The sequence below is a fragment of the Aeromonas sp. 25-248 genome (assembly GCF_053005425.1).
This window is the reverse complement of sequence record NZ_JBRKTB010000003.1, coordinates 225,783-341,125: the sequence shown is the minus strand read 5'-3', so window position 1 is coordinate 341,125 and position 115,343 is coordinate 225,783. Positions and strand designations below refer to the sequence as shown.

Below are 115,343 nucleotides of genomic sequence, written 5' to 3'. Positions count from 1 at the left end.
TGGCTACCAGGTTGCTGTCGAGCGCATGGAAGATCATCACGAACGGGCTGCCGCCTTCCACTACCTTGCCCCAGGGATAGAGGGAGAGCAGTACGGTGAGGGCACCGATGTAGAAGATGAGGATGCGGTAGATCACCTGGTTGGTGGCCTTGGGGATGCTCTTCTCGGGATTGTCCGCTTCCGCTGCCGTGATGCCGACCAGCTCCAGACCGCCGAAGGAGAACATGATGAAGGCCATGGCCATCACCAGCCCGCCGACGCCGTTGGGGAAGAAGCCCCCCTGGGCCCAGAGGTTGCTGACCGTGGCCTCGGGGCCGCCGCTGCCGGAGAACAGCATCCAGCCGCCGAATCCAATCATGCCGAGAATGGCGACCACCTTGATGATGGCGAACCAGAACTCCATCTCGCCGAACGCCTTGACGTTGGAGAGGTTGATGGCGTTGATCAGCACGAAGAAGAAGGCCGCCGACATCCAGGTCGGGATCTCGGGCCACCAGTACTGGACATAGATACCGACTGCCGTCAGCTCGGCCATGCTCACCAGCACATAGAGCACCCAGTAGTTCCAGCCGGAGGCGAAGCCGGCGAAGTCACCCCAGTACTTGTAGGCAAAATGGCTGAATGAGCCGGCAACCGGCTCTTCCACCACCATCTCGCCCAGTTGGCGCATGATGAGGAAGGCGATGAAGCCGCCGATGGCGTAACCCAGCAGCACCGCAGGGCCCGCCATCTTGATGGTGTCGGCAATGCCGAGGAACAGGCCGGTACCGATGGCACCGCCCAGTGCGATGAGCTGGATATGGCGGTTTTTCAGACCGCGCTTGAGCTCCTCGCCGTGTTGTTGAAGATCCATTCTTCCTTCCTTACGTCGCTGAAATCACTCGGCTCGCGTCCCGTCAGCCACAGCACGTCCTCTGCCTGGCGCGGCATCTTGTGCCGAAAACGTGACGAAATCCGTATTTATATCGTTACGGTTTGCCGCTGGCTGTTTTTTGTAGCGGCTACCAACCCGAGCAGAATAGTGATAATCGACCGTCCATGCACCTGTTTTCCTCATCATTGGCTGCTATTTTGTGCGCCATGCAGGTTTTTCATGATCTGGAAAGGGGTTTTGAGAGTGATAGCTGGTTTTGTGTTCGGATGGATTCCCATTTGTTGACAAGTTTCGGTTTTCATGGCCTTGTTGCCCTTTGGTAGAAAGGGACTCATATGATGGAGCGTATAGTCGGTGGCCTGGTGATGGCCGTGCTCTGGCTCGGGATCTGGCTATCCCCCATGTTGCTGACGATGGCGATGAGCAGCCTTGTTGTCTGGGGCTGGTTGGGAGCGGATTACCTGGTGAACCACGTCGCCATGGTGCTCATCCTTGCTGCCGGGATGGGGCTGGTGCCAGCCTGCTGGCTGAGCGAGCGAGTCCGCAAGGGCAGGGGACTCATCCATTTTCACGGCATGTTGATGAACAACAAGGAGCTCAACAAGCCCTGAGCCTGCTTGCCCCGCGAGTGATAGGATGCCAGCGACGATGCTGGCATCATTTTTTCATCCTGTTTCTCTGTTTCGTTATCTTGCCACTCATCTATTTCATGGTGCGTTGTGCTGTCACAGCCTTGCAGGTTAGCAGAGCTGGCGGCGAAGGCCGGTCGCTTCCAGGATCTTGGCGCTGATCTCCTCGACCGAGTGGGAGCTGGTATCGAGGAAGCGGATCGCCTCCTGGCGGAACAGCCGCTCGACGCTGGCCAGCTCCTGTTTGCATTGATCAAGCGAGGAGTAGCGGCTGTTGGCGCGGCGCTGGTTGCGGATCTCGTGCAGCCGCTGCGGCATGATGGTGAGGCCGAACAATTTGTGGCGATTGGCCTTGAGGGCGGCGGGCAGCTCCAGCGATCCCATGTCCTGCTCGATAAAGGGATAGTTGGCGGCGCGAATGCCAAATTGCAGTGCCAGATAGAGGCTGGTCGGTGTCTTGCCGCAACGGGAGACCCCGATGAGGATGATGTCTGCCTCGTCATACTCCCTGGTGGTGATGCCATCGTCGTTGGCCAGCGCAAAGTTGACCGCTTCGATGCGATCGTCGTACAGCTTGCGGTTTTCCATGCCATGGGTGCGGTGCAACCTGGGTTCGGCCTTGATACCGAGCTCCTGTTCGAGAGGGCTCACGAAGGTGTTGAGAAAATCGTGGCTGCTGGCCTGGGCCTTGAGTACCTCTTCACGCACCATGGGGTCGACGATGGTGTGAAACAGGATGGGGCGCACCCCGGTCTGGCGAAACTGCTCGTCAATGCGTGCCCGTACCTGGCGCGCTTTCTCCTGGGTCTCGACAAAGGGGATGGTGACCTGTTCGAAGGCCAGGGGAAACTGGCTCAACACGGCGTGGCCGAAGACTTCGGCGGTGATGGCGGTGCCGTCGGATACATAGAATACGGTGTGCACTGCGGACTCCTGTGGTGCGCTCCAGGGGGCGGCGAGAAATAAGTATCTCTCGAAACCATATCGTTTTTGTCAACAGATCTGCCATGCCCAAGTTGTGAACTCGGTTGCAAACCTGAGTCGTTACCTTTTTGTGTCGCTATTGTAGAATGCCTGTGTCAAACGACCATCCCCAACTCTTGCTCGGGGATTTTTTTGACAATAAATAGAAAACGTTTTCATGGTCGTTGGCAACAGACACTAACAAAAACACACGACTTGGCACAGCAGGTGAATTGTCACCCTGGCCCCCCAACCTGGAGACATGCAAATGCAACAGTACGTACTCTGGTACGAACAGCTCGGTATGCAGGACGTTGAACGCGTCGGCGGCAAGAATGCATCCCTTGGCGAGATGATCAGCAACCTCTCGGGGGCCGGCGTGTCCGTACCGGGCGGGTTTGCGACCACGGCCTTTGCGTTTAACGAGTTTCTGGAGTTAAGCGGCCTCAACGGCAAGATCCATGACTTGCTCGACAGTCTGGATGTGGATGACATCGCCGCCCTCAACCGGGCCGGTCAGCAGATCCGCGACTGGGTGGTGGAAGCACCCTTCCAGCCCGCTCTGGAGCAGGCGGTGCGCGAGGCCTATGACAAGCTGAGCGCGGGGCTCGAGGCATCCTTTGCCGTGCGCTCCTCCGCCACCGCGGAAGACATGCCGGATGCGTCGTTTGCCGGTCAGCAGGAGACCTTCCTCAACGTGCGCGGCATCGATGCCGTCATGACTGCCATCAAGCATGTGTTTGCCTCTCTGTTCAACGATCGCGCCATCTCCTACCGGGTCCATCAGGGCTATGACCACAAGGGGGTCGCTCTCTCTGCCGGGGTGCAGCGCATGGTGCGCTCGGATCTCGCGGCCTCCGGCGTCATGTTCACCCTGGATACCGAATCCGGCTTCAACGACGTGGTCTTCATCACCGGCGCCCAGGGCCTGGGCGAGATGGTGGTGCAGGGGGCCGTCAACCCGGACGAGTTCTATGTGCACAAGCCAACCCTCAAGGCCGGGCGCCCCGCCGTGGTGCGCAAGACGCTGGGCTCCAAGCTCATCAAGATGACCTACTCCGGGGATGCCGGTCATGGCCGTCAGGTGAAGGTGGTCGACACCACCGATACCGAGCGCAACCGCTTCTGCATCACGGACGAGGAAGTGATGGCCCTGGCAAAGCAGGCCCTCATCATCGAGCAGCACTACGGTCGCCCGATGGACATCGAGTGGGCCAAGGATGGTCAGGATGGCAAGCTCTACATCGTTCAGGCCCGTCCGGAAACCGTGCGTAGCCGCCAGGAAGCCAATACCCTCGAGCGCTTTGCCCTCAAGCAAACCGGCAAGGTGCTGATCGAGGGGCGCGCCATCGGCCACAAGATTGGCGCGGGTCCGGCCCGTGTCATCTCCTCCATCAGCCAGATGGATGAAGTGCAGCCCGGCGATGTGCTGGTCACCGACATGACGGATCCGGATTGGGAGCCCATCATGAAGCGCGCTTCCGCCATCGTCACCAACCGGGGTGGACGCACCTGTCACGCCGCCATCATCGCCCGGGAGCTTGGCATTCCGGCAGTGGTGGGTTGCGGCAACGCCACCGACCACATCCAGGATGGTCAGCTCATCACCGTCTCCTGTGCGGAAGGGGATACCGGCTTCATCTATGACGGCGAGCTTGACTTTGACGTGGCGGTGACCGAGGTGGGCAACATGCCGCGCCTGCCCATCAAGATCATGATGAACGTCGGCAATCCGGACCGCGCCTTCGATTTTGCCCAGTTGCCGAATGCCGGCGTGGGCCTGGCCCGCCTCGAGTTCATCATCAACCGCATGATCGGGGTCCACCCCAAGGCGCTGCTGGAGTTCGATCAGCAGACCCCGGAACTCCAGGCCACCATCACCAGGATGATCGCGGGCTACGAGAGCCCCCGCGAGTTCTACGTAGCCAAGCTGACGGAAGGGATCGCTACCCTGGCGGCCGCCTTCTGGCCTGAGCGGGTCATCGTGCGGATGTCGGACTTCAAGTCCAATGAGTACGCCAACCTGGTGGGGGGCCGTGGTTACGAACCCCAAGAAGAGAACCCCATGATCGGTTTCCGTGGCGCGTCGCGCTACATCGCCGACAGCTTCCGCCCCTGCTTCGCCCTCGAGTGCGAGGCGATGAAACGGGTGCGGGATGTCATGGGGCTGACCAACGTCGAGGTGATGATCCCCTTCGTGCGTACCCTGGGTGAGGCAGAGCAGGTGGTGGAGATACTGGCTGAGAACGGCTTGCGCCGTGGCGAGCGCGGCCTGAAAGTCATCATGATGTGCGAGCTGCCCTCCAATGCGCTGCTGGCGGACAAGTTCCTCGAGCACTTCGACGGCTTCTCCATCGGCTCCAATGACATGACCCAGTTGACCCTGGGGCTGGATCGGGACTCCGGGCTCATCGCCCACCTGTTCGACGAGCGCAACGAAGCGGTCAAGGCGCTGCTGGCCATGGCCATCGCCGCCGCCCGCAAGGCGGGCAAGTACGTGGGGATCTGCGGCCAGGGGCCGTCCGATCACCCGGACTTCGCCGCCTGGCTGGTCGAGCAGGGGATCGATTCCGTGTCGCTCAACCCCGATACCGTGGTCGACACCTGGCTCTATCTGGCCGAGCAGCACAAGGCCGGCTGAGCCGCTTTTGTGCCTGTGTGGCGATAGCGCTGCACTGTGATAAAAGACACGGCGTCCGAGAGGGCGCCGTTTTCATGCCGGCATGCGGTGCATGTCTATGTTGTCCGATGCCTGCCTTCTCCTGCGCAAAAATGGCGTGCCAGATCATGCTGTTACGATCCACAACCTCGCCGAACTATAGGCCAATCTGAGGGCCGGGATGTCGATAAGGGCGTCGGGGGAGGCCGTGCGTGGCCATGAGCCCGAGCCGCAGGCAGGCTAGCAAGTCGCCGCCGCGCCTTGCCCCTGGGGGGCGGGAAATGTGCAGTTGCGGGCAAGCAGATCAAGTTGTGACTTTGGTCCCATTGGTTGGCATAAGTCAGGGAATGAGTGAGGCCGGTGACACTGCGCCCGATGAGAGGGCGCGAGGATGATGCCGTCATGGGCTGCAATCCAAAGCGGGTGCCTCATATTGCCTCTGCCCGGATGGAACCTGGGCAAACACAGTCGTCACCATCGCTGATAACACTCCAATCACAAATAAAGCAATAAGAGGGGTCATGGAGAGAGATATCAGTTTTTTGATGGTCGGTCTCCTTGCCATGATATCAAGGCAAGCCTTGAAAACGCTTTCTCTTGGCTGTCCTCTGTTTTAATAACGGCAATACCTCAGAGTTTAATTCCGAAAAAATTAAAAACTCATTTTTTTATCTTGCTCATTCACGTCCCTTTAGCAGAAATATGTTCATATCTCATTGTTATTAAATGATTTTATTGTTGATGAATGGCAAGGTAATTTGATTGGCATGCACTGGCGATCTTATTATGTGAGCATAAAACGATTCAGTCTGGATACAGCAATTGAACTGATAATGGTGCCGTATGAGGGGAGATGCCGGTGGGCCAGATAGGGCATGGCTTGATAAAGAGGTAACCATGCTTGAAGTGAATGTCAGCGATGATGAGGTGACCCGTGCCACTTGCTTTTTGCCGTCATTGTGTGGTGGCTGTCGCCATATTAAGCCCAATTCATTCAGTAGGGGGGAATAGCGGGTGACGACCATCATAAGCCATAGCATCGAAGGTCATGATTATATCAGGCATACTATTGAACCCATCGCCAACCTGCATGTCGGGGATATTGTTGCAGTTGAGGTTATTTCATTTTCAGAAAAAAAGGCTGTCTTTTCCAGAGCCAACTTCAGCAACATGACCACCTCCTACGCCGCATGGCTATTTACGCAACAACTGGTGTTCTTTAAAGATCTTAATAAAATCGACTGTCGCCTCTATCAGGCGGTGTTTCTCCGTGTCGATATGCATTTGATGGAATGCTTTATCTCTTGGGAAGATTTCGGTTCGTATATATCGAATTTTGGACTGAGTATGGCCTTTGAGATGGCGGATATTTCTGATGGTATCCCAGATTTGGCATTGAATAATATGGCGAGGCTTAGAAGATTAGGGGTCAAGTTATGGATAAACAATGCCGATGAATCCTTGTTGTCGATGGACCATGTATCCGCAGCCTTGTTCGATGGCATTAGGGTCAATAAACAGTTCTTCTGGCGCTGCTTCACCCGATGTGATGGCACCGCCATGACCAGGCTCACTGCTGACTGGGGGCATGACAATGTCATCATCGAGGGGGTCGAAAACAAGCATCACCTCTCATTCCTCAGATTACATGGCTTTGTTCAGGGGCAAGGGTTTTATTGGCGGGCCAGATTATTACGCAACCTCATTTCGAGTCTGTGATTGATGAAAAACCTGACCGGTCCTAACGGAATTAGATGAAAACATATTATGCGTGTTTGGTCGTGATTTAAAAAATAGTTAGAGAAATGCCAGCGCTCTTCACCCTGTAAACAAGGAGCAACGGCAATGAATTACTGCATATTGATGGCTGAGATAAATATCAACGTGATGTCGTGTTGCATCAATGAATTTCCCTGACCTGAGAGAACCTTGTCGATAATATGGACAAGACGGGCAGATGCCGGCTTTATCGCGAGCGGGTCGGGGGACCATACCACAGATGTATCGAGGGTCTCCTGCATGTCTCACACCGCCCGTCCAACGACCAAATACGCCTTTAGTACCAAATATTTCTGGTTACTTGCCATGCCCATGTTGCTGGGGATCGGTGGGGTGTTTGCACTCTCTATCTTCAATCATCGCGCCGGGGTGGAGCAGAAGCTGGTGATTCTCAACCACGCCATTGCGAACGCCGAAGCGGAGCGCCTCGAACAGGTGGAGCAGGTGTTGGTCGCCGAGGTCAATGCCGACGAGCTGCGTCCTCTGACCTTCTCCGAGGAAGACAAGGCCTACAGCCGCAACCTGTGGAATGACAAGGTGACGCTCGGCGAGCAACTGAACCTGATCTACTACGCCGATGCGAGCGGACAGAGTTTTTCCAATAACGAGGAGCAGGATCTGGCCTGGGACACCACCCAGTTTGACTCGACGAATCGTGCCTGGTTCAAGGGGGCGCTCGGCACCTCCGGTTTCAGCTGGACCGGCGCTTATCCGGATGCGCTGACCGGGGCCTATACCCTGACCGTCTCCCATCGGCTAAGGCCATTTGGGGGGGTGAAGGAGCGTGTCATCGGCCTCGACATCAACCTGCCCGCCTGGTCGCAGCGGCTCAGCACCATGCTCTATCGGGACAACGGCTTGAATCACCTGCTGTTTGACCGATCCAGCGGCCAGATCCTGGTCCATTCCCAGGCCGAGTTCAATGGTCAGGTCATCGCCTATCCCTGGCTAGCGCGGCTGGAGGGAGCGTCCGGCACCTTCTTCTCGGAGGAAGTCGGCCAGTATGTGGCTTATCAGGCCCTGCCGGGGCGTTCGAACCTACTGGCCATCACTATGCAGCCGAGGCGAGACGCGGTGGCCTTGGTGGGGGGCGGTGCCGTCATTGTGCTGTTGCTGTTGTCGAGCGCTCTGTTCATCGTGATGGCGATCCTCTTTCGCTTGCGGCTGTCGGCGCTGATCGGGGGGCTTATCCAGATGGTGCGCCTGCTGCGTTTGAGCTCGACGCAGGAGAGGGCGACGATGATACTGCCGGATTTCCCGGAGATAGCGGAGCTGCACGAGGAGCTGAATCTGGTCTCCGATCGCTTGCAGGCGTCGCACGATGCCGCCAACCGGGATGCACTGACCGGTCTTTATAATCGCCGCTTCCTGGATGAACGGCTCAGGCAACTGCACAGCGAGGGGAGGCCGTTCGTGCTGGCGCTGGTGGATCTCGACAACTTCAAGAGCATCAATGATGGCCATGGCCATGCCGTCGGTGATGTGGTGTTGCGCCGCTGCGCCTCGCTCGGGCAGGAGCGGCTCGCCAATGCGGCCTCCCTGTGCCGGTATGGTGGCGAGGAGCTGGTCGCCCTGTTCGAACACTGCACCCTGGCCGAGGCCGAGTGGCTGATGGCACAGTGGCGCCAGGGGGTGGGTGAGATGAGATGGCGGGATGAGGCGATGAAGGTGACCTTCAGTGGCGGCATCGGCGCGACCGAGGGGCGTACTCCGGAAGCGTTGATGGAGCAGGTGGATCAGGCCCTGTACCGCGCCAAGCAAGATGGCAAGGATCGAATCTATCGCGCCACCGGGCTTTGATGGCACAGTCCGGCAGCCCTTCTCTGTGGTGGTGCAATTGTGGGCTGGCCAGCCAGCACGATCAGGGGGCGTGACAGAGGGGGCCCGGATGCCCCTTATCGATACACTCTCACCCCTCCAGCTGTTAAGGTAGCGAGAGACAGGTTAACTGGATGGACTCATGACCCTATTGCAGTGGCACAAGGCCAGGCTGGCCCTTCACGGCAGCCAGACCCTCTTCATTCCCGATCTTGAGCTGGCGCCTCAAGCGTGCTGGGCCTTCGTCGGCAGCAACGGCAGCGGCAAGACGGCTCTGGCGTCGGCCCTGTGCGGCGAGCTGGCCGTGTGTGCCGGAGCGGTATCGGGTCGAGTCCGGGCCGAGCGACTCTCGTTCGAGTCGCAGCAACAGCTGGGGGAGCTGGACTGGCAGCGGCGCAATACCGACATGCTGGGAGAAGAGGAGGAGGCGGGGTATCGGGTATCGACCCTGATGCTGGAGGCGGGGGGCGAGGAGCATGAGGCACGCGCGCTGCTGGCCCGTTTTGGCATCGAACCCCTGTGGGATCGCCCCTATCGCTACCTCTCGAGCGGGGAGGGGCGCAAGCTGCTGCTGGCCCGGGCCCTGCTGGGGCGGCCCGAGCTGCTGGTGCTGGACGAACCCTTCGATGGCCTGGATCTGGGGGCTAGGGCTTCTTTGATGATGTTGCTGGCCGACCTGGTGTCAGAGGGGCTGCGCCTGGTGGTGATCGTCAACCGTTTTGACGAGATCCCGCCCTTTGCCACTCACCTCGGCCTGCTCGGCGAGTGTCGTCTGCTGCTGGCGGGGGAGCGCGAGGCGGTGCTCGGCAGCCAGGAGGTGGCCCAGCTGGCACGCGCCGAAACCGTATCCCCCCGTTTGCCGCCACCGCTGACGACACCCGAGCCCTTGCCTCCCGGCCCTCGGGTCGTCATGAAAGCCATGCGTATCGCTTACGGGGATCAGGTGATCATCGACGGGCTCGACTGGACCATTGACGAGGGGGAGCACTGGCAACTGGTGGGACCAAACGGCGCTGGCAAGTCGACCCTGCTCTCCCTCATCACCGGAGATCACCCGCAAGGTTACAACAATGAGCTCCATCTGTTCGGACGGCGGCGGGGCAGCGGCGAGAGCATCTGGGAGATCAAGCGCCACATCGGGCTCGTGAGCCCGGCGCTGCATCTGGACTATCGTGTCAGCTGCCCGGTGCAGACAGTTATCCTCTCCGGTTTCTACGACTCCATCGGGCTTTATACCCGGCCGGGGGATCGTCAGCTGGCGCTGGCCAACCAGTGGCTGGCCCTGCTGGGGCTGGCCGATCAGGGGGCGCAGCCTTTCCACTCTCTCTCTTTCGGTCAGCAGCGACTGGTGCTGATCGCCCGTGCCCTGGTCAAGCATCCGCCGCTGCTCATCCTGGACGAACCCCTGCAGGGACTGGATCCCCTCAACCGTCACCTGGTACGGGAGATGGTGGCGCGCCTCGTTGGCGAGGGAACCCAGCTGTTGTTTGTTTCCCATCATGCCGATGATGCACCCCCCGGTCTGACCCACAGGCTGAGCTTCGTGCCAAGGGAGGGGGGAGGATACGACTATCTGCAGGAGCGTCTGGTGGGCTGAGCCGTCCGGGCGGCATGGTCAGAGAGGGGCTGGTTCGGCAAGGAGCGGCGGCATCCCCAGCAGCGTCCACCACAGCCCGAAGAAGAGCATTATCCCCAGCCAGAGCCAGGCAAGATAGTGACGGGTGGCCGCCATCCCCGTCACCGTCACCATGAGTGCCGCCCCGAAGGCGATGAGGGCGAACAGAAAGGGCGCCATGTTGTCCATCATGGCGGTCATTTCACCAGGGAGAGGATCTGGCGAAATGCCGGATGGCGGCAATCCCCCATCAGCTCATAGAGGCACATCTCCACCGAGGTGAGGGCGGCGCCCCGGGCCGCCAGCTGAGCGATGGCGAGATCCCGGTTGGCAAGGGTGCGGGACGACACCGCATCCACCACCAGCGAGACCCCGGCACCGCTGGCGAGAAGCCCCAGCACGCTCTGGTAGACGCAGATATGGGTCTCGATGCCACATACCAGCCAATGCTCGATCCCGCTCTCGGCCAACGCGGCCGCCACCGTCGGCTCACCCAGGGCGCCGAAGCTGTATTTGGGCAGCACAAGATCGCCTGCCTGCAGCGACTGCAATTCGGGCACGGTGGCACCGAGCTTGTCCGGGTTCTGCTCCAGCCAGACAACCGGCAGCCCCAGCACCCTGGCCCCTTGCACCAGCCTGGCGGTATTGGTAATCAGGGTGTCGCTCTCCTCGACCAGACGGGCCAGTTTGCCCTGGATATCGACCACCAGCAGGCCTGGGTGAGGGTGTTTCTGCATTTTTTGTCTCCTTTCTCGGTTGCGGATGAGATACAGCGCCATCCTGGGAGCCATTCTCGCGTACATCTTGATACAAATTGTGAGCTGACCGACGGCGTGGGGGACACTAGGATGCCCGTCATGGAGCCCGTTTTCTCAGTTGTGGTGTGCATGACAAGGGGCGACGCATCAACCCGCTACTGCGTAGTTGGACGATTTTCCATTAACGATGAGAAGTACCATGAAGAAGATAATCCTGTTCGTCTCCCTGGCTGGCCTTTTGGCCGGTTGCGCCAGCCCGGCACAACGCATGACGGAATGCCAGGCGCAAGGGATCAGCAAGGACGCCTGCTACCAGGCCGAGCAAAACCGCCAGGCGTCCATCATGAACGCCGCCGAGAAGCAGGCCTTGGAGAACGCCAGCAAGGCGGTCAAATAATCTAACCCGACTCATTACGTGTACTTCTCAGGCCCTGGATTCACCGAATGCAGGGCCTTTTGCTGGGTGGCACTGTGCTGCGATGTGTTTGCGGCGTGTGAGGACTCAATGTAGGTCATCGCCTCGATGTTGTTGCCATCGGGATCGCGCAGGAAGGCGGCGTAGTAATTGGGGGCATAGTGGGGACGCAGTCCCGGCAACCCATTGCAGGCAAAACCTGCCTTGATCCCCGCGTGATGGAACGCATCCACCTGGGTCGCGTCGTCGGCTCTGAATGCGAGATGGCAGGAGACGCCCTGCTGCCCCCGCTCAATCAGAAAGCCCACATGATCGCGGCCCATCAGGCCAAAACCGGCCGCCGTCTCATCAGACCATTTGAGTTCTATCAAAAGAGGAGCCAGTACGGTGGCGTAGAAGTGCTGACAGGAGTCAAAACGCACCACCTTGATTTCAACATGATCGAACACGGTGACTCCTTGTGTTGTCTGGGTGTAGAGCAGCCCATCAGGCCCTCATGGGAACCCGTTGAAATGGGTATCGAATGACCACAATAAGTCAGTTTGACGCCAGGCAGGGAGAGGGCAAGGCGCATAACTGCGTGCTCCGTCAAAGATTTTTCATCCAGTTGCGGGATGCGCTTTACATCGTGCTGGCCAAGCTTGCCCGGTTTTGTTGCTTGGCGAAGGCTACGAGCTCTGTTATGGTATGCTCAGTTAGCCGTTTGGATGGCTAGATGGTTGTGCGCTGACTGCATGTTCGCGCCCCCGACCGCTCACCGTTTTGATGATCATGTTGACAGGGAGTTTTTATGCAACGTCGTTCCTTCTTCACCCTTTCCGCCCTGGCGCTGCTCGCCAGCAGCCTGCCGCTGTCCGCCTTTGCCATCGATGAGGCGAAGAAAGAGATCGTCATCGGCACCACGGTTGGCGACTTTGCCGACATGGTCACCGAGGCCATCAAGCCGCAGCTTGAAGCCAAGGGCTACAAGGTCAAACTGGTGGAGTTCACCGATTACGTGACCCCCAACATCGCCCTGGCGGACGGGTCGCTTGACGTCAACTGCTTCCAGCACAAGCCCTATCTGGAGAGCTTCGCCAAAGACCGGGGTCTCTCTCTGGCGCCCATCACCCAGGTACCGACCGGTCCCATGGGGCTCTACGCCGGCAAGCTGGGGGATCTGAAGGCGGTGAAAGAGGGAAGCACGGTCGCCATCCCGAACGATCCCACCAACCAGGCGCGGGCACTGCTGATGTTGCAGGATCTGGGCTGGCTGAGCCTCAAGGAGGGGATCAATCCCCTCAAGGCGAGCGAGTTCGACGTGGTGAAGAACCCCCACAACCTCAAGCTGGTGCTGCTGGAAGCGGCGCAGCTGCCGCGCTCCCGTGAGGATGTGGATTTCTCCGTCATCAACGGCAACTTTGCCGCCTCAAGCGGGATCCCGTTCAGCTCCGGCCTCTTCCTCGAGCGCAGCTATGACTTCATCAACTGGGTGGTGGTAAAGAGCGCCGATGCGGGCAAGCCGTTTGCCAAGGATGTGGCGGCCGCCTACAACTCCCCTGAATTCAAGGCTTATGCCGCCAAGCGCTTCGTCGGCTACAAGTATCCCGAGGGCTGGCAGCAGAAGGGGTGAGTGGCGTACAAGCAATATAAAACGGGCACCCAGGTGCCCGTTTTTTATTGGAGATCAGTAGTGGCGCAACCACCAGCGGGCGGCCAGGAGGGCGGTGAGGCTGCCAAGCAGGGCGCTTGCCAGTACATCCAGGGGCCAGTGCATGCCGATAAGGGTGCGCGAGAGGCCGATCCCGATGGCCCAGAGCGGCAGCAGCCAGGCCCCGGCAGGTGCCCGGGCCAGCCAGATCAGGCCGAAGAACTGGGCGAGGCTCATGGCGGCGATGCTGTGACCGGAGGGAAAGGCATAGTTGACCTCTGCCTGCCAGTGCTGGCCGAGCCAGGCGGGCAGCGCCAGCAACTGGGTCGCGGCGTGGACCTGTTCACTGCGAAGGGCCTGGCTTCCTCCATAGAACTGGCGGATGGCGGGGATCAGCTCCTGGCTCTCCAGCCAGATGAGGTAGGGCCTGGGCTCCTCGGTCAGCAGCTTGATGAGGCTCTTGATGACCCAGTCGCTCGCCAGCACGGCAAAGAGGGCGCCAGCCAGCGCCAGCAGGGCGCGACCGTCCAGCGTCAGCTTGTGTCTTGTGAGCAGCAGCAGGGCGGCGATGGTGAAGACCAGCCCCGGCAAGTCCACCATGCGGGTAAGGGCGTAGGGCCACCATAGCCAGCCCGATTGCAGGGCCTGGGTCATGAACGGCTGCCAGGGCAGGCAGACGAGCAATAGCAGGGGAAGGAGCAGGAGGGCATTGAAATGAAGCACCTTGCGGCGTGGCAACGAAGAGGAGTGAGTCGGCATCAAGGGGTCCGGTTCGGTGGCGCGAGCGGCTAAAAAGAGGCGTCATTGTGCCAGTCAGGTTGCTCTGGTCAAGGCGAAGGGTGCGAGGGCAACAGGCTGTTACATATGATGCTGCCGGGCATCGTGCCCGCACCTGAGGCCGGGAGGCGGAAAGATGGCCGCAGAGCGGTCTGCCAACAAGCCTCTGAAAATCCGTCGCGTTTGGGCTAGAATGGCGCGCCTGTGGCCCTTGTGGACGAGATGCGTGCCGATGAAGATCGTCGTTGATGAAAATATGCCCCATGCGGTGGAGCTGTTTGCGGAATTTGGTGAAGTGGTTCCCCTGCCGGGACGAGAAATAAAGGCCGCGGATCTGCAAGAGGCGGATGTGCTGCTGGTGCGCTCCGTGACCCGGGTCAACGAAGCGCTCCTGGCGAGTTGCCCCAGGCTGGGGTTTGTCGGTACGGCCACCATCGGCACGGATCACATCGATCAGGGGCTGCTGGCGGCGCGGGGCATCCCCTTCTTCAGCGCCCCCGGCTGCAACAAGGTGTCGGTGGGGGACTACGTGCTCTCCGCCCTGCTGGTTCTGGCGGAACGCCATGAGCTGACCTTGAGCGAGATGAGCCTCGCCGTCATCGGCGCCGGCAACACCGGCGAGAGCGTGGCCGGCAAGGCCGAGGCGCTCGGGATGAAGGTGCTGCGCTGCGACCCGCCCCTGGCCCGTAGCGGCGCCGCTGGCGACTTCGTGGATTACCGCACTGCCCTGGATGCCGACATCGTCAGCTTCCATGTCCCCTATCTTCGTGAAGGGGATGAGGCCACCTTCCACCTGCTGGGAGTCGAGGAGATCGCCGAGCGTCCGGCCGGGCAGATCCTCATCAACGCCTCCCGCGGCGAGGTGTGGGACAACCGTGCCCTGCTTGTCCGCCAGCAGGGGCCCCATCCCCTGCGGCTGGTGATGGACGTGTGGGAAGGAGAGCCGGAGCCCCTCAAGGAACTGGTGCCCCATACCGAGCTGGCCACCCCGCACATCGCCGGTTACAGCCTGGAAGGCAAGGCCCGTGGCACCTGGATGCTCTATGAGGCGCTGTGCCGGCAACTGGGGCGCCCCCCGCGCCAGGATCTGCAATCCCTGCTGCCTGCCCCAGAGGTCCGCGAGTTGACGCCGGGGCAGCCGGCGGATCAGGCACTCATCAAGCAGCTTGTCCACCTTGTTTATGACGTGCGCCGGGACGACGCCCGTTTTCGCAACCGGATCGGGCTGCCCGGCAGCTTCGATGAGCAGCGCAAGCGCTACCCCGAGCGGCGCGAATTGGGCGCCCTGCAACTGAAAGGGCCCTTCGCCGACGACAGACTGGCCCGACTGGGCTTTGCCGTCTCGGAGCAATAAACCCGATTTCAACAAGGGGAGGGGCTTGCCCAGGCGGCGCTTCCCCCCGGCCCGGCATCATGGCGGGCCTGTCATCAAACCGATACGCGTGCCAGCCGGGGCCCTCATGCCCGGCCCCGACGGGCCGCATCACAGGAGAACAGATCAGTGAGTCAGCAATTCAACGTAGCGGTATTGGGTGCCAGCGGCGCCGTGGGTCAGGCCATGATCGAGATCCTGGAGGAGCGCGCCTTCCCGGTAGCGACGCTCTATCCGCTCGCCTCCAGTCGCAGCGCTGGGGACACGGTGCGTTTTGGCGGCAAGAACGTCGACATCCTTGATGTGGAGGCCTTTGACTGGAGCCAGGTGGAGATCGCACTCTTCTCCGCCGGTGCCGAGGTCTCGGCCAAATGGGCGCCCATCGCCGCCGAGCACGGCTGCATCGTCATCGACAACACCTCCTGCTTCCGCTACGACGAGGACATTCCCCTGGTCATTCCGGAAGTGAACCCGGACGCGCTGGCCGATTTTCGCAACCGCAACATCATCGCCAACCCCAACTGCTCCACCATCCAGATGCTGGTGGCCCTCAAGCCCCTGCACGACGAGGTGGGCATCAGTCGCATCAACGTGGCGACCTACCAGTCCGTCTCCGGTTCCGGCAAGGAAGGGGTGAGCGAGCTGGCGGGCCAGACCGCCCACCTGCTCAACGGCCGTCCGGTGGAGCCGACCCTCTATCCGCAGCAGATCGCCTTCAACCTGATCCCGCAGATCGATGCCTTCACCGACAACGGCTACACCCGGGAAGAGATGAAGATGGTGTGGGAGACCCAGAAAATCCTGGGGGATGCCAGCATCGCCGTGAACCCCACCTGCGTGCGGGTGCCGGTCTTCTACGGTCACGCCGAGGCGGTCCATGTGGAGCTGCACCAGCCGCTGGACGCCGAGCAGGTCAAGGAGCTGCTGCGCAATGCCCCGGGGGTCACCCTGTTTGATGATGAAGGGGACTACCCGACCCCGGTGCGCGATGCCACCGGCCAGGATGATGTGATGGTCGGGCGGGTACGCCAGGATATTTCTCATCCGAGTGGTATCAATATGTGGATCGTGGCCGATAACGTTCGTAAGGGCGCGGCAACCAACAGCGTGCAGATTGCCGAACTGCTGGTACGCGACTACCTCTGAGGCCGGATGTCGGCCCCGGGCGGGGAGGGAACCCCGCCTTGATGTGGGCGCCCTGGCCCCGGGATGTGACCGGGAACCCACTCTCCGGTTTTTGGAATACCGTGTGATATCAGTGGACTAGGTTTTTTTCTACACTCTGGTTCGCGTCTGGGGCTGCTTTCTGGTCGCCGCCGGGCGCGAAATATGTCGGATCGCTGGCTTGAGACCGGCGCCTGATTTATATTGAGCCGATTGTTTTGGGGTAACTATCCAGATTTTTCAATGTGATAGGGCCGTCATACGAAGGAACGAATATGGGACATTCCCGCATAACGCTGGCAACGCTACTCGCATTGGGGCTTCTGGGCACGGTTCAGGCCGAAGAGGGGGCGCGAGAACCCTTCTTTGTCGAACTCAAGGGACCGGATGGCTCACCGCCCCCCGCGGTGCAACCAGAGCCCCGGGCCCAGCCCGTGGCGCCCGTCACCCTGCCCAGAGCCCAGCCCATCGTGCGTCAGGTGCCTGCTGCGTCGGCTGGCAGTTATGGTCCCGTGCGTCCCACCGATACCCTCTGGAGTCTGGCGAGCAAGCATCGCCCGTCCAACCGGGTAAGTGTCTACCAGACCATGGTGGCCATCTATGACAAGAACCCCCGAAGCTTCGCAGACGGCAACATCAACCATATTCTGGTGGGTTCCCACATCCTGCTGCCCACCGCCGCAGAGGCGGGGCGCATCACGGATGCCGAAGCACGCCGTCGCTTCAACAGCGACAACGCGAGCTGGAAGGGGCTGAGCCCCAAATACCTGGCCAACAAGCAATCCCACGTCGCCCAGCCGGTGGTGAGCAAACCTGCTCCGGCCAAGCCGGCTGTGGTGGCCAAGAATACACCGCCCAAGGCGGCGCCGATCCCGGCGGCACCCAAGGCAACGGCTCCAGCCCCCGAGGTGAAGGAGACCGCCAAGGCGGCTGTCTCCACCCCCGTGGTGGTGAGCGCTGCTGCGAGCAGCGCCGCCAGCACGGCGCCGGCGCCCCTGCCCGCCACTGCGGTGGGCAAACCCTCTACCGAGATGGCGCTGGCCCTGGAAGATGCCAACGCCCAGCTCGGCCAGGTCACCGAGATGAACCACAGGCTCAAGCTGCGCCTGCAAGCCCTGACCGAAGAGGTGGAGACCCTCAAGGCCCAGTTGCAGGATCAGACCGCCCTGCAAAAAGAGGTGGCGGAACTCAAGGCCAATCCGACGCCTCCCGTGGTGGCGCCTGTGCCCAAACAGAGCTGGCTGATGGAGCTGCTCTCTTCGCCGCTCAATCTCGCCATGATCATCCTGCTGCCGGTACTCCTGGTGCTTGCCCTGGTCACGCTCTGGCTGCGTGCTCGTGCTCGCCGCGAGCTGGAAGAGCAGGAGAAGAGCCTCTCCGAGTCGACCTCCATGGTCATGGGAGACGAGAACAGCGAGTTTGATCAGTTGATGACGGTGGGGATCGCGGATGACGAGCCCCTCCATGGCATGCCGGATCTCAACGAGCCGGAAGTGAGCAGGAAGCAAGATGGCGCCAGTGCTGCCGCCGATGTCATCTTCCGGGATGACGAGACGGCGCTCTCCGCTTTTGATGTGGAGCCTGCGGTGACGACGGCGAACCGGGATCCGGATCTGGTGCCCGAGCTGGATCTGGCCCACGAGGGTGACTTCGATCTGCCCGTGGTGCCGGAACTCGATCTCTCCGACGAGCCCACCTCCTCTGCCCGTGGTCATGACGAGATCATGACCGAGGAGGAGCTGCAGGCCGCCCTGTTTGCCGAGCTGGACGCGGATCTGGAAGCGGATCTGGCCCAGGCCCAGAAGGAGAGCCGCAGCCAGCGTGACGAGACACTGGCCAACTTCGATCTGAGCGATCTAGAGACCGGGTTTGGCGAGCCGACCGACGATGAGCTGGCCGCCAAGGCGCCGCACATCGACGAGACGGGGTTTGGCAAGGACGATGTGGACGACATGCTGGCAGAGCTCGGGCTGGAGCCCACCAAGTCGGCGGCGTCCGAGTGGGATCCCAGCGAGCTGGCCCTGGCGGACTTCGAGGATGCCTTCGCCGAGGTGGAGTCCCATCAGGGGGAGGTGAAACCCCGCGAGCAGGTGCAAGACAGCGACTTCGTTGAAATCGACAAGCTGCTGGCCGATGCCGATGCCAGCAGCACGGAGCAGGAACCCTATCAGGGCTTCTCTCTGGATGTGGGGCTGGACGGTTTCCCCGAGGTGCTGCCGGAGTCCAACGGCTTTGATGTGGATGCCGATGACGGCGGGGTGGGGGCCAAGCTGGATCTGGCCCGGGCCTACCTCGAGATCGACGACAAGGAGAGCGCCCGCGAGCTGCTGGAAGAGGCGGTGGCCCAGGGCAGCGAGCACCAGCGCAGCGAGGCGCAGAAGCTGCTCAAGCGCCTGGGCTAGGCAGGCCCTTGTCATCCATGCACCAGAGAGGGCAGCCCGCGGGCTGCCCTCTCTCTTTGGGGGCCCCGCACCGCGGCCTCGCCCGGTCTGGGACTTTTGAGCTCGAGCGCGTATAATCCGCCCCGTTTCTTTCACTGCATCCTTTCATCAGAAGACACCGTTACCCATGCGAATTGCCCTTGGTATTGAATATGACGGCAGCCGGTACTTCGGCTGGCAGCGCCAGCGCGAAGTGATCAGCGTCCAGGAGGAACTGGAAAAAGCCCTCAGCCGCATCGCCAACCACCCCGTCTCCATCCAGTGTGCCGGTCGCACCGATGCGGGGGTGCATGCCACCGGCCAGGTGATCCACTTCGATACCGAGTCGAACCGCGCAGAAGGCGCCTGGACCCTGGGGCTCAACTCCAACCTGCCCCCTGACATCGCCGTGCGCTGGGTCAGGGAGGTGGACGAGCATTTCCATGCCCGCTTCAGCGCCACCGCCCGTCGCTACCGTTACGTCATCTACAACCACAACTACCGCCCGGCCATCCTCGGCAGTGGCGTTAGTCACTACCACGAAACCATAGACGCGACGCTGATGCACCAGGCGGGCCAGAGCCTGCTGGGGGAGCACGACTTCAGCACCTTCCGGGCCGTCGCCTGTCAGTCCAACACCCCCTGGCGCAATGTGACCCACCTGTGTGTCAGCCGTTCCGGCCCCTACATCGTGCTCGACATCAAGGCCAACGCCTTCCTGCATCACATGGTGCGCAACATCACCGGCTCCCTGCTGCTGGTGGGGCAGGGGCTTCAACCGGTGGAGTGGATTGCCGAGGTGCTGGCGGCGAAGGATCGCAACCTGGCGGGCCCGACCGCCAAGGCGGGCGGCCTCTATCTGGTGGATGTGGATTACCCGGCAGAATTCGGGTTGCCCCGGCCGCCCCTCGGTCCGCTGTGGCTGCCGGACTCGGCACCGGGTACGACCAGTTTTTAGTAACTGGGCCCGAAAATTTGTGGTTTAATGATCCGTCGTTTATTGCCATCGAGCCGTTAAGTCATTGAACAATCAAGGCTCGATGTGTTTTGTCAGGCACAAATGCATTAAGGAATTCCATGAGCTGGCTTGAGAAGATCCTTCCCAAGAGCAAGATCACCACACCGCGTCGTCACAACATTCCGGAAGGGGTGTGGACCAAGTGTACTGCTTGCGAACAGGTGCTCTACCGGGCAGAGCTGGAGCGCAATCTCGAAGTGTGCCCCAAGTGTGACCATCATATGCGCATCAGCGCACGTGCCCGTCTCGAGAGCTTCCTCGACGCCGAGGGACGCAGCGAAGTCGCGGCCGAGCTGGAGCCGCAAGACATCCTGAAATTCAAGGATTCCAAGCGCTACAAGGATCGTTTGTCTGCCGCCCAGAAAGAGACGGGCGAGAAGGATGCGCTGGTGGTGATGAAGGGGACCCTCAAGGGGGTACCGGTCGTCGCCTGTTCATTCGAGTTCTCCTTCATCGGGGGCTCCATGTCCTCCGTGGTCGGAGCCCGCTTCGTGCGCGCCGTCGAGGAGAGCATCAAGGAGGGCCGCGGCCTGGTCTGCTTCTCCACCTCCGGTGGTGCGCGGATGCAGGAAGCCCTGTTCTCCCTGATGCAGATGGCCAAGACCAGTGCGGCCCTAGATCGCCTCACCAAGGCGGGCCTGCCCTTCATCTCCGTGCTGACCGACCCCACCATGGGTGGCGTCTCAGCGAGTCTGGCCATGCTGGGTGACATCAACGTAGGCGAACCCAAGGCGCTGATCGGCTTTGCCGGCCCCCGCGTCATCGAGCAGACCGTGCGCGAGAAACTGCCGGAAGGCTTCCAGCGCTCCGAGTTCCTGCTGGAGAAGGGTGCCATCGATCTCATCATCGACAGGCGCGAAATGCGCAACCGTCTGGCCGGTCTGCTGGCCAAGCTGATGAACACTCAGGTCATCGAAGACTGAAGATGAGTTCACACATGCAACAATCCCAAAGCCGGTCGCTGGTCGACTGGCTTTCTTATTTGGAGCAGATCCACCCGGCCAACATCGACATGGGGCTGGAGCGGGTCGGCACGGTTGCCCGCCGCATGGGCCTCACCGAACTGCCGTTCAAGGTGATCACGGTGGCGGGCACCAACGGCAAGGGCTCCTCTTGCGGCATGGCGGCCAGCATCCTGATGGCCGCCGGCTACCGGGTCGGTGTCTACTCCTCCCCCCATCTGCTGCGCTTTACCGAGCGGGTGCGCGTCAATGGCCAGGAGCTGGCTGATGGCGATCACTGCGCGGCCTTTGCCGAGGTGGAAGCCGCCCGGGGCGACATCGCCCTTACCTTCTTCGAGTTCGCCACCCTGGCAGGTCTGTGGCTGTTTCGACGCGCCGCGCCCGATGTGCTCTTGCTGGAAGTGGGGCTGGGGGGGCGGCTCGATGCCACCAATGTGGTGGAATCGGACGTCGCCCTGATCACCTCCATTGCCCTGGATCACTGCGACTGGCTCGGGGATACCCGGGAGGCGGTGGCGGTGGAGAAGGCTGGCGTCTATCGCAAAGGTAAACCCGCCATCAGCGGGGAGCCCAATCCGCCGTCGACCATCGCAAGCGAAGCGGCGCGCCTCGGCGCCTGCTTGCGTCAGGTCGGCATCGATTTTCGTGGTGACGAGCATGAAGGTGACTGGGATTATCACGGCCTGCACCACTGGTCGGGATTGCCCAAACCGGCCCTGCCGCTGATGAATGCGGTCACCGTGCTGGCGGCGCTGGAGTCCCTCGGTCTGCCATTGGCGGAGTCCGCCATCCGCGACGGCCTGGCCAATGCCCGCCTGGCTGGCCGGATGCAGCAGTTGCAAACCTCGCCGCTGGTCATCGTCGACGTGGCCCACAATCCCCACTCTGCGGCCTATCTCGCCAGCCAGCTGCGTCAGCGCCCCGGCAAGGGCAAGCGCCGCGCCGTGGTTGGCATGCTCAAGGACAAGGACATGGCGGGGTCGCTGGCCGAGCTTGACGGTCTGATTGACGAGTGGTTCCTGGCAAGCCTCCACGGCCCGCGCGCGGCCACGGCCGACCAGTTGGCGACGGCCCTTGGCAGCGGCCGGGGCGCGGCGCTCACCTTTGCCAGCGTGGGGGATGCCTACGGCGCCGCCTTGGCCGCATCGAGTCCTGACGATATGGTCATTGTGTTCGGCTCGTTTTACACTGTCGCCGACGTGCTGGCTCTGGGCGCGGTCTGAGCCGTTCGCTCCCCTGGCTCCGTCAACGTGACGACGGGCCGGGTTTTGCACTGGATAATCCCCTTTCAGGCCAAGTGGGTGGCGAGGGATCCGGCTTCGCCAGCCGGCGTGAGGGGAGGCGTTCTTTGCGAAGTGTGCAAGATTGCAATGGATCCTAAGTAACATGGGTGGAAATTAACTTGGCTTCGAAGTTTCAAAACAGATTGGTGGGGACCGTCATCCTGGTCGCCCTGGTGGTCATCTTTCTGCCGGACCTGATGGACGGCAACAAGCTGGAGCAGAAGGACGAGGCCTTCGCCAAGATCCCCCTGCGTCCGGAGCTGGAGCCCGCCAAGCCTGCGCTTCAGGTCTCGGCGGCGAGCACCCTGCCGGCCGAGCATCTGGCGAGTCAGCAGCAGGCCTCTGCCGCGACCCAGTGGCAAGTAGAGGAGATTGGCGATACCGTGACCCTGGCCAATCAGGGGGGAGCCAATCCAGCGGGAGCCAGTCAGGCTCCCATCACCCAGCAGCAGCCGGTACAGGCCGTGGCACAACCCAAGCCCCAGCCCAAACCCGAGCCCAAGCCGGAAGTGATCGCCAAGAAACCGGTGGAACAGCCCAAACCCAAGCCGGTGCCAACCAAGCCGGTAGAGGTGCAAAAACCGGTGGAGGCCAAGCCACAGGCGGGCCAGATCAAGACCATGGATGATCTTATCGCGAGCAAGATGGCCCAGCCGACTACGGCACCGGCAGCAGCCCCGGCTCAGGGGAGCTGGATCCTGCAGCTTGGCGCCTTCAAGAATGCAGACAGCGTCAATGCCCTGGTGAGCAAGCTGAGGGCGGCGGGCTACTCGGCCCAGACGTCGCCGAGAACCCCGGTGCAGGGGCAGATCAACCGGGTCTTCATCGGGCCGGATGTCTCCAAGGCCAAGTTGCAGGGCATGCAGAGCCGGATCAGCCAGATGACGGGCTTGAGCGGCTCCGTGGTGGCCTACAACCCCTGACAGGACGATGAAATGAAAAGACCGCGCCTCATGGCAACATGGGCGCGGTCTTTTTTTGTGTCCAACACGGGGGAGGCAGTGTGGCTATCGGGCTGCCGAGGAGGACTAGATGCACTTCACCGGCTTGGGGAGGCCTGCGATCTTGGTGGCCTGCTTGGCGGGGCCTTCCGGGAATAACTTGTAGAGGTAGCGGCTGTTGCCCTTCTCCGGGCCGTACTGCTTTTCCATCGCCTTGACCAGGGCTCGGATGGCGGGGGAGGTGTTGAACTCCAGATAGAAGGCCCGTACGAAACGCACCACTTCCCAGTGGGGATCCTCCAGCACTATCCCCTCTTTCTCGGCCAGCACCAAGGCCAGCGCCTCGCTCCATTGCTCGCTGTGGCGCAGATAGCCTTGGGCATCGGTCTCGATGAGTTGGCCGTTGAACTGCAAATGGTGTGGCTCGGACATGACGCTTCCTCGAAAAGGCTATCTCAATGGGGCGGGCATGGTAGCGCCTTGCGTCCCGTCCGGCAACCGGGGCGGCGCTTGGCGCCTGCCTCGGGTGGGACTGGCCCGGCGGCTATGTCCGGCTAGGTTCGCCCCTGACCTGTCAGCAACTGGCCGTCGTTGGCCAGCACCAACAGCTCGTCTGCCAACTGGCTGATGAGGGAGAGCTGCTGGCTCAGCATCAGCTGCTCCTCGCTGCTCTCCGGAGCGATGGTTGGACAGGCTCCCGCGAGCGGCGTCGGCATCTGCCCCGCCAAGTGACCGGCGGCCTGCTCCAGGGTCTGGCTGATGTGGCGGCTTATCTCCTCCAGCCCCTCGATGGGCTCGAGTTTGTCGCGATGGGCCCCGAGTGCCGAGATATAGGAGAGCAGGGCATGGTTGCGCCAGGTGAGAGTGAAGCAGAGATCCAGGAAGCGGCGGCGCTTGCTCGGCTCCACCAGCATGCTCTGCCAGGCCATGGCCAGCTCGCTGTCGGCGAGGTGGGCACACTTGCGGGCCACCCGGTAGTCCAGGGATTCATCCCGTTGGCGATGCAGGCTGGCGAGTACCGCCGAGAGGTACTTCGCATTGGCGGACAGGGAGTTGGCGATAAGGGTCGGCAACCGCTTGTATTGCCAGTCGGGCCAGAGCCAGGCCACCAGGGCGTAGGAGAGCAGGCAGCCGAGCAGCGTATCGAGCAGGCGTGGTCCGAGGATGGCGAAGCCGATGCCATCCAGCAGGTTGAACGCCATCAGCACGTAGAGGGTGATGAAGCAGACGGCGGCGCTGTAGTTGCTGCGCACCTGGGTGAAAAACAGGAAGGCGGCCAGCCCCATGATCCCCAGTTGCAGGTGCAGCTCGGGGAAGAACCAGAGCACGGGCACGCCGATGAGGATACCGGCAAAGGTGCCGAGCATCCGCTGCACCAGACGACGGCGGGTGGCGCTGTAGCTCGGCTGGCAGACGAACAATACGGTGAGCAGGATCCAGTACCCCTTGTCCAGGTGAAACGCCTGCAGAATGCCATAGCCGACTACCAGCCCGAGGGAGAGCCGCAGGGCATGGCGAAACACCATGGAGTTGGGGGTCAGGTGCTGCCTGAGCAATGCCAGCAGGGGCAGGGCGACCGGCCGTGCCAGGGGAGGCAGGCTGGTGGGGGGGGCTGCGGGGTTTTGCAGCTCTTCGGCGCTTTGCAGCAACTGGTTGATGCTGGCCAGGTTGCGACGCAGGAACTTCATCGGTGTCAGCAGGGTCTTGGGGTAGTGCTGCTTGAGGTGGGTGAACTCCAGCTGATCGCCGAGGGCCTCCAGGGTCCAGTGAATGCGTTTGTGGTGGGTGTAGGGCTTGTGCACCAGGATGGCGTAGCCGAGCTGCTGACAGGCGTCGGCAAGCTGTGACAGCACCTCCTGGAAGCCGTCGAGGACGATGCCCTGCTTGAGCTCCGCTTCCAGCTTGCTGTAGGGGTAGTGGCTGGAGGTGGCCCGCTCCTGGATCTCCAGGGCAAGCAGGTAGAGGCGCAGCAGGCCCGCGAGCTCGGGGGCCACCCCGTGGCGGCCGGGGGCATGAAGACGGGCATTGAGCGCCGTCTTGGCCTGGTTCAGGGCATTGACCAGGTTGATGTTGAGCTGGGCCAGATTGTGGCGGATGGCCTGGGCGCCGTGTTCGTCGGCCGGGAAGAAGCGGGATTTCTCCTGCAAGTAGCGGGCGAGGGCGAAGTAGCTCTGGGCCAGTTGCTCGTGCAGGGTCTTGTAGGGCAGCAGCCAGAGCCAGACCAGGGACACCAGGCCGTACCAGAGGGCCCCGGCGCACAGGGCCAGCGGCTGATAGAAGAGATCCGGCGCCTTGGCGGCCCCCAGCATGGTGTAGATGGCAATCAGCAGGGAGCCGAAGCTGATGGTGGCGTAGCGTTGGCCGAGGGCCCCCACCATCACGAAGATAAAGGTGGAGCCCGCGAGCCCGATGGCAAAGAGCCAGGGGGTGGGGAAGAGATACTGCACGCACAATGAGGCAAACAGGAAGCAGAGCAGGGTCATGGCGAGGTTCTTGACCCGGCCCCAGAGGCTGTCGTCGGTCTCGGCGATGGCGCCGGCCACCACCCCGAGGGAGAGCAGCACGGTGAGCTGGATGTCACCGGTAGCCAGCGCGAAGGCGAGCAGCCCCGCGATGGCGAGCAGGACCTTGAGGGCGAAATAGATGTGGCTGTCTGTCAGCAGCCGGCGCAGCAGGCCGGAGAAATCCATCGGCATGCTAGGCACCACCCTTGAACGAGGTGAAATCGATGTGGCTGTCGGTCAGCAGACGGCGCAATAAACCTGAGAAGTCCATGGGCATGGGATGAAGGCAACCCTTGAGCGAAACGAAAGCGACAGCATAACCCGTCGGCAACGAAACGGCCCTGATTTGGATCAGGGCCACTTCGCTTCATATCCTTGATTTGCAACTTATCCTGACAGAAATGGGCGCCAATAAAAACCCCGCCGAAGCGGGGTCTTGTGCATATCAAGCATCCATCAGTTGCGGTTGCCGCCAAGCAGGCTCAGCAGGCTCAGGAAGATGTTGTAGATGGAGACATACAGGGTGACGGTGGCAGAGATGTAGTTGGTCTCGCCGCCGCGCACGATCTGCTGGGTGGTCAGCAGGATGGCGCCGGAGGAGAAGAGCATGAACATGGCGGACAGGGCCAGGCTCAGGGCGCTCATCTGCAGGAAGATGTTGGCGACCATGGCTACCAGCAGTACCCAGAAGCCGACGAACAGCATGCCGCCGAGGAAGGAGAGGTCCCGCTTGGTGGTCAGGGCATAGGCAGACAGGCCGAAGAAGGTGAGCGCAGTACCGCCCAGCGCCGTCATCACGATCTCGCCGCCGCCGTTGTTCATGTACATGTTGATGATGGGGCCGAGGCTATAGCCCAGCAGGCCGGTCAGGGCGAAGGTGAACACCAGCCCCATGCCGTTGTCACGGTTCTTCTCGGTCAGGAACATCAGGCCGTAGACACCGATGAGGAACACGGCCCAGTGCAGGGGCGGCATGTTCATGACGGTCGCTACCCCGGCTACCACGGCTGAGAAGCCAAGAGTGAGGGAGAGCAGCATGTAGGTGTTGCGCAGCACCTTGTTGGTGTCGCGCACGGCACCCTGGGTGCCAGTGTAGATAGAACGGGTATCCATCTTGATGTCCTCTTGATTTCCGGGGTGAAGCGACCAAGTGTGCTTCGTTAACGCATTGTATGCACTGAATGTGTGGATGACGAGCGCTGATTTCAAGCGCCACCCCACCTGCGTGGTGCCTACTATCCCAGAGCAAAGATGTATTGCGCATGAACAAGGAGGCTCAAGGCGTTGCAGAGGGCGCCTGCTCCTGCTTTTTACCCTGTCTGGCGATCCGCGTCGGCGAGAAGCCGAACTGCTTTCTAAACGCCGTGATGAAATTGGCCACATGGTCATAGCCGGCGTGGGCGGCGGCGCCTTGCAGAGAGAGGCTGCGCGCCTCCAGCCTGGCCCGCGCTTCTTGCAGCTTTCGCTGGCGAAGGTAGCGCTGCAGGCTCATGCCCAGCTCTTTTTTTGCGGCTCGCTGCAAGGTGGAGACGCTCATGCCGAGGGTGGCCGCGATCTCGGTCAGGGTCATCTCGTCCACTTTTTCATCCCTGAGCAGCATCTTGAGGCGCGTCGGTTGCTCGTTCTGGCGCTGGCAACAGGGGGAGGCGGCCTGCTGGAGGTTGGTCATCAGGCTCTCCCAGACACTGAGGGCAAAGGCCTTGCGCATCAGCATCTCGGAGGCGTTCTGGCTGCTGGTGAGATTGAGCGCTTCCGCAATCTGTCCAAGGGCCGCGGGCAGGGTCCAGTCGACGCGGCTCAGATGGCGGCTGAAGGTCTGTGCGAAAGCCTTGCGATGCGCCTGTGCCAGGTTGTGGGCGAGCCAGGTGTGGTCCAGGGAGAGGACGATGCTGCGGCTGCGCACCTGGGCTTTGGCCGCCCCCTGAACGATGTCGGGCTCGGTATAGAGGATGGCGGTTGCCACTATGGGGTCGGACTCATGGAAGCGGCACCCCTTGAGCCTGTGAGTGGCGCCATAGGTCATCAGGGCCCGGCTCTCGAGGGGAATGGCGATGATCAACTGCGGCGGCAACTCCCGCTCGGTGGCGAAGTCTGCCTTGTGAACGATGTCCTTGTTGTGAAAGCGAAGACCCTCCTGGATCACCAGGTTCTCCACCCTGCCGGTGAAGCGGCCTCGCTGGCGTGCGCTGGTGTCCCTTGCCACTGTGTCAGTCATGTGCAATTTGACCATGTCGAAGAGTGAAATGACCACACCGCAAAACTGCGGCGGAAGATGGAGTGATATATTAGCCCCCGGAAAATTAAATGAAAATGATTATCATCTCTATCTTGGGGTCACTCTTACTATGGTTGTCTTGAAGGATAAAGCGCGAAGCCCGCTGGCTCTGGCCATCTCTGCCGCTCTGGCCGTCACCTTTGCCGCCCCGGCAGGGGCACACACACCGGACATCAAGCCGGACGAAACCCTGGTCGTCTATGGCAATCCACTCTACGGGATGTCGCCGTCGGAGGAGACGGGAGGCTATGGGGTCGACTCGGCCACCGTCGGCACCAAGACGCCGGCGGCCCTCAAAGACATCCCCCAGTCGATCACCGTGTTGACCAACGACTACATCGAGGAGCGCAACTTCGTGGCGGTGGACGATCTGGCCAAGTACACGCCGGGTCTGCGCACCCTGGTCAACGACAGCGGTCGCTCCTCCATCTTCTCCCGCGGCTATGAATACGACGAGGTGAACCTCAACGGTCTGCCATCGCCCATGCAGAGCAAGTACGGCACCCTGCCGTCGCTGGCGGCGGTGGATCGGGTGGAGATCATGCGCGGCCCCTCCGGCCTCTTCAACAGCACCAGCGAGCTGGGGGGCGTGATCAACATGGTGCTCAAGCGTCCGACCGACGCCTTCAAGGGCTCGGTCACGGCGCGCTATGGCAGCTGGGACAGGCATTACCTGGAGGCGGACATGGGGGGCGCACTCAACGACGAGGGTTCCCTGCGCGGCCGCGTCGTGGTGGCCAACGCCGACATCAAGAACCAGGTGGACTACAACAACAACGACAACGGTACCTACTACGGCACCCTGGAGTTCGATCTCTCGGATCGCACCCGGCTCTCCGTCTACGCCCTGCACCAGACCAAGGACATCCTGCCCACCAACGGCCTGCCGGCGTACAAGGACGGCTCCCTGCTCGACATCGGCCGCAGCACCTACCTGGGGTCGGCTGAAGACTTCTTCGACGCCGACACCACGGATGTGGGGGCCTCGCTGCAACACGCCTTTGCCAACGGCGGGGTGGGTCAGGTCTCGGCCCGCTACATGGATCACGACATGCGGCTGGAGCAGACCTTCACCAACGGCCCCGTGGACGCGGCGGGCAACACCGGGCTGATGTTCAACGGCCAGGGGAACCAGCAGAAGAACATGGCCTTCGATGCCAACTACAGCCAGATGTTCGATCTGTTGGGGCACAAGAGCGAGTTTGTGCTGGGCTCCGACTACAAGCGCTACGAGTCGGACATCCAGACCTACACCAACCGCAACCTCGGCAAGATCAATGTGTTCGATTTCGACCCGACCCGGGTCGCCAAGCCGGACTACAGCTACACCAAGAATGACCATGAGGAGCAGTCGGAGCTCGGTCTGTATGGCAAGGTGACCTGGCGGCTGATGGAGCCGCTCTCGGTGATCACCGGGGCCCGCGTCTCCTGGTACGATCTGGATGTCGTCAGCACGACCCTGAGTTCCGGAGCCCAGAGCGGCGAGTCCAGTGCGTTCAACGGCAAGCTCACCCCCTACGCGGGGGCCGTCTATGACCTGAGCGACGAACACGCCTGGTATGCCAGCTACTCCAAGGTGTTCAAGCCCCAGACCAGCCAGGACGAGAGCGGCAACCTGCTCAAGCCCCGGGAGGGCAGCCAGTGGGAAACCGGCATCAAGTCCTCGCTGCGTGACGGCCTGCTCAACACCCGGGCGACCCTCTTCCTGATGAAGGACGACAACATCGCGGCCCAGGCCTACGACGATCAGGGCATCGCCATCACCAACACCTACTGGGCGACCGGCAAGGTGGAGACACAAGGGGTGGAGCTGGAGGCGAGCGGCTATCTCAGCCAGAACTGGATGGTGATGGCCGGCTATACCTTCACCGACATCGAGGAGAAGGCCGGGGATCACAACCCGAAATTCGACACCATCCCCCGTCACGCCCTCTCACTCTGGACCGACTACCACCTGGCCGACTGGGTGCAGGGGCTGCACCTCGGGGCAGGCATGACGGCGGTGAGCGACTACGGCTTCAACCAGAAGGGGGTCGAGACCCATCAGGGGGGCTATGCCCTGTTCGATGCGGCGGTGCGTTACGAGATCAACGACAGAATGCAGGCGACCCTGAACCTCTACAACCTGCTCGACCGGGAGTACTTCTACCGGGTCGGCTCCACCAGCACCTTCAACATGTACGGCGAGCCGGCGAACCTGATGGCAGGCTTCACCTACAAGCTGTAACGACCGACGACAGCAGGGCCTGCGGGCCCTGTTGTCGTCTCTGTGCGCCGCCCTACGGGGGATCCCCAAGGCTGGCGACACAATCCTGGTTCATCTCATGACAAGACTCATCACCCTGCTGCTCACCATGATCACACTCTCTTCTGCCCAGGCAGACATGCTCCACTACGCCCAGCGCTTCACCCACCATTCGGCCCTGCTGGGGGAGACGCGGCAATACAGTGTCTCCCTGCCCCAGGAATATGAACGCGAGCCCGGGGCTCGGTTCCCCGTGCTCTATCTGCTTGACGGGGAGAAGAGTCTGCTGGAGGTTGTCGGCATCACCCGGGCCCTGCGGGCCGGGCTCAATCCGGCTATCCCCCCCCTCATCATCGTCGCGGTCCACAACACCGACCGGATGCGGGATTACACCCCGAGCCACACCATGACCTTGCCCAATGGGGCACCGGCGGGGCCCGGCTATGCCGTGACGGGGGGCGGGCCCCGATTCCTGCGCTATCTGAGTGAGGAGCTGCGCCCCCTCATCGAGGAGAGGTTTCGGACCCAGGCGCCAGCCCTGCTGGTGGGTCACTCCCTCGGCGGCCTGCTGGCACTCGATGCCCAGGCGCAAGACGGCGGCCAGTTCCAGGGGGTGATCGCCATCGACGCCAGCCTCTGGTTCGATTACCCCCGCAATTACGAGCGCATCGCGTCGGAGTTGACCGGGCCGCTCAGGCACGCCTCCTCGCTGTTTATGGCGGTGGCCAACAACCCCTTCACCCCGGGATTCGGGCGCTCGGCGTTTCACCGGGATCGCCTGCAGCAGTTTGCCCGGCAGGTGGTGGCAGCGCCCGGCGCAAACCTGCACGTCACCAGCCGCTACTTCGAGGAGGAGGATCACCACAGCGTCTACCACCCCGCCGTCTATCAGGGACTCCAGTGGCTGTTTCAGGGCTACCGGCTGGATCTGGCGCCCGGTCACTTCAGCCGACAGGGGGTGATCGCCCGCTTTGATGCCCTGAACCGCCACCTCGGCAGCGCACTGCGCCCGGAGCTGGGGAGCCTGCGGGACATCAGGGAGAAGGCCGCGCGCTGGCCGCAGATGGCGATCTCCGTGGACGAGGCCGATGCCCTGCTGGCCCACTACTACGGGACGAAGCCGTGAAAAGCCGATTTTTTGCCTGTGTCTGGAATCGTCACAACGGTGCCGGAGACGGGTGTCGGTCCGGCGCCATCCCTGGGTAGACTGCCGAAACGAGGGGCGCCGGGTCGGTGCCCCGACAGAGGCAGGGAGTGAGCGATGGCGGTTGCAGGAAAGAGGGGAGGCATGCTGGCTCTGTGGTGCGGCGCACTCCTGATGTCGGGGTGCAGTGGGTTTGCGCCTGCGCCCATTCCCGTTACCTATCTGAGTCAGGATCCGCCCCCAGGCAGGCTGCCCCTTGGGGAGACCGCCTATGTGGATGACGGTCGCTGCCCACCCGGGCAGGTCAAGCGGCTCATCGGCGGGGACGCGAAGCACAATGTGCCAAGAAAGGTGGAGTGTGTGGCAAGACCGCAATGATGATGTGATTTTCACAGCCTGAAACATCCAAAAAAGAGCCCTGAGGCAGTCGCCTTGGGGCTCTTTTCGTCTGGCTGGCCTGGTCGGTGTGATGCCGCAGCGGGCTAGAAGGCATCTCCAGGGACCCGCACCCAGCCTTCCATCAGGATGCGGGCGGAGCGGGACATCACCGCCTTGGTGACCGTCCACTGTCCCGCGACCTGCTCTGCCTGGGCTCCGACTCTCAGAGTGCCGGAGGGGTGACCAAAGCGCACCGCTTCGCGCTCGCCGCCCCCGGCGGCCAGATTGACGAGGGTGCCGGGAATGGCCGCCGCCGTGCCGATGGCCACGGCGCAGGTGCCCATCATGGCGTGGTGCAGCTTGCCCATGGAGAGGGCCCGCACCAGCAGATCGATCTCGCCGGCAATAATCTCCTTGCCGCTGGCGGTGCGGTAATCCTTGGCGGGTGCGACGAAGGCAATTTTCGGGGTGTGCTGGCGAGTGGCCGCCTCTTCGGGGCGCTTGATGAGCCCCATGCGCAGGGCACCGGCAACCCGGATCGCCTCGAAACGGGCCAAGGCCTCGGGGTCCGTGTTTATCTGCTCGCGCAGCTCGGTGCCCTCATAACCGATGTCCTCGGCGTTGACGAACACCGTGGGGATGCCGGCGCTGATCAGGGTGGCTTTCAGTACGCCGCTCTTTACAACAGACGCGGGCACCTCCAGATCGTCCACCAGATTGCCGGTGGGGAAGAGGGCGCCGCCCTCCTCACCCTCGTCGGATGGGTCGAGAAACTCCAGCACGATCTCGGCGGCGGGGAAAGTGACGCCGTCCAGCTCGAAATCGCCTGTCTCCTGCACCTGGCCGTTCGTCACCGGCACGTGGGCGAGGATGGTCTTGCCGATATTGGCCTGCCAGATGCGCACCTCGCAGGTGCCGTGCTCCGGGATGCGGGACGGGTCCACCAGGCCGGCGTGGATGGCGAAGGCCCCGGCGCCGGTGGAGAGGTTGCCGCAGTTGCCGCTCCAGTCCACGAATGCCTTGTCGATGGCGACCTGGCCGTAGAGGTAGTCCACATCGTGATCGGGTTGCTGGCTTTTGGAGAGGATCACGCACTTGGCTGTGGAGGAGGTGGCCCCCCCCATGCCGTCCATGTGGGCGCCGTAGGGATCGGGGCTGCCGATGACCCGCAGGAAGAGGGCATCCCGTGCCGGGCCTGGTTGTTGGCAGCGCTCGGGCAGGTCAGATAAGCGAAAGAAGACCCCCTTGCTGGTGCCGCCGCGAAGGTAGGTGGCCGGGATTTTTACTTGTGGTATGTGGGCCATAGAGAGTGTCCTGAAAAGAGTCATGGATCCTGCTCCCTCTGGGAGAAGGTACCCGAAGGGCGGATGTGAGGGATTTCCCCTCACCCCAACCCTCTCCCAAAGGGAGAGGGTGCTTTATGCCTTCCCCTTTTTCAAAGGGGTGGAGCGGGGTTGCGATTTAGCTTGCGGCCTTTTGCGCGGTCGACGCCAGAAAATCCTGGGCGAAGCGTTGCAGCACGCCGCCCGCCTCATAGACCGAGACCTCCTCGGCGGTGTCGAGGCGGCAGGTCATGGGCACCTGGATCACTTCGCCGCTGCGACGGCGGATCACCAGAGTGAGATCGGTGCGCGGCTGGCGCTCCCCCACCACGTCATAGGTCTCGGTGCCATCGAGGCCCAGCGTGAGGCGGGTGGTGCCCGGTTTGAACTCGAGCGGCAGCACCCCCATACCGATGAGGTTGGTGCGGTGAATGCGCTCGAAGCCTTCCGCTGCGATCACCTCCACCCCGGCAAGGCGCACCCCCTTGGCTGCCCAGTCACGGGACGAGCCCTGACCGTAGTCGGCACCGGCCACGATGATGAGGGGCTGCTTGCGTGCCATGTAAGTCTCGATGGCTTCCCACATCCGCATCACTTTGCCGTCCGGCTCGACGCGGGCGAGGGACCCCTTCTGCACCACGCCGTTCACCACCGCCATCTCGTTGACCAGCTGGGGGTTGGCGAAGGTGGCGCGCTGGGCGGTCAGGTGATCGCCGCGGTGGGTGGCGTAGGAGTTGAAGTCCTCCTCCGGCAGGCCCATCTTGTGCAGGTATTCGCCGGCCGCGCTGCTGCGCAGTATGGCGTTGGAGGGGGAGAGGTGGTCTGTGGTGATGTTGTCCGGCAACAGCGCCAGCGGCCGCATCCCCTTGAGGGTGCGCTCACCCGCCAGTGCCCCCTCCCAGTAGGGTGGGCGGCGGATATAGGTGCTCTGGGGGCGCCAGTCATACAGGGGCGCCACTTTCGGGCCCAGGTCTTCCTCTATGGTGAACATGGGGATGTAGACCTGACGGAACTGGGACGGTTTGACCGCCGCGCGCACCACGGCGTCGATCTCCTCGTCGCTCGGCCAGATGTCTTTGAGGCGCACTTCCTTGCCGTTCACCACCCCCAGCACATCCTTCTCGATGTCGAAGCGGATGGTGCCGGCGATGGCGTAGGCCACCACCAGCGGCGGGGAGGCGAGAAACGCCTGCTTGGCGTAGGGGTGGATGCGGCCATCGAAGTTGCGGTTGCCCGACAGCACCGCCGTGGCGTAGAGATCCCGCTCGATGATCTCCTGCTGGATGGCGGGATCCAGCGCGCCGGACATGCCGTTGCAGGTGGTGCAGGCAAACGCCACGACGCCGAAGCCGAGCTGTGCCAGCTCATCCATCAGCCCCGCCTCTTTCAGGTAAAGCGCGACCGTCTTGGAGCCGGGGGCGAGGGAGGATTTGACCCAGGGCTTGCGCATCAGGCCGAGCCGGTTGGCGTTGCGGGCCAACAGGCCTGCGGCAATCACGTTGCGCGGGTTGCTGGTGTTGGTGCAACTGGTGATGGCGGCGATGATGACGGCGCCATCGGGCAAGAGGCCGTCAGCCTCCTGGGCACGAGCCTTGTCCAGGTCCACCGCGATTCCGCGCTCGGCCAATGCCGATACCGGCAGGCGGCGATGGGGGTTGGAGGGGCCAGCCAGGGTGCGCACCACGCTCGACAAGTCAAAGTGCAGCACCCGCTCGTACTGGGCGTCCACCAGGGCGTCGGCCCAGAGGCCCGCCTCCCTGGCATAGGTTTCCACCAGCCTGACCTGCTCGTCGTCACGGCCGGTCAGTTTCAGGTAGTCGATGGTCTGGCCGTCGATGAAGAACATGGCCGCGGTGGCGCCATATTCCGGCGCCATGTTGGAGATGGTGGCTCTGTCGCCCAGCGTCAGGGCGGCGGCGCCCTCGCCACGGAACTCCAGATAGGCGCCGACCACCTTCTGCTGGCGCAGGAATTCGGTGAGCGACAGCACCAGATCCGTGGCGGTGATGCCGGGTTGCGGCTTGCCGGAGAGCTCGACGCCGACGATCTCTGGCAGCCGCATCCAGGAGGCGCGCCCCAGCATCACGTTCTCGGCTTCCAGCCCGCCCACGCCCACGGCTATGACGCCGAGGGCATCCACGTGGGGGGTGTGGCTGTCGGTGCCGACGCAGGTATCCGGGTAGGCCAGGCCGCGATCGGCGTGGATGACCGGGGACATCTTCTCCAGGTTGATCTGGTGCATGATGCCGTTGCCTGGCGGGATCACCTCGATGTTCTTGAATGCCTGCTTGGTCCAGTTGATGAAGTGGAAGCGATCCTCGTTGCGGCGATCCTCGATGGCGCGGTTCTTCTCGAACGCCTGGGGATCGAAGCCGCCACACTCGACGGCGAGCGAGTGATCGACGATGAGCTGCACCGGCACCACGGGGTTGACCTGGGCGGGATCACCCCCCTGCTCGGCGATGGCGTCGCGAAGGCCCGCCAGGTCCACCAGGGCGGTCTGGCCCAGGATGTCGTGGCAGACCACCCGGGCCGGGAACCAGGGGAAGTCGCGATCGCGCTTGTTGTGCACTATCTGGCCGAGGCACTCGCCGAGGATGGCCGGATCGCACTTGCGAACCAGGTTCTCGGCGTGGACGCGGGCGGTGTAGGAGAGCCTATCCCAGGCGCCGGGGGCGATGGCGTTGACCGCCTCCCTGGCGTCGAAGTAGTCGAGTGCCGTGCCGGGCAGGGGCTTGCGGTATTGAGTGTTTATCATCACTTGCGCTCCTGATTCTTCTCGGCGCGGACGCGGGCGAGATAGTGGGCGTTGTTCATCACTGGCGCTCCTTGAGCGGGACGAACACCAGATCTTCCGGGCCGACGTAGTTGGCGCTCGGGCGGATGATCTTGCCGTCGATGCGCTGCTCGATGACATGGGCCGACCAGCCGGAGGTGCGGGCGATGACGAACAGCGGGGTGAACATGGCGGTGGGCACCCCCATCATGTGGTAGCTGACGGCGCTGAACCAGTCCAGGTTCGGGAACATCTTCTTGGCCTCCCACATGGTGGACTCCAGCCGCTCGGCGATGTCGAACATCTTGGTGTTGTGCTGCTCCTGGCTGAGGGCGCGGGCCACCTCCTTGATCACCTTGTTGCGGGGATCGGAGACGGTGTAGACCGGGTGGCCGAAGCCGATGACCACCTCCTTCTTCTCGATGCGGGCACGAATGTCGGCCTCCGCCTCGTCCGGATTCTCGTAGCGCTTCTGGATCTCGAACGCCACCTCGTTGGCGCCGCCGTGCTTGGGCCCGCGCAGGGCGCCGATGGCGCCGGTGATGCAGGAGAACATGTCCGAGCCGGTGCCGGCGATGACGCGGCCGGTGAAGGTGGAGGCGTTGAACTCGTGCTCGGCGTAGAGGATGAGGGAGGTGTGCATGGCGCGCACCCAGGAGTCCCGTGGCTTCTCGCCGTGCAGCAGGTGCAGGAAGTGGCCGCCGATGGAGTCATCGTCGGTCTCCACATGGATGCGCTTGCCGTTGTGGCTGAAGTGGTACCAGTAGAGCAGCACCGAGCCTAAGCAGGCCATCAGCTTGTCGGCGATGTCCCGGGCGCCCGGGTGGTTGTGATCGTCCTTCTCCGGCGACAGACACCCCAGCACGGAGACGGCGGTGCGCATCACGTCCATGGGGTGGGCGCTTGGGGGCAGCTGCTCCAGGGCGGTCTTGACTCCGGTGGGCAGGCCGCGCAGGGCCTTGAGTTTGGCCTTGTAGGCGGCAAGCTCCGCCACATTGGGCAGATGGCCGTGCACCAGCAGGTGGGCTATCTCTTCGAATTCGCAGCTGGTGGCCACGTCCAGGATGTCGTAGCCACGGTAGTGCAGGTCGTTGCCGGAGAGGCCGACGGTGCACAGGGTGGTGTTGCCGGCGGCGGTGCCGGAGAGGGCGACGGATTTTTTCGGCTTGAAGCCGGTGGTTTCGGGAATGGCGCTCATCACATGTTTCCTCATTCAGTCCGTTGAAGCGCCAGCCGCCAGCATGAGGCGGCTGGTCGCGGGCTTATTCCTTGGTGAACAGTCTGTCCAGGGTCTGCTCGTAGTGGTGGTAGCCGAGGAAGTCGTAGAGAGACTCCCGGGTCTGCATGGTGTCGACCACGGCGCGCTGGTGGCCGTCGCGGCGCAACTGCTGATAGACGTTGAGGGCGGCCTGGTTGGCGGCGCGGGCGGCGCTTAACGGGTAGAGCACCATGTCGACGCCATGCAAGGCGAGCGCCTCCTTGTCAAACAGCTCGGTCTTGCCGAACTCGGTCATGTTGGCGAGGATCGGCACCCCTGCCGCCTGCTTGAAGCGGTCGTACTGATCCAGCTCGGTGACGGCCTCGGCGAAGATCATGTCGGCGCCCGCCTCCACATAGGCAGCGGCGCGCTCCAGGGCCGAGCCCAGCCCCTCTACCGCCAGGGCGTCGGTGCGGGCCATGATGACGAAGCTCTCGTCCTGGCGGGCATCCACCGCCGCCTTGATCCTGTCCACCATCTCGGACAGAGAGACCACGGCCTTGTTGGGCCTGTGGCCGCAACGCTTCTGGGCCACCTGATCCTCCATGTGGACGGCGGCCACCCCGCCGCGCTCGAAGGCGCGGACGGTGCGGGCGATGTTGAAGGCACCGCCCCAGCCGGTGTCGATATCCACCAGGAGCGGCACTTGCGTGGCGGCCGTGATGCGCTCGGCATCGATCAGCACGTCGTTCATGGAGGTCATGCCGAGATCCGGCAGGCCATAGGAGGCGTTGGCCACCCCGGCACCGGAGAGGTAGAGAGCCTTGAAGCCGCTGCGCTCGGCCATCAGCGCCATGTAGGCGTTGATGGTGCCGACGATCTGCAGGGGCTTCTCATTGGCCAGGGCGGTGCGAAAACGCGTGCCGGCCGAGGGGGATAGGTTGGACATCGTGACTCCTTTCATGGGGTGCTTGTCTGCTGCGGATGCTGGCTGTGAACAGGTTCATCTCACACTACGTTGACGTTAACGTCAATCATGCTTAAGTCCAAGGCCCGTCAATGGGCGGGCACCAGCGGCTGCTTCCTGTATAACTTCATGTAATTCAATCAAGTAGCCTCCCAATTTGATTCATGCCCGGCCACTGTCACCTCGCCGTCATGGGGGAACAGGGCCGATTCTGGCCTCTTCCCCGAGGGGGGGCAACGGATTCGAAGGGGGGTGTCATGAGATGAAAAGTGGCTGTCGCCCGATGCAAAGCGGACGTTTACGTTAATCCCTAGATTCACTCTGGACGATGTTTTCACCCACGAATGAATCTGGAGAACCGCCATGGCCAACGCCATTCGCTTTTATGAAACCGGGGGCCCCGAGGTCTTGCGCTACGAACAAGTGGCGGTGGGCGAGCCCGGGCCTGGCCAGGTGCGCCTGCGCCACGCCGCGGTCGGCCTCAACTATGCCGACACCTATTTTCGCAACGGCACCTACCCCATCCCCATGCCCAATGGCCTCGGCGTCGAGGCGGCCGGGGTGGTGGAGGCGGTGGGCGAGGGCGTCACCAACGTCGACGTCGGCGATCGCGTCACCTACACCGGTTTCATCAATGCACTCGGCGCTTATTCGACCGAGCGCCTGATCCCGGCCGCGCCGCTCATCCGCCTGCCGGACAGCATCTCCTGCGAGACCGCGGCCGCCATGACCATGCGCGGCCTCACCTCCGCCTACCTGATGCGCCGCATCCACGCCTTCAAGCCCGGTGACAGCATCTTGCTGCACGCCGCGGCGGGCGGGGTCGGCCTCATCGTCGCCCAGTGGGCCAAGCTGCTGGGGCTGACGGTGATAGGCACCGTCTCGAGCGGCGCCAAGGCCGAGCTGGCCCGTGCCCACGGCTGCGACTTCACCATCGACTACAGCCGGGAAGATGTGGCGACCCGGGTGCGCGCCCTGACCGGCGGCGCCGGGGTTGACGTGGTGTTTGACAGCGTCGGCAAGAACACCTTCCTGGGCTCGCTTGATTCCCTCAAACGCCGCGGCCTCATGGTCTGCGTCGGCACCGCCTCCGGCCCCATCGACGGCTTCAACCCCCAGTTGCTGGCCATGAAGGGTTCCCTCTATCTGACCCGACCGGCCCTGGCGGACTACATCGCCGACCCGGCCGAGAAGGAGGCCCTGGCCGGCGAGCTGTTCGATCACGTGGCCAGCGGGCGGATCAAGATCGAGGTCAACCAGAAGTACGAGCTGCAGGACGCGGCGCAGGCCCACCGGGATCTGGAGTCGCGCCAGACCACGGGCTCCTCCGTTTTCATCATCTAGGCAAGGATCTCAGGCCAGCCCGCACTCGATGGCGGCGCCTGAGCGCACCGACTTGTCATTCAGGGAGAGAGACATGCGTGTAGAACAACTGACCTGCCATATCGGCGCCGAACTGAGCGGCGTCCAGCTGGCGGATGCGGCCCACGACGCAGGGCTGTTTGCCGAGATCCGTGCCCAGCTGCTCAGGCACAAGGTACTGTTCCTGCGCAATCAGGAGATGAGCCGCAGCGATCACGTGACCTTCGCCCGCCGCTTCGGCGAGCTGGAGGATCACCCGGTGGCGGGCAGCGATCCGGATCACCCCGGTCTGGTGCGCATCTACAAGTCGCCGGATGTGCCCAACGATCGCTACGAGAACGCCTGGCACACCGATGCCACCTGGCGCGAGCAACCGCCCATGGGCTGCGTGCTGCGCTGCGTGGAGTGCCCGCCGGTGGGGGGCGACACCCTCTGGGCCAACATGGCGGCGGTCTACGCCGCGCTGCCGGAGGAGATCAAGCAGAAGATCGCCGGCCTGCGCGCCCGCCACAGCATAGAGGCGAGCTTCGGGGCGGCCATGCCGATGGAGAAGCGGCTCGCCCTGAAGGCCATGTTCCCGGACGCCGAGCACCCCGTGGTGCGCACCCACCCGGAGACCGACGAGAAGATCCTGTTCGTCAACGCCTTCGCGACCCACTTCACCAACTACCACACCCCGGCGAATGTCCGTGTCGGCCAGGACTACACCATGGGTGGCAGCGATCTGCTGCGCTACCTCATCAGCCAGGCCTATATCCCCGAGTTCCAGGTGCGCTGGCGCTGGCAACCGGGCAGCGTGGCCATCTGGGACAACCGCAGCACCCAGCACTACGCCGCCATGGATTACGCCCCCTGCCATCGCAAGATGGAGCGGGCCGGGATCATGGGCGACACGCCTTACTGAGTCGTAACATCCCAGTGATACCGCTAATTTTCAATAACTTGAGGCAATAGACATGAACTTCCTTGACGGTTCTCTCTTCCCTGAAAATCAGGACAAGTTGGTTATTACCGTAGCCCCGTATGGCCCTGAATGGTTCCCTTCTGACTATCCGGAAGACATCCCGGTGACCATGGAAGAGCAGATCCAGAAAGCGGTCGACTGCTACGAAGCGGGCGCCGCCGTACTGCACCTGCACGTGCGTGAACTGGACGGCAAGGGCTCCAAGCGCCTGTCGATGTTCAACGAACTGATCGCTGGTGTGCGCAAGGCCGTGCCGGACATGATCATCCAGGTCGGCGGCTCTATCTCCTTCGCGCCGCCAGAAGATGGCGCGGCCGCCAAGTGGCTGCATGACGACACTCGGCACATGCTCGCCGAACTCGAGCCCAAACCCGACCAAGTCACTGTGACCGTCAACACCACGCAGATGAACGTGGTCGAGCAGATGGATAAGCGTGACTACGCCGGCACCTCCATGGGGACCGATACCTACGAAGCCTACCGCGAGATGATCGTGCCTTCCGGCCCTGGCTTCATCGAGGAGCACGTCAAGCGTCTGAGTGCCGCCGGCATCCAGAGTGCCTTCCAGTTTTACAACATCAACAGCTACGAGTCGGTGGAGCGGCTGATCCGCCGCGGTGTCTACAAGGGTCCGCTGGTATGCAACTGGGTGGCGATTGGCGGTGGCATGGACCAGCCGCATATCTACAGCATGGCCAACTTCCTGCGCGCCATTCCTGACGGCACCATGCTGACGGTGGAAAGTTCCATGCTCAACACCCTGCCAATCAACCTGATGGGCATGGCGATGGGCCTGCACGTGCGCTGCGGTATTGAGGATAACCTCTGGACCCAGGACCGTTCGCGTAAGATGACCTCCGTCGAGCAGATCGAACAGTTGGTGCGCCTTGCCAAAGAGATCGGCCGTCCAGTTGCCAACGGTAAGGAAGCCCGCGAGATCCTCAAAATCGGTGTTTTCTATGAGACGGTTGAAGAAACCCTTGCAGCCAACGGCTTCGCCCCGAATCCAAAGGGCGGTCAGCAGGGCTTCCTGAAGAAGTGATGTAATACCCACGCAGATCTGCGTGTCAGGGCGCAAGGCCCCCAAGCCAAGCGCCCTAAGAACCTGTTTGCCAAACGGCGGTTGTCCTTGCACTATGCAGCACGCAGGGCAACTGAGTGATGAGTCAATATTGTCTGGCCGGGGGCCTTTCCACCGGCTGGTTGACCGAATACCCAACCCAATTTGCAGTAGCGCGAGGGAATGTATGGCTACGTTTCATATCGATGACGACCCCGAGGCCGGCAAGGTTGCCGTGCCCCGTCGTTATGCCTGGATAGTGTTTGCGCTGACCTTCGGTCTGCTCATCTCCGATTACATGTCGCGCCAGGTGCTCAACGCCGTCTTCCCCATGCTCAAGGGGGAGTGGGCACTCTCCGACACTCAGCTCGGCCTGCTCAGCGGCATAGTCGCGCTCATGGTCGGCTTGCTCACCTTCCCGCTCTCCCTGCTGGCGGACCGGTTCGGCCGGGTCAAGAGCCTGGCCATGATGGCCGCGCTCTGGAGCCTGGCGACCCTGGGCTGCGCCCTGGCACAGAACTACGAGCAGATGTTCATCGCCCGCTTCCTGGTGGGAGTGGGGGAGGCCGCCTACGGCAGTGTCGGCATCGCCGTGGTGGTTTCGGTGTTCCCGCGGGAGATGCGGGCCACCCTCTCCGGCGCCTTCATCTCCGGCGGCATGTTCGGCTCTGTGCTTGGCATGGCCTGCGGGGGCGTGCTGGCGCATCTCCTCGGCTGGCGCTGGGCCTTCGCCGGCATGGCCCTGTTCGGTCTGGTGCTGGCGGCCATCTATCCCCTCATCGTCAAGGAGGCGCGGATCTCCCAGGCCAGCCGGGCTGCCCAGGGCAGCAAGGCGGGCCGCAACCCCCTGCGCAGCCTCTATTCCAGCCGCTCGGTGATCTCGGCCTACGTGGGCAGCGGCCTGCAGCTGTTCGTCGGCGGCACCGTCATCGTCTGGATGCCGAGCTATTTCAACCGCTACTACGGGCTGGACACGGACAAGGCGGGACTCATGGCCGCCATCATAGTGCTGTGCAGCGGTGCCGGCATGATCCTGTGCGGCATGCTGAGCGATCGGCTGTGCCGCAACCGGCCGGATCGCAAGATAAGCCTCGCCATCGCCTATTGCCTCGGCAGCTGTCTCCTGCTCTCCCTGGCGTTTGCCCTGCCGGCCGGCTTCCCCCAGCTGGTGCTGATCGGTCTGGGGATGTTCATCGCCACCGGCACCTCGGGCCCCGCCGGCGCCATGGTGGCCAATCTCACCCACGCCAGCGTGCACGGTACGGCGTTTGCGACCCTGACCCTTGCCAACAACCTGCTGGGGCTGGCCCCCGGTCCCTTTATCACCGGCAAGGTGTCCGATCACATCGGGCTGGACAACGCCTTCCAGCTGGTGCCCCTCATCAGCGTCGCGGCGGCTGCGGTCTTCTTCTACGGCAAGCGCCACTACCACAAGGACGTGGCCAGGATTGAAGGGGACGCCCGCCAGGTCGTCGCCGGCCCCCAGGGCAGCGAGGTGAGGGCATGAGGCTCAGCATCGAGGTCTATTTCGATTTCATCTGCCCCTGGTGCCTCATCGGCAAGCGTCAGCTGGATGAGGCGCTGGCCCAGCTGCGGGTGGAGCGGCCCGAGGTGCGGGTCGATGTGAGCTGGCGCGGGGTGCAACTGCTGCCCGCGCTGCCGATGCAGGGGGAGGATTTTCACGCCTTCTATCTGCGGCGCCTTGGCAGCGAACAGGGGGTGCGCCTGCGCCAGGCTCAGGTGCGGCAGGCGGCGGCCAGCGTCGGCGTTGAGCTGGACTTTGACAAGATCCCCCGTATGCCGAACACGGCCGATGCCCACCGCCTGTGGCAACGGGCCTGCCAGCTGGGATCGCCGGCGCAGTTGGAGAGTCTGCTGGAGTGGCTGTTTGCGTGCCACTTCCTGCACGGCGGGGATCTGGGGGATGGTGCTACCTTGCTGGGGCTGGCCGAGGCGGTGGGCTTCTCGTCTGCCGATCTGGTGGGCAGCCTGCAGGGAGACGGAACCCCCTTTTTCTGCGATCAGCCAGAGGCGGCTCGGCAGGGGGTGCCCAGCTTCGTGCTGGGGAAGGGGCGGATCCTCAGCGGTGCCCAGCCCGTGGCGCAGTTGCTTGCCGGCTTGCACCAGGCCGTCGCGGCGATGACCCGGGCGCAGGCGCGAGTCTTGGTGCCGGCCGAGCGGGTGCCCGCGCCGGGCCAGCGCGTCCTCATCGAGGACTCGGGCAAGAGCCTGGTGCTGTTCAACGTCGATGGCCGTTTCCATGCCATCGATGACGGCTGTCCCCACCAGGGGGCGTCCCTGTGCGGCGGCCGGCTGGAGGGGGAGGTGATCCAGTGCCTTGCCCACGGTCTGCGTTTCAACCTGACGACCGGGTTGCTGCTGAACTCGACCCAGCTCAGGGTGCGCCGCTACCCGGTCGAGCCGGCAGGGGAGGGGTTGTCCATCGTCATCGAGTCCCAGGAGGCCATCCCATGCTCACCCTGACCATGACGGATCGCTTCCAGCGGGTGCGGACACTGGCCCCCGGCATGGCGGTCAGCATCACGGTGGCGGCCGCCGCCACCTTCCTGTCGGAGCACTACGGCGCCCCCGTGCTGCTGTTCGCCCTGCTGCTCGGCATGGGGTTGAACTTCCTCAGCGGCGAGGGAAGCTGCAAGGCGGGCATCGAGTTCACGGCGCGCAGCGTCTTGCGCATCGGGGTCGCCCTGCTCGGCATGCGCATCACCCTCGGCCAGATCGCCGAACTGGGCTGGATGCCGGTGCTGCTGGTGGTCACCCTGGTGGTGGTGACCATCAGCCTGTCGGTGGTGGTGGCCAAGGCGATGGGCTTCCAGCGCCTGTTCGGCATGCTGACCGGGGGCGCTACCGCCATCTGTGGTGCCTCCGCCGCCCTGGCCCTGGCCGCCTCCCTGCCGAACCATCCCCAGAAGGAGCGCGCCACCCTGTTCACGGTGATCGGGGTGTCGGTGCTCTCGACGCTCGCGATGATCCTCTACCCCATGATCGCTCGCTTCTTCGAGTTGACGCCGGTGGAGGCGGGGGTCTTTCTCGGTGCCACCATTCACGACGTCGCCCAGGTGGTGGGGGCCGGCTACAGCATGTCCACCGAGACCGGGGACGTGGCCACAGTGGTCAAGCTGATGCGGGTCGCCATGCTGCTGCCGGTGATCCTGGTCGCCGCCATGATCACCCGGATGCAGGGGGCGGATCCCGCGTCCGGCAAGCGGCCGCCCCTGTTGCCCCTGTTTGCGGTCGGCTTCCTGGTGCTGGCCTGCATCAACAGCACAGGCTGGGTGCCCGCCCTGGTTCAGGGGGGGGTCAACGAGCTGTCGCGCTGGTGCCTGGTGATCGCCATCGCCGCCATCGGCATGAAGACCCAGCTCAAGGAGCTGGCGGCGGTCGGCATCAAACCCATCCTGCTGATGGTGGGGGAGACCGCCTTCCTGGTCGCCCTGGTGCTGACCCTGATGCATTGGGGCATCAAGCCTTAGGCATATCAGGAATGTCATGAATGCCGCGAACGTCCGAATAGGCTTCGCTACCCGAACCTACCAACTCAATTGACTGCGTAGGTTCGATTAGCCGCGTAGCGGCGTAATCGGACGATCGCGATACGAGATCAATCAGAAAAACCGCAATAAACGAACGCGCCCCTGTGGCCAACGGACTAGCCAGAGAGCAGAGAGGTAGTTATGAACAAGGTTTACCCCAGCGCCCAGGCCGCTCTTAGCGATCTGGTGCAGGACGACATCACCATCGCCTCGGGGGGCTTCGGCCTGTGCGGCATCCCGGAGCAGCTTATCGAGGCGCTGCAGGAGAGCGGCAAACGCGGCTTCACCATCATCAGCAACAACTGCGGGGTGGACGAGTTCGGCCTTGGGCCTCTGCTCCATAGCCGCCAGATCAAGAAGATGATCTCCTCCTACGTGGGGGGTAACAAGGAGTTCGAGCGCCAGTATCTCGCAGGGGAGCTGGAGCTGGAGTTCACCCCCCAGGGGACGCTCGCCGAGAAGCTTCGCGCCGGCGGCGCCGGCATTCCGGCCTTCTTCACCCGCACCGGTTACGGGACCCTGATCGCCGAGGGCAAGGAGACCCGTCAGTTCGATGGGGATTGGTACGTGATGGAGCGATCCCTCACCGCGGATCTCGCCATCATCAAGGGCGCCAGGGCCGACAAGGCGGGCAACCTGATGTTCAACAAGACGGCGCGCAACTTCAACCCGCTCTGCGCCAAGGCGGGCCGGGTCTGCGTCGCCGAGGTGGAGGAGATCGTCGAGGTGGGGGAGCTGGCCCCGGACGAGATCCACCTGCCCGGCATCTATGTGCAGCGGCTGGTGCACAACCCCAATCCCGAGAAACGCATCGAAGTGCGCACCGTCATGGAGAAGAAATAAGATGGTTTTGATCCGTGAAGAGAGGGCGCTGTGCATCACCCAGGCGCTGGTGGTGGCTTCCTGTATTCAACATTGCGCGCTGAGGAGCAGATAACATGGCGTGGACCCGTGAAGAGATGGCGCTGTGCATCACCCAGGAACTGCCGGTGGCTTCCTGTTTTCAACAGCCTGCAGTAAGGAGCTAAGTCATGGCCTGGACCCGTGAAGAGATGGCGCAGCGCGCCGCCAAGGAGCTGCAGGACGGCTTCTATGTGAACCTCGGCATCGGCCTGCCGACCCTGGTGGCCAACTACATCCCGGATGCCATGGAGGTGTGGCTGCAGAGCGAGAACGGCCTGCTCGGCATAGGCCCCTTCCCGAGTGAGGAGGCGCTGGATCCCGATCTCATCAACGCCGGCAAGCAGACCATCACCACCTTGCCCGGCAGCAGCTTCTTCGACAGCGCCGAGAGCTTCGGCATGATCCGCGGTGGCCACATCAACCTGGCGCTGCTCGGGGCCATGCAGGTCTCGGAACGCGGGGATCTCGCGAACTGGATGATCCCCGGCAAGCTGGTCAAGGGGATGGGGGGGGCCATGGATCTGGTGGCCGGGGTCAAGCGGGTGGTGGTGCTGATGGAGCACTGCGCCAAGAACGGTGAGCACAAGATACTGGAGTGGTGCAACCTGCCCCTGACCGGGGTCGGGGTGGTGGATCGCATCATCAGCGATCTCGCCGTGCTGGACGTGACCCCAAGCGGCCTCAAGCTGGTGGAGCTGGCCCCCGGCATCGAATTTGAGCAGTTGCAGGCCGCCACCGGCTGCCGCATCTGCCGCTGAATCGCGTGTGGGCCGACTCGTCGGCCATTTTCACGGCGGAGTGAGGATGCTTGGGCCTGCTCCGCCGCTTTTATGCTCTCCGTGACGGCGCTGATGCCCTGCCTGCTGCCTCTCGCCCCGATAACAGACTGCCATCACCCACCCACTCACTGGACACGCCAGCCCCTTGGCGGACCCCTGTCCTTCACCATGGTCCCTGGCTGAGCCCCGAGAATCCCTGCGCGGATGCCGTCCGACACCCCTTTCGCGCCGCTTGTTCGGCGCCGCCACTCCCTGTCATCAAATGAAAAGTGGCTGACGTTCAATGGCAAGCAAGGGGGTTGGGCTGGCCGTAGAGTCGGTAGCAACAACACAGAGCGCACCCGGGGGAGGAACCCGCAAGGGGAGGAGGCAAACAGAGCGCCCCCTCATCCCCAAGGGAAGCGCCGACACTGGCACAACAGCCAGGCAAGAAGCCAAGCAACAAGCCAGACAATAAAGCCAACGGAAACGGCGACTAGACACAGAACAACAAACAACAGATGACGACACTCGGAGAGACTGTAATGGATTACAAGCACACGAGTCATGGTTGCGGTGCCCTGCGCCTCAGCCTGCTGGCGACGGCCATTGCGGCCGTGCTCCTGCCCACCGCTCAGGCGGTCGAGATCGACACGGACAGTGAAGAGTGGTCCGTGCGTTTCGACAACACCGGCAAGTTCAACTACGGCATGCGCACCGAGAGCGCCGACGAGCGGATGCTCGCCACCCCGAACAGCAACGATGGGGACTACAACTTCAAGGATGCCGGCGACACCGTCACCACCCGCTTCGATCTGTTGACCGAGCTGGACGTGGTGAACAAGGGCAATACCGGTTTTCGCATCAGTGCGGCGAGCTGGTACGACTATGCCTATGACGACGTCGGCGCGAGCGACAACCCCTTTTTGAACAACAACGGTGATGCCTCCGGCATCCCGGGCTGGGGCGCTAACCCCGCAAGGTCGACCATGTTTGGCCAGCCGGGGCTGAGCGATTATGCCGATCGCTACTACAACGGCCCCTCCGGCGAGATCCTCGACGCCTTCGTGTTCCACAACATGGAGATAGGTGACGAGTCGCTGCTCGGCGTCAAGATAGGCCAGCACAACATCTTCTGGGGCGAGACCCTGCTCAACCCGGTGCACTCCATCAGCTACGGCCAGTCTGGCCTGGATCTCGCCAAGCTCGCGGCGTCCCCGGGCACCGAGGCAAAAGAGCTGTTCATGCCCCGCAAGCAGATCTCCGCCTCCTTCACCCTGAACCCGGAGTGGACCTTCGCCGCCCAGTACTTCTTCGACTGGGACGCGGCCCGTCTGCCGGAGGCCGGCACCTTCTACGGTGGCTCCGATCTGGTGGGCTACGGTGCCCGCGCCTTCCTGCTGGGTCACACCGGTGGCCCGGGCCTCGCCGGGCCGAACGGCACCCTGAGCAACATCCGCCGCGGGGCAGACATAGAGCCGGGCAAGCACGGTGACTGGGGCTTCATGACCAAGTGGTCCCCCGAGGCGCTGGATGCCACCCTGGGGGCCTACTACCGTCGCACCGCCGACATCCTGCCCCAGGCGGTACTGGACGCCCGTGGTCTGAGCGTCCGCGGGACGAATCCCCTGCCGGCCGGGGCTATTCCCAACCTGCGTAACTCGATTGCCAACACCAGCTATTCCCTGGCCTACGGCGAGGGCATCGACATCCTGGGTCTGAGCCTGTCCAAGGACATCGCCGGGGTCAGCGTGGGCAGCGATCTGAACTATCGCCACAACATGCCCCTCTCCAGCATCCCGGCGCTGCTGAGTGCCTCGGGTCCACTCGGGCTGAAACAGGGGCTCGGTGCGCTGCCTGCCCGTAATGACAGCACCGGGGTGATCACCGACGACAGCGACGGTTACAGCGCCACCGGCGAGACCCTGCACTGGACCCTCAACGGCCTGATGACCATGGCCGACACCCCGCTGTTCGACGGTGCCGCCCTGCTGGCCGAGCTCTACTACAGCAACCTGCTGAGCCTCAACGATCACAACAAGGCGCTCTACAAGGGCGAGGACAGTTACCAGGGGCTCGACAAGTCGACCACCGACAACTGGGGCCTGGCGATCAACTTCACCCCGACCTGGTATCAGGTGTTCCCCGGCGTGGACATGAGCATGCCGCTGTCGGTCAACCTCGGCCTGGCGGGGGTGTCTCCCGTGCAGGGCGGCGGTGCCAAGGACACCGGCAACTACGCCCTTGGCCTCGGCGCTACCATCTACAACCAGTATTTCGTCGATCTGAAGTACGTGGACTCCTTCGGCAAGTCTGCCGACTGTAACGACGGCGCCACCGATGGCTCCACCCCCAACGCCCTGGATGCGACCCAGCGCAACACCTGTTATGCCGGCGGTTACTCCTCCTTCTCCGGTGGCGGCGCCACCACGGAAGACAGAGGGGCCGTCTACCTGACCCTCAAGACCACTTATTGAGTCAAGCGACCGAGTCGGAGAACAAGATGATGAAACATAAACAGACCATGCTGGCCCTGTCCCTCGCCCTGGCCTTCACCAGTCTGGCCCAGGCGGCCGTCTCCGCCAGCGAAGCGGGCAAGCTGGGCACCAGCCTGACCCAGGTCGGCGCCGATGCCGCGGCCAACGCCGACGGCTCCATCCCCGCCTATACCGGCGGCCTGACCACGGCGCCCGCCGGCTTCAAGGCCGGTGACAGCATGCGCCCGGATCCTTATGCGGGCGACAAGCCGCAGCTGGTGATCGACGGCAAGAACGTGGCCAAGTACAAGGGTGAGCTGACCGCCACCACCGCCGAGTTGCTGAGCCGCTTCCCGGACTTCAGAGTCGATGTCTACCCGACTCACCGCAGCGTGGCGCTGCCCCAGGCGGTGCTGGACAACACCAGGCAGAACGCCCTGAACGCCAAGACCCTGGAAGGGGGCATGGCGGTGGATCAGGTGCTGCCGGGCATTCCCTTCCCGATCCCGCAGACCGGCGCCGAGGCGATGTGGAACTTCCTGCTGCGCTACCAGGGGGTGAACATCGCCACCAAATACGACTCCTGGAACGTCGATTCCGCCGGGGTAGCGGCGCTCTCCACCACGGGGCAGGCGTTCATCAACTACGCCATCTACGAGGACATGAAGAAGCCCATCGCGGCCAAGGACACCTACTACCAGATGAAGCTCTACTACACCGGGCCCGCCCGCCGTGCCGGTGAAGCCATCATGCTGCGCGATGCCGCCAACCCCCTTGAGCAGCCGCGCAAGGCCTGGCAGTACCTGCCGGGGCAGCGCCGGGTCAAGCTGGCACCGAACCTGGCCTACGATACCCCGAACCCGGGCACCTCGGGCGCCGGCACCTATGACGACGTCTTCGTCTTCAACGGCGCGCTGGACCGCTTCGATTGGAAGCTGGTGGGCAAGCAGGAGATGATAGTTCCCTACAACACCTACAAGCTGACCTATGAGCCCGATGCCCGGGCGCTGACCACCCCGAACTTCCTGTCGCCGGATCACGTGCGCTGGGAGAAGCACAGGGTCTGGGTGGTGGAGGGCAACCTCAAGGCCGGCGAGCGCCACATCTATGCCAAGCGTCGCTTCTATCTGGACGAAGACAGCTGGGTGGCCCTGGCCTCGGATCAGTACGACGCCCGTGGTCAGCTCTATCGCGGCTCCTTCGCCTTCCTGAGCCAGAGCTACGACAAGCAGACCCCGGATGCCACCCCCTTCATGATCTATGACCTGGTGGCGGGGACCTACAACATCAACGGCGTGGTGGGGCCCCATGGCGGCATCAAGTACGGCGATTCGCTGTCCAAGGCGAAGTGGTCGCCGGAGTCCCTGGCGGGCGCGGGTATCCGCTAAGCGTTGATGATCTCCACTGACCCCCCTCCCGGCCTCCCCCTTCGAAAGGGGGAGGAGTGAAGTGCTCCCTCCCCTTGCCAAGGGGAGGGCCGGGGTGGGGTTGTTGCGACCATCCGATGGGTTTTGAAGACAAGGAAGTGGTATGGGTTCATTCAACAAGTTGGCGCCCTGGCTGTGCGGCGCCCTGCTGATGGCAGGGCCCGCGCAGAGCGCGGAGACGATCACGGCGGCGACGGCCTATGTGGACGTGCTGGACTTGCCCGCCAAGCCGAGCGCCCTGGCCAAGCAGAGCCCCTTGCTGGATCTGGCCCGTGCCGGCAGTCGGCTGGTGGCGGTGGGGCAGCGGGGTCACATCCTCTACTCCGATGATGAAGGCAAGGGTTGGCAGCAGGCCAGGGTGCCGGTGAGCTCGGATCTCAATGCCGTCGTCTTCCCCAGTCCCGAGCAGGGCTGGGCCGTGGGGGGGGACGGGGTCATCCTGCACAGCCAGGACGGTGGCACCAGCTGGCAGAAACAGCTGGATGGCCGCCAGATAGGCGACCTGGTGCTGCAATACTACTCGGCCAAGGCCCAGTCCGAGCCGGACAACGAGCAGTGGGCCGCGTTGGTGGAAGAGGGCCAGCGCCTGGTGGAGGAGGGGGCCGACAAGCCCCTGCTCGACGTCTGGTTCCAAGACGACAGGGTTGGCTACGTGGTCGGGGTGTTCAACCTCATTCTGCGCACCCAGGATGGCGGTCAGCACTGGACGCCGATGCAGGATCGCACCGACAACCCGGATGGGCTCCATCTCAATGCCATCGCCCTGGCCGGGGAGAGCCTCTATCTCGCCGGCGAGCAGGGCTTGCTGCGCAAGTGGGATGAGGCGGCGCAACGCTTCGTCTCACTGCCAAGCCCCTATGACGGCAGCTTCTTCGGCCTCATCGGTCGGCCCGGCGAGCTGCTGGTCTATGGGCTGCGGGGCCATGCCTATCGCAGCACGGATGGCGGCCAGCACTGGGCGAGACTGGCCAGTCCGCTGCCCATCAGCCTCAGCACTGCTATGCAGGGGGCAGATGGCCAGTTCCGCCTGTTCACCCAGGCCGGCCATATGCTGCGGCAACGGGGCAACGAGCCGCTGACTCTGGAACCCCTGGCCGAGCCATCCCCGGTGGCGGGCGCCCTGCTGACGCCCCAGGGCACCCTGGCACTGGTGGGCAGCCGCGGTGTGCGCACCCTGGCGGTGAATTAAGGCGGTCACAAGTATTGCCAAATCAGGCCGTCACCGGATGACGGCCCAATAACGATAACGAGGATCCAGACATGGGCCATGTGAAGCAAGATGCGATGCCGGTGATCCGCGAGCTGGCGCAGTTCGACAGGCGCTCCGGCAACCTGCTGGAGCGGCTGGTGTTCAACCACAGAGCGGTGTTCATGCTAGTGATGACGCTGGCGACCCTGGTGTTTGGCTACATGGCGACGACTCGCCTGGCGTTGGCGCCCAGCTTCGAGAAGATGATCCCCCAGAGCCAGCCCTACATCAAAAACTTCCTGGAGAACCGCCAGTCCCTGCGTGGCCTCGGCAACTCGGTGCGGGTGGTGGTGGAGAACACCCAAGGGGACATCTTCGATCCCGGCTATCTTGGCGTGCTCAAGCGGGTCAATGACGAGCTGTTCCTCACCGAGGGGGTGGACCGCGCCTGGATGAAGTCCCTCTGGAGTCCGGCGGTGCGCTGGACCGAGGTGACCGAGGAGGGCTTCCAGGGCGGCCCCGTGATGCCGGACGCCTATCAGGGCAAGCCCGCCGACATCGAGCAGTTGCGCCAGAACATCAACCGGGCCGGTATCGTCGGCAGCCTGGTGGCGAGCGATTTTAAATCCACCATGCTGATCGTGCCCCTGCTTGACAAGGCATCGGCCACCGGCAAGCCCCTCAACTATCACGAGTTCTCCCAGCGCATCGAGAAGTTGCGCAGCCAGATCGAGTTCGACGGCAAGCCCCACAAGGCGGGAGAGGAGGGGACGGGTCAGTACAAGATCCGGGTCATCGGTTTTGCCAAGCTGGTCGGCGATCTCATCGATGGCCTCATTCAGGTGATCATGTTCTTCGCCCTGGCGGTGGCGACCTCGCTTCTCATCATCTTCCTCTACACCCGCTGCGTGCGCAGCACCCTGCTGGTGGTGGGTTGCTCGCTGATCGCCGTGGTGTGGCAGCTCGGCCTCGTCGCCTGGCTCGGCTACGCCATCGATCCCTATTCGGTGCTGGTGCCCTTCCTCATCTTCGCCATCGGGGTCTCCCACGCGGCCCAGAAGATGAACGGCATCATGCAGGACATCGCCCGCGGCACCCATCGCCTGCTCGCCGCGCGCTACACCTTCCGCCGGCTGTTCCTGGCCGGAGTCACGGCGCTGCTCGCCGATGCGGTGGGCTTCGCGGTGCTGATGCTGATCGACATCCCGGTCATTCAGGATCTCGCCATCACCGCCAGCATCGGGGTGGCGGTGCTCATCTTCACCTCCCTGCTGTTGATGCCGGTGGCGCTCTCCTATGTGGGAGTGGGCCACAAGGCGGCCGAGCGGGCGCTGGCCATTGAAAATAACGCCGCCGCCAACCAGGGCTTCGGCAGGCTCTGGACGCTGCTGGACCGCTGCACCGAGCGCAAGTGGGCCACCTTTGTGGTGCTGCTGGGCCTGGCCATGGGGATCGGCGGCTACCTGGTCAGCCTGCACCTCAAGATTGGCGATCTGGACAGCGGCGCACCCGAGCTGCGCGCCGATTCGCGCTACAACAAGGACAACGGCTACATCACCAGCCACTATGCGCTCTCGAGCGATCTGTTCGCGGTGATGATCAAGACGGCGCCGGAGGGGTGTCTCAATTACCAGACCCTGATCCTGGCGGATCGCCTGGGCTGGGAGCTGCAGCAGCATCCCGGGGTGCAGGCCACCAGCTCCCTGGTCAATGCGGTGCGCCAGATCACCGCCGGCACCTATGAGGGCAACCCCAGGCTCGCCAGCATCCAGCGCAACCAGAACGTGCTGAACTACGCGGCCCAGCAGGCCTCGGTCAACAGCCCCGAGCTGTTCAACACCGACTGCTCCCTGATGCCGGTGATCGCCTACCTGAGGGATCACAAGGCCGAGACCCTGAGCGGCGTGGTGGCCATCGCCGAGCGGTTTGCCCGGGAGAACTCGTCGCCGGATCGCCAGTTCCTGCTGGCCGCGGGCTCGGCGGGCATCGAGGCGGCCACCAACCTGGTGGTGCACGAGGCGAACCGCACCATGCTGCTCTACGTCTACCTGGCGGTGACCGTCTTCTGCCTCATCACCTTCCGCAGCTGGCGGGCGACCGTGGTGGCCCTGGTGCCCCTGATGCTCACCTCTGTGCTGTGCGAGGCGCTGATGGTCTTCATGGGGATAGGCGTCAAGGTGGCGACCCTGCCGGTGATTGCGCTCGGGGTCGGCATCGGGGTGGACTACGCGCTCTACCTGCTGAGCGTGCAGTTGCACCATCAACGCCAGGGCATGTCGCTGGTGGAGTCCTATCGCCAGGCCGTGGCCTTCACCGGCCGGGTGGTGGGGCTGGTGGGCATCACCCTGGCCGCCGGCGTGGTGGGCTGGGTCTGGTCCCCCATCAAGTTCCAGGCCGACATGGGCATACTGCTCACCTTCATGTTCCTGTGGAACATGCTGGGGGCCCTGATAGGGGTGCCGGCACTCTCCTACTTCCTGCTGCGCGGCACCCAGCCCGCTCTGGCCGAAGCCGTTGAGAAGGCTGCTGCGCCCCGTGCGAGCGTCGACGCCTCCGCGCCCCAGGGGAGGATGAAGGCGGAACAGCTGCCGGCCGATGTCCGCTAGGGGCGGCAAGCCGAGATGTGAAGAGGGAGGCGACAAGCCTCCCTCTTCTTTTTTGGCGTGATCTGTTGAGGGGCCGGGTTGGATGGCAAAGGGATGCGGGAGTGTCGCGCTGCTGGCTTTCATGGCATCCCACTCGTTTCGCTGTCGATGGCGAGTGCCCCACATGATGGAAAGCGGAATGCAAAGAGGGAGGCCGCAGCCTCCCTCTTTAATTCAACGTCTGGCGAAGGAATGGGGTCTAGCCGTAGGCAAGGCTGGTGTGCGCGCTCTGGGTCACCTTGGGCACGCCCTTGTGGCGGGAGCGCCAGGTGGCGGGCGGCATGCCGAACTGGGCGTTGAACCAGCGGGTGAAGGAGCTCGGCATGGAGTAACCCAGCATGTCGGCGATGTGGCCCAGCGAATAGCCGGAGTTTTGCAGATAACGCATCACCAGATCCCGGCGCACGTCGTTGACCAGCTCGCTGAAGGTGGCACCGCTCTCCTCCAGATGGCGCTGCAGGGTGCGCACGTTCATGCCCAGGGTGCGGGCTATCTGCTCTATGGTGGCGCGCCCCATGGGCAGCAGCAGGTAGATGGCCTTGCGCACGTCAGTCATCAGGGATTGCTGGGTCTCCACCAGCAGGGTGTCGAGGTACTGGCGCGCATGGCGGGCCATGGCCTGGTTGGCCAGGGGGTTGGGGATGTCCAGATCCGCTGACTGACAGACGATGCCGTTGAACTCGCTGCCAAATTCCAGCTTGCAGCCGAACAGCCGCTTGTGGATGGAGAGATCCGCCGGCGCGTCATGGGTGAAGTTGACGCTGATGGGATGCCAGTTCGCCCCGACCCCGACCTGGGCCGCGCAGAAGCGATACATGACGCCGACAGCAAGCTCGGTGGCCTGGCGCGAGGGCATGGGGGCGTCGGTGATGATCTCCTCGCGAATGATCACCGCCTTGCCCGCCTCCTCGATGAAGATGGCCAGGGCGTTATTGAACAGATGGATGTATTGCACCATCACCTGCAAGCCCTCGCGCAGGTTGGGCTGATAGCTCAGCAGCAGGCTCACCTCGCCAAAGTCCGACAGCTGGCGATGCTCCGCCATGCGCAGCCCCAGGCTCTGGCAGTCGCCGGTGCGGGCGGTGAGCTCCAGCAAGTTGATGATGGTGGAGACCGGGATGCGCTGATTGGGCACATCCAGAATGGAGGCACTGAGGCCGGCTTGCGACAACAGGTGGGGGGTATTGAGGCCCAGTTGGCGGGCGACATCGAGGTAGTTGGTGAGGGTAGCGGCTCTGGCAAGAAGGGTCATGATGCAGTTCCCATGGCGACAGCTCATCTGCTGGTTGTTAACCGTTTTTTATCATTTTGCTTACATCGTGGAAAGGCTTATTAACCTATCTGTTAGTCGCAGATCCCAGGGGGTGAGCTCGCTCACAGTCCGCTTCCGATGGCATCCAGGCCCAGCGATCGCCGCCTTGTCCGGCCGAGTCTCTGTCGCAAAAAGACAACTTCATGGCATCCAAGGTAAAGCAGCCGGGGGCCCGGCACCTTACTGTGGTCCCGATGTCATCCGGCCGTCGCCGGAGCGCCTGAACAGGGGAAGATACATGAAGGAATGTCAGCCCGAGGCCACCGTATTGATCGTGCCCGGCCTGCGTGAACACGTGGCGGATCACTGGCAGACCCTGCTCGCCGAGAGGCTTGACAAGGTGGTGACGGTGCCGCCGCTCGCCTCGGACAAGCTCAACTGCCAGGCCAGGGTCGAGGCCATCGAGTCGGCGATCGCCGCCATCGAGGGCCCGGTGATCCTGGTGGCCCACAGCGCCGGGGTGCTGATGGTGGCCCACTGGGCTGCCCAGTACGGCGCTGTCAGTCAGCACAGGATAAAGGGCGCCCTGCTGGTGACGCCACCGGATCTGGATGCCGACTGGCCCTCCCACTATCCCAGCAAGGAGGCCATGGCGGCCGGCGGTTGGCACCCCTTGCCCCGTATGACGCTGCCGTTCCCGAGTCTGGTAGTGCTGAGTCACAACGATCCCCTGGCGAGCCCTGCGGCGGTGCGTGCCCTGGCCGGGGAGTGGGGGAGCGAGCTGGTGGATGCCGGGGCGGTGGGACACCTCAATCCGGCGAGCGGATTTGGCCCCTGGCCAGAGGCCGAGGCCTTGCTCGGGCGTCTCGACGCCCGCTAACTCAGATGGTGAGGGGAGACGGCTCCCCTGCGCCCAAACACGAATCGGAAGGAGTCCGTATGGTGAAGACAAGGATCATACCGCCAGCCCAGGGAGCCCATGCTTATCCCTTGCTGATCAAGAGCCTGCTGTTGTCCGGGGGGCGCCATCACCCGGGCCGGGAGATCGTCTACGCAGACAGGCTGCGCTACGACTACCGCACCCTCAATCAGCGCATCCACCGCCTCGCCAACCTGTTGACCGCCTCGGGCATTGGACCGGGGGACACGGTGGCCCTGCTGGACTGGGACAGCCACCGCTCCCTCGAGTGCTTCTTCGCGGTACCCATGATAGGCGCCGTGCTGCACACGGTGAATGTGCGCCTGTCGCCGGAGCAGATCGCCTTCACCATGCACCACGCCGAGGATCACCTGGTGCTGGTTCATGACGACTTCCTGCCCATGATGGACTCCATTCAGGAGAAGCTGCCCACGGTGCGCGGTTACATCCGGCTGACCGATGGGGAGTCGCCCTCTACCGGTTTGCCCCTGCTCGGGGAGTACGAGACGCTGCTGGCCGGGGCGGACGACCAGTTCGACTTCCCCGACTTCGACGAATATTCGGTGGCGACCCTGTTCTACACCACGGGCACCACCGGGGATCCCAAAGGGGTCTACTTCAGTCACCGCCAGCTGGTGCTGCACACCCTCAACGAGCTGGGCACCCTGGCGGCCCATGCGGGCCAGTCGCTGCTCTGCTCCGACGACGTCTACATGCCCATCACACCCATGTTCCACGTCCATGCCTGGGGCGTCCCCTATGTGGCGACCATGCTGGGGGTGAAGCAGGTCTACCCGGGGCGCTACGAGCCGAACAAGCTGGTCAAGCTCTATCGCGACGAAGGGGTGAGCATCTCCCACTGCGTGCCGACCATATTGCAGATGATCCTGGACTGCGAGGAGGCCAGGCAGACCTCGTTCGAGGGCTGGAAGATGCTGCTGGGAGGCAGTGCGCTGCCGCTCGGGCTGGCGACCCAGGCGAGCCAGAAGGGGATACGGGTGCACGCCGGCTACGGCATGTCGGAGACCTGCCCGCTGTTGTGCGTGGTGCACCTCGCTCCCGAGGAGCTGGCGCTGCCCATGGCGGAGCAACTGCCGCTGCGGATCAAGACCGGAAAGCCCATCGGCCTGGTGGACTTGCGCATCGTCGATACCGAGGGCAAGGATCTGCCCCACGACGGTGAGGCCATGGGGGAGATAGTGGTGCGCGCCCCCTGGCTGGCCCAGGGCTACCTGAAGGAGCCCGCCAAGGGGGCTGAGCTGTGGGATGGCGGCTGGCTGCACACCGGGGACGTGGCCTCCATCACCCCGGACGGCACGGTGGAGATCAAGGACCGCATCAAGGACGTGATCAAGACAGGTGGCGAGTGGATAAGCTCGCTGGCGCTGGAGAGCCTCATCAGCGCCCATTGCGGGGTGCATTCGGTGGCCGTAGTGGGGGTGCCGGACGAGCAGTGGGGGGAGCGCCCGTTGGCCCTGGTGGTCGGCAAGGAGGGGACGAACCTGGATCCCCAGGCCATCAAGGCGCACCTGCAGGGGTTCGTCGACAGTGGTCGCATCAATCGCTGGGCCATTCCGCGCCAGATCCGCATAGTGCAGGAGATCCCCAAGACCAGTGTCGGCAAGGTGAACAAGAAGCTGATCCGGGAGCGCGAGTGCCATCCGGCGGTGGAGAACTGAGGGCGCCGTCATAGATCCAGAGGACGGCCTCTCAGTCATCCCCACTGTCTGAGGGGCCTTGTTGGCCGGGCTGCCATGGCTTGACTACGATAACTGAGTTATCACACAAGAGGCGTGCGCCATGAACAGAACCCAGATTCATCTCGTTGATGAAGAGGTGGATTTTCCGTCCAGTGAACAGTTGGTTTCCACCACGGATCTTCAGGGGGTCATTACTTATGCCAATGACCACTTCTGCCGGGTGGCGGGATACAGCAGGGCAGAGATGATAGGCCAGCACCACAACATGGTTCGCCACCCGGACATGCCCAAGGCCGCCTTTGCTGACCTCTGGGGCAAGCTCAAGCAGGGCAAACCCTGGCGCGGCATGGTGAAAAACCGCTGCAAGGATGGGCGTTACTATTGGGTGGATGCCTATGTCACCCCCATCTTCGAGCAGGGGCGGATCAATGGCTACCAGTCGGTCCGCAGTCGCGCCGCGCCGGAGATGAAAGCCGTGGCCGGGCGCACCTATGCCAGATTGAAGAGCGTGGAGCGGGGGGAGCGAAAGGGCGGATTGAGCCTGCGCCCGATGCGCCACGGGCTGGCCATCGTCGGTGTCTTGCTGATGCTGGCGGGGGGCGGCTATCTGATGGGGCCATGGGCTCCCCTGTTCATGGTGTTGCCGCTCCTGTGGCTCGGGCTCCTCTATCGTCACGCCATCATCACCACCCCCCGTTACCTGCGCCAGCTGGCCGAGGAGTATGACAGCCTGACCCGGCTCATCTACTCGGGGGATGAACCCAGTGCCATCGCCGATTTCCACATCAAGCTGCTGCAGGCCAGGATCCGCACCGTGCTCGGGCGGGTGGATGACGCCACCCTCTCCTTGCAGGATCTGGCGGTCCATCTCAAGACCGCCTCCAGCGAGGCGAGCGCCGACATCGCCGAACAGGATGTCCAGACCCAGCAGGTGGCGACGGCCATCACCGAGATGGCGGCGACAGCCCACGAGATTGCCCGCAATATCCTGGAGACGGACAACCAGATAGCCCAGGCCAAGGCGCACTGCCAACACACCGATCAGCAGCTGGAAGATACCCAGCACAGGGTCACCGAGCTGGCCACCCAGGCAGAGCATGCCTTCACGGCCGCCGTGGCACTGGCGGAGGAGTCGGACCGCATCGGTGTGCTGATGAGCGAGATCCAGGGCATTGCGGATCAGACCAATCTGCTGGCGCTCAACGCCGCCATCGAGGCGGCGCGGGCAGGGGAGCAGGGGCGAGGCTTTGCGGTGGTGGCGGACGAGGTGCGAACCCTCTCCACGCGCACCCACAAGGCGACCGAACAGATCCAGAGCAGCATAGGCCAGATCCAGCGTACCCTGAACGGCTGGAAGGGCATGATGCAGCAGAACCTGCAACAGACCCAATCCTGCGTGACCCTGACCCGCCAGGGATCAGAGAGCCTGCATCAGGTGCTGGCGGAAATAGAACGGGTGGTGGACCTCTCGGCCCAGATCTCGACGGCGGCAGAAGAGCAGCAGGCGGTGGTGGAGGACATCAGCCGCAACGTCAACGCCATCTCCCAGCACTCCCACACCAACAGCAACAAGATGCAGGACATGGACGCCTCGAGCGACATCCTGCTCACCAAGGCTCGCCAGCTCAAATCCCTGGGGCAGACCTTCGGGTAAGAGCGGTCAGACTCATGCAATGCAGGAAGGCCACCCCTGGGGTGGCCTTCCTGTTTATCGGTTTCACGGGGATATCGGATCTGTGTGCCGGGAGATGAGCCAGTCAGCCGGACTGCTCCGCCAGCGTGATGACGCGGCCACCCTTGTCACAATACATGGCCCTGTCGGCCTGGATGAGCCACTGCTCCGGGCTCCAGTCATGCTGGTAGTGGCTGACGCCGATGCTGATGCCCACCTGCATCGGCTGGTCATTGACCACGAAGGGGGCCTGCATGGCCTGGCGGATCACGGCGGTGACCTCCTCTGCCTGACGGATATCGTAGCCCGGCAGCAGCAGGATGAACTCGTCCCCCGCCAAGCGGGCAAAATAGCACTGGTGGCCGATGGCGTCGTGGATCCGCCGGGCCAGCTGGCAGAGGATGGCATCCCCCTGGCTGTGGCCGAAGTTGTCGTTGATGCGCTTGAAGTCATTGAGATCGCAAAACAGCAGGCAGCCCGGATTGTCGCTTTGCACCTGGTGTTTCAGCTGCTCCATCAGGCTCAGGCGATTGGGCAGCCCAGTAAGGGGATCGAGGCGGGCCAGTTGCAGTATCTCCTGCTCTCGCTGCTTGCGCAGGGCCACTTCCTGGTTGAGCCGCTTGTTGCTCATCAGAAGATAGAGGGAGAGCAGCAGGATGAGACCACCAACACCCAGGCTCAGCAGGAACCATGGACGCCAGAAGCTCCACTGTTCTGAGGGAACCTGATAGAGGAAACGGGTCAGGGAGACCGGTTTGGCAAGGAGGCCTATCTCCACCAGCTGCTGCATGATGTGAGCGAAGCGATCCGGATTCATATACCCGATCTCCACATAGAGCGGCTGGATCATCTCCTTGCTCATCTGCAACTCGTATTCCATGTGGGCCTGGCTGCGGTTGACGCCATACTCCGTGCGCAGCAGGGCGATGGCTTCCTCGGGGTGGGTGAGGGCATAGCGCCATCCCTTGAGGCTGGCTGCACGAAAACGTGCCACCCGCTCCGGATTGAGCCGCTCCTGTGCCTGGGTGGTGAAGAGAATGTCGCTGTAGAAATCGATGCCGTAGTTGCGAGGGTTGATGACGGACACCGAGATGCCGCGCTCTTCCAGATAGAAGGGCTCATTGCTCAGATAGGCGTTGAAGATGTCTATTCGGCCGGCGATCAGATCGTCGATGTTGACCGAAGTGGGTACCGGGATGAGCTGGCGCTCGTGAAGTCCCTGATAGTAGAGGGTGGCCAGCAGTTCGGCATCCTGATGACCCGGAAACATCATGATCCGTTTGCCACGCATGTCCGCAACGGTGAGAATGCCGCTGTCGCGACGTGCCAGGAAGATGGAGGGAGAGTGCTGGTAGACGCTGGCCAGCGCCAGCAGCGGCTTGCCCTGGGCGTAGTGGGTCAGCACCTCGGTGTTGCCGACGCCAAAGTCGGCGCGTCCGGCCAGCACCTCCTGAACCGGACTTATTCCCTTGCCACCTGGCCTTATCTCGACATCCAGACCGGCGTCGGCGTAATACCCCTTGGCCTTGGCCATGTGATAGCCCACAAACTGGGGCTGATGCAGCCAGCGCAACTGCAATACCACCTTCTCCGGCAGATCACGTGTCCGTTCACTGGCCTGGAGGGGCGAGAAGCAAGTGATGCCAAGCAACAACAGCCAAAACAGGCATTTTTTCATTCGTGCGATTCTTGTGCTGAGGGTCCATGAAGATGGCCTGCAGGCCTGCATTCAAGTTGTTAACAAATAACATTCTAAAGGGTTATACATGTACCGGATACAATTGCAGCACAAAGATTTCATGGTGATCAACAAGCGTCCGGGCATTGGCATGCACGATGATGCCGGCGAGCCGGGTCTCGTCAATCGGGTCAGAATGGATACCGGTCTTGACCTCTATCCGGTCCATCGACTGGACAAGATGACCTCTGGGCTGGTGCTGCTGGCCCGCACCCCCGAAGCGAATCGCGCCCTCAGTATGGCTTTCGCGGCGCGGGAAGTGAGCAAGCAGTATCTGGCCCTCTCCGATCGCAAGCCGAAGAAGAAGCAGGGCTGGGTGAAGGGGGACATGGAGAAAGGGCGAGGCGGCAGCTGGATGCTGAGCCGCACCCAGGATAACCCGGCCATCAGCTGGTTCGATTCTGTCTCGGTGCGCGAGGGGCTGCGTCTTTATCGCATCAAGCCCCGGACCGGCAAGACCCACCAGATCCGGGTGGCCTTGAAGAGCGTGGGAGCCCCCATCCTCGGGGATGAGCGTTACGGCGGCACGGCGGCGGATCGCGGTTATCTGCACGCCTGGCGCCTCGCCTTCACCCTGGCAGGTGAGAGCTTCGATCTCGTCTGTCCGCCCGATGAGGGGGCGCTGTTCCTCCTGCCCGAGTTGCATGCCGCCATCGCGGAGATCTCCGAATGAGCGCTGCAACCGCGAGAGTCCCAGCCCGCGGTTGGATCCTGGCCGACTTCGATGACACCCTGGCGCCGGATGACAGCCATGCGGGGTTGCTGCGTTTCATCTTGCGCCGCCGTATCTGGCCGCTGCTGCTGTGGCCACTGATGGCGTTCGGTGCCGTGATCTATCTGCTGCCAGGTCAGCGCAGTCGCGGCATTGCACTCATCTGGTGGGCCATCACCCTCGGGCTATCCCCCCTGGCCTGGCGCGCCCTGGTACGGCAGTACAGCCTGACCCGGCCCGGTCTGTATCGGGAGGCGCGAGCCCTCCTGACGGGGGAGGGGTACCGCTGCTGGGTCATCTCCGCCAGTCCCCGCGCCCTGGTCCGTGCCCAGATCCATCGTCAACTGCCAAGGCTCCCTCACCGCATCATCGGCTCGCGGATGGGTTACCGTTTCGGCGGCCTGGTGCCGCGCTTCTATTGCCATGGCAGGCACAAGCTGCTGCCCGAGCTCCTGACCCTGGAGGCCGCACTCACCCTGAGTGACAGCTTGCACGATCTGCCCCTGCTGGCGTTGGGGGAGCAGGCCTGGCTCATCAACCCGCAAAGGACTCGATTGCTAAAAGCGAGGGCGGTGCTGCCCCATATCGAACCCCGTTATTGGTCGCTGTAAGGCAAAGCTGACAGCCTTGCGGGACGCTAACGAGCGCAGTGCAAGGTTGATGCTGTGACGTCACATTTCATTTACATTTTTTGGCGCGGATCCCCGCCAAACTATCTGAACGCCGCCCCTTCTCATTCCCTGCGCCTGCCACTCTAATGAAACAAGTTGTTAACAATGCCGTGCGGGCTGCCTGTCGAGCCCTTGCGGCGTGAACCGTTTCGTTATCAGTTCATCGCAAGGAGCACATCATGACCACCCCTTCTTCCCGTACTCACACCATCAACCCCCTTGGCACCGACGGGTTTGAGTTTGTCGAGTACACGGCGCCGGATCTCAAGGGCATTGCGGCCCTCAAGGCGCTGTTCGTCTCACTGGGCTTTGCCGAAGTGGCCAAGCACAGGCACAAGCAGTGCTGGCTCTATCGCCAGGGGGACATCAACTTCGTGGTCAATGCCGAGCCCCACTCCCAGGCGGAGGAGTTTGCCCGGGCCCATGGTCCGAGCGTGTGCGGCATGGCGTTTCGGGTGAGCGATGCCGGCCGTGCCCAGCAGTACGCCATTGGCCAGGGGGCCAAGCCGTTTGTGGGCAAAATAGGCCCCATGGAACTCAACATCCCCGCCATCTACGGCATCGGCGAGAGTACCCTCTCCTTTGTCGATCGCTATGGCGAGCGGGGCTCCATCTATGACGTGGACTTTATCTTCTACCCCGACTGGCAGGCCCGCATGGCCGAGGTGGACGCGGGGCTCTATGAGATCGACCACCTGACCCACAACGTCCATCGCGGCAACATGAACCTCTGGTCGAATTTCTACGAGCGGATCGGCAACTTCCGGGAAATCCGCTACTTCGACATCGAGGGCAAGCTGACCGGACTGCACTCGCGCGCCATGACGGCCCCTTGCGGCAAAATTCGCATTCCCATCAACGAGTCGGCGGACGACAAGTCCCAGATAGAGGAGTACCTGCGTCAGTACAAGGGGGAGGGGATCCAGCACATCGCGCTCGCCTCTGCCGACATCTATCACACCATCCGCACGCTCAGAGGGCGGGGAACCGGCTTCATGCCGACGCCGGACACCTACTACGAGAAGGTGGACAGCCGGGTGGCGGGTCATCAGGAGGATCTGGCCGCGCTGAAAGAGCTGCGCATCCTCATCGACGGCTCGCCGACGAAGGACGGCATCCTGCTGCAGATCTTCACCGACACCGTCATCGGGCCCGTGTTCTTCGAGATCATCCAGCGCAAGGGCAACGAGGGCTTTGGTGAGGGCAACTTCCAGGCATTGTTCGAATCCATCGAGCTGGATCAGATCCGCCGTGGCGTGCTGGACGGATCCACGCAAGGGGAGGTGAACAGTGCCGCGCAGGGCCAGAAAAACGGAGAACCGAGCGATGCGTAACTGGATAAGCTTCCCCCATCGGGAGGGAACCCACTCCCGCCAGGCCCATGCCGATCTGCCGGAGCAGGCCATCTATGAGCGCGAGCTGGGGCGCTCGGGCTTCTTCGGTCCGGCCACCCACATGCACCACAAGCATGCTCCCACCGACTGGGTCAACTGGGAAGGGCCGCTTCGGCCACGGGCGTTTGACTTGAACGATCTGCAGGAGGAGGTGAGCTCCCTCTCCCCCTGGGTGATGCCGGATATCCTCAGCAACCCCCACTGCCGCTACCGCATCTGGCGCCTGCATGAGCCCATGCCGTTTCTGGTGCGAAACGCCGATGGTGACGAGCTCCTGTTCATTCACGAGGGGAGCGGCGAGTTCTACTGCGACTACGGGCACCTCATCTTGAGAGATGGCGACTATGTGGTGATCCCCCGTGGCACCATGTGGCGCATCGAGCCCACCGCGCCCCTCTTCATCCTGATGATAGAGGCGACGGAAGACAGTTATCAGCTGCCGGACAAGGGACTGGTGGGCAATCACGCCATCTTCGATCCGGCGGCCCTGGACGTGCCCGCCATCAACGAGCGCTTCCTGGCCCAGCAGGATGAAAACCCCTGGTCGCTGCAGATCAAGCGCCACGATCAGGTCTCGGTCGTCACCTGGCCGTTCAACCCGCTGGATGCACAAGGGTGGCACGGGGACTTGTGCGTGGTGCGCCTCAACTGGCGGGATATCCGCCCGCTGATGAGCCACCGCTACCACCTGCCTCCCTCGGCTCACTCCACCTTCGTGGCGAGCCGGTTCGTGGTCTGCACCTTCGTGCCGCGTCCCATCGAGAGTGACCCAGGCGCCCTGCGGGTGCCCTTCTACCACAGCAACGACGACTTCGACGAAGTGCTCTTCTACCACGCCGGGGACTTCTTCAGCCGGGACAACATCAAGCGGGGCATGGTCACCTTCCACCCTGCCGGCTTCACCCATGGTCCCCATCCCAAGGCCTTTGCGGCGGGGCTGGCCCATGCCAAGACCTTCACCGACGAGGTGGCGGTGATGCTCGACACCCGTGATGCCCTGGCTGTCGGCCCGATCTGCGAAGGGGTCGAACACCCCGGTTATGTCACCAGCTGGCAGCGTCCAGAGACGCTCGGCAAATAAGGAATTCGATATGAAACTGGCAACCCTGAACAATGGCAAGCGCGACGGCGCCCTGGTGGTGGTGAGCCGCGATCTGGCGCGCGCCGTCCACGTGACGACCATTGCCCCGACCCTGCAGTCGGCCCTCGACCAGTGGGGCGAAGTGGCGCCGCAATTGGCGAACGTCTATCAGCGACTCAACGAGGGCGCCTGCCCCGACGCCTTCCCCTTCGATGAGGAGGCGTGCCTCTCCCCGCTGCCTCGCGCCTACCAGTGGATTGACGGCAGTGCCTACGTCAACCACGTGGAGCTGGTGCGCAAGGCCCGCGGCGCCGACATGCCAGAAAGCTTCTGGCATGATCCCCTGATGTATCAGGGAGGCTCTGACAGCTTCCTGCCGCCCCGTGGCCCTATCGTGATGGGCTCCGAGGAGTGGGGTATCGACTTCGAGTCGGAAGTCGCCGTCATCACCGACGACGTGCCCATGGGCACCTGTTTGCAGGGGGCGGCGAGCCACATCAAGCTCTTGATGCTGGTCAACGACGTGAGCCTGCGCAACCTCATTCCCGGGGAGCTTGCCAAGGGCTTCGGCTTCTTCCAGTCCAAGCCCTCCAGCAGCTTCTCGCCGGTGGCCATCACCCCGGACGAGCTGGGGGATGACTGGCGCGATGGCAAGGTCCACCTGCCCCTGGTGACCCACCTCAACGGCGCCCTGTTCGGGCAGCCCGACGCCGGGGTGGACATGACCTTCAACTTTGATGAGCTGATTGCCCATGCCGCCAAGACAAGGCCGCTCGGGGCGGGCTGCATCATCGGCTCGGGCACCGTATCCAACTACGACAGAAGCCGGGGATCCTCCTGCCTTGCCGAGCGGCGGATGCTGGAAATTATCGAGTCAGGTCAAGCCACTACACCCTTTCTGCGCTTTGGTGATACAGTGTCCATCGCGATGCAGGATCGCAACGGGATGAGTCTGTTTGGCACCATTTTGCAGCGGGTCACGCAAGCAACGGCCGAGCGGGCGAGCTAGGAGAGCCCGATCCCTGGAGGGGCGGGCGACACGGCAGGTGGCAGACACCTGCCACCACAGGGACACACTATGCTGCAGTTGTTTGGATATTGGCGCTCATCGGCCAGCTTTCGCGTGCGTTTGGTACTGCAACTCAAGGGGCTCGATTATGAGCAGCACCCGGTCAACTTGCGGCAGGGTGAGCAGAAGGAGAAGGCCTACCGCCGGGTCAATCCCCAGGGGCTGGTGCCGTTTCTCGTGGACGATGACGTGCATCTGGGTCAGTCGGTGGCCATCATGGAGTACCTCGACGAGACCTATCCCGCCTACCCCCTGATGCCCTCCGCCCCCATCGAACGTGCCCGGGTGCGCCAGATAGTCAACATGATCGCCTGTGACACCCACCCCCTCAACAACCTGCGCGTGCTGCACTACCTGGAGCAGGAGTTGGGGCAGAGCAAGATGGCGCGGGATGCCTGGTATCGCCACTGGATAGACGAGACCTTCACCGCGCTGGAGCAGCTTCTCATGACCACCGCCGGCATCTATTGCGTGGGCAACGAGGTCACCCTGGCGGACTGCATGCTGGTGCCCCAGGTCTACAATGCCCGCCGCTTTGACATGACCCTGGATGACTACCCCACCATTGCGCGCATCGTCGCCAACTGCGAGCAGTTGCAGGCCTTTATCAAGGCCGCCCCCGCCAATCAGCCGGATGCCCAGCCCTGAAGCTGTGCAGACCGGGCCAGCGCGTTGGCCCGGTCTGCCGTCTCTTTCCTTGCCCGGGTTATCTTGCTCGCCTCAAGGCGTGCCATTGGCCCCATAGCGTCGAAACCCCGGCCGCTCTTTCAGTCGCTGGTAGTAGTCGTCCACGGCGGGTAGCGACGGGCGATCATAGGGCGTCTCCAGCCAGCGGTTGACTGACAGCCCGATGGGAATGTCTGCCAGCGAGAAGTGCGGACCGGCCACATATCCTCCGGTTGTTTGAAGCTGTCTCTCCAGGATCTTCATGCAGTGAGACCACTGCAGGCAAGCTGCGTGAAGGGCCTGATGGTCTTGATGCTGGGGGGAGCGCCTCACCAACGACAGGAAGGCGTAGCGCCAGGCGGTGTTCAAGTCCGATGCCTGCCAGTCAATCCATTGATCGACCCGAGCCCTGGCTCTCGCCTCGGCGGGATAGAGTGCATTGGCACCATGGCGCGTCGCCAGGTAGCGGATGATGGTGTTCGACTCCCACAGCGTAAAATCCTCATCCTGAATGACGGGCACCATGGCATTGGGGTTGAGCGCCAGAAACGCCGGGGTGTCCGTGGGTTTGAAGCCGGATCCCCACTCCTCCAGCTCGAAGGGGAGGGCCAGTTCGGCGCAGGTCCACAGTACCTTGCGCACATTGATTGACGACGCCTTGCCCAGTATTCGCAACATCTTTTTCGTCCTTGTCCGGGGTGATGGATGGCCTGTTTGTCGCAGACATGCCACTTCCCTGTTTGCGTAGCCATCAGTGCCCTGCACTGTCACTGACCGTGCGGGGCCCTGTTTTATTGACTGGCGAGTCAGCCGTGGGTGGTTCTGGGCTGGAAATAGGCGATAAATTTGCCGAGTTTCTCCCCGTCGTAACTCTTCCCCTTCTCCAGCAGCCCGGTGTTGAAGGACTCAAGCAGCCTGCCCTTGGCATCCAGCACGTAGAAGTGGGGGACCCCCAGATACTCGGGATAGTCTTTCAGGAAGGATTCATTCTTGTTCTGCTCGCTGACGTTCACCTTGACCACCACGAAGGTGCGGTTGAGCTGGCCGGCGAGATCGGGTTCCCGGTCTAGAAAGCGGTTCATCTCCTGGCACCAGCTGCACCATTCGCCCCCCACCAGCAGCAGGACTTTCTTGCCCTCGGCACTGGCCTTGGCGGTAGCGGCGGCGAGATCGCGGGCCGGATCCCGCGTCTCGTCATAACCCTGGCTGTAATCGGGCAGGCTCTGACTCCAGAGGTGGTCGCCCGCGCAGGCGGCGCCATTGAAAAGGAGGGTGCCCAGCATCAGGGGCAGTAACAGTCGTTTCATGGTCTCTTCCTTGTGTCGTTATCTTTGCTTCCAGGCGCAGACAATGTGACACGGGGCGTTTCCTGCGCCAAGCCGCAAACAGGGAAGGGGAAGGCAAAAAGCGGCAATGGAATGGCAGAAAACAACAAAGCCCCTCGAGAGGGGCTTTGTATTCAGGTCAGGGGCGATCAGTAACCCTGCTGGTGGACGTCCATCACGGCGCGACCGGACGGGTCGGCCATCTCCTTGAACTTGGCATCCCATTCGAGCGCGGTCGGGGTGGAGCAGGCGACCGACTTGCCGTAGGGCACGGTGCGGGCGGCGGACTCCAGCGGGAAGTGCTCGTCGAAGATGGCGCGGTAGTAGTACGCCTCCTTGGTGAGCGGGGTGTTGACGGGGAAGCGGAAGGCCGCGGCCTCGAACATCTGATCCGTCACCTCTTCCTCGACCATGGCTTTCAGGCTGTCAATCCAGGAGTAGCCTACGCCGTCTGAGAACTGCTCCTTCTGGCGCCACGCCACTTCGTGGGGCAGCAGATCCTCGAAGGCTTCCCGCAGGATGTGTTTCTCGATCTTGCCCTTGCCGCACATCTTGTCGGCGGGATTGAGGCGCATCGCCACGTCCATGAACTCCTTGTCGAGGAAGGGCACGCGGCCTTCCACGCCCCAGGCGGCCATGGACTTGTTGGCCCGCAGGCAGTCATAGAGGTGCAGGGAGGCGAGCTTGCGCACGTTCTCCTCGTGGAACTCACGGGCGTTGGGGGCCTTGTGGAAGTAGAGGTAGCCGCCGAACAGCTCGTCGGAGCCCTCTCCCGACAGCACCATCTTGATCCCCATCGCCTTGATGTAGCGGGCCATCAGATACATGGGCGTGGAGGCGCGGATGGTGGTGACGTCATAGGTTTCGAGGTGATAGATGACGTCCCGAAGGGCATCCAGCCCTTCCTGCACGGTGAAGTGGATCTGGTGGTGGATAGTGCCGAGGTGATCGGCCACCTTGCGGGCGGCGGCGAGATCCGGCGACCCTTCCAGGCCGACGGCGAAGGAGTGCAGCTGGGGCCACCAGGCTTCGCTCTTGCCATCGTCTTCCACCCGGCGGGCGGCATAGAGCTTGGTGATGGCGGAGATGACGGACGAATCCAGACCACCGGAGAGCAGCACGCCATAGGGCACGTCGCACATCAGCTGGCGCTTGACCGCCGCTTCCAGGGCCGCTTTGAGCTCGGCCTTGTCGCTGACGTTGTGCTCGACCGGCGCGTATTCCATCCAGTCCCGTTTGTACCAAGTTTTAAGCTCGCCATCCTTGCTCCACAGGTAGTGTCCCGGCGGGAAGGTCTCGACGCTCTTGCACACCGGCACCAGGGCCTTCATCTCGGAGGCGACGTAGAAGTTGCCGTGTTCGTCGCGGCCGGTATAGAGGGGGATGATCCCCATGTGGTCGCGACCAATCAGGTAGGCATCCTGCTCGGCGTCATAGAGGATGAAGGCGAAGATGCCGTTCAGATCGTCCAGGAACGCCGGGCCTTTCTCCTTGTAGAGGGCCAGCAGCACTTCACAGTCGGAGTGGGTCTGGAACTGGAAGTCGACCTTGAGGTTCTTCTCCAGCTCCTTGTGGTTGTAGATCTCGCCGTTGACGGCCAATACGTGCGTGCGCTCGGGGTTGTAGAGAGGCTGTGCGCCGTTGCCCGGATCGACGATGGCCAGACGCTCGTGCACCAGGATGGCCTTGTCGGAGCTGTAGACGCCGGACCAGTCAGGCCCGCGGTGACGCAGTCGCTTGGACATCTCCAGGGCCGATTTGCGCAGGGCAGTGGCGTCGGTCTTGATGTCCAGAATGCCGAAAATAGAACACATTGGCGGTAATCCTCTTGATTTTTATATGAGCCCCCCACGTTTGGGCTCGAAATTCCATTTACATTCCTCGCCAATCACAATGCCTAGCGGAAAACCCTTTTGCAAGCGGGAAAACCGCAGAAAATCATGCCGTAAGCGTCAAGTTGCGCCAGGGGATGGCGACCGTCCGGCCGCCTGAAGAGAGAGGGTCAGGGTTGACGTGCGCGTCAAGTCGCGGCGGGTTCGAAGATCACATAGAGCTTGCGGCAAGGGGTGAGGGTCTCCCACTGCCCGACAAAACCGGCGGGAATGACGAACTGATCCCCCGGTTTGAGGTGCAGCCGGCCGCCCTGCTCGTCGTGGATCACCGCCTCCCCTTCCAGCATCTGGCAGTATTCGTGTTCGGTATAGTGAACGGCCCAGCAGCCCGGCTCGCAAGCCCAGAAGCCCACGTGAAACTGCTGGCTCGGGTCGGAGTAGTGGTTCCATGCCGTCTGGCTCGGCGTTCCGGCCCTGATGCGCTCGGGGGCGGGCATCAGCGGGGTGGGGGAGACAGTGTGCTTGTCCAGCAGGATCCAGTCGTTCAGGCTCTTCATGGTGCGTCCTTGAGTGGCGAAGGAGCATCCTGCTCCCGTTTAGTTTGTTTAACGATGTTGCGCTTACGTTAAACGAAACGGGCCCCCTTTGCCAAGGGGGCCCGTGCAGGCTGAAGGCTACCGGAAGGGCGGCACCCGGGATCAGACGATGTCGATGTCCACCACGGAGTCGAAGATGTGGTTCGGTCGAAACGGCATGCGGTCGATGTCCGCCACCTTGCTCACCCCGGAGAGCACCAGCACCGTCTCGAGACCGGCCTGGAAGCCTGCCAGGATGTCGGTACGCAGGTTGTCGCCGATGATGATGGTGTCGTCGGAGTGAGCCTCCATCCGGTTGAGGGCCGCGCGAATGATCCAGGCGCTCGGCTTGCCGACATAGAAGGGCTTCTTGCCGGTCATCCGCTCGATGGGGGCACACAGGGCGCCGCAGGCCGGGTACATCAGGGGGCCGTGGGTATCGGGGTTGGTGGCGATGAAGCGGGCCCCCTGATCCACGAACTTGGCGCCCTGCTGCATCATGGTCCAGTTGTAGTTGCGGGTCTCCCCCACCACCACGAAGTCCGGGTCGATATCGGTGATGGTGAAGCCGGCTTTATAGAGCTCGTGGGTCAGGGCCCCTTCGCCAATCACATAGGCCTTCTTGCCATCCTGGCGCTTGAGAAAGTCGGCGGTGCCCATGGCGGAGGTGTAGAAGCACTCCTCGGGCACCTCTATTCCGGCGGATCGGAAGCGGTTTTGCAGATCTTTCTGGGTCTGGGCCGGGTAGTTGGTGAGGAACAGGAGCTTGCTGCCCTGCTCCAGCAGGCGGTGGACGAAGCGGTCGGCGCCGGGAATGAGATCGTTGTTGTGCAGGATGACGCCGTCAATGTCACAGATGACGTTTTTCTTCATGAATTCTCCTTGTAGGGCGCAAGAGCGGGGACAGGGCCTCCCTCTGTTCGTCTCTTCAATCGGTTATGGTTTTTGTGCCGCCATTATAAGGCCCTTTGATGACAAGTCTCCCTCGGTGGGCCAGATGGGGGCACAATGAAGGCGAAGGGAGGGCGCCGCCCCGGTGGTGCCCGCACGGAGTCTGACGATGGAGCCGTCATCATGGAGCACTTTATTGCCGGCTTGCCCAAGCTGGAACTGCACCTGCATATCGAGGGGACCCTCGAACCCGAGCTGATGTTCGCCTTCGGCCAGCGCAACGGGGTGGCGCTGCCCTGGCCCGATGTCGACAGCCTGCGCGCCGCCTATGAGTTCGACGGCCTGCAATCCTTCCTCGATCTCTACTACCTCGGCGCCAGCGTGCTCATCCACGAACAGGATTTCTTCGACCTCACCTGGGCCTATCTCGAGCGCTGCGTTGCCGATCACGTGGTGCACGTGGAGATCTTTTTCGACCCCCAGACCCACACCGCCCGCGGCGTGTCCTTTGCCACCGTGCTGGGGGGCATCGAGCGGGCGCTGCAGGCTGGCGAAGCAGCCTTTGGCATCAGCTGGCGTCTTATCATGAGCTTCCTGCGCCACCTGAGTGAAGAGGCGGCATTCGCCACCCTGGCAGAGGCCACGCCGCACCTGGCGCGCCTGCACGGGGTCGGCCTCGATTCGGGGGAGCGGGGCAACCCGCCCAGCAAGTTTGCCCGGGTCTTCGCTCGCTGCCGCGAGCTGGGGCTGCCGCTGGTGGCCCATGCCGGCGAGGAGGGACCTGCGGACTACATCTGGCAGGCGATCCGGGAGCTCGGGGTGCAGCGTATCGATCACGGGGTGCGCTGCGTCGAGGATCCCGCGTTGCTGAGCTATCTTGCGGACACACGGCTGCCCCTCACCGTCTGCCCGCTTTCCAACGTGCGGCTCAGGGTGTTTGACCAGATGGCCCACCACAATGTGCTGAGGCTGCTGGAGCAGGGGCTCTGCGTCACCGTGAACTCCGACGATCCCGCCTATTTCGGGGGATACCTGGGGGCCAACTTTCAGGCCCTGGCCGACGGGCTTGGCGCCAGCCAGGAGCAGCTGTGCCGACTCAGTCTCAATGCCGTGGAGGCGAGCTGGCTGAGCCTTGCGGACAAGGTGCGCCTGACCCGGGACATTCGCCTCCATGCCGCCCTGCACGGGGTGAGCCTGCACTGAGCAGGCCGCCTTGCACACCTTGAATGGAGGAGGCCCGCCATGGCTGGCGGGCCTCTTTGTGCCATCGTTGGGCGGGTATCAACCCACCCTCACCAGATACTTCTCCCCTTGTCCCTCCTGCTTGACGCGGGTGAGCAGGGCAGGCAGGGCGTCGAAGTCGCCCACTACCAGCGGCGGCAGGGTCAGCTCGCCGCTCGCCATCTGCGCCATCATGGCGACACCGGCCGCTACCAGACGGCTCCACTGTTTGTCCGAGCCAAAGGCGTGCTGGGCGCCGAGGGCAATCTCGTGCAATGAGTGGCAATGGCTAAAGGCGGGCAGCGGGTTGCGCGCGATGCGCCCGAGCACCGTCACCATGTGGCCGTAATAGCCAAGGGCAGGCAGCAAGGCTTCTGCCTGCTGGCTGGAGACCAGATCGATGATCCCCTCGAAGGGTTCACCGCCGTTGGCGGCCTGCAACTGGGCCAGCCAGTCGGGATCCCGATAGTCCGCCACCCCCTGCACGCCTAGCTGTTTGAGCCACTGGTGGTGGCGCGGGCTGGCGCTGGCAAAGACGCGGGCCCCCTGCTTAAGGGCAAGTTGCACCGCGAAGCGGCCGACACTGCTGCCAGCCCCCGAGATGAGCAGGGCCTCCCCGTGCAGGTGCGGCAGCTTGGCCAGCGCCTGCCAGGCGGTGAGGCCGGGGCAGGGGAGCGCGGCGGCCGCTTCGTCGCTCAGGGCATCGGGCACCGGCATCAGGGCGCGAGCCGGCACCAGGGTGTGGTGGGCAAAGCTGCCGCCGTGGCGCAGGTCGGTGTGATAGGCGACCCGGGTGCCGGGGCGCAGGTGGGTGACATTGGCCCCCAGTGCCACCAAGGTGCCCATGCCATCGACGCCGGGCACATGGCCGGGCTGCCAGTGGGGATGACCCTGTTCGATGAGTTTCCAGTCCACCGGATTGAAGGCGATGATCCGGTTGGCGACGAGGACCTCGTCGGGCCCGGGGGTGGGGAGCGCTTGCCGGGTGAGGGTGAGCTGGTCCGGTTCGCCGGGGGCGTGCCAGCACCAGGCCTGGGTATGGTTCATGGTGACTCCTTGAAAGAGAGGGGGCGCAGATTGAGTCATATGGCGTAACAATGTCTTGAGTTGTTGTTGCACTGGCAAGACAGCAAGGCGGACCCCACGCTGGTGGGGCCCGCCCGATAAGGCGTTCGGCGCGAGCCGCCCTATGCCCGCTCTGCCCCATAGACGGGGTAATCGGTCAGCCCTTTCTCGCCGCCGCCAAACAGGGTGGCGGGATCGTGGGGGGCGAACGGATGGCCGTGGCGCAGGCGGTTCGGCAAGTCGGGGTTGGCCACGAAGGGGCGACCGAAGCCAATCATGTCGGCCCAGCCCGCCTCGATGGCGGCGCGGGCGCGTTCCCCATCGTACTTGCCGGCGTAGATGAGGGTGTTGGGGAAGGCATCGCGCAGCCCCTGCTTGAAGCTCTCCGCCATCAGGGGGGCGTCGTCCCAGTCCGCTTCGGCGACGTGCAGATAGACCACGCCGAGCTTGCCCAGCAGGCGCGCGGCGGCCAGATAGGTCTCCTGGGGGTTGGCATCCACGGTGCCGTTGAGGGTGGTGAGCGGCGCAAGGCGTACCCCGACCCGGTCGGGACCGATCTCGTCACAGACCGCCTCGGTCACCTCTTTGAGGAAACGCAGCCGGTTTTCGAGCGAACCGCCATAGCCGTCGGTGCGGGTATTGGACTCGGAGTCGAGGAACTGGTTGATGAGGTAGCCGTTGGCGGCGTGCAACTCGATGCCGTCAAAGCCCGCTTCCATGGCGTTGCGGGCGGCCCGGCGAAACTGCCCCACCACGGCGTCGATGTCGGCCTGGGTCATGGCGCGCGGGGTGACGGTCTCCACAAACCCCGGGGCATCGCTGCCGTTGTCGACGAACACCTTCACTCCCTTGGCCTGGATGGCGGAGGAGGAGAGGGGCTGGGCGCCGCCGATGTTACCAGGATGGGTGACCCGGCCCACGTGCCAGAGCTGGGCGAACATGATGCCCCCCTCGGCGTGGACCGCGTCTGTTACCTGCTTCCAGCCTGCCACCTGCTCGGCGCTGTGGATGCCCGGCGTCCAGGCGTAGCCCTTGCCCAGGGGATCTATCTGGGTGCCTTCGCTGATGATGAGGCCGGCCCCGGCACGCTGGGCGTAGTAGGTCGCCATCATGGCGTTGGCCACGTCCCCGGGCTGGCTGGCGCGGGAGCGAGTCATGGGGGGCATGACGATGCGGTTGGCAAGGTGCAGCTGGCCGAGGCGAAGGGGGCAGAACAGGGGATCGTGGTGCATGATGGATTCCTCAATCTTTGGGAGTGAGGTGACTCTAAAGGGGATTTTTATTGTGAAAAAGAGGGGGTATTGCAGAAGAGAATTGCCGTTATCGCAGCAATGGCGCGGGAGGGGCCGGGCTCGGGCCAGAAAAAAGAGGGCCAAAGGCCCTCTTTTGCTGCATTGCCACCGATGATCAGGGGGAGAGTGGGGTGACCCGTACTCGCTCGATGCGCCGCTCGCTCACGGCCATGACCTCGAAGCAGAACTGGCCGAGGTGCAACTGCTGACCGACGTCGGGCAGGCTGCCGAAGTGGGAGAGCAGCATGCCCGCCAGGGTCACGTACTCGTCGCTCTCGCTCACCAGACCGTCGCAGTTCAGGGCTTGCTCCACCTGGTGGATGTTGGTGGTGCCGTGGATGAGCCAGTGCTCGCCCTCGCGCACCACATCGGGGGTCTCGTCCTCGTCCGGCAGCTCGCCGACGATGGCCTCCAGCAGATCGTGGTTGGTGACCAGCCCCTGGATGACGCCAAACTCGTCCGCCACCAGAATGAGGCTGCCCCTGGCCTGGCGCAGCTCCGCCAGCAGCCGGATCACGTTGATGGTCTGGGGCACGATGACGGGCTCGTTCTGTCTGGCAAGCGCTGCCAAGGATTGCCCCTCGTTGAGGGCAAACAGCAGATCCCGAGCCTTGACCACCCCGATGATCTCGTCCAGCTCCCCGTCACAGACCGGGAACAGGCTGTGGGGGGCCCGTTGCAGCAGGGCGCGGATCTCGTCCTCGCTGTCGCTGACGTCGATCCACTCCATCTCGGAGCGCGGGGTCATGATGGTGCGAATGGAACGCTCGGCCAGCGACAGCACGCCGCTCACCATGTAACGCTCCTCTTCACCGAAACCGGGGGGCAGGGGCTGAGCCTGCACCTCTTCTTCGTCCTCCTGCGGGTGGGCGGAGCGCTTGTTCCCCCCCATCAGCTTGAAGATGGCGGCGGTGGTGCGCTCGCGCAGGGGCTGGCGCGCCTCATGGCGCAGGGCACTGCGCTGGGCGAGCTGGTTGAAGAACTCGATGAGCACCGAGAAGCCGATGGCCGCGTAGAGGTAGCCCTTCGGAATGTGGAAGCCGAAGCCCTCCGCCACCAGGCTGAAGCCGATCATCAAGAGGAAGCTCAGGCAGAGCACCACCACAGTGGGGTGGGCGTTGACGAAGCGGGTCAGGGGCTTGGAGGCGAGCACCATCACTACCATGGCGATGGTTACGGCCGCCATCATGACGCCGAGGTGATCCACCATGCCGACGGCGGTGATGATGGAGTCCAGGGAGAAGACCGCATCCAGCACCAGGATCTGGGCGATCACCACCCCGAACCCGGCATAGACGCCGGTGCCGCCTTGCTCCTCGGGCTTGGCCTCGAGTCGCTCATGCAGCTCGGAGGTGGCCTTGAACAGCAGGAAGAGTCCGCCTCCCATCAGGATGAGATCCCGACCGGAGAAGGGGTGATCCCAGATGTGCAGCAGAGGCGCCGTGAGGGTGACCAGCCATGACATGATGGTGAGCAGTCCCAGGCGCATCAGCAGGGCCAGGGAGAGACCGATGATGCGCGCCTTGTCCCGCTGGGCGGGGGGCAGTTTTTTCACCAGGATGGCGATGAAGACCAGGTTGTCGATCCCGAGAACGATTTCCAGGATGATCAGGGTAAGCAGACCGACCCAGATTGACGGGTCCAGCAAGAATTCCATGTGATTGACCTCAATGAAGACAGATGCAGTGAATCGTGGTCACGGCGTGGCCGTGGTGACGGAGACGATCGCTTCAGAGGCGTTGGTTGAGCAGGTACAGATAGGCTTTGATGGGAAAAGACGAAGGGCTACTTCGGGGATTGTCCATGATGGGCAATAAAACCTCGGGTCAAAAGTGAGCCCTGATGATAACGGGAATCCCGTATTTGGCAAGAGGGGTCTGGATGCGCAGGGGGAGGCGCTCGCCCAACAGGGCAACAGGGGCAGGCGGAGCTTGCCAGGGAAGCCCCGCCTTGCGGCTTACAACCAGCGTTTTTCCCGGGTGAAGCAGACCGAGAGCCAGGCGTCTCCCAGGGTGTCGCCGAGGCGGGACCAGAGCTCCTGGCGCAGGGCATCCTGGCGCTCGACGGGCCACTCCTGGCCGGGGGCCACCAGGATGTTGAGCTCGAGATCGAAGCGGCGGCCGCTTTTTGCCAGGTGGCTGTAGCATTCGATGCCATGGCGCTGGCGCAGGGCCTCGATCTCGTGTTCGACTCGCTGCTTGACCTCTCCCTTGGGGGCGATCTTCAGCACCTCCCGCAGGTTGCGACCGAGCACCTTGATGGGAATGAGGGTGGCGCACAGGGCCAGCAGGGAGACCAGCATGGGGTCTATGTAGCGGTTGTAGTGGCCGTAACCCAGGGTATCGAGCCCGATGGCGACCAGAAAGCCGATGAGCAGGGTGGCGCTGAGCAGGGTATCCACCAGCCACTCCTTGGAGTCCACCCGCACCAGCTCGGAGTTGACCCGCTCGGCCACGTCGGCCTCGATGAGATAGAGGATGCTGCAGAAGAAGGTGGAGACGACGGCATAGATGAGGGCGTGGCCGAGATCGATCTCCCGTCCGCCCGCCAGCAGGGAGGTGATGCCGCCATAGAGGGCACCGAGGCAGAGCAGCAGAATGATGGCGCCGTTGATGACGTTGGCGATGGGTTCGAAATGGGCGTAGCCGTATTGGAAACGGGCGTCGGAGGGGCGGGTAACCAGGTAGGCGGTGATGAGCCCAAGGCCCGTCATGCCCATGCTGAACAGGGTGAAGATGCCGTCCAGCATGATGGCGTTGGAACCGACGAACAGACCATAGCCGATCCCGAAAATGGCAAAGGTGATGCAACCAAACAGCGACAGGGTCAGCGCCTGTTTTTCGGTGCGAATAAGCGTACTGATAACATGGCTGTAGTGAGCCATAAAAGTCCTCCTTTCAAATGGTGAAGATTGCGCGCGCAAGCGGTTTTCTAGCTGATATACTGCCCGCTCACATGTGAGCGGACTGGTTCGGACACCCGCAAAGAGGCTGGTCCGAACGGTCGTTGTCGCCGGAATGCCGGCATCAAGCAAAGGATGGGAACAAGGATTCATGATCCCGAGACTCGATTACCAGGACAGTTTGTCACCTACAACCCTGCAGTTTCTTGAGTTGCTGGCGCGATCAGCATTTCGTGGTGATATCGAAAAGTCTTATGCAAGCCGATTGGCGATGGCGACGGATAACAGCGTCTATCAGGTCGTACCTCAGGCGGTTCTCTATCCGCGCAGCGCGGATGACATAGCGGTGATGCTCAAGCTGGCCCAGGGGCCCGAGTACGCAACCTTGAGTTTCTTCCCTCGCGGCGGCGGTACCGGCACCAATGGCCAATCCTTGGGCGGCGGCATTATCGTCGATCTCTCGCGCCATATGAACCAGATCATGGAAATTAATCTGGAAGAGGGCTGGGTGCGGGCCCAGGCAGGAGTGGTCAAAGACCAGCTCAACGCCTTTTTGAAGCCCCACGGCTACTTCTTCTCGCCGGATCTCTCCACTTCCAACCGGGCCACCTTAGGGGGCATGGTCAACACCGATGCCTCGGGGCAGGGCTCCTTGGTGTACGGCAAGACCTCGGATCATGTGCTCGGCCTCAAGGCCGTGCTGGAAAACGGCGATCTCATGGCGACCGAGCCGGTGACCGGTCAGCGTCTGGCGGACAAGCTGGCCCTCAAGACCCGTGAAGGGGAGATCTATCGCACCCTCTATCGCATCGGCCGCGAGCGGCGCGCCGACATCGAAGCCACCTTCCCCAAGCTCAACCGCTTTCTGACCGGTTACGATCTCAAGCACCTCTATCAGCCCGATACCGACACTCTGGACGTCAGCCGGGTGCTGTGCGGCTCGGAAGGCTCTTTGGGCTTCATCACCGAAGCCCGCCTCAACATCACCCCCATCCCGCGCTACCGCACACTCGTCAACGTCAAGTACGACAGTTTCCCCTCCGCGCTCAGAAACGCCCCCTTTATGGTACAGGCCCACGCCCTGTCGGTGGAGACGGTGGATTCCCGGGTGCTGGGACTGGCCCGCGCCGACATCATCTGGCACTCGGTGAAGGATCTCATCCAGGATGTGCCGGGCAAGGATCTGCAGGGGCTCAACATCGTCGAGTTTGCCGACACCGACGAGGATGCACACAAGGCCAAGGTGGCGGAGCTGTGCCGGCGCATCGACGGCCTGCTGGCGCGTGGTGAAGCCGGGGTCATTGGCTATCAGGTGTGCGACCACCTGCCGAGCATCGAGACCATCTATGGCATGCGCAAGAAGTCGGTGGGGCTGCTCGGCAACGCCGAGGGGCGCAAAAAGCCGGTGGCCTTCACCGAAGACACCGCCGTGCCGCCGGAATCCCTGGCGGACTTCATCATGGAGTTTCGCGCCCTGCTGGACGCTCACGGCCTTGACTACGGTATGTTCGGCCACGTCGATGCCGGGGTGCTGCACGTGCGCCCGGCGCTGGACTTGTGCGATCCGGAGCAGGAGGTGCTGCTGCGGCGCATCTCGGATCAGGTGGTGGCGCTCACCGCCAAATACGGCGGCCTGATGTGGGGGGAGCACGGCAAGGGCTTTCGCTCCGAATACAGCCCCGCCTTCTTCGGCGAGCTGTGGGAAGAGCTGCAACGGGTCAAGGGGGCATTTGACCCGGCCAATCGCATCAACCCGGGCAAGATCTGCATGCCTTATGGCAGCGGCGCTTCGCTTGTCTCGGTGGACGGGCCCAAGCGCGGCAAGTTCGACCGCCAGATCCCGATTGCCGTGCGCGAGAGCTATACACGGGCCCTCGATTGCAACGGCAACGGTCTCTGCTTCACCTTCGAGACCGACTCCCCCATGTGCCCCTCGGTCAAGATCAGCCGCGACCGCCGTCACTCCCCCAAGGGGCGGGCTGGCCTGATGCGTGAATGGCTGCGCCAGTTGTCGGAGCAGGGCTTCGATCCCCTTGCCGAAGAGGTGGCGCTGCAAAGCGGCGGTCTGCGCGTCAAGCAGATCGTCGACAAGTTCCGCAATACGGTGGCCCGCGCCCGGGGCGAGTATGACTTCTCCCACGAGGTGATGGAGGCGATGGAGGGGTGCCTTGCGTGCAAGGCATGCACCAGCCAGTGCCCCATCAAGGTGGATGTGCCCACCTTCCGCGCCCGCTTCATGCAGCTCTATCACAACCGCTATCTGCGCGGCCCCAAGGATTATTTCGTGGGCACGGTAGAAAGCTATGCGCCCCTGTTGGCCAAGGCCCCCAAGCTGGTCAACTTCTTCCTCGAAAAAGAGTGGGCCCAGAAGGCGACCGAGAAGAGCATCGGCATGGTGGATGTGCCGCTGCTCTCCGTGCCGACCCTGGCCGAGGAGCTGCGGGATCACCGCGCCCGCTATTTCGATCTGCCGGGCCTCGAGGCCATGAGCCCCGAGCAGCGCCAAAAAGTGGTGCTCATCGTGCAGGATCCCTTCACCAGCTACTACGACGCCCCCGTGGTGCGTGACCTGGTGAAGCTGGCCAGCAAGCTGGGCTATCAGCCCTACCTGCTGCCGTTCAAACCCAACGGCAAGCCTCAGCACGTGAAGGGATTCCTGCGCGCCTTCGCCCGCACTGCTGCCAGCAGCGCCCAGTTCCTCAACAAGGTGGCGGCTCTCGGCATCCCCATGGTGGGGGTCGACCCCTCTCTGGTGCTCTGCTATCGAGATGAGTACGTGAAGGCGCTCGGCCCCGCCCGCGGTGATTTCCAGGTGCTGCTGCCCCAGGAGTGGCTGCTCTCCCTGCCTGCCGAGGCGCTGCCGCTGCGGGGAGAGGCTGCCGCCGCCCCCTGGTATCTGTTTGCCCACTGCACCGAGAAGACCGCCAAGCCCACCACCCACGGTGACTGGAGCACCCTGTTCGGCCGCTTCGGTGCGCGTTTGCAGCCGGTGTCGGTGGGTTGCTGCGGCATGGCGGGCACCTATGGTCACGACGCCAAACAGGTGGAGAACTCCAAGGGGATCTACGGTCTGAGCTGGGCCGAGCCTCTTGAACGCCTGCCCAAGGCTCGCTGCCTGGCCACCGGCTATTCGTGCCGCAGCCAGGTCAAGCGGATGGAGGGGGAGAAGCTCAAGCACCCGCTGCAGGCCCTGCTGGAACTGCTCTGATGCTCCACTTTCCCAAGGGATTCCGGGTGCCAAAGGCCTATCGGCACCCGCATTTTCTGTTGCTCCCCACCACACCGTCCCAGGCCGTGGTGGAGTTTGTCGCCATCCTGCGCGAGCGGGATCAGCTCCATCAGCTGTTTCGCCCGGACGATGTGTGGCCCTCCGCCCATTTCAGCCTGAGTCAGCACGAGGCCGACTTGGAGTGGCAGCACTCCGAGTTTCTGGCCAAGCGCTCCTTTGCCTATGGCCTCTGGAGCCCGGACAGGGAGCCCCGCTTCTGGGGCGGGGTTTACCTCTATCCGTCGGTGCTGCCGGAGGTGCAGGTGGAGCTCTTCTTCTGGAAGGTGGTCGAGGCGCCTCTCACGGACAGCGAACTCGAAGCCGAACTGCGCGCCTGGCTCGGCAAGGTATGGCGCTGGTCCGAGCCGCGTCTGCCGGGGCGGGACGGCCCCTGGGCCGAGTGGCCAGGGGTGACCTATCCCTGGTGAGGGTCAATCTCGATGCAAGATGCCCCGGCGTGGGCATCTTTTTTTTTGCGCCTTTTTCGCCGACACTGCTGGCTTACCGCTACAGCGCAGCGATAACCCGTTGATCACGCAAGGAGTCCGCTCACCATGAGTCAAGAAAGCAGCCCCATCTGGCGCAAACCCATGAGCCTGGAGGGGCTCAATGCCAGCTCCCGCAACACCCTGATGGCCCACCTCGACATCGTCTACACCGCCTTTGGCCCCGACTGGCTGGAGGCCACCATGCCGGTGGATCACCGCACCCATCAACCACTCGGCATGCTGCACGGCGGCGCCTCCGTGGTGCTGGCGGAAACGCTGGGATCGCTTGCGGCCAACATGGCGGTGGGGGAGGAGAGTTATTGCGTGGGGCTGGAGGTCAATGCCAATCACCTACGGGCCAAGCGGGAAGGGGTGGTGACGGGGCGCTGCGCGCCGCTGCATCTGGGGGCGACGACTCAGGTGTGGCAGATCGAGATTCGCGATGAACGTGGTCGTTTATTGTGCACCAGCCGATTGACCATGGCGGTGCTCAAGCACAAGCGGGACAAGGACTCTGGCGAAGCGTGATCGGCAATAACGCATCATGAGTGAAAAATAAGCAAGCCATAGTCGCGAGATCCCTCTATAATTGCCAACGTCTTGAGACACCTATCACATTTTTCAAGACAGCAGAACAAAGTGGCGCTATAATCGCCGCCTTTTTGCTATTCCGCGGTGTTAGCCGCCTGCCTTAATCTGGAAGAATCTATGTCTGATACCGAACAACTGCCCCTTTTTAGTGAGCTTGGACTGGCCGCGCCCGTATTGAAAGCGCTGCAGGACGTGGGCTATGAGCGCCCGTCTCCCATCCAGGCCGCAGCAATTCCCCACCTGATGGCGGGACACGATCTGCTGGGGCAGGCACAAACCGGTACAGGGAAGACCGCTGCTTTTGCCTTGCCTCTGTTGTCTCGTCTGGAAGCTGGTAACCGCAACACCCAGATCCTGGTGCTGGCCCCGACCCGCGAGCTGGCCCTGCAGGTGGCTGAGGCATGCCAACGCTATGCCCACCACATGCCTGATTTCCACGTGCTGCCCATCTACGGCGGCGCTTCCTACGAAACCCAGACCCGCGCCCTGCGTCGCGGTGCCCAGGTTGTCGTGGGTACCCCGGGCCGCGTGATGGACCTGATCCGTCGCAAGAACCTGGACCTCTCCGGTCTGAAAGCCCTGGTGCTGGACGAAGCGGACGAAATGCTGCGTATGGGCTTCATCGACGACGTGGACTGGATCATGGATCAGTGCCCGGCCGGTCGTCAGGTTGCCCTGTTCTCCGCCACCATGCCGGAGCAGATCCGTCGCGTGGCCCAGAAGCACCTGAAGCAGCCCAAAGAGATCAAGATCGCCTCCAAGACCGCGACCGCCACCACCATTCGCCAGCGCTACTGGCAGGTGACCGGTCTGCACAAGCTGGACGCCATGACCCGTCTGCTGGAAGTGGAATCCTACGAAGCCCTGCTGGTGTTCGTGCGTACCAAGAACGCCGCCGAAGAGCTGGCTGGCAAGCTGGCCGCCCGTGGTCACGCCTGTGAAGCGCTGCACGGTGACATCCCGCAGAAACTGCGTGAGCGTACCGTTGACAAGCTGCGTCAGGGCCAGCTGGATATCCTGATCGCCACCGACGTGGTTGCCCGTGGTCTGGACGTTGAGCGCATCACCCACGTGGTGAACTACGACATTCCCTACGACACCGAATCCTACGTTCACCGTATCGGCCGTACCGGCCGTGCCGGTCGCAAGGGTGAAGCCATCCTGTTCGTGGCACCGCGCGAGCGTCGCATGCTGCGCGCCATCGAGCACGCAACTCGTCAAGCCATCGAGCCGATGAAGATGCCGAGCACCGAGGACATCAACCAGCACCGTCTGGCCAAGTTCAAGGAGCGCATCCGCGAAACCATGATGGGTGAAGAGCTCGAGATCTACCACAACCTGGTGAACGAGCTGATCGAAGAAGATTCTGCCGATCCGCTGGAGCTGGCTGCCGCACTGGCCAAGCTGGTACAGGGCGATCAACCGCTGCTGCTGGATGACTCCATTCCGGATCCGGTGTTCAACGCTGGTAACGATCGCGGTGGCTTCGAGCGTCGTGAGTTCAACGACCGTGGCGGTCGTGACTTCGGTGACCGTGGCGATCGTCCGGCCCGTCGCATGCCGTCCCTGGAGCCGCGTCCGCTGAAAGACAACCCGGACGTGGAGATGGAGCGTTACCGTGTCGACGTGGGCGCCCATCACGGCGTCAAGCCGGGCCAGATCGTGGGTGCCATCGCCAACGAAGCGAACATTGAGAGCCGCTTCATCGGCAACATCGACATCGCCGATGACTTCTCCACCGTCGATCTGCCCAAGGGCATGAGCGCCGAGGTGCTGGAAGTGATCAAGAAGGCCCGTGTCTGCCAGCGTCCGCTGCAGATCACCCGTTACACCGAAGTGCCGGCCGGCGGCAACACTGCTCCCCGTCCGCCCCGTGGTGATCGTCCGTTCCGTGGCGACCGTCCTTTCAACAAGGATCGCCGTCCCCAGGGGGATCGTCCCTTCAACAAGGATCGCCGTGAAGGCGGTTTCGACAAGGGTCGCAAATTCGGTGGCAACAAGCGCCGCGACAGCTAAACCCTGACTGCACTGATGAGAAGGCCGCTCCATGGAGCGGCCTTTTTTGTGTCTGTTTTTCAGATGCCTAGCGAAGATTGTCACCTTTTCCGGCCGTGGTGGGCACCCGGTTTTATGAGGAGCCAGTGAAAAGAAAAATGGTGCAATCCATTTGCCTGGGGGTGGCGCCTGGTGTCATTCTTTGGGAAGCGATTGGGTACTTTTGGAAGGCGCAGAGATAGTTGCTGGTTGCAAACGACTGCGACTTTGGTCTGAAGGTGCATTCTGTTGTTTGCATATGAGTCAGCAGAGTGAGATGAATAAATAAACCGTATGACAGGGAGGTGCGTGATGGGCAAGTGGCTTGGCAAGGTGTTGCTGATATCTGGATGGCTCGTGTCGGGTATGGTGTTGGCGGAGGAGCCCTTCTTCAGAATTGCGGGGGCGGGGTGCTGCAATGGCAAGGGGGAGGTGGTGCTGACCCGTACCGAGTTTGAGGCCTTGCCGCAGACGGAGGTTAAGACGGGGACGCCCTGGACCGAGGGGGAGCACCTCTATCGCGGGGTGTTGCTGCGGGACCTTGTCAGGATCTACGGTCTCAAGAGCCAGGAGGTTAAGGCCCTCGCGGTCAATGAATACTGGGCCGCACTGCCGCTGGAAGACGGGGAGAAGTACCCGGTGCTGGTGGCCGAGAAGCAGGATGGCAAGGCGCTGACTCTGCGCAACAAGGGGCCGCTCTGGGTCATTTATCCCCTCACCGACCATCCCGAACTCAACAAGGAGCTCTATCACAGCCGAATGGTGTGGCAGCTGACGGCGCTGGAGAGCAAATAAGATGCTGCGCGGCAAGTTCTTGAGCCTGATCCTGATGGTGACCACCTTTTTGGGGGTGACCCTCTGGTCGGTCTGGAACTATGACCGCGCGTTCAATGCGGTGACGCGCTACACCCAGCTCTCCGCCTGGGCACTGGCCCAGCTCGAGCTGGAGATCCACGCCTTCGAGGAGGGTTTGCAGCTCTATCGTGCCGGTGCCGCCAGCCGGAAGGAGATGAACAAGCGCTTTGACATTGCCTGGAACCGGCTCGATGTCTTCCTGCACGGGGAGGAGGCAAAGTCGGTCAGGGCCCGATTCGGTGCGGACAAGGCGGTCGGCAAGATCCTCGCTCTCTTCGAACATTATGAGCAGGATGTGGTGCATGGGGAGCCGGATTCCCCCGCACTCAAGATGTTCACGGCCGCGCTCGATGAGGAGATGCGCGGGGTGCGGGACGTGATGGTGAAAAATTTCACTGGGCCCTCTGCCATCGCCCAGCGCGAGCTGCTCAACGAGTCGAAAACCCAGAACTTCTTCATCCTGGGATTTCTGATGCTGGCGACCATGGTGATGTTGATGGTGCTGTTTCGCGAAGTGCGTCGCCAGCATTTTCTGGCGTGGAACGACCCTCTCACCCGTCTCCCCAACCGGGCGGCGCTCATCAAGCACCTCCAGCAGTGGACCAGCCATCCCGGTCGGCGCAGCAGCATCACCGTCTGTCTCATGGATCTGGGGCATTTCAGGGAGGTCAATGACAGTCTGGGTTACGAAGTGGGGGACGCCTTGCTCAAACGGCTTGCGGCGCGGATCAAGGCCGCCTCTGGCCAGGGGATCTTCGTTGCCCGTACCGGCAGTGACGAGTTCACCCTCATCATCACCGGCACCATGCCCACCTATCTGCGCTTCCCGTTTCTGGATCAACTGCGCAGCGAGCTGGCGGATCTGGTGTTTGCCGCCGATCCGGCGCACCGGGTGCGGGTCTTCATGGGCACCAGCCAGTACGTGAAACCGGATCATTCACCGGAAGAGATGCTGCTATTTGCCGATATCGCCCTCGACAGCGCCAAGCGCAAGCGGCTGAATCGCAATGTGCTCTTCTCCAGCAGCATGTATCAGCACTATCAGCGCAAACGCCGGCTGTCGACCGAGCTGCGGGAGCTTATCCACTGCCCGCAATGCCCGCAACTGGCCCTTTACTATCAGCCCATCGTGCGCGGCCAGAGTGTGGTGAGGCTGGGGGCCGAGGCGCTGATCCGCTGGCATCATCCGGAATATGGCTTTATTGCCCCCCTCGACATCATCTCGCTGGCAGAAGAGAACGGGTTGGGCGAGGCGCTCGGGGGCTGGATCATCCGGCGCATGCAGCTCGATCTGTCCGGCTTCCCGGAGGAGGCGCTAGCACCGCTCGAGATCTCCATCAACCTCTCCAACTCCATGTTCAACATGGGGTTGGCCAGGGAGATTGAAGAGAAGATGGGTGATGGTCCGTTGGGATTGCACCAGTTGATAGTGGAGCTGACCGAAACCATCGCCCTCGATGACATCGCCCTGAGCAAGCAGATCATTCACTCCCTGCGCCAGATAGGGGTGCGGGTGGCCCTCGATGACTTCGGGACCGGCTGGTCCTCGTTCTCTTACCTGCGTGAACTCTATTTCGACAAGCTCAAGATAGACAGATCCTTTATCACCGCGATCGACAGTGACACCCGGCAGGCGCTCTTCGTCGAGACCATCACCACCCTCTCTCATCAGTTGGGGGTGCGTGTCGTGGCAGAAGGGGTGGAAAACAGCGATGAGCTCAAGGCGGTGCTCACCATAGGGGTGGATGAGATCCAGGGTTATTTCTACTCGCGTCCCTTGCCGCTGCCGGAGTTCATGCAGTTCTGTCACCGCTATTTCGCCCACAGTGCCGCCATTCAGGAAGTGGCACTGGGCTAGCCTTGGGGCAATCGAGCTCCTGTAGCCTTGTCTTCGAGTCCCTCTGTTCGATCGTTCCTGGTTGATATTTCATCCCGACACCTTTCTCCCATGGCAGGAGCGCTCATGACGCGGTTTTCTTGTGCCTCCTGCCAGAACGAGGGTGCGAGAGGGCAGGCCCGGTGCTACCTTGTGCCACGAACAGTGCCACAGAACAGAGGAGCCATAAATGGATCGCTTGGGGGTGATGGAGGTGTTCGTGCTGGCGGTGGAGACCGGCTCGTTTTCGGCGGTGGCCCGCCGACTGGGGATGGGGCAACCCACGGTTTCCAGATTGATTGCCCAGCTTGAGGCGCACCTTGGCAGCCGCCTGTTGCTGCGTTCGACCCGGGGGCTGGCGCCCACCGAGGCCGGAGAGGCCTACTATCTGCGGGCGAGAGAGATCCTGGCCCAGGTCAACGAGGCTGATGCCATGGTGCAGCAATGCCGGGCGGGCCTGAGCGGGCGTCTGCGGGTGAGCGCTCCCGTCACTTTCGCCCGCCTGCATATCATTCCCCATCTTGCCGGTTTTCTGGCGGCTCACCCGGGACTGGATCTGGAGATCCTGCTGGATGACGGCAATGTGGATCTCATTTCGGCGGGCATCGAGGTGGCTCTGCGGATCGGCAAACAGGCCGACTCGTCGCTGGTCGCCCGCTGCCTCGCCCGAAGCGACATGCGGGTGCTGGCGACGCCGGCCTATCTGGCCGCCAAAGGAGAGCCTGAGACCCCTCAGGCTCTGCAACAGCATGATCTGGTGCTTTACAGTCCACGGCCCGGAGTGGGGCAGCAGTGGCGATTTCGCCGCGGCGTCGAAGAGAAGGTGGTTTCCGGAGAAGGCAGGCTGACGGTCTCGGCGGCCGAAGGCATGCGCGCCGCCGTGCTGGCAGGACTGGGGCTCGGTATCGCCTCGGAGTGGATGTTTGCCCCCGAGCTTGCCCGCGGCGAGGTGGTGGCGGTGCTGCCCGAGTGGCAACTGCCCATGCAGGAGCTCTGGACCCTGCTCCCGGCAGGTCGCCAGCCTGGTGCCAAGGCGAGCGCCTTTCTGGCATTCGTGACCGGCCTGCCCGGGGTGGGGCATACGCCAGCGGAATAACTGTTATGGTCCCCACCGCTCTACTGGTGGCGACGCTCCCCGGGTAGGCTGTGCGCATGGGGCCCGTGTCCTGGCGGGAGCCCTTCTACCACGAGGAGAAGATCATGAGTACATCGCCTTCTGCCGGAGGGGCCGCAACCCCCGGCCCCTCCCTGCTCTTCGCCATGGCCCTGTCATGCGGCCTGGCAGTTGCCAACATCTACTACAACCAGCCCATGTTGGCGGTGATGGCGCAGGACTTTCCCGGGCACTCGGGCATGCCATTGATCGCCATGCTGACCCAGCTTGGCTATGCCATGGGTCTGCTTTTGCTGGTGCCGCTTGGCGATGTGCTCGAGCGCCGCTGGCTGATTCCGGGGCAGTTTGCATTGATCGCGCTGGCTTCCCTGCTGGCGGCCACGGCCACGAGTGCCACCACCTTGATGCTGGCCTCCGTCCTACTCGGCATCGGGGCCACGGCGGCCCAGCAGATAGTTCCGGTGGCGGCGACCCTGGCAGATCCCGCCCGCCGTGGTGCCGTGGTCGGCAGCGTGATGAGCGGCCTGCTGGCCGGAATACTGCTCAGCCGCACCGTCGCCGGTCTGGTCACCGCCTATGGCAGTTGGCGCGCCATGTTCTGGCTGGCCATTCCCCTGGCCCTGTCGGGGGCCCTGCTGATGGCCAGGATGATACCATCCGGATTGCCGCGCTCTCCCCTCGGTTATGGCCGTCTGCTTCATTCTCTGGTCGGTCTGTGGCGCGAGGAGCCCGCCTTGCGCCGCGCGACCCTGACCCAGGCCTTGCTGTTTGCCTCCTTCAGCGCCTTCTGGACCGTGCTGGCGTTCTACCTGGCCGAACCTGCCTATGGGTTGGGGGCCGACATGGCGGGTCTGTTCGGCGTCATCGGGGTGGCTGGGGTGGTGGCGGCCCCTTTGGCAGGCCGGATGGCGGATCGGTTGGGGGCCAGACCAGTGGTATTGGCCGGTGCCGTGCTGGTGGTGCTTGCCTGGATCTGCTTCGAGCTGTGGCTCTCTCTGGCCGGGCTGGCGTGCGGGGTCATCTTGCTGGATCTCGGAGTGCAGAGCGCACTCATCGCCCATCAGCAGCGCATCTATGGTCTGAGACCTGAGGCCAGGGGGCGCATCAATACCCTCTTCATGACCGGCATGTTCCTGGGGGGAACCCTCGGCTCCAGCCTGGGGATGCTGGTCTGGCAACAGGGACACTGGCTCGGGGTGGGAGCAGCCGGCATGGGGTTGGCCCTGGTGGCCTGTCTCTGCGCCCTGGCCGGCAGGCGGGGGCTGCAACCGGCCATCTGAGGCATGTGCAAGACAAGAAAGGCGACCTCGGGGTCGCCTTTTGTCTGTCTGCTTGGGATGGTCTCAGAGCACCATGGCGGCAATCCAGCCGAAGATCACCAGGGGGATGTTGTAGTGGATGAAGGTTGGCACCACGCTGTCCCAGATGTGGTCGTGCTGACCGTCGGCATTGAGGCCCGATGTGGGGCCGAGCGTCGAGTCGGAGGCGGGGGAACCCGCGTCCCCCAGCGCGCCCGCGGTGCCCACCAGGGCGATGGTCGCCATGGGCGAGAAGCCGAGGTGGATGCACAGGGGCACATAGATGGTGGCGATGATGGGCACGGTGGAGAAGGAGGAGCCGATCCCCATGGTGATGAGCAGGCCCACCAGCAGCATCAGGAAGGCCGCCAGTCCCTTGTGACCGGCCATCATGCTGGAGACGGACTGCACCAGACTCTCCACCCCGTGGGTCTCCTTCATGACGGCGGCGAAGCCTGCGGCCGAGATCATGATGAAGCCGATGAGGGACATCATGCGCACACCCTGGGTGAAGGCATCCTGGCTCTCGCGGAATTTGATGACGCCGCCGCAGGTGAAGATGATGAAGCCTGCGAGTGCCCCCAGCACGATGCTGTTGGTCATCAGTTGCAGGCCGAGTGCCACGGCGATGGCCAGCAGGGCGACCCAGATGTGGTTGAGATTGAGCTCGACCGTCTCGGGTTCGGCGGCCAGGATCTTCTCCAGATCATACTGACGAGGCTTGCGGTAGCTGAAGAAGACGGCGATGAGCAGGCCGAGGAACATGCCGAATACCGGGATGGCCATCGCCAGGGGCAGTTGGCTGAATTCCACCGGTACGCCGTTGTCGACGAGATTCTTGGCCAGGATGTTGTTCAGGAAGATGCCGCCAAAGCCCACCGGCAGCAGCATGTAGGTTGCGGTCAGGCCGAAGGTGATGACGCAGGCCACCTGACGGCGGTCGATCTGCATCTGGGCCATGACATGCAGCAGCGGCGGGATCAGGATGGGAATGAAGGCGATGTGCACCGGGATCAGGTTCTGGGAGGAGATGGAGACCGCGAGCACCGAGGTGAGCAGCAGGCTCTTGACCCAGAGAATGCGGGTGCTGCTGGCATCCTTGCCGAGCTGGTTGATGACCTTGCGGGCCAGCAGATCGGTGATGCCGGAGCGGGAGATGGCTACCGCGAAAGCCCCCAGCATGGCGTAGGAGAGGGCGATTTCTGCACCGCCGCCCAGGCCGCCGGTGAAGGTGCTGAGGGTCTGCTCGAGGGAGAGTCCGCCGAGCAGGCCACCCACGATGGCACCGATGGCGAGGGAGACCACCACATTGATCCGCAGCAGGCTGAGCACCAGCATCAGCGCCACCGCGATAACAACAGGATTCATTTGATTTCCTTATGGATTGTGTTGCTGTCAGTCGTATGAAAGCCAGCTAGTTTGCGAAAAACAGGCTAAATGTCGAGAAAAAAATCGGCAGATCCCGGCCAAGGGACGCATCTTCTGCTGGCGGTGAACGGGAACCGGGAAAATGGCCCTTCTTCCTTGCCCAGACAGGTCCCCTCATGCAGACAGGCTGCCATGGGCAGCCTGTCTGGGCAGGGGCTGGGAGTGTTCAGCCCTCGTCTTCGGTGTCCGTCGTTTCATCCGGGTTGGCCAGAGGCCAGCCTCCCAGGCTCTTCCAGCGATTGACGATGTGGCAGAAGAGCTCTGTGGTGCGCTCGGTGTCGTAGAGGGCCGAGTGGGCCTCTTTGTTGTCAAAGGGGATATTGGCGCTCTGACAGGCCTTGGCCAGCACCGTCTGCCCCAGGGCAAGACCCGAGAGGGCGGCGGTGTCGAAGGTGGCGAAGGGGTGGAACGGATTGCGCTTGAGGCCGGCCCGCTCGGCGGCGGCCATCACGAAGCCGTGGTCGAAGGTGGCGTTGTGGGCCACTATGATGGCGCGACCACAATCCTGCTCCTTCATGCCCTTGCGCACCCCCTTGAAGATCTCGGTGAGTGCTTCCTTCTCGTCCACCGCGCCCCGCAGCGGGTTGAAGGGGTCGATGCCGGTGAACTCCAGCGCCGCTTTCTCCAGATTGGCGCCCTCAAAGGGCTGGACATGAAAATGGAAGATCTGGTCAGGGACGAGCCAGCCCTGCTCATCCATCTTGAGGGTGTGGGCGGCTATTTCCAGCAGGGCATCGGTCTTGGCATTGAATCCGGCGGTTTCAACATCGATGACGACGGGGTAAAAGCCGCGAAAACGGCCCTTGAGGGTGTGAACGGCGTCGGTCATGGTATCTCGGTCGGCGTGAAAGGAGGCGGCATTATGGCAAAAAAGCGTGCCCTTGTCCCTTATCTGCCGCCATGGGACGGCAAGAGGGCCATTTTGAAACACCTGTGCTTATAATGGGCGACGTCAACCATGGAGGGAGAGGACGATGAAGAAGCTGGGATTGGCACACAAGATGATGTTGGTGGTCTGTCTGCCGCTGTTGGCCCTGCTGTTTTTCTCCGGCCGGTACGTCTATGAACGTTATCGGGTCGAACAGGAGATGAGCGGCGCCCTGGTCGCGCTGGCGGTGGTGAAGGAGGCGGCGCAGCTGGCCCATGAGCTGCAACGGGAGCGCGGCATGTCGGCCGGCTTCCTCGGCTCTGGCGGCAACAAGTTTCGCGATGCGCTGCCTGCCCAGCGCAAGGTGGTGGACAGCCTGTTGCAGCGTTTTCATCAGGATCCTGCCTTGCTGGCGCTGACCGAGGTGCAGCAGGGAGTGGCGGGACTCACCGCCATGCGTGAGCGGGTCAGCGCCCTGGGGGTCGAGGTGGCGGAACAGGTCGGCTTCTATACCCGCCTCGTGACCGCCCTGCTGGCGGTGGTGGACAAGATAAGCGTCGACAGCATGGATGCCACCATCGCCTTGCAGACGAATGCCTACGCCGCCTTCCTGCAGAGCAAGGAGCGTGCGGGACTGGAGCGGGCGACGCTCAGCAACGTCTTTGGCCGTGACAGCTTCACGCCTGCGCTGTTGCAGCAGTTCATCTCCCTGCTGGCGGCCCAGAACACCTATCTCGAACGTTTCCAGGCGGTGGCGAGTCCCGCCCAGCGTCAGTTGCTGAACGACAGCCTCGCCTCACCCGTGGTGGTCAAGGTGGCCGCCATGGAGAAACTGGCCCTGGACAAGGCGGCAAGCGGCGGTTTTGGTGTCGATGCGGAGGCCTGGTTTGCCTTGAGTACCGACAAGATTGGCCTGCTCAAGGAGATAGAAGACAGCCTTTATCAACAGCTCTTCGAGCGGGTTGAACAGATGCGGGTCGGGAGTGCCAGTGACTTCTGGTGGGGGGCGGCTGGCGTGTTGCTGTGCATCGTCCTGACCACCTTCGTCTGCTGGCGGGTGGTGCGGGATCTGCATCTGGGCTTCATGGCCCTGCACCAGACCTTCAAGCGCTTGGTACAGGAGAACGACCTGACCGTGCGGGTCGACTGGCGATCCGGGGATGAGCTGGGGGCCCTGGCGCGGGATCTGAACCATTTCCTCGGGCACCTGGAGAGTTTGCTGCTGGCTGTGCGCCACTCCTGTGACGTGCTGATACGCAGCGCCGCCAGCTCGGCCGAGGTCATTGCCGAGGTGAATGCCGGCGTAGTCAGGGGATGCGGGCAGGTGGATCTGGTGGCGACTGCCGCCACCGAGATGGCATCGACTGTCGCGGAGATTGCCCGCAACGCAACCCAGACCTCCCAGGCGACTCAGCAGGCCATCGGCCGGGCGAAGCAGGGTGACAAGGAGGTGGATCAGACCATCCACACTATCCAGCAGGTGGCGGGTACCCTGAGTGATACCCAGCAACTGGTGGACAGCCTGCATCAGGATACCGAGTCGGTGGGCGAGGCCTTGAGCCTCATCAAGCAGATCTCGGACAGAACCAACCTGCTGGCCCTCAATGCCGCCATCGAGGCGGCCCGTGCTGGTGAATCCGGGCGCGGTTTTGCAGTGGTGGCCGACGAGGTGAGAGCGCTTGCCTCCCGTACCCAGCAGGCGGCGGACGACATAGAGCGGATGCTGGGCCGCTTGCGCCAGGGGGCCAACGAGGCGGTGGCTGCCATGCACACGGGCACCGAACAGGCCGGCCTTAGCGTGACGGAGGCCAAGCGGGCGGGGAGCGAGCTGACCGACATCGTCAACGAGGTGCGCAAGGTGAGCGACATGACGGCCCAGGTGGCCACCGCCACCGAGGAGCAGCGTTATGTGACCGACGACATCCAGCAAAACGTGATGACCATCCGTGACGTGTATGAGGCCCATCGCCAGCACTCCCATACCCTGCAACAACACAGTGCCGAACTGGATGCCCTGGCCCGGGATCTGGCGGGACGCATCGCCAGCTTCAAGCTGATGGCCCCTTCTTCCCCCCACTGAGCGTTTTGACCTAAAGCTTGTCCTGCCGCTGCCGATAGATAATTCGAGATAGTGTGGAGGACAAGCCGTTGAATGCTTGGGTGTTGGGGTTGATCAGCATATCAGTGAGTATGCAGTTGCAGGCGGGCGTGACCGAATTTGGCGCCGGTCTGGATCAATCCGTCTGGCGCCTGACCTCTGATACCCAGGTGGAGTGCAGGTTGGAGCATCCTATTCCCCGCTGGGGAACCGGGGCCTTTGTCAGCCGGGCCGGGCGCAAGATCAATCTGGATTTCGAGCTCAAGGGGCAGCGACCCCAGGCGCGTACCCAGACAGTGAGCCTCGGGATCATGCCCCCCAGCTGGCGTCCCGGGGTGGCCGGGCGACAGATCAGCCAGTTGCAGTTCTATCAGCAGTTTGACGGCCTGGTGGCGGGGCAGACCGCCTGGACCATGCTGGACGAGCTGGAAGGAGGGCGTATGCCGACTTTCCAGTATCGCGACTGGTATCGTCAGGACAGGCCGGTGCGGGTATCGCTCTCGTCGGTCAATTTCAGGGTCAAGTACCAGGCGTTCATGGACTGCCTGAGTGGTTTGCTGCCCTACAGCTTCAACGACATCGCCTTCAGCGTGCTCTCCTATGACAAGAACAGCGATCAGTTGTCACCGGCCTCCAAGCGGCGGCTGGCGATGATCGGTGACTATGTGAAGGCAGACAAGAGCATCGATGTGGTGGTGATCGACGCCTACAGCGACAGCTATGGCGGCCGCTGGCCAAACCAGAAGCTCTCCGAGAAGCGAGCGGATGCCATCAAGCAGGTGTTTGTGGATCTCGGCATCGAGGAGGGCAAGATCTCGGTGGAAGGGCACGGTGAGAAACAGCACGTGGCCTCCAACGAAACGGAAGCTGGCCGAGCCAAGAACCGCCGGGTGGTGATCAACATGGGACGCAACGGCACTATCTGATCCCGTTGAGTCATCGAGAAGGGCGGGATTTTCTCTGTAGTCAGGAATAAAAAATGCCAGTCGGTGAACCGACTGGCATTTTTTTCACGGGTATCCGGGATTACTTGGCCAGGGATTCCGGCAGGTTTTCACGGATCTTGCCGAGCATCTCTTTAAGAACGCGCGGGTTGGCAACCACGATGTTGCCGGAGTTTTCGTAGTTGTGACCACCGACGAAGTCGGTGACGATGGCGCCGGCTTCTTTGGCCAGCAGCTCACCGGCGGCGGTGTCCCAGGGTTTCAGGCCGATTTCCCAGAAACCGTCGACGCGGCCAGCGGCCACATAGGCGAGATCCAGCGCGGCGGAGCCAGCACGACGGATGTCTGCGCACTCGATGAACATGCTCTGGAACATCTTCAGGTAGGGTTCGATGTGGTGCTTCTGCTTGAACGGGAACCCGGTGGCCAGGATGGTGCCGGAGAGCTCTTTGGCCTTGCCGACACGGATGCGGTAGCCGTTCAGCTGGGCGCCGCTGCCGCGGGTGGCAGTGAACAGCTCGTCACGGATGGGATCGTAGACAACGGCTTGTTCGGTCTTGCCCTTGACGCGCAGAGCGATGGAAACGGCAAAGTGCGGAATGCCTTTGACCAGGTTGGTCGTGCCATCCAGTGGGTCGATGATCCATTGGTAGTCCGGATTGGTACCGGCAATCTCGCCAGACTCTTCAGCAACGATGCTGTGTTCCGGGTAAGATTTTTTGATGGTGTGAATGATGGCCGCTTCGGCGTCACGGTCAACGTTGGTCACGAAGTCATTGCTGCCTTTCTGGATAACCTCGATGTTCTCGGGTTGAGAAAAGGCTTTTACTACTACTTGACCGGCGTTGCGCGCAGCGCGCACGGCGATATTCAGCATCGGATGCATAGGTTCACCACTGGATGTTAAAGAACGGGGGATAAAAGGACGCGACATCTTACCAAGATATTCGGGAATAGCAACTGCTATGCCCTCATTCGGTCAGGGTGGTGACTGACAGATCTGACGGCTCCAATAAAGACCTGTAATCAACTAGTCTTATCGCGACAGCCGGATAACAGGCTGTGGTGAGCATAGGGATATGAGCCATGAATCTGTCATTAATCAGTCAGAAACCGTCGTCGCCGACGACTCTGGGTGTGTTGGCCGCACTGCGTGCCGCCAGCGAAGAGAGCGATTATGTCACCGAGGTCCGGGTGGCACAGCCCCAGCAGTGGCAACCGTCGAAGGATGAAGCGGCGATCCTGCTGCTGGAAGAAGAGGGCGCTGCCTGGCCTGCTCCGCTCTGGCCTGCAGGAGGCAGTGCACTGGGATTGCCGGTGCTTCCCCTGTTGGTGCATCGACAGTATGAACATCCTCCACAGGGGCCGGATGTCCGGGATCCGCATTTTTATTTCGTCTCCAACGGTATTCTGCTGGATGAGGCCGAACTGGCGGATCCTGCCTGCAGCCTGGTGCTGCAAAGCAAGTTTGAATCCTATTTCCCGCTGCTTTCCCGTCTTATCTTGCTGCGCCAGCGCCAACCAGGGGTACTGAGCAGCTAATCATCTCCCCCTCGATGCGGGCTGTTCAAGGGGCACAATATTTGTCATAACTGACCGACATTGTGCCGCTTTGCTATGGCCTGCGCAGCGGCTCACCGTGTGTTCGTCGACGGAGGTGACATGAAGGTTTATGAGCTGAGACGAGCCCCCAATGCCCGTCGGGTCAGAATGTTTCTGGCGGAGAAGGGGGTCGAGATGGAATATCAACAGGTTGATCTGGGGGCGGGGGAAAACCTGGCGCCCGCTTTTTTGACCAAGAACCCGGCCGGGCGCATTCCTGTGCTGGAACTCGATGACGGAACCTGTCTGAGTGAAACCCTGGCCATCTGCCGCTATTTTGAAGAGCTCCACCCCGAACCGAACCTGTTTGGCAGCACCGCGCTGGAGCGCGCCACCATAGAGATGTGGAGTCGCTTCATCGAGTTCAACCTCTGGCTGCCGACCGGTATGGCGTTTCGTCATATCACCGGTTTTTACAAAGACCGGGAACGGGTCTTCCCCGAATGGGGGGAGGAGTGCAAGCAACAGGCTCAGATCTGGTTTGACAAGCTGGATGCCCGTCTTGCCGAGGTGCCCTATATTGCGGGGGAACGCTTCACCATCGCCGACATTCTTGCCCTCTGTACCATTGATTTTGGCAAGGTGGTCGGCCTGCGTATCACCCCCGAACTGCCCCATTTGCAGGACTGGCATGAACGGGTGAGTGCCCGGTCCAGCGCCCAGGCCTGATCCTTTCCCCTGAACGTTCAAGGAGTCCAAGATGATAGAGTTGTACACTGCCGCCACGCCCAACGGGTTCAAGGTGTCGATCGCCCTCGAAGAGCTGGGGCTGCCCTACAAGGTCATTCCCCTTGATTTCGCGACCATGGAGCAGAAGAAGCCCGAGTTCCTGGCCATCAACCCCAATGGCCGCATCCCGGCCATCGTCGATCGGGACAATGGTGACTTTGCGGTGTTCGAGTCCGGCGCCATCCTTATCTATCTGGCGGAAAAAACCGGCAAGTTGCTGCCGCAGGATCCCAAGCGCCGCTCCCAGGCCATCCAGTGGCTGATGTTCCAGATGGGGGGCGTCGGTCCCATGATGGGGCAGGCCAACGTCTTCTATCGCTATTTCCCCGAGAAGATCCCGGCCGCCATCGAGCGTTACCAGAAGGAGGGGCGACGCCTGTTCGAGGTGCTCGACGGTCATCTGGCACACCATGAGTATCTGGCGGACGAGTACAGCATCGCCGACATCGCTACCTGGCCCTGGGTGCGCATCCACGACTGGAGTGGTATCTCCATCGAGGGGTTGGTGCATTTGCAGGCCTGGATGGCACGCATGGAAGCCAGGCCCGCCTGCCAGAAGGGCATCACCATTCCACCGCGCAATGAGAGCCCCGAGGATCAGGTCAAGCGGGCGCAGCAGATGGTGACTCGCTGACACCATCATGATGGCCCTGACGGGCCATCTTTTTTATTCCCCTTTGACTCCCCGTTGTTTGACGATCTGCATCGCAGTCGCTTTTTGTCTTTCAAATAAGCCATTTATCAAAAATCAAAAGTCATTCTTCCTGATTAATTGTTATGTTATAACGCCATTTCTTTGGTTGATGAACATGAAGCTTGGATGGAAAGGATGACAAAAAAATGCACCGCAGCCGGGTGGTTCGCCCTGGCTCTGATGGCAGGAACGACTGCAGCCGACGGCAAACCGCTTGCCATGGTGGGGCCTTGGGAGATCCACAGTGTCGACCCCGCCAGCAACGGGGTCTTCTTTACTCGCATGCAGGTGGCGGAGACCCTGGTGGATGTCGATGGGAAAGGCAATCTGCAACCCGGGCTTGCCAGTGAGTGGTCGCGTAGCGATGACGGTCTGCAGTGGCGATTCACGTTGCGCCCCGGGGCCCGTTTTCACGATGGCAGCGAGGTGAGCGCCGAGCAGGCCGCTTTTGCCCTGCAACAGGCCTGGCGCAAGCCCGGTGTGATGATCAGCGCTCCTATTGCGTCCATCGGATCTGGAGATGGCGTCTTGAAGGTCACCCTGAGCGAACCCTTCGCCTCCCTGCCCGCCGTGCTGGCCCACCCCAGCACCCAGATCCTGGCGAAGGCCGCCTACGATACCAAGGGGGAGGTAACCCAGGTGATAGGCTCTGGCCCCTACCGCATCACCCGCCTGCAACAACCCCAGCGGATAGAGACTGTGCGTTTCGACGGCTGGCAGGGGGCCAGGCCCGCGATCGAGGAGGTCAGCTACCTGACGGTGGGGCGCGCAGAGAGCCGCACCCTGATGGCCGAGAGCGGTCAGGCCGACATCGCCTGGGGGCTGGATCCGGTCAGCATCCGCCGCTTGCAGCAGGCGTCACGGGTCTCCATCGCCTCGGTCACCCTGCCACGGACCATCCAGCTCAAGCTCAATGGCGCCGATCCTCGTCTGAGCGATCCGGTGGTGCGCCGTGCCCTGAGTCTCGCCATCGATCGTCGTGGTATGGCAGCCGCCCTGCTGCGGGATCCCGAGATGGCGGCAACCCAGCTCTTTCCTCCCACTCTGGGGGAGTGGCACCAGCTCGGGTTGACGCCGCTTGCCTATGACGTCAAGGCGGCCCGGGCGGCCTTCGCGGCGGCAGGCTGGCAGCCGGGGGAGGACGGTGTGCTGCGCAAGGGGGAAGAGCGCTTCGCCCTGACCCTGCGTACCTTCCCTGACCGTCCGGAGCTGCCGCTCCTTGCCACGGCACTGCAGGCGCAGTGGCAGGCGGTAGGGGTGGAGCTCAAGGTGGCGGTGGGCAACTCGAGCGAGATCCCGGCGGGCCATCAGGACGGCTCCCTCCAGCTTGGTCTCTACGCCCGCAATTATGCTCTGGTACCGGATCCCCTGGTCACGTTGCTGGGGGACTTGGCCCCTGCCGGTGCGGACTGGGGGGTGATGAACTGGCACTCCCCAGCTATGACGCAAACACTGACCCGCCTTGCCACGCAAGCCTTGTCGCCCACAGACGCCGCCGCGGCTCGCCGGGAGATAGCCACGACATTGCAACAGGAGTTGCCGCTCCTGCCCATCGCCTGGTACCGCCAGAGCGCGGCGGTCAGTCGGGGGCTGGAGGGATTTGAACTCGATCCCCAGGAGCGCAGCTATGGCCTGGACAAGTTGACATGGAGCGCACGATGACAGCGACACCCTTGTCTCGCGTCATGGGGATACTGGGTCAGCGTCTGGTGCAGGCGCTGGTGGTTGCCCTGCTGGTGGCCGGACTCTGTTTTCTGATGGTGCAGTCCCTGCCCGGAGACATCGCCTTTCGCATCGCGGCGGGTCGTTATGGCTATGACTATGTCACCGCCGAGGCGGCCAACGCGGTGCGCAGCGAGCTGGGGTTGGCCGGCTCGGCCCTTGTCCGTTTTGGCGACTGGCTGTGGGCCTTGCTGCAAGGGGATCTCGGCAGCTCCCTGGTGACGGGCGCACCGGTCGCCACCGACGTGGGTCATCACCTGGGCGCCACCCTGACGCTCGCGAGCGCCTCCGTGGTGCTGGCGCTGGTGGTGGCGCTGCCGCTTGGCAGCCTGAGTGCGCTGCGCCCGGGGGGATGGTGTGATCGCCTGACCCTGGGCTGGAGCGTGCTGATGCGTGCGTTGCCCCCCTTCTTGCTCGGCCTGGTGCTCATGGTGATGCTCTCGGTGGAGCTGGGCTGGGTCAGTGCGGCAGGGCACGGGGAGGGGAGCAACCTGCTGCTGCCCGCCCTGACCCTGGGATTGGGGCTCTCCGGCGTGCTCTCTCGGGTGGTGCGTGAAAGCGTGCTCACCGTGGTGCAGTCCGGTTATTACCGATTTGCCCTCACCAAGGGGCTTTCGCCGGCCCGGGTTTTCTGGCGCCACGGTCTGCGCAACACCGGGGTCAGCATCATCGCCTACACCAGCGTGCAGCTGGTGCTGCTCATCGAGGGGGTCGTGGTGGTCGAGAGCCTGTTTGCCTGGCCCGGGATCGGCCATGCGCTGGTGCACGCCATCTTCTGGCGCGACATCCCCATGGTTCAGGGGACAGTGCTGGTGCTGGCGGTGCTCTTCGTGCTGCTCAATACCCTCACCGATCTGCTTTGTCTTGCCATTGACCCCCGCGGTCCCAAGGAGTCCTGATCATGTCGTTGTCTGTCAAAACGGGGCTGGGCCTGCTCCTGCTGGTGGTGCTGTTTGCCCTGCTGGGCCCCGTGCTCTGGCCCGATCCGGCGGCTCAGGATCTGGCACAGTTTCTGGCTGATCCCTCCTGGCAGGAGCCCCTCGGGCGGGATCAGATGGGGCGCAGCCTGATGGCGCGCCTCGCGGCGGCGACCCGGCTCTCCCTGCTGTTGGGACTGCTGTGCGTCATCACGGCGGCGCTGCTGGGCTCATTGCTGGGCTGGCTTTCGGCCTGGCGCGGCGGCTGGGTCGACGGTCTGTTGCGCAGCCTGGCCGACGGCGTGCTGGCCCTGCCAGGCCTGTTGCTGGTGCTGCTCTTCTCCGCCATGGCCCAGGGTGGCTTTGCCATCCTCTATCTCGGGTTGGCCATGGCCCAGTGGGTGGAGTATTACCGGGTGGTGCGTGCCCGCAGCCGGGGGCTGCTCGCCTCGCCCCAGGTGGAGGCGTCCCGTCTGCTGGGATTCGGCCATGCCCATGTGGTGCGGCGCCATCTCTGGCCCGAGCTCGCCCCCCAGTTGCTCACCATGATGGCCTTCGGCCTAGCGGGTGCCATTCTAACCCTCTCTACCCTGGGCTTTGTCGGAGTGGGCATTCAGCCGCCCACGCCGGAGCTGGGGCTGATGATGACGGAGGCGCTGCCCCACTATCAGGAGGCTCCCCGTCTGCTACTGGCCCCCATTCTTGTCATGGGGCTGATGTTGCTGGCCCTGGTGCTGCTTCATCAGACGCGCGGCCTTGACATGCCATCTTCACAAGGAGCCACCTCATGACGGCCATTAAAATCAAGGGGTTGCAGGTCGATGATGGCCAGAAAACCCTGTTGCAGGCGCTGGATTTCACCATTCATCCCGGCACCGCCCTGACCCTGATCGGGGAGAGCGGTTCGGGCAAATCCCTGTTGGCTCATGCCCTGATGGGGACCTTGCCAGCCCCCCTGACAGGCCGGGGTGAGATGGTGTCGGGTGGCCGCCATCACAACCTGGCCGACACGCCTCGCCTGCGTACTCTCTGGGGGAGGGAGCTGGCGATGCTACCCCAGGAGCCGGTGCTGGCGCTGGATCCCACCATGGGGTTGCTTGCCCAGGTGGAGGAGGGGTGGCTGCCAGGGGGCAAGGATGCCCGATCGCGGGCCCGCGCCGCCCTCGAGCGGCTTGGACTGGCCGGGCGGGAGGGCGCTTTTGTACACCAGCTCTCGGGAGGCATGGCCCAGCGCGCGGCCTTTGCCGCCGCCACCCAGGGGGAGGCTCGTCTGCTGGTGGCCGACGAGCCCACCAAGGGGCTCGACAGCCGGGCCGCAGCCAGGCTGGGTGCCTTGTTGCTGGGCTACCTGGCCCGTGGACGCCATCTGCTGACCATCACCCATGATCTCTCCCTGGCTCGCGCATTGGGGGGCTGGGTGCTGGTGGTCAAGGGAGGAGAGATCGTGGAGCAGGGGCCCGCCGAGCGTGTGCTGCACACGCCATCCCATGCCTATACCCGGGCCCTGCTGGCGGCGGAGCCCTCCGCCTGGCCCGAGGCGGCTGTCCCTCCCACCGGAGACTGGCTCATCCGCGGAAAGGGGCTTGCCATGGGATATGGGGATCAACCCCTGTTCACGGGGCTGGACCTTGCCCTGGCGCAAGGGGAGCGAATGGCCATCATGGCGCCGAGCGGCGCGGGCAAGAGCACCCTCGGCAACGTGCTGCTGGGTCTGCAACGCCCCCTGCAAGGGGAGGTGCTGCGACGGGAAGGGGTAGCCCCCTGCCGCTGGCAGAAGCTCTATCAGGATCCGGTGCAGGCCTTTGCCAGCCGGGTGCGCCTCGCCACCCAGTTCGATGATGTGCTGCGTCTGCACAGGCTGCCCCGCCATCGGCTTGTCGACTATCTGGCCCGGTTGGGGCTGGATGAACGGCTGCTGACGCGCCTGCCAAACCAGGTCTCGGGAGGGGAGCTGCAGCGGCTGTCGCTTATCCGGGCCCTGTTGCTGCGCCCCGTGCTGCTGTTCGCCGATGAGCCCACGTCCCGGCTCGATCCCCTGAGCCAGCAACAGACCATCGCCTGTCTGCTGGAGGAACTGGGAGAGATAGGCTGCGCCCTGCTGTTGGTGACCCATGACGAGGGGCTGGCCGGCAAGGTTGCTCCTCGTTGTCTGAGACTGGGGGAGGCGGGTACCCCCATGTTCGAAGGCGCGTCGGCCGAGGTGAGAAGAGTGGGGTAAAGAGGGGACAGGATGAATCCTTCCCCCATGATGAGATGACAGTGACGGGGCCTTGGGCCCCGTCGCATTAGAAAAACTTGGGTAAGCAGATTATAAAGTTTCGTTCGTTTTTTGTGATATGAATCACTAATATTGTCGTAAGCCAGAGAGCGTCCTGCTGCTGGCGGGTGCGGGTCCTCCGCCTTGTTCCTCTTCAACGACCTTTGTCAGACACCTCCTGCAGATCCCTGCCCGGAGGGTGGCGGCTTTTTGATTTTTTCGGACGACAGTATGTATCGGCACAGCTTCTATCCCCTGTTTTTCCTGACCATCCTGATGGTCGCCGTGGGTCAGATGACCCAGACCCTCTATGTGCCCTCCATTCCCATGATGGCGGGGGACTTCCATGTGGCCTCCGGCCAGCTGCAGGCGGTGATGGCCTGCTACCTCATTCCCTACGGCCTCTCCCAGTTCGTTTATGGCCCCTTGTCGGATCGCATCGGTCGTCGTCCTGTGCTCATCATCGGCATGATGATCTTCCTGGTCGGCACCCTCACCATCCAGCTGATCCCGAGCTTCACCGCCCTGCTGGCGGGCAGCCTGATCCAGGGGCTGGGAACCGGGGCAGGGGGCGCCATGAGCCGGACCGTGATGCGCGACCGTTACAGTGGCGCCGAGCTCAACCGTGCCAACAGCCTGGTGAGCATGGGGGTCATCTTCTCCCCTCTGCTGGCACCTGTGCTGGGCGGCTGGCTCACCGAGCTGTTCAACTGGCGTGCCGGCTACTGGTTCCTGTTCGGTTTTGGTGCCCTGACCACCCTGGCGCTGCTGGCCTGGTTTGGGGAGACGCTGCCAGCATCGGCCCGCCAGCATTCGCTGCGGGTGGGCGCCGCCTATCGTCATGTGCTCGGCAACCCGCGCTTTCAGGGCAACCTGCTCTGTCTGATGGCCACCTTTGCCGGCCTCGCGGTGTTCGAGGCGGCGGCCGGGGTGTTGCTGGGGGACGTGCTCAAGCTGAGTGCCCGCACCGTCAGCGTGCTGTTCGTGCTGCCGCTGCCCGGTTATCTGTTCGGCGCCTGGCTCTCCGCCAGACTGAGTTTTCGCCTGAGCCAGGGCAAGCTGATGCGCCTTGGCATCGCCTTCCTGGCCCTGGGGTCGCTCATCATCCTGGTACCCGGGCTGCTCGGCATGGTGAGCGCTGCCTCCCTCGTGGGCGGGGCTGCGGTCTACTTCATTGGCAGCGGCATTCTCTATCCGACCGCAACCTCCTGTGCCATCGAGCCCTTCCCGGGCCAGGCTGGCACCGCGGGAGCCGTGCTCGGGGGCATGCAGAATCTGGGGGCTGGCGTGGTAACCCTGCTGGCCGCCAGCTTCCCGATGACGGGGCAGGTGACCCTGGGGGCCATCATGACGGTGATGGTGCTGATCGTGGCCTTGAGCTTTGTGTGGCTGCGCCACCACGGCGCGCCCCACGAGCAGATGGCCGTCTGACACGGCCAAGAGCCCGCCCCGTTGGCGGGCTTTTTACTGCCTCCTTCCGGGTGGCGAGACGCCGCAGGGGAGTGGAAGGGGGATACCGCGCAGGCAAAGAAAAAGCCCGTCGTGATGACGGGCTTTTTTGGGTAGGTACCCCGGAGATGCCGTTGCCGGTTTGGGCCCTTGAACCGTCGGTTCAAGGCGGAGATCTAATCTGGCCGCAGGCTTCTCGGTCGGGCCGAGCATGCTCAATAGCCAGAAGGCAGACCCCCTGTTTGGTATGAATATCGGCTCGGGGACTTGAACCGGCTGACAAACACTCCAGGGAATTTCAAAACTCGGTGCGATTAGGGCTGTTGCGCCTCTTCGCTGGATTCACCGTATTGTCCGTGCTCGATCAAGGCGGCTTCGATGGTGCGTTGCAGCATCTTGATCCGCTTGTCCATGGTCTCAGAGTATTGGTGGTTTTTCTCTTTTTCAAGGCAGAGCTCATGACAGAAATTGAGCGCTGCCATGACGGCCAGCTGTTCGTTGCTGGAGACCTTGGAACGTTGACGAAGCTCGATGAGCTTGTCGGTCAGCTGGTCGGCGGCCTGGCGCAGGGCATCTTGTTGTCCCAGGGGACAGGACACCTTGTAGGGACGTCCCAGAATGACGATTTCTACGGCCTCTATGCTCATGCCTTCCTCAATACGGCGGGGCTGATTTCCGCCTATATCCACGTGGACAACTGGGCGGGACTATATAGCGCAGATGCAGAAGTTTCAAGGCCTTGCTGGCTCTGGCAGGGGGAGAATGCTAGGATCTCGGCCATAAATTCTGCATATTTGCCTGAACTTTGAGCGGATCCTAGATGAGCAAAACAACCCCCCTGAAATACGCCGCCGTGGCGGACCTGATGGCACAGCACGACCTCATGGCGACGGCCGTCGAGGCCCATGGCGTGATCTGCGGCCTAGTGTGCGGTGGCGTGGCCCTGGACGACAAAAGCTGGCAGCCCCATTTCAATGATCTGATCAACGACGGTTTCGGTCTGCCGGCACCGGTGCGCCAGGTGATGACCGACCTCTATCACGAGGTGATCGAGAGCCTGATGGCACAAAAGGGCGTCGAGCTGCTGCTGCCAAGCGACGAGGCGCCGCTCGATGAGCGCATCGACTCGCTGGTGGACTGGTCCCAGGCCTTCCTGGCCGGCTTTGGCGTGGTGCAACAGGAGCTCTCCAAGGCATCCGAAGAGTTGCAGGAGATGATTCAGGACATCGCCAGCATCACCCAGGTCTCTGCCGAATTCGATCAGGAAGATGAAGAGAACGAAGCCTCCTTCCTGGTGCTCTACGAACACGTGCGCCTCGGGGTCATGATGGCGTTCGAGGAGTTTGGCAAGCGCCCGGCCGCGCCGAGCACGCCGCCTACCCTGCACTGATCTGCCTGCCCAGCGGGTCAATGAAAGAGCGCATCACGGCGCTCTTTCTGTTTTACAAGGGTGAGAGCAGGGGAGGTACTCTGCTAACCCATGGTGCCAAAGCGGTTTTTTGCCCGTGGCTTCGCATCCCGTCCGCCACCTTTGTGGTAGGATTGGCCCACGTTTTTTCGCCTATGCCCTCTTCTCATGTCTCAATCTGATCTGGTTCACGTCGACGTGGCTATCGTCGGCGGTGGTATGAGCGGTGCCGTGCTGGCCCTCTCCCTTGCCGCCCTGAAAGGACAGGATGGCGCCCCCCTGCAGATCCTGCTGCTGGAGGCGAGTGCGCCCGAGCTCAATGCTCATCCCGGTTTCGATGCCCGTGCCATCGCGCTTTCCGCCGGTACCTGCGAGGCGCTGGCCCGTCACGGCCTCTGGCCGCACCTGGTGCCCCACTGCTCCCCCATCACCCATATCCATGTGTCGGATCGGGGCCACTGCGGCCAGACCCGGCTGTCGGCGGCGGAGTATGCCCTGCCCGCCCTCGGTCAGGTGATCGAGCTGTCGGCGGCGGGCATCGTGCTGCAAGAGGCGATCGCCGCCTGCCCGCAGATCCGTATGTTGTGCCCGGCCAGGCTTGAAGCCATCGACCCCGACGAGGGGGGAGTGACGCTCGCCCTGGAGGGGGGCGCGCGCTACCGCACCCGGCTGCTGGTGGCGGCCGACGGGGGCCACTCCTTCGTGCGCCAGCATTTCAAGATGCCGGTCAGTCGCCACGATTATGGCCAGAGCGCCATCATCGCCACCGTCAAGACCGCCGAGGATCCCGCCGGGCGGGCCTTCGAGCGCTTCACCGATGGAGGGCCGTTGGCCCTGCTGCCCATGCAGGACGGCCTCTCCTCTCTGGTGTGGAGCGTCCCGCGGGACGAGGCACCGGGGCTGCTTGCACTGGATGACGCCGCCTTTCTCGCCCGTCTGCAGCAGGCTTTTGGCTGGCGCCTCGGGCGCATCGAGCGTACAGGCGTGCGCCACCTCTATCCGCTGGTGCTGACGGTGGCCGACTACCCGCTGGCCCAGCGCACCGTGCTGGTGGGTAACGCCGCCCACCTGCTGCACCCCATCGCCGGTCAGGGGTTCAACCTCGGCATGCGGGATCTGGACGTGCTGACCCGGACCCTGGCCCGTGCGCTCGCGGCGGGGGAAGACATCGGCGGCTTTGAGGTGCTAAGCGGCTACTGGCAGCAGCGGCGGGACGATCAGGCCCAGACCGTCTGGCTCACGTCCTCCCTGGCCCAGTTCTTCTCAAACCATCACGCTCCCCTGGTGGTGGGCCGCAATCTGGCGCTCTCCCTGATGGGCAGAGTGCCCTGGCTCAAGGCTCCGCTCGCCTCCCGCACCCTGGGATTCGTGGACGAGGTGTGCGGCCAATAAGCGCTGTCGCCCTGGGCGGCAAAGACGATTTCGAGCAAGAGGCACGCCTGTGGGCGTCGCCTCGCAGATCCTGGCGACTCGCCCGGAAAGGACACAAGAGAATGCAGATGCAAGATGTGGATGTGGTGATCGTGGGGGGGGGCATGGTGGGCCTGGGGCTCGCTGCCGCCCTCAAGAACCGGGCGATCAAGGTGGCCATCGTGGAAGGCCTGCTGCCCGATGCAACGCTCGGTGAGACGCCGGACAACAGGGTCAGTGCCCTGAGCCTCGCGAGTCAGCACATCCTGCAAGGGGTCGGCGCCTGGGACGGCATAGTGGCGTGCCGCCTGCAGCCCTACGAGAAGATGCAGGTGTGGGAGCAGGACAGTTTCGGCCACATCGATTTCGATGCCGCCAGCCTGCGTCAGGGGGCTCTTGGCCACATCGTCGAGAACCGGGTGATCCAGCTTGCGCTGCTGGACGCCATCGCGGGGGCCAGCAATATCCAGATGCTGACCCCGGCCCGGGCCACCAGCCTGCAGTGCGGGCCAGCGGGCGCCCTGCTGCTGCTGGAAGATGGCCAGGCCCTCTCGGCCAAGCTGGTGGTGGCCGCCGACGGCGCCCACTCCTGGGTGCGCCGTCAGGCAGATATTCCCCTCACCAGCTGGGATTACGGTCATCACGCCCTGGTGGCGACGGTGCGTTGTGCCGAGCCCCATGAGGCGGTGGCGCGCCAGATCTTCACCCCCCAAGGGCCGCTCGCCTTCCTGCCCCTGTGGCAGCCCGACCTCTGCTCCATCGTGTGGTCTGTGCCCGCGGCCCGCGCCGAGGCGCTCTGCGCCCTGGATGACGACGGCTTCAACCGCCAGCTCACCGCCGCCTTTGATGGGCGCCTCGGGCTGTGCAAGGTGGAGGGGGCTCGCAGCGCCATTCCGCTCACCGCCCGCTACGCCCGCGACTTTGCCCGCGAGCGCCTGGTGCTGGTGGGGGATGCGGCCCACACCATCCACCCGCTGGCGGGGCAGGGGGTGAATCTGGGCTTGCTGGATGCCGCCGCCCTGGCGGAGCAGACCCTCATTCATCACGGCAAGGGCGCGGACATCGGCCTGCTCGCCAACCTGCGGGGCTATGAGCGCTGGCGCAAGAGCGAGGCGGCGCGCATGCTGGCGGCCATGGAGGGGCTCAAGCGACTGTTTGCGGGCAGCAACCCCCTCAAGAAGCTGGTGCGCGGGGTGGGGCTTCGCGCCGTCGACGGTCTTGCTCCCCTCAAGCAGGGCATGATCCGGGCCGCCATGGGGCTGGATGGGGAGCTGCCCACCCTGGCCAAAGGTGAAAAAATCTAATCTTACCCCGGGGTTTTAACAAAAAAACTAATCTGACAGGGCGAGATGCCCCTTCGGGGTGTCAGCCTTTAATGTTGGCGAGAAGCGAAACGTTTTTCTGTAAATTGTGACGGGACGGTAAAAATCAACATTAAATCCCGCAATGGCGCGGTTTTGGCTGTTTTTATCACTGTTTTTACCTTAGTGTCTGGTGTCAGTGAGTTGGGTGAGGATTAGTTTTTTTTGAGCGGTGCCCCGGCACGCTTGTCATATAATCCGCTCCGTTCAAGGAATCACTCCTGCCCGCCCGGGCGGGAACGAGCACAGAGCTTGTGGTCCGTAGTTCCCGACGAGCCGGGGCGGATTGCGAGTGTTGTCGCGAACGCTTAAGGAAACATAGCGATGATCCAGACTACTGTATTGCATCCGAAACACCTGGAAGCGGGTGCCAAGATGGTGGACTTCCACGGTTGGGAGATGCCCATCAACTACGGTTCCCAGTTGGAAGAGCACCATGTGGTGCGCACCGATGCAGGCATGTTCGATGTCTCCCACATGACCATCGTCGATTTGACCGGCGAGCGGGTCAAAGCCTTCCTGCAACACCTGCTGGCCAACGACGTGGCCAAACTCACCGTCCCCGGCAAGGCCCTCTACAGCGGCATGCTCAACCCGGAAGGCGGCGTCATCGATGACCTCATCACCTATTTCCTGACCGATACCTTCTACCGCCTGGTGGTGAACTCCGCCACCCGCGAGAAGGATCTGGCCTGGATCCGCCATCACGCCATCGACTTTGCCGTGAGCGTGACCGAGCGCCCCGAGCTTGCCATGATCGCGGTGCAGGGCCCCCACGCCAAGGCCAAGGCTGCCAAGGTGTTCACCCCCGAGCAGAATGCGGCGGTCGAAGGGATGAAGCCCTTCTTCGGTGTGCAGGCCGGGGATCTCTTCATCGCCACCACCGGCTACACCGGTGAAGATGGCTACGAGATCGTGGTCCCCCAAGAGAAGGCGTGCGATCTGTGGCAGGCCCTGCTGGACAACGGCGTGGCCCCTTGTGGCCTGGGTGCCCGTGATACCCTGCGCCTGGAAGCGGGCATGAACCTCTACGGTCAGGACATGGACGAGACAATCTCTCCGCTCGCCGCCAACATGGCCTGGACCCTGGCCTGGGAGCCTGCCTCCCGCCAATTCATCGGCCGCGCAGTCCTGGAAGCCCAGAAGGCCGCCGGCAACCAGCCCAAGCTGGTGGGTCTGGTGATGGAAGAAAAGGGCGTGCTGCGTGCCGGCATGCCGGTCACCTTCACCAGCGAGAGCGGCGAGACACGGGAAGGGGTGATCACCTCCGGCTCCTTCTCGCCCACCCTGGGTTACAGCATTGCCCTGGCGCGGGTGCCCCGTGATATCGGCGAACAGGCCCAGGTGGAGATCCGCAAGAAGCAGGTCACCGTGAAAGTCACCAAGCCGGCCTTCGTGCGCAACGGCCAGCCGTTGGTGTAATCATTGATTGCGGCGAGGGTTGACCTTCGCCGCCCCATTTTTGTTGAAGCGATCCAAGAGCATAAAGGAAGCACAAATGAGCCATATCCCGAGCGAACTGAAATATGCCACCTCCCACGAGTGGGTCCGTGTTGAAGCCAACGGCGAAGCCGTGGTCGGCATCACCGAGCACGCCCAGGATCTGCTGGGGGACATGGTGTTCGTCGATCTGCCGGAAGTGGGCAAGCAGGTGAGCGCCGGTGAAGATTGCGCCGTGGCGGAGTCCGTCAAGGCCGCCTCCGACATCTACAGCCCGGTGAGCGGCGAGATCCTGGCCGTCAACGAAGAGCTGGAAGGCAGCCCCGAGCTGGTCAACTCCGACCCCTACGGCGCCGGCTGGCTGTTCCGCATCAAGCTGGACGACGCGGGCGAGCTCGCCAACCTGCTGGATGCCGAAGGCTACCAGAACGTGGTGGACGAAGAGTAATGCCCCCGGGCCCTGCCAACACAGCAGGGCCCACTTGTATGACTGCCATCCTGCGGCCATGGCGGTTGCAGGATGGGCGCAGCCTTTGCGCCTTCGGGATGCCTTGCCGCATTCCCCGTCTGCCCGCGGCGGACACAGAACATGAGTGGAGCCGGTATCGACCGGCTACAGGAACATCAGGTCTTGGTTATCAGGATGTCATGCCAGGACCTATTACCAGGAAATAGGGAAATGACCCAGTCACTGTTTGAACTCGAGCAAAAAACCGATTTCATCCGCCGTCATATCGGCCCGGGTGAGGAAGAACTGCGGGCCCTGCTCGCCACCGTAGGTGCCGAGAGCCTGGACGATCTGATTGAGCAGACGGTCCCCGCCGCCATCCGTCGTCCGGGGCCGCTTGGTATCGGCGCCCCCATGACCGAAGTGGAGGCCCTGGCCAAGCTCAAGGGCTATGCGGCCAAGAACCAGATCGCCAAGAGCTACATCGGCATGGGCTACCACGACACCCATGTGCCCCACGTCATCCTGCGCAACGTGCTGGAAAACCCGGGCTGGTACACCGCCTACACCCCCTATCAGCCCGAGCTGGCCCAGGGCCGTCTCGAAGCCCTGCTCAACTTCCAGCAGCTCACCCTGGATCTCACCGGCATGGATCTGGCGAGCGCCTCCCTGCTCGATGAAGCCACCGCCGCCGCCGAAGCCATGGCGCTGGCCAAGCGCATGGCCAAATCCAAATCCAACCTCTTCTTCGTGGCCGACGACGTTCACCCCCAGGTGATCGACGTGGTCAAGGAGCGCGCGGTCCACTTCGGTTTCGATGTGGTGGTCGGCCCTGCGGGCGAGGCCGTGAGCGAAGAGGTATTCGGTGCCATGTTCCAGTACCCGGGCACCACCGGCAATGTGGCCGATCTGCGTTCCCTCATTGCCGCCGTCCAGGCCCAGAAGGGGCTGGCCTGCGTCGGGACCGACATGCTCTCCCTGCTGCTGCTCAAATCCCCGGGTGAACTGGGTGCCGACGTGGTGTTCGGCAGTGCCCAGCGCTTCGGCGTGCCCATGGGTTACGGTGGCCCCCACGCCGCCTTCTTCGCCACCCGCGACGCCTACAAGCGCTCCATGCCGGGTCGCATCATCGGCGTCTCCAAGGATGCCCGTGGCAAGAGCGCCCTGCGCATGGCCATGCAGACCCGCGAGCAGCACATCCGCCGCGAGAAGGCCAACTCCAACATCTGTACCGCCCAGGTGCTGCTGGCCAACATGGCGAGCTTCTACGCCGTTTACCACGGCCCGGTGGGGCTGAAAACCATCGCCTCCCGCGTGCACCGTCTGACCACCATCCTGGCGCTCGGCCTTACCGCCAAGGGCGTGGCCCTCAAGCACGGAAGCTGGTTCGATACCCTCACAGTACTGACGTCGGACAAGGCTGCACTCATTGCCAAGGCCGAAGGGCTCGGTATCAACCTGCGTGCGGATCTGGACGGTGCGGTCGGTGTGTCCCTCTCTGAAACCACCACCCGAGGCGATGTGGCCGAGCTGTTCGACCTGTTCCTTGGGGCGGGTCACGGCCTCGATGTGGAGGCCCTCGACCAGGCCGCCCAGACTCATCACGCCATTCCGCAAGACCTGCTGCGCACCGACGCCGTGCTGACCCACGAGGTATTCAACAAGTACCACTCCGAGACCGAGATGCTGCGCTACATCCACCGTCTCGAAGCGAAAGATCTGGCCCTGAACTACGCCATGATCTCCTTGGGCTCCTGCACCATGAAGCTCAACGCCACCGCCGAGATGATCCCGGTGACCTGGCCTGAATTCGGCAAGCTGCACCCCTTCGCGCCGCTCAAGCAGACCCAGGGTTACCAGCTGCTGCTGGCAGATCTGGAAGACTGGCTGGTGAAGGTGACCGGCTACGATGCGGTTTGCATGCAGCCCAACTCCGGCGCGCAGGGCGAATACGCGGGCCTCTTGGCCATCAAGAAGTACCACGAGTCTCGCGGAGAGGGGCATCGCGATGTCTGCCTCATCCCGGCCTCTGCCCACGGCACCAACCCGGCTTCCGCCCAGATGGCGGGCCTCAAGGTCATCGTCACCGCCTGTGACAAGGCAGGCAACGTGGATCTGGACGACCTGCGCGCCAAGGCCGCCGAGGTCGGAGACCAGCTCTCCTGCCTGATGGTGACCTACCCCTCCACCCACGGGGTGTACGAGGAGACCATCAAGGAGGTGTGCGACATCGTTCACCAGTATGGTGGTCAGGTGTACCTGGACGGCGCCAACATGAACGCGCAGGTCGGGCTGACGGCGCCAGGCTTTATCGGCGCGGACGTGTCTCACCTCAACCTGCACAAGACCTTCGCCATTCCTCATGGCGGTGGCGGTCCGGGCATGGGCCCCATCGGCGTGAAGAAACACTTGGCACCGTTTGTAGCCGGTCACGCCGTGGTCAAGACCGAACTGGCGAGCCGTGACAACGGCGCCGTGTCTGCCGCCCCGTTCGGCTCGGCCAGCATCCTGCCCATCAGCTGGATGTACATCGCCATGCTGGGGGACGAGGGGCTCAAGAAATCCACCCAGGTCGCCATCCTCAACGCCAACTACCTGGCCAAGAAGCTGGGTGAATCCTTCCCCGTGCTCTATACAGGTCGCAACGGCCGGGTGGCCCACGAGTGCATCCTGGACATCCGCCCGCTCAAAGAAGCCAGTGGCATCAGCGAGATGGACGTGGCCAAGCGCCTGATGGACTACGGCTTCCACGCGCCGACCATGAGCTTCCCGGTAGCGGGCACCCTGATGGTCGAGCCGACCGAATCCGAATCCAAGCGCGAGCTGGATCGCTTCGTGGAAGCCATGACCGCCATCCGCGCCGAGATCGCCCGGGTGCAGGACGGTCACTGGAGCCTGACCGACAACCCCCTGGTCAATGCGCCCCACACCCAGGATGACGTCATGGACGAGCAGTGGAGCCGCGGCTACAGCCGCGCCGAAGCGGTCTTCCCGTCCGACGCCGTGCGCGCCAGCAAGCTGTGGCCCTCGGTCAACCGCATCGACGACGTCTACGGGGATCGCAACCTGTTCTGCTCCTGCGTGCCCACCGAGGATTACGTCGGGGAGTGATGTGCGGGCAGTGTAATTAACCGAAATGGACTTGGTTCATACCAGGTCCATTTTTTTATCGGGTGGATATGACAGGGGATAACCTCTTTTTAGCCTTCGTACTTATAAGGAACAGAGATGGAAATATCACGGAATGGCATCATCCTGAATGTCGAGCGTTATGAGGAGTGTGTCGCCTTCTACCGCGATCTGTTTGACTTACCGTTAATGTTTAGCAGGAACGAGGGAGAGTTTAGGCTGAGCTGTTTGGCGCTAGGTAGCAGTTACCTGATGATTGAAACCGGTGGAACGGCAATAGATGAAGGTAAATCAATTTTGGTTTGCCCAACGAAGATCAGATTCAATGTGTCGGATATGGCGGCTGCACTTTTGCGGGTACGTGAGTTCGGTCTAACAGCTGAGATTATTGAGAACGATTGGGGAGTGACCATCAATATTCATGATCCGGATGGTAACAGGGTAGGCATCCGGGATGAGGTTGGCTTTGTCCGTCAGTTATGTGGATCAGATGTCTAGTACTCAATGACCGCCTAATCAAGAGTCCGGATTTAGTGGACAACTACACTGACAGCCAATATGCACAAGGCCACCCCCAGGGGTGGCCTTGTTGTGTGTGGCGCCCGTGCGAACGGGCTACTCGCCCCGGCGCGCCGCCTCGATGGTGGCAATGTCAATCTTGCCCATCTGCATCATGGCCTCAAAGGCGCGTCTCGCTGCCTCGGGGTCGGGATCGCTTATCGCCTCGATGAGGACCTGAGGGGTGATCTGCCAGGAGATGCCCCACTTGTCCTGACACCAGCCGCACTCGCTCGCCCGGCCGCCATGGTCGATGATGGCGTGCCAGTAACGATCCGTCTCGGCCTGGTCCTGGGTGGCCACCTGAAACGAGAACGCCCAGTTGTGGCTGACCCCGGGCCCGCCGTTGAGGCCGAGGCAGGGGGTCCCCATCACCCTGAACTCGACCGTCAGCACGTCCCCTTTCTTGCCGGCGGGATAGTCGGCCGGGGCCCGGTGTACGGCACCGACGGCGGAGTCGGGGAAGGTGCTTGCGTAAAACCGTGCCGCCTCCTCGGCATCCCCGTCATACCAGAGGCAAATCCTGTTCTTGATTGGTCTCATTGTGTCGCAGCTCCATCCTGGTGATTGTCCTTCGACGCCCGTGAGCGGGCGCCCAGATGGGTATCCTGCCGCCCGCAGCGCCTGCTGTTTTGCTGGGTGGCAAGCCAGCCTGTACACCGTTTGCCACCCGCTTGGGGCTTGCATGATGGGGTCAAGTGTAGTGGCATGGGGATCCTGGTCACCAGGCCGGGAGCCGGCATGAAGGCCGCAGCAAGAGAGGAGTCTGCCATGGACAGTACCCAGCGATTCTCGACCCGGGTCGAGGCCTATGTGAAATATCGACCCGGTTATCCCGCCGCCATGCTGGATTTTCTGGCAAGGGAGCTGGCCATGGGGCCAGAGGCCCAGGTGGCGGACATCGGCGCGGGCACCGGCATCCTGACCGCCCTGCTGGCCCCCCGGGTCGCGCGGGTCTGGGCGGTGGAGCCCAACGACGATATGCGGGCAGCCGCCAAACGGCTGCTCGCCCAGGTGGGGAACATCGGCTGGCTGCACGGCAGTGCGGAAGCCACGGGCCTGCCCACGGGGGCGATGGATCTGGTGACGGTCGCCCAGGCGTTTCACTGGTTCGATCGCGCGGCTTTTCGGCAGGAGTGCCAGCGGCTGCTCAAGCCC

94 protein-coding genes, 1 other RNA gene and 1 pseudogene (2 of these 96 cut by a window edge) are annotated in these 115,343 nt (G+C 62.9%); 65 read left to right on the top strand and 31 right to left on the bottom strand.

Annotated elements, in window-relative coordinates:
- Positions 1-853, bottom strand: the 5' portion of a protein-coding gene (locus tag ACVDHI_RS07960) for an amino acid permease (RefSeq protein ID WP_039041364.1). It extends 524 nt beyond the left edge of the window; only the first 853 of its 1,377 coding nucleotides appear in the window; its start codon is at positions 851-853; its stop codon lies beyond the left edge, outside the window.
- Positions 854-1,209: 356 nt separating this feature from the next.
- Between ACVDHI_RS07960 and ACVDHI_RS07955 the strand changes: the two genes are divergently transcribed.
- Positions 1,210-1,485, top strand: a complete 276-nt coding sequence (locus ACVDHI_RS07955) for a hypothetical protein (RefSeq protein WP_080770124.1) — start codon at positions 1,210-1,212, stop codon at positions 1,483-1,485.
- A 129-nt stretch (positions 1,486-1,614) separates the two neighbouring features.
- Here ACVDHI_RS07955 and ppsR read toward each other — a convergent pair whose 3' ends face one another.
- Positions 1,615-2,427, bottom strand: a complete 813-nt coding sequence (ppsR, locus tag ACVDHI_RS07950; protein ID WP_010675153.1) for a posphoenolpyruvate synthetase regulatory kinase/phosphorylase PpsR — start codon at positions 2,425-2,427, stop codon at positions 1,615-1,617.
- Positions 2,428-2,734: 307 nt separating this feature from the next.
- On the opposite strand from ppsR, the gene ppsA reads away from it, so the two are divergent.
- From ppsA to modF, 4 genes are all read left to right on the top strand, one after another.
- On the top strand, positions 2,735-5,107 hold the full coding sequence (gene ppsA, locus ACVDHI_RS07945) for a phosphoenolpyruvate synthase (RefSeq protein ID WP_447211940.1): 2,373 nt from the start codon (positions 2,735-2,737) through the stop codon (positions 5,105-5,107).
- 1,032 nt (positions 5,108-6,139) lie between these two features.
- On the top strand, positions 6,140-6,844 hold the full coding sequence (locus tag ACVDHI_RS07940) for an EAL domain-containing protein (protein WP_323941119.1): 705 nt from the start codon (positions 6,140-6,142) through the stop codon (positions 6,842-6,844).
- 300 nt (positions 6,845-7,144) lie between these two features.
- On the top strand, positions 7,145-8,704 hold the full coding sequence (locus tag ACVDHI_RS07935; protein ID WP_102983833.1) for a sensor domain-containing diguanylate cyclase: 1,560 nt from the start codon (positions 7,145-7,147) through the stop codon (positions 8,702-8,704).
- A gap of 160 nt (positions 8,705-8,864) precedes the next feature.
- Positions 8,865-10,319 (top strand): molybdate ABC transporter ATP-binding protein ModF, encoded by a 1,455-nt coding sequence (gene modF / locus ACVDHI_RS07930; protein WP_324057130.1) that lies wholly within the window; start codon positions 8,865-8,867, stop codon positions 10,317-10,319.
- Positions 10,320-10,337: 18 nt separating this feature from the next.
- Here modF and ACVDHI_RS07925 read toward each other — a convergent pair whose 3' ends face one another.
- Both ACVDHI_RS07925 and ACVDHI_RS07920 read right to left on the bottom strand, forming a co-directional pair.
- Complete coding sequence (locus ACVDHI_RS07925) at positions 10,338-10,517, bottom strand: hypothetical protein (protein ID WP_223918067.1); 180 nt, start codon at positions 10,515-10,517, stop codon at positions 10,338-10,340.
- A 17-nt stretch (positions 10,518-10,534) separates the two neighbouring features.
- Positions 10,535-11,074: a hydrolase gene (locus tag ACVDHI_RS07920; protein ID WP_201890121.1), complete on the bottom strand. Its 540-nt coding sequence runs from the start codon at positions 11,072-11,074 to the stop codon at positions 10,535-10,537.
- A 220-nt stretch (positions 11,075-11,294) separates the two neighbouring features.
- On the opposite strand from ACVDHI_RS07920, the gene ACVDHI_RS07915 reads away from it, so the two are divergent.
- Entirely contained in the window at positions 11,295-11,492 is a 198-nt protein-coding gene (locus ACVDHI_RS07915; RefSeq protein ID WP_128342896.1) for a hypothetical protein, read from the top strand.
- Positions 11,493-11,506: 14 nt separating this feature from the next.
- Here the strand turns inward: ACVDHI_RS07915 and ACVDHI_RS07910 are convergent, their stop codons facing one another.
- Positions 11,507-11,959: a VOC family protein gene (locus ACVDHI_RS07910; protein WP_324057129.1), complete on the bottom strand. Its 453-nt coding sequence runs from the start codon at positions 11,957-11,959 to the stop codon at positions 11,507-11,509.
- A 341-nt stretch (positions 11,960-12,300) separates the two neighbouring features.
- On the opposite strand from ACVDHI_RS07910, the gene ACVDHI_RS07905 reads away from it, so the two are divergent.
- Positions 12,301-13,122, top strand: a complete 822-nt coding sequence (locus ACVDHI_RS07905; RefSeq protein WP_324057128.1) for a MetQ/NlpA family ABC transporter substrate-binding protein — start codon at positions 12,301-12,303, stop codon at positions 13,120-13,122.
- Between the two features lie 54 nt (positions 13,123-13,176).
- On the opposite strand, the gene ACVDHI_RS07900 is transcribed toward ACVDHI_RS07905, so the two are convergent.
- Positions 13,177-13,899: a phosphatase PAP2 family protein gene (locus ACVDHI_RS07900; protein ID WP_029314731.1), complete on the bottom strand. Its 723-nt coding sequence runs from the start codon at positions 13,897-13,899 to the stop codon at positions 13,177-13,179.
- A 250-nt stretch (positions 13,900-14,149) separates the two neighbouring features.
- Between ACVDHI_RS07900 and ACVDHI_RS07895 the strand changes: the two genes are divergently transcribed.
- From ACVDHI_RS07895 to dedD, 7 genes are all read left to right on the top strand, one after another.
- Positions 14,150-15,271, top strand: a complete 1,122-nt coding sequence (locus ACVDHI_RS07895; protein WP_447211939.1) for a 4-phosphoerythronate dehydrogenase — start codon at positions 14,150-14,152, stop codon at positions 15,269-15,271.
- A 147-nt stretch (positions 15,272-15,418) separates the two neighbouring features.
- Positions 15,419-16,435, top strand: a complete 1,017-nt coding sequence (locus ACVDHI_RS07890) for an aspartate-semialdehyde dehydrogenase (protein ID WP_041214974.1) — start codon at positions 15,419-15,421, stop codon at positions 16,433-16,435.
- A gap of 293 nt (positions 16,436-16,728) precedes the next feature.
- Positions 16,729-18,855, top strand: coding sequence for a FimV/HubP family polar landmark protein (locus ACVDHI_RS07885; RefSeq protein ID WP_447211938.1), 2,127 nt, complete (start codon positions 16,729-16,731; stop codon positions 18,853-18,855).
- Positions 18,856-19,021: 166 nt separating this feature from the next.
- On the top strand, positions 19,022-19,831 hold the full coding sequence (gene truA / locus ACVDHI_RS07880; protein ID WP_048207918.1) for a tRNA pseudouridine(38-40) synthase TruA: 810 nt from the start codon (positions 19,022-19,024) through the stop codon (positions 19,829-19,831).
- A 119-nt stretch (positions 19,832-19,950) separates the two neighbouring features.
- Positions 19,951-20,814 carry an acetyl-CoA carboxylase, carboxyltransferase subunit beta gene (gene accD / locus ACVDHI_RS07875; protein ID WP_010675139.1) on the top strand — a complete coding sequence of 288 codons (864 nt, stop codon included), beginning with the start codon at positions 19,951-19,953 and terminating at the stop codon, positions 20,812-20,814.
- A 2-nt stretch (positions 20,815-20,816) separates the two neighbouring features.
- Positions 20,817-22,076, top strand: a complete 1,260-nt coding sequence (folC, locus tag ACVDHI_RS07870) for a bifunctional tetrahydrofolate synthase/dihydrofolate synthase (RefSeq protein WP_447211937.1) — start codon at positions 20,817-20,819, stop codon at positions 22,074-22,076.
- A gap of 179 nt (positions 22,077-22,255) precedes the next feature.
- Positions 22,256-23,059 carry a cell division protein DedD gene (gene dedD / locus ACVDHI_RS07865; RefSeq protein WP_029314728.1) on the top strand — a complete coding sequence of 268 codons (804 nt, stop codon included), beginning with the start codon at positions 22,256-22,258 and terminating at the stop codon, positions 23,057-23,059.
- 105 nt (positions 23,060-23,164) lie between these two features.
- Here dedD and ACVDHI_RS07860 read toward each other — a convergent pair whose 3' ends face one another.
- The 4 genes from ACVDHI_RS07860 to ACVDHI_RS07845 form a co-directional block, all read right to left on the bottom strand.
- Positions 23,165-23,509, bottom strand: coding sequence for a TusE/DsrC/DsvC family sulfur relay protein (locus ACVDHI_RS07860; RefSeq protein ID WP_039038798.1), 345 nt, complete (start codon positions 23,507-23,509; stop codon positions 23,165-23,167).
- Between the two features lie 122 nt (positions 23,510-23,631).
- Positions 23,632-25,773, bottom strand: coding sequence for a YccS family putative transporter (yccS, locus tag ACVDHI_RS07855; protein ID WP_171865194.1), 2,142 nt, complete (start codon positions 25,771-25,773; stop codon positions 23,632-23,634).
- Between the two features lie 264 nt (positions 25,774-26,037).
- Positions 26,038-26,694 (bottom strand): Bax inhibitor-1/YccA family protein, encoded by a 657-nt coding sequence (locus ACVDHI_RS07850; protein WP_010675134.1) that lies wholly within the window; start codon positions 26,692-26,694, stop codon positions 26,038-26,040.
- Between the two features lie 163 nt (positions 26,695-26,857).
- Positions 26,858-27,796 (bottom strand): helix-turn-helix transcriptional regulator, encoded by a 939-nt coding sequence (locus tag ACVDHI_RS07845; RefSeq protein ID WP_324049170.1) that lies wholly within the window; start codon positions 27,794-27,796, stop codon positions 26,858-26,860.
- Positions 27,797-27,926: 130 nt separating this feature from the next.
- Here ACVDHI_RS07845 and ACVDHI_RS07840 point away from each other — a divergent pair, with 130 nt between their 5' ends.
- The 3 genes from ACVDHI_RS07840 to ACVDHI_RS07830 all read left to right on the top strand — a co-directional run bounded on the left by ACVDHI_RS07840 (position 27,927) and on the right by ACVDHI_RS07830 (position 31,623).
- A complete protein-coding gene (locus ACVDHI_RS07840; RefSeq protein WP_447211936.1) occupies positions 27,927-30,083 on the top strand; it encodes a TonB-dependent siderophore receptor in 2,157 nt (718 codons plus the stop codon).
- Positions 30,084-30,180: 97 nt separating this feature from the next.
- Positions 30,181-31,227, top strand: a complete 1,047-nt coding sequence (locus ACVDHI_RS07835; RefSeq protein WP_447211935.1) for an alpha/beta hydrolase — start codon at positions 30,181-30,183, stop codon at positions 31,225-31,227.
- Positions 31,228-31,362: 135 nt separating this feature from the next.
- Positions 31,363-31,623 carry a DUF6719 family protein gene (locus ACVDHI_RS07830; protein WP_039038793.1) on the top strand — a complete coding sequence of 87 codons (261 nt, stop codon included), beginning with the start codon at positions 31,363-31,365 and terminating at the stop codon, positions 31,621-31,623.
- Between the two features lie 104 nt (positions 31,624-31,727).
- Here ACVDHI_RS07830 and prpF read toward each other — a convergent pair whose 3' ends face one another.
- The 4 genes and pseudogenes from prpF to prpB form a co-directional block, all read right to left on the bottom strand.
- A complete protein-coding gene (prpF, locus tag ACVDHI_RS07825; RefSeq protein ID WP_447211934.1) occupies positions 31,728-32,927 on the bottom strand; it encodes a 2-methylaconitate cis-trans isomerase PrpF in 1,200 nt (399 codons plus the stop codon).
- Positions 32,928-33,171: 244 nt separating this feature from the next.
- Positions 33,172-35,703 (bottom strand): annotated as a pseudogene (gene acnD, locus ACVDHI_RS07820) (Fe/S-dependent 2-methylisocitrate dehydratase AcnD); the annotation flags it as partial.
- 58 nt (positions 35,704-35,761) lie between these two features.
- Positions 35,762-36,919, bottom strand: a complete 1,158-nt coding sequence (gene prpC, locus ACVDHI_RS07815) for a bifunctional 2-methylcitrate synthase/citrate synthase (RefSeq protein WP_447211933.1) — start codon at positions 36,917-36,919, stop codon at positions 35,762-35,764.
- A 64-nt stretch (positions 36,920-36,983) separates the two neighbouring features.
- Positions 36,984-37,868, bottom strand: coding sequence for a methylisocitrate lyase (prpB, locus tag ACVDHI_RS07810; RefSeq protein ID WP_447211932.1), 885 nt, complete (start codon positions 37,866-37,868; stop codon positions 36,984-36,986).
- Positions 37,869-38,249: 381 nt separating this feature from the next.
- On the opposite strand from prpB, the gene ACVDHI_RS07805 reads away from it, so the two are divergent.
- The 12 genes from ACVDHI_RS07805 (at position 38,250) to ACVDHI_RS07750 (ending at position 54,183) form a co-directional block, all read left to right on the top strand.
- Positions 38,250-39,230 carry a quinone oxidoreductase family protein gene (locus ACVDHI_RS07805; protein WP_447211931.1) on the top strand — a complete coding sequence of 327 codons (981 nt, stop codon included), beginning with the start codon at positions 38,250-38,252 and terminating at the stop codon, positions 39,228-39,230.
- 73 nt (positions 39,231-39,303) lie between these two features.
- Positions 39,304-40,152: a TauD/TfdA dioxygenase family protein gene (locus tag ACVDHI_RS07800; protein ID WP_266141957.1), complete on the top strand. Its 849-nt coding sequence runs from the start codon at positions 39,304-39,306 to the stop codon at positions 40,150-40,152.
- Between the two features lie 52 nt (positions 40,153-40,204).
- Positions 40,205-41,254: a BKACE family enzyme gene (locus ACVDHI_RS07795; RefSeq protein ID WP_039038787.1), complete on the top strand. Its 1,050-nt coding sequence runs from the start codon at positions 40,205-40,207 to the stop codon at positions 41,252-41,254.
- Positions 41,255-41,459: 205 nt separating this feature from the next.
- Positions 41,460-42,779 (top strand): MFS transporter, encoded by a 1,320-nt coding sequence (locus ACVDHI_RS07790; RefSeq protein WP_277856005.1) that lies wholly within the window; start codon positions 41,460-41,462, stop codon positions 42,777-42,779.
- Positions 42,776-43,756 (top strand): DsbA family protein, encoded by a 981-nt coding sequence (locus tag ACVDHI_RS07785; RefSeq protein ID WP_319903864.1) that lies wholly within the window; start codon positions 42,776-42,778, stop codon positions 43,754-43,756. Before ACVDHI_RS07790 ends, ACVDHI_RS07785 begins: the two co-directional genes overlap by 4 nt.
- Positions 43,744-44,763, top strand: coding sequence for a YeiH family protein (locus tag ACVDHI_RS07780; RefSeq protein ID WP_042882801.1), 1,020 nt, complete (start codon positions 43,744-43,746; stop codon positions 44,761-44,763). The genes ACVDHI_RS07785 and ACVDHI_RS07780 overlap by 13 nt, the downstream gene beginning before the upstream one ends.
- A gap of 201 nt (positions 44,764-44,964) precedes the next feature.
- Positions 44,965-45,666, top strand: a complete 702-nt coding sequence (locus ACVDHI_RS07775; RefSeq protein WP_039038784.1) for a CoA transferase subunit A — start codon at positions 44,965-44,967, stop codon at positions 45,664-45,666.
- Between the two features lie 188 nt (positions 45,667-45,854).
- The gene (locus ACVDHI_RS07770; protein ID WP_042882803.1) at positions 45,855-46,484 is read left to right on the top strand and encodes a CoA transferase subunit B; all 630 of its coding nucleotides are present in this window, start codon (positions 45,855-45,857) and stop codon (positions 46,482-46,484) included.
- 545 nt (positions 46,485-47,029) lie between these two features.
- A complete protein-coding gene (locus tag ACVDHI_RS07765; protein ID WP_324061979.1) occupies positions 47,030-48,961 on the top strand; it encodes a DUF1302 domain-containing protein in 1,932 nt (643 codons plus the stop codon).
- A 26-nt stretch (positions 48,962-48,987) separates the two neighbouring features.
- Positions 48,988-50,349: a DUF1329 domain-containing protein gene (locus ACVDHI_RS07760; RefSeq protein WP_324024161.1), complete on the top strand. Its 1,362-nt coding sequence runs from the start codon at positions 48,988-48,990 to the stop codon at positions 50,347-50,349.
- Between the two features lie 142 nt (positions 50,350-50,491).
- On the top strand, positions 50,492-51,577 hold the full coding sequence (locus ACVDHI_RS07755; protein ID WP_324061977.1) for a WD40/YVTN/BNR-like repeat-containing protein: 1,086 nt from the start codon (positions 50,492-50,494) through the stop codon (positions 51,575-51,577).
- A gap of 71 nt (positions 51,578-51,648) precedes the next feature.
- Positions 51,649-54,183, top strand: a complete 2,535-nt coding sequence (locus ACVDHI_RS07750; RefSeq protein ID WP_447211930.1) for an efflux RND transporter permease subunit — start codon at positions 51,649-51,651, stop codon at positions 54,181-54,183.
- A 238-nt stretch (positions 54,184-54,421) separates the two neighbouring features.
- On the opposite strand, the gene ACVDHI_RS07745 is transcribed toward ACVDHI_RS07750, so the two are convergent.
- The gene (locus ACVDHI_RS07745) at positions 54,422-55,474 is read right to left on the bottom strand and encodes an AraC family transcriptional regulator (RefSeq protein ID WP_042882909.1); all 1,053 of its coding nucleotides are present in this window, start codon (positions 55,472-55,474) and stop codon (positions 54,422-54,424) included.
- 298 nt (positions 55,475-55,772) lie between these two features.
- On the opposite strand from ACVDHI_RS07745, the gene ACVDHI_RS07740 reads away from it, so the two are divergent.
- The 3 genes from ACVDHI_RS07740 (at position 55,773) to ACVDHI_RS07730 (ending at position 59,747) form a co-directional block, all read left to right on the top strand.
- The gene (locus tag ACVDHI_RS07740) at positions 55,773-56,354 is read left to right on the top strand and encodes an RBBP9/YdeN family alpha/beta hydrolase (protein WP_039038781.1); all 582 of its coding nucleotides are present in this window, start codon (positions 55,773-55,775) and stop codon (positions 56,352-56,354) included.
- A gap of 59 nt (positions 56,355-56,413) precedes the next feature.
- A complete protein-coding gene (locus ACVDHI_RS07735) occupies positions 56,414-58,072 on the top strand; it encodes a fatty acid--CoA ligase (RefSeq protein ID WP_447211929.1) in 1,659 nt (552 codons plus the stop codon).
- Between the two features lie 121 nt (positions 58,073-58,193).
- Positions 58,194-59,747, top strand: coding sequence for a methyl-accepting chemotaxis protein (locus tag ACVDHI_RS07730; protein WP_447211928.1), 1,554 nt, complete (start codon positions 58,194-58,196; stop codon positions 59,745-59,747).
- Between the two features lie 103 nt (positions 59,748-59,850).
- Here ACVDHI_RS07730 and ACVDHI_RS07725 read toward each other — a convergent pair whose 3' ends face one another.
- Positions 59,851-61,443 carry a GGDEF domain-containing protein gene (locus ACVDHI_RS07725; protein ID WP_010675126.1) on the bottom strand — a complete coding sequence of 531 codons (1,593 nt, stop codon included), beginning with the start codon at positions 61,441-61,443 and terminating at the stop codon, positions 59,851-59,853.
- A gap of 88 nt (positions 61,444-61,531) precedes the next feature.
- On the opposite strand from ACVDHI_RS07725, the gene ACVDHI_RS07720 reads away from it, so the two are divergent.
- The 6 genes from ACVDHI_RS07720 (at position 61,532) to maiA (ending at position 67,078) form a co-directional block, all read left to right on the top strand.
- A complete protein-coding gene (locus tag ACVDHI_RS07720; protein WP_042016970.1) occupies positions 61,532-62,176 on the top strand; it encodes a TIGR01621 family pseudouridine synthase in 645 nt (214 codons plus the stop codon).
- The gene (locus ACVDHI_RS07715) at positions 62,173-62,826 is read left to right on the top strand and encodes a haloacid dehalogenase-like hydrolase (protein ID WP_041214988.1); all 654 of its coding nucleotides are present in this window, start codon (positions 62,173-62,175) and stop codon (positions 62,824-62,826) included. The genes ACVDHI_RS07720 and ACVDHI_RS07715 overlap by 4 nt, the downstream gene beginning before the upstream one ends.
- A 239-nt stretch (positions 62,827-63,065) precedes the next feature.
- Positions 63,066-64,220 carry a 4-hydroxyphenylpyruvate dioxygenase gene (hppD, locus tag ACVDHI_RS07710; RefSeq protein WP_041214989.1) on the top strand — a complete coding sequence of 385 codons (1,155 nt, stop codon included), beginning with the start codon at positions 63,066-63,068 and terminating at the stop codon, positions 64,218-64,220.
- A complete protein-coding gene (locus ACVDHI_RS07705) occupies positions 64,213-65,361 on the top strand; it encodes a homogentisate 1,2-dioxygenase (protein WP_104454326.1) in 1,149 nt (382 codons plus the stop codon). Before hppD ends, ACVDHI_RS07705 begins: the two co-directional genes overlap by 8 nt.
- Positions 65,362-65,371: 10 nt before the next feature.
- Positions 65,372-66,370 (top strand): fumarylacetoacetate hydrolase family protein, encoded by a 999-nt coding sequence (locus ACVDHI_RS07700; protein WP_167825994.1) that lies wholly within the window; start codon positions 65,372-65,374, stop codon positions 66,368-66,370.
- Positions 66,371-66,439: 69 nt separating this feature from the next.
- A complete protein-coding gene (maiA, locus tag ACVDHI_RS07695; protein WP_010675120.1) occupies positions 66,440-67,078 on the top strand; it encodes a maleylacetoacetate isomerase in 639 nt (212 codons plus the stop codon).
- 72 nt (positions 67,079-67,150) lie between these two features.
- Here maiA and ACVDHI_RS07690 read toward each other — a convergent pair whose 3' ends face one another.
- The 5 genes from ACVDHI_RS07690 to ACVDHI_RS07670 form a co-directional block, all read right to left on the bottom strand.
- Positions 67,151-67,774, bottom strand: coding sequence for a glutathione S-transferase family protein (locus ACVDHI_RS07690; protein WP_270829955.1), 624 nt, complete (start codon positions 67,772-67,774; stop codon positions 67,151-67,153).
- A gap of 128 nt (positions 67,775-67,902) precedes the next feature.
- Positions 67,903-68,403 (bottom strand): thioredoxin family protein, encoded by a 501-nt coding sequence (locus ACVDHI_RS07685; RefSeq protein ID WP_134997388.1) that lies wholly within the window; start codon positions 68,401-68,403, stop codon positions 67,903-67,905.
- Between the two features lie 167 nt (positions 68,404-68,570).
- Positions 68,571-70,235 carry an asparagine synthase B gene (gene asnB / locus ACVDHI_RS07680; RefSeq protein WP_041213050.1) on the bottom strand — a complete coding sequence of 555 codons (1,665 nt, stop codon included), beginning with the start codon at positions 70,233-70,235 and terminating at the stop codon, positions 68,571-68,573.
- A gap of 206 nt (positions 70,236-70,441) precedes the next feature.
- Positions 70,442-70,810, bottom strand: coding sequence for a cupin domain-containing protein (locus ACVDHI_RS07675; protein ID WP_041213049.1), 369 nt, complete (start codon positions 70,808-70,810; stop codon positions 70,442-70,444).
- Positions 70,811-70,951: 141 nt separating this feature from the next.
- Positions 70,952-71,701, bottom strand: coding sequence for an HAD-IIA family hydrolase (locus ACVDHI_RS07670; protein ID WP_010675115.1), 750 nt, complete (start codon positions 71,699-71,701; stop codon positions 70,952-70,954).
- Between the two features lie 201 nt (positions 71,702-71,902).
- On the opposite strand from ACVDHI_RS07670, the gene ACVDHI_RS07665 reads away from it, so the two are divergent.
- Entirely contained in the window at positions 71,903-72,922 is a 1,020-nt protein-coding gene (locus tag ACVDHI_RS07665; RefSeq protein WP_447211927.1) for an adenosine deaminase, read from the top strand.
- A 78-nt stretch (positions 72,923-73,000) separates the two neighbouring features.
- Here ACVDHI_RS07665 and ACVDHI_RS07660 read toward each other — a convergent pair whose 3' ends face one another.
- The 4 genes from ACVDHI_RS07660 to ACVDHI_RS07645 all read right to left on the bottom strand — a co-directional run bounded on the left by ACVDHI_RS07660 (position 73,001) and on the right by ACVDHI_RS07645 (position 78,181).
- A complete protein-coding gene (locus tag ACVDHI_RS07660; protein ID WP_447211926.1) occupies positions 73,001-73,987 on the bottom strand; it encodes a zinc-binding dehydrogenase in 987 nt (328 codons plus the stop codon).
- A gap of 140 nt (positions 73,988-74,127) precedes the next feature.
- Complete coding sequence (locus tag ACVDHI_RS07655; RefSeq protein ID WP_128296475.1) at positions 74,128-75,237, bottom strand: alkene reductase; 1,110 nt, start codon at positions 75,235-75,237, stop codon at positions 74,128-74,130.
- A 175-nt stretch (positions 75,238-75,412) separates the two neighbouring features.
- Positions 75,413-76,954, bottom strand: coding sequence for a TerC family protein (locus ACVDHI_RS07650; protein ID WP_039038766.1), 1,542 nt, complete (start codon positions 76,952-76,954; stop codon positions 75,413-75,415).
- A 300-nt stretch (positions 76,955-77,254) separates the two neighbouring features.
- Positions 77,255-78,181, bottom strand: a complete 927-nt coding sequence (locus ACVDHI_RS07645) for a cation diffusion facilitator family transporter (RefSeq protein WP_010675108.1) — start codon at positions 78,179-78,181, stop codon at positions 77,255-77,257.
- A gap of 169 nt (positions 78,182-78,350) precedes the next feature.
- On the opposite strand from ACVDHI_RS07645, the gene ydiJ reads away from it, so the two are divergent.
- The 8 genes from ydiJ to ACVDHI_RS07605 all read left to right on the top strand — a co-directional run bounded on the left by ydiJ (position 78,351) and on the right by ACVDHI_RS07605 (position 89,705).
- The gene (gene ydiJ, locus ACVDHI_RS07640; RefSeq protein ID WP_447211925.1) at positions 78,351-81,407 is read left to right on the top strand and encodes a D-2-hydroxyglutarate dehydrogenase YdiJ; all 3,057 of its coding nucleotides are present in this window, start codon (positions 78,351-78,353) and stop codon (positions 81,405-81,407) included.
- Complete coding sequence (locus ACVDHI_RS07635) at positions 81,407-81,895, top strand: hypothetical protein (protein WP_041214998.1); 489 nt, start codon at positions 81,407-81,409, stop codon at positions 81,893-81,895. Before ydiJ ends, ACVDHI_RS07635 begins: the two co-directional genes overlap by 1 nt.
- A 126-nt stretch (positions 81,896-82,021) precedes the next feature.
- The gene (locus tag ACVDHI_RS07630) at positions 82,022-82,483 is read left to right on the top strand and encodes a hotdog fold thioesterase (protein WP_039038762.1); all 462 of its coding nucleotides are present in this window, start codon (positions 82,022-82,024) and stop codon (positions 82,481-82,483) included.
- 180 nt (positions 82,484-82,663) lie between these two features.
- On the top strand, positions 82,664-84,562 hold the full coding sequence (locus tag ACVDHI_RS07625; protein ID WP_029314717.1) for a DEAD/DEAH box helicase: 1,899 nt from the start codon (positions 82,664-82,666) through the stop codon (positions 84,560-84,562).
- Between the two features lie 330 nt (positions 84,563-84,892).
- The gene (locus tag ACVDHI_RS07620; protein WP_010675103.1) at positions 84,893-85,375 is read left to right on the top strand and encodes a molybdopterin-binding oxidoreductase; all 483 of its coding nucleotides are present in this window, start codon (positions 84,893-84,895) and stop codon (positions 85,373-85,375) included.
- A gap of 1 nt (position 85,376) precedes the next feature.
- Positions 85,377-87,293: a putative bifunctional diguanylate cyclase/phosphodiesterase gene (locus ACVDHI_RS07615; RefSeq protein WP_447211924.1), complete on the top strand. Its 1,917-nt coding sequence runs from the start codon at positions 85,377-85,379 to the stop codon at positions 87,291-87,293.
- Between the two features lie 208 nt (positions 87,294-87,501).
- On the top strand, positions 87,502-88,407 hold the full coding sequence (locus tag ACVDHI_RS07610; protein ID WP_042882841.1) for a LysR family transcriptional regulator: 906 nt from the start codon (positions 87,502-87,504) through the stop codon (positions 88,405-88,407).
- A 104-nt stretch (positions 88,408-88,511) separates the two neighbouring features.
- Entirely contained in the window at positions 88,512-89,705 is a 1,194-nt protein-coding gene (locus ACVDHI_RS07605) for an MFS transporter (protein ID WP_039038817.1), read from the top strand.
- A 63-nt stretch (positions 89,706-89,768) separates the two neighbouring features.
- Here the strand turns inward: ACVDHI_RS07605 and ACVDHI_RS07600 are convergent, their stop codons facing one another.
- Together ACVDHI_RS07600 and rnt are read right to left on the bottom strand one after the other, a co-directional pair.
- Complete coding sequence (locus ACVDHI_RS07600) at positions 89,769-91,091, bottom strand: Na+/H+ antiporter family protein (RefSeq protein WP_039038758.1); 1,323 nt, start codon at positions 91,089-91,091, stop codon at positions 89,769-89,771.
- A 226-nt stretch (positions 91,092-91,317) separates the two neighbouring features.
- Positions 91,318-91,980, bottom strand: coding sequence for a ribonuclease T (gene rnt, locus ACVDHI_RS07595; RefSeq protein ID WP_010675098.1), 663 nt, complete (start codon positions 91,978-91,980; stop codon positions 91,318-91,320).
- 145 nt (positions 91,981-92,125) lie between these two features.
- On the opposite strand from rnt, the gene ACVDHI_RS07590 reads away from it, so the two are divergent.
- Together ACVDHI_RS07590 and ACVDHI_RS07585 are read left to right on the top strand one after the other, a co-directional pair.
- A complete protein-coding gene (locus ACVDHI_RS07590; RefSeq protein ID WP_447211923.1) occupies positions 92,126-94,099 on the top strand; it encodes a methyl-accepting chemotaxis protein in 1,974 nt (657 codons plus the stop codon).
- Between the two features lie 68 nt (positions 94,100-94,167).
- Positions 94,168-95,043, top strand: a complete 876-nt coding sequence (locus ACVDHI_RS07585; RefSeq protein ID WP_039038755.1) for a flagellar protein MotY — start codon at positions 94,168-94,170, stop codon at positions 95,041-95,043.
- 100 nt (positions 95,044-95,143) lie between these two features.
- Here the strand turns inward: ACVDHI_RS07585 and suhB are convergent, their stop codons facing one another.
- A complete protein-coding gene (gene suhB, locus ACVDHI_RS07580; RefSeq protein ID WP_039038754.1) occupies positions 95,144-95,947 on the bottom strand; it encodes an inositol-1-monophosphatase in 804 nt (267 codons plus the stop codon).
- A 200-nt stretch (positions 95,948-96,147) separates the two neighbouring features.
- Between suhB and ACVDHI_RS07575 the strand changes: the two genes are divergently transcribed.
- The 8 genes from ACVDHI_RS07575 to emrD all read left to right on the top strand — a co-directional run bounded on the left by ACVDHI_RS07575 (position 96,148) and on the right by emrD (position 104,413).
- Complete coding sequence (locus ACVDHI_RS07575) at positions 96,148-96,603, top strand: hypothetical protein (RefSeq protein WP_323891055.1); 456 nt, start codon at positions 96,148-96,150, stop codon at positions 96,601-96,603.
- Positions 96,604-96,723: 120 nt separating this feature from the next.
- The gene (locus ACVDHI_RS07570) at positions 96,724-97,332 is read left to right on the top strand and encodes a glutathione S-transferase family protein (protein ID WP_223956550.1); all 609 of its coding nucleotides are present in this window, start codon (positions 96,724-96,726) and stop codon (positions 97,330-97,332) included.
- A gap of 31 nt (positions 97,333-97,363) precedes the next feature.
- Positions 97,364-98,026, top strand: a complete 663-nt coding sequence (locus ACVDHI_RS07565; protein WP_039038751.1) for a glutathione S-transferase family protein — start codon at positions 97,364-97,366, stop codon at positions 98,024-98,026.
- A gap of 195 nt (positions 98,027-98,221) precedes the next feature.
- A complete protein-coding gene (locus ACVDHI_RS07560; protein ID WP_324061948.1) occupies positions 98,222-99,748 on the top strand; it encodes an ABC transporter substrate-binding protein in 1,527 nt (508 codons plus the stop codon).
- A complete protein-coding gene (locus tag ACVDHI_RS07555) occupies positions 99,745-100,707 on the top strand; it encodes an ABC transporter permease (protein ID WP_270821180.1) in 963 nt (320 codons plus the stop codon). Before ACVDHI_RS07560 ends, ACVDHI_RS07555 begins: the two co-directional genes overlap by 4 nt.
- Positions 100,708-100,709: 2 nt before the next feature.
- Positions 100,710-101,516, top strand: a complete 807-nt coding sequence (locus ACVDHI_RS07550) for an ABC transporter permease (protein WP_010675089.1) — start codon at positions 100,710-100,712, stop codon at positions 101,514-101,516.
- A complete protein-coding gene (locus ACVDHI_RS07545) occupies positions 101,513-102,943 on the top strand; it encodes an ABC transporter ATP-binding protein (RefSeq protein ID WP_447211922.1) in 1,431 nt (476 codons plus the stop codon). Before ACVDHI_RS07550 ends, ACVDHI_RS07545 begins: the two co-directional genes overlap by 4 nt.
- A gap of 270 nt (positions 102,944-103,213) precedes the next feature.
- Positions 103,214-104,413 carry a multidrug efflux MFS transporter EmrD gene (emrD, locus tag ACVDHI_RS07540; RefSeq protein ID WP_039038746.1) on the top strand — a complete coding sequence of 400 codons (1,200 nt, stop codon included), beginning with the start codon at positions 103,214-103,216 and terminating at the stop codon, positions 104,411-104,413.
- Between the two features lie 133 nt (positions 104,414-104,546).
- On the opposite strand, the gene ssrS is transcribed toward emrD, so the two are convergent.
- Positions 104,547-104,729: non-coding RNA, 6S RNA (gene ssrS / locus ACVDHI_RS07535), on the bottom strand.
- A 16-nt stretch (positions 104,730-104,745) separates the two neighbouring features.
- Entirely contained in the window at positions 104,746-105,078 is a 333-nt protein-coding gene (gene zapA, locus ACVDHI_RS07530; RefSeq protein ID WP_010675086.1) for a cell division protein ZapA, read from the bottom strand.
- Positions 105,079-105,251: 173 nt separating this feature from the next.
- Between zapA and ACVDHI_RS07525 the strand changes: the two genes are divergently transcribed.
- The 7 genes from ACVDHI_RS07525 to ACVDHI_RS07495 all read left to right on the top strand — a co-directional run bounded on the left by ACVDHI_RS07525 (position 105,252) and on the right by ACVDHI_RS07495 (position 114,125).
- Positions 105,252-105,821 carry a UPF0149 family protein gene (locus ACVDHI_RS07525; protein WP_039038745.1) on the top strand — a complete coding sequence of 190 codons (570 nt, stop codon included), beginning with the start codon at positions 105,252-105,254 and terminating at the stop codon, positions 105,819-105,821.
- Between the two features lie 186 nt (positions 105,822-106,007).
- Positions 106,008-107,231 (top strand): 2-octaprenyl-6-methoxyphenyl hydroxylase, encoded by a 1,224-nt coding sequence (gene ubiH, locus ACVDHI_RS07520; RefSeq protein ID WP_447211921.1) that lies wholly within the window; start codon positions 106,008-106,010, stop codon positions 107,229-107,231.
- Between the two features lie 101 nt (positions 107,232-107,332).
- Positions 107,333-108,553 (top strand): FAD-dependent 2-octaprenylphenol hydroxylase, encoded by a 1,221-nt coding sequence (locus ACVDHI_RS07515; RefSeq protein ID WP_447211920.1) that lies wholly within the window; start codon positions 107,333-107,335, stop codon positions 108,551-108,553.
- A 381-nt stretch (positions 108,554-108,934) separates the two neighbouring features.
- Positions 108,935-110,032: a glycine cleavage system aminomethyltransferase GcvT gene (gcvT, locus tag ACVDHI_RS07510; RefSeq protein ID WP_447211919.1), complete on the top strand. Its 1,098-nt coding sequence runs from the start codon at positions 108,935-108,937 to the stop codon at positions 110,030-110,032.
- Positions 110,033-110,108: 76 nt separating this feature from the next.
- A complete protein-coding gene (gcvH, locus tag ACVDHI_RS07505; protein WP_010675081.1) occupies positions 110,109-110,498 on the top strand; it encodes a glycine cleavage system protein GcvH in 390 nt (129 codons plus the stop codon).
- A gap of 231 nt (positions 110,499-110,729) precedes the next feature.
- Positions 110,730-113,609 (top strand): aminomethyl-transferring glycine dehydrogenase, encoded by a 2,880-nt coding sequence (gene gcvP / locus ACVDHI_RS07500; protein WP_447211918.1) that lies wholly within the window; start codon positions 110,730-110,732, stop codon positions 113,607-113,609.
- Positions 113,610-113,726: 117 nt separating this feature from the next.
- Positions 113,727-114,125 carry a hypothetical protein gene (locus ACVDHI_RS07495; RefSeq protein WP_226044097.1) on the top strand — a complete coding sequence of 133 codons (399 nt, stop codon included), beginning with the start codon at positions 113,727-113,729 and terminating at the stop codon, positions 114,123-114,125.
- A 117-nt stretch (positions 114,126-114,242) separates the two neighbouring features.
- Here ACVDHI_RS07495 and ACVDHI_RS07490 read toward each other — a convergent pair whose 3' ends face one another.
- The gene (locus ACVDHI_RS07490) at positions 114,243-114,728 is read right to left on the bottom strand and encodes a VOC family protein (RefSeq protein WP_039038741.1); all 486 of its coding nucleotides are present in this window, start codon (positions 114,726-114,728) and stop codon (positions 114,243-114,245) included.
- A gap of 228 nt (positions 114,729-114,956) precedes the next feature.
- On the opposite strand from ACVDHI_RS07490, the gene ACVDHI_RS07485 reads away from it, so the two are divergent.
- On the top strand, positions 114,957-115,343 hold the 5' portion of the coding sequence (locus ACVDHI_RS07485) for a class I SAM-dependent methyltransferase (RefSeq protein ID WP_010675078.1). Its footprint extends 363 nt past the window's final position; only the first 387 of its 750 coding nucleotides appear in the window; it begins with the start codon at positions 114,957-114,959; the stop codon falls past the right edge of the window.

Bases quoted from the DNA above. Each gene is read 5' to 3' on its own strand.
- ACVDHI_RS07955 (WP_080770124.1), top strand. From the start codon at position 1,210: ATGATGGAGCGTATAGTCGGTGGCCTGGTGATGGCCGTGCTCTGGCTC.
- ppsA (WP_447211940.1), top strand. From the start codon at position 2,735: ATGCAACAGTACGTACTCTGGTACGAACAGCTCGGTATGCAGGACGTT.
- ACVDHI_RS07935 (WP_102983833.1), top strand. From the start codon at position 7,145: ATGTCTCACACCGCCCGTCCAACGACCAAATACGCCTTTAGTACCAAA.
- modF (WP_324057130.1), top strand. From the start codon at position 8,865: ATGACCCTATTGCAGTGGCACAAGGCCAGGCTGGCCCTTCACGGCAGC.
- ACVDHI_RS07925 (WP_223918067.1), bottom strand. From the start codon at position 10,517: ATGGCGCCCTTTCTGTTCGCCCTCATCGCCTTCGGGGCGGCACTCATG.
- ACVDHI_RS07920 (WP_201890121.1), bottom strand. From the start codon at position 11,074: ATGCAGAAACACCCTCACCCAGGCCTGCTGGTGGTCGATATCCAGGGC.
- ACVDHI_RS07915 (WP_128342896.1), top strand. From the start codon at position 11,295: ATGAAGAAGATAATCCTGTTCGTCTCCCTGGCTGGCCTTTTGGCCGGT.
- ACVDHI_RS07905 (WP_324057128.1), top strand. From the start codon at position 12,301: ATGCAACGTCGTTCCTTCTTCACCCTTTCCGCCCTGGCGCTGCTCGCC.
- ACVDHI_RS07900 (WP_029314731.1), bottom strand. From the start codon at position 13,899: ATGCCGACTCACTCCTCTTCGTTGCCACGCCGCAAGGTGCTTCATTTC.
- ACVDHI_RS07895 (WP_447211939.1), top strand. From the start codon at position 14,150: ATGAAGATCGTCGTTGATGAAAATATGCCCCATGCGGTGGAGCTGTTT.
- ACVDHI_RS07885 (WP_447211938.1), top strand. From the start codon at position 16,729: ATGGGACATTCCCGCATAACGCTGGCAACGCTACTCGCATTGGGGCTT.
- truA (WP_048207918.1), top strand. From the start codon at position 19,022: ATGCGAATTGCCCTTGGTATTGAATATGACGGCAGCCGGTACTTCGGC.
- accD (WP_010675139.1), top strand. From the start codon at position 19,951: ATGAGCTGGCTTGAGAAGATCCTTCCCAAGAGCAAGATCACCACACCG.
- folC (WP_447211937.1), top strand. From the start codon at position 20,817: ATGAGTTCACACATGCAACAATCCCAAAGCCGGTCGCTGGTCGACTGG.
- ACVDHI_RS07860 (WP_039038798.1), bottom strand. From the start codon at position 23,509: ATGTCCGAGCCACACCATTTGCAGTTCAACGGCCAACTCATCGAGACC.
- yccS (WP_171865194.1), bottom strand. From the start codon at position 25,773: ATGCCGATGGATTTCTCCGGCCTGCTGCGCCGGCTGCTGACAGACAGC.
- ACVDHI_RS07850 (WP_010675134.1), bottom strand. From the start codon at position 26,694: ATGGATACCCGTTCTATCTACACTGGCACCCAGGGTGCCGTGCGCGAC.
- ACVDHI_RS07845 (WP_324049170.1), bottom strand. From the start codon at position 27,796: ATGACTGACACAGTGGCAAGGGACACCAGCGCACGCCAGCGAGGCCGC.
- ACVDHI_RS07840 (WP_447211936.1), top strand. From the start codon at position 27,927: ATGGTTGTCTTGAAGGATAAAGCGCGAAGCCCGCTGGCTCTGGCCATC.
- ACVDHI_RS07835 (WP_447211935.1), top strand. From the start codon at position 30,181: ATGACAAGACTCATCACCCTGCTGCTCACCATGATCACACTCTCTTCT.
- ACVDHI_RS07830 (WP_039038793.1), top strand. From the start codon at position 31,363: ATGGCGGTTGCAGGAAAGAGGGGAGGCATGCTGGCTCTGTGGTGCGGC.
- prpF (WP_447211934.1), bottom strand. From the start codon at position 32,927: ATGGCCCACATACCACAAGTAAAAATCCCGGCCACCTACCTTCGCGGC.
- prpC (WP_447211933.1), bottom strand. From the start codon at position 36,919: ATGAGCGCCATTCCCGAAACCACCGGCTTCAAGCCGAAAAAATCCGTC.
- prpB (WP_447211932.1), bottom strand. From the start codon at position 37,868: ATGTCCAACCTATCCCCCTCGGCCGGCACGCGTTTTCGCACCGCCCTG.
- ACVDHI_RS07805 (WP_447211931.1), top strand. From the start codon at position 38,250: ATGGCCAACGCCATTCGCTTTTATGAAACCGGGGGCCCCGAGGTCTTG.
- ACVDHI_RS07800 (WP_266141957.1), top strand. From the start codon at position 39,304: ATGCGTGTAGAACAACTGACCTGCCATATCGGCGCCGAACTGAGCGGC.
- ACVDHI_RS07795 (WP_039038787.1), top strand. From the start codon at position 40,205: ATGAACTTCCTTGACGGTTCTCTCTTCCCTGAAAATCAGGACAAGTTG.
- ACVDHI_RS07790 (WP_277856005.1), top strand. From the start codon at position 41,460: ATGGCTACGTTTCATATCGATGACGACCCCGAGGCCGGCAAGGTTGCC.
- ACVDHI_RS07785 (WP_319903864.1), top strand. From the start codon at position 42,776: ATGAGGCTCAGCATCGAGGTCTATTTCGATTTCATCTGCCCCTGGTGC.
- ACVDHI_RS07780 (WP_042882801.1), top strand. From the start codon at position 43,744: ATGCTCACCCTGACCATGACGGATCGCTTCCAGCGGGTGCGGACACTG.
- ACVDHI_RS07775 (WP_039038784.1), top strand. From the start codon at position 44,965: ATGAACAAGGTTTACCCCAGCGCCCAGGCCGCTCTTAGCGATCTGGTG.
- ACVDHI_RS07770 (WP_042882803.1), top strand. From the start codon at position 45,855: ATGGCCTGGACCCGTGAAGAGATGGCGCAGCGCGCCGCCAAGGAGCTG.
- ACVDHI_RS07765 (WP_324061979.1), top strand. From the start codon at position 47,030: ATGGATTACAAGCACACGAGTCATGGTTGCGGTGCCCTGCGCCTCAGC.
- ACVDHI_RS07760 (WP_324024161.1), top strand. From the start codon at position 48,988: ATGATGAAACATAAACAGACCATGCTGGCCCTGTCCCTCGCCCTGGCC.
- ACVDHI_RS07755 (WP_324061977.1), top strand. From the start codon at position 50,492: ATGGGTTCATTCAACAAGTTGGCGCCCTGGCTGTGCGGCGCCCTGCTG.
- ACVDHI_RS07750 (WP_447211930.1), top strand. From the start codon at position 51,649: ATGGGCCATGTGAAGCAAGATGCGATGCCGGTGATCCGCGAGCTGGCG.
- ACVDHI_RS07745 (WP_042882909.1), bottom strand. From the start codon at position 55,474: ATGACCCTTCTTGCCAGAGCCGCTACCCTCACCAACTACCTCGATGTC.
- ACVDHI_RS07740 (WP_039038781.1), top strand. From the start codon at position 55,773: ATGAAGGAATGTCAGCCCGAGGCCACCGTATTGATCGTGCCCGGCCTG.
- ACVDHI_RS07735 (WP_447211929.1), top strand. From the start codon at position 56,414: ATGGTGAAGACAAGGATCATACCGCCAGCCCAGGGAGCCCATGCTTAT.
- ACVDHI_RS07730 (WP_447211928.1), top strand. From the start codon at position 58,194: ATGAACAGAACCCAGATTCATCTCGTTGATGAAGAGGTGGATTTTCCG.
- ACVDHI_RS07725 (WP_010675126.1), bottom strand. From the start codon at position 61,443: ATGAAAAAATGCCTGTTTTGGCTGTTGTTGCTTGGCATCACTTGCTTC.
- ACVDHI_RS07720 (WP_042016970.1), top strand. From the start codon at position 61,532: ATGTACCGGATACAATTGCAGCACAAAGATTTCATGGTGATCAACAAG.
- ACVDHI_RS07715 (WP_041214988.1), top strand. From the start codon at position 62,173: ATGAGCGCTGCAACCGCGAGAGTCCCAGCCCGCGGTTGGATCCTGGCC.
- hppD (WP_041214989.1), top strand. From the start codon at position 63,066: ATGACCACCCCTTCTTCCCGTACTCACACCATCAACCCCCTTGGCACC.
- ACVDHI_RS07705 (WP_104454326.1), top strand. From the start codon at position 64,213: ATGCGTAACTGGATAAGCTTCCCCCATCGGGAGGGAACCCACTCCCGC.
- ACVDHI_RS07700 (WP_167825994.1), top strand. From the start codon at position 65,372: ATGAAACTGGCAACCCTGAACAATGGCAAGCGCGACGGCGCCCTGGTG.
- maiA (WP_010675120.1), top strand. From the start codon at position 66,440: ATGCTGCAGTTGTTTGGATATTGGCGCTCATCGGCCAGCTTTCGCGTG.
- ACVDHI_RS07690 (WP_270829955.1), bottom strand. From the start codon at position 67,774: ATGTTGCGAATACTGGGCAAGGCGTCGTCAATCAATGTGCGCAAGGTA.
- ACVDHI_RS07685 (WP_134997388.1), bottom strand. From the start codon at position 68,403: ATGAAACGACTGTTACTGCCCCTGATGCTGGGCACCCTCCTTTTCAAT.
- asnB (WP_041213050.1), bottom strand. From the start codon at position 70,235: ATGTGTTCTATTTTCGGCATTCTGGACATCAAGACCGACGCCACTGCC.
- ACVDHI_RS07675 (WP_041213049.1), bottom strand. From the start codon at position 70,810: ATGAAGAGCCTGAACGACTGGATCCTGCTGGACAAGCACACTGTCTCC.
- ACVDHI_RS07670 (WP_010675115.1), bottom strand. From the start codon at position 71,701: ATGAAGAAAAACGTCATCTGTGACATTGACGGCGTCATCCTGCACAAC.
- ACVDHI_RS07665 (WP_447211927.1), top strand. From the start codon at position 71,903: ATGGAGCACTTTATTGCCGGCTTGCCCAAGCTGGAACTGCACCTGCAT.
- ACVDHI_RS07660 (WP_447211926.1), bottom strand. From the start codon at position 73,987: ATGAACCATACCCAGGCCTGGTGCTGGCACGCCCCCGGCGAACCGGAC.
- ACVDHI_RS07655 (WP_128296475.1), bottom strand. From the start codon at position 75,237: ATGCACCACGATCCCCTGTTCTGCCCCCTTCGCCTCGGCCAGCTGCAC.
- ACVDHI_RS07650 (WP_039038766.1), bottom strand. From the start codon at position 76,954: ATGGAATTCTTGCTGGACCCGTCAATCTGGGTCGGTCTGCTTACCCTG.
- ACVDHI_RS07645 (WP_010675108.1), bottom strand. From the start codon at position 78,181: ATGGCTCACTACAGCCATGTTATCAGTACGCTTATTCGCACCGAAAAA.
- ydiJ (WP_447211925.1), top strand. From the start codon at position 78,351: ATGATCCCGAGACTCGATTACCAGGACAGTTTGTCACCTACAACCCTG.
- ACVDHI_RS07635 (WP_041214998.1), top strand. From the start codon at position 81,407: ATGCTCCACTTTCCCAAGGGATTCCGGGTGCCAAAGGCCTATCGGCAC.
- ACVDHI_RS07630 (WP_039038762.1), top strand. From the start codon at position 82,022: ATGAGTCAAGAAAGCAGCCCCATCTGGCGCAAACCCATGAGCCTGGAG.
- ACVDHI_RS07625 (WP_029314717.1), top strand. From the start codon at position 82,664: ATGTCTGATACCGAACAACTGCCCCTTTTTAGTGAGCTTGGACTGGCC.
- ACVDHI_RS07620 (WP_010675103.1), top strand. From the start codon at position 84,893: ATGGGCAAGTGGCTTGGCAAGGTGTTGCTGATATCTGGATGGCTCGTG.
- ACVDHI_RS07615 (WP_447211924.1), top strand. From the start codon at position 85,377: ATGCTGCGCGGCAAGTTCTTGAGCCTGATCCTGATGGTGACCACCTTT.
- ACVDHI_RS07610 (WP_042882841.1), top strand. From the start codon at position 87,502: ATGGATCGCTTGGGGGTGATGGAGGTGTTCGTGCTGGCGGTGGAGACC.
- ACVDHI_RS07605 (WP_039038817.1), top strand. From the start codon at position 88,512: ATGAGTACATCGCCTTCTGCCGGAGGGGCCGCAACCCCCGGCCCCTCC.
- ACVDHI_RS07600 (WP_039038758.1), bottom strand. From the start codon at position 91,091: ATGAATCCTGTTGTTATCGCGGTGGCGCTGATGCTGGTGCTCAGCCTG.
- rnt (WP_010675098.1), bottom strand. From the start codon at position 91,980: ATGACCGACGCCGTTCACACCCTCAAGGGCCGTTTTCGCGGCTTTTAC.
- ACVDHI_RS07590 (WP_447211923.1), top strand. From the start codon at position 92,126: ATGAAGAAGCTGGGATTGGCACACAAGATGATGTTGGTGGTCTGTCTG.
- suhB (WP_039038754.1), bottom strand. From the start codon at position 95,947: ATGCATCCGATGCTGAATATCGCCGTGCGCGCTGCGCGCAACGCCGGT.
- ACVDHI_RS07575 (WP_323891055.1), top strand. From the start codon at position 96,148: ATGAATCTGTCATTAATCAGTCAGAAACCGTCGTCGCCGACGACTCTG.
- ACVDHI_RS07570 (WP_223956550.1), top strand. From the start codon at position 96,724: ATGAAGGTTTATGAGCTGAGACGAGCCCCCAATGCCCGTCGGGTCAGA.
- ACVDHI_RS07565 (WP_039038751.1), top strand. From the start codon at position 97,364: ATGATAGAGTTGTACACTGCCGCCACGCCCAACGGGTTCAAGGTGTCG.
- ACVDHI_RS07560 (WP_324061948.1), top strand. From the start codon at position 98,222: ATGACAAAAAAATGCACCGCAGCCGGGTGGTTCGCCCTGGCTCTGATG.
- ACVDHI_RS07555 (WP_270821180.1), top strand. From the start codon at position 99,745: ATGACAGCGACACCCTTGTCTCGCGTCATGGGGATACTGGGTCAGCGT.
- ACVDHI_RS07550 (WP_010675089.1), top strand. From the start codon at position 100,710: ATGTCGTTGTCTGTCAAAACGGGGCTGGGCCTGCTCCTGCTGGTGGTG.
- ACVDHI_RS07545 (WP_447211922.1), top strand. From the start codon at position 101,513: ATGACGGCCATTAAAATCAAGGGGTTGCAGGTCGATGATGGCCAGAAA.
- emrD (WP_039038746.1), top strand. From the start codon at position 103,214: ATGTATCGGCACAGCTTCTATCCCCTGTTTTTCCTGACCATCCTGATG.
- zapA (WP_010675086.1), bottom strand. From the start codon at position 105,078: ATGAGCATAGAGGCCGTAGAAATCGTCATTCTGGGACGTCCCTACAAG.
- ACVDHI_RS07525 (WP_039038745.1), top strand. From the start codon at position 105,252: ATGAGCAAAACAACCCCCCTGAAATACGCCGCCGTGGCGGACCTGATG.
- ubiH (WP_447211921.1), top strand. From the start codon at position 106,008: ATGTCTCAATCTGATCTGGTTCACGTCGACGTGGCTATCGTCGGCGGT.
- ACVDHI_RS07515 (WP_447211920.1), top strand. From the start codon at position 107,333: ATGCAGATGCAAGATGTGGATGTGGTGATCGTGGGGGGGGGCATGGTG.
- gcvT (WP_447211919.1), top strand. From the start codon at position 108,935: ATGATCCAGACTACTGTATTGCATCCGAAACACCTGGAAGCGGGTGCC.
- gcvH (WP_010675081.1), top strand. From the start codon at position 110,109: ATGAGCCATATCCCGAGCGAACTGAAATATGCCACCTCCCACGAGTGG.
- gcvP (WP_447211918.1), top strand. From the start codon at position 110,730: ATGACCCAGTCACTGTTTGAACTCGAGCAAAAAACCGATTTCATCCGC.
- ACVDHI_RS07495 (WP_226044097.1), top strand. From the start codon at position 113,727: ATGGAAATATCACGGAATGGCATCATCCTGAATGTCGAGCGTTATGAG.
- ACVDHI_RS07490 (WP_039038741.1), bottom strand. From the start codon at position 114,728: ATGAGACCAATCAAGAACAGGATTTGCCTCTGGTATGACGGGGATGCC.